Here is a 110,865-nt window from a genome sequence, read left to right on the forward strand (position 1 = left end):
CGAGTTCCTCGTTGCGCACGGTCTCCGCCCACACCTGCATGATCAGCCGCGGGAAGAGCGGCTCACCCTCGACGTTCAGGGACGACCACACCCGCAGCGTCCGGCCCATGACCAGGCCGACCGCCAGGTCCGGCGGGGGCGGCGGGCTCTGCCGGGTGACGTCGGCGAAGCCGGCGCGGATCTCGCCGAGCACCTCTTTGACGATCGCGGCGATCAGCTCGTCCTTGCCGCCGAAGTAGCGGTAGACCGCTCCGGCCGAGAGGTCGACCTCCTTGAGGACGTCCTGCATGGACGTGGCGTGGAAACCGTTGCGGGCGAAGAGCCGGGCGGCGCCGTCAAGGATCTGGCGGCGGCGGGCGTCGAGGTGCTCCTGGGATACGCGTGCCATGGTCAAAACGTAAAACGAACATTCCTTCTTGACAAGCGGCGACGACGGGGAGCACGGTGGAGCACGAATGAACGAACGATCCTTCTTTTTAATACCCTCTCTCAGATCGGACCCGGGAGACCTCATGTCCACCCCCTCCGCTACGCCGCTCAGGCCCGCCGCCTCTCATCGGCACCTGGTCGCGGTCGTCGTCCTAGTCCCCGTCCTGGCCGCGCTCGCCCTGTGGGCCTTCGCCTGGCCCGCCGCCCGCACCGCTCCCCGCGACCTGCCCCTCGGAGTGGCCGGGCCGACCGCCGCCACGGCCCAGGTGGAGCGGCAACTCGCGCGACACGAGGGCGCGTTCGAGATCCACCGCTACGCCGACGAGGCCGCTGCCCGGGAGGCCGTCGAGGACCGGACCGTATACGGCGCGGTCGTCGTCACCCCGCAGGGCCCGAAGCTGCTGACGGCGTCGGCCGCGAGCCCGGCCGTCGCCCAGCTGCTCCAGCAGGCGGTGTCCCAGCAGGCCGCCGCCCAGGGCACGGAGGTCAGGACGCTGGACGTCGTGCCCGCGCCCGCGTCGGACCCGCGCGGCGCCGCCCTCAGCGCGGGCGTCCTGCCGCTGGCCCTGGCCGGCATGGCGGCCGGCGCGGCGGTGACCCTCCTCGGACTGCGGGGCATCCGTGCCGGGAGCGCACTGGTCGGGGCCGCCGTCCTGACCGGCGTCATCGCGGCCGCGCTGGCGCACAGCTGGCTGGGCGTGCTCGCCGGCGACTGGTGGGCGGAGGCCGGGGTGTTCGCCCTGTCGACGCTGGCCGTGAGCGCGGCCGTCGCCGGTCTCGCCGCCCTCGTCGGGCCTGCCGGTGTCGGGATCATGGCCGCGGTCGTGATGCTGGTCGGCAACCCCTTCTCCGGAGGCGCCTCGGCGCCGCAGATGCTGCCCGAGCCGGTCGGCGCGGTCGGCCAGTGGCTGCCGCCCGGCGCGGGCACGACCCTGCTGCGCTCGGTGTCCTTCTTCGACGGCGCCGCGGCGACCGGCCCGGCCCTGACGCTGATCTGGTGGGCCGCGCTCGGCCTGGGAGCCGTACTGCTGGGCGACGCCGTCAGGAAGGCGCGTACGACGCGCACCGAGCCCGCGCCCGAGAAGGAGCCGGCCGCCGTCGGCTGACCGACCGGCACACCGAAGCGACCGTGCACTCCCGCTGTAGCGGACGGGGGTGCACGGTTCTCTGCTTTCCAAAGGCCCGAACCAAGGGCGCTACGAAGGGGTCGCCCCCCGATGCTCGGCGGCGATACCGAAGCGCTGCCGTTCGCGGGGAGCGGAAGCGACCTCGCGGACGCTGGAGACCGCGCTGATCACCTGCTCCTCGGCGAGTTCCGCCGGCTCCCCGAGCTTCTCCAGTCGCTCCAGGTCAGCGGCGGAGACAAGGGCGACGAGGGGCTTTCCGTGCCGCGTCACGACGACGCGTTCACCGCCGTACACCACGCGATTGATCAGATCGGCGAGCTCAGCCCTGGCTTGCGTCACCGGAATCTCGTAGGACATGCTCCCCACATTACGTCATGTACGTCCTGTACATTTTTTACAGGCACCTCGCCAAGGGAGCGTGAGCCATGACCCGACCGACCGCCCGCCATGTACTGCCCGAGTTCACGGAGCGCACGAGTACCGGCACCAGGACGCAGGACCCCTACTCGAAGCTGCTGGAGGAGCGGATCGTCTTCCTCGGCACACCGATCGACGACATCTCGGCGAACGACGTGATGGCCCAGTTCATGTACCTGGAGCACCGGGACCCCGACCGGGGCATCTCGCTCTACGTCAATTCGCCGGGCGGATCCTTCAGTGCCATGACGGCGATCTACGACACCATGCAGTACGTCACCTGCGACGTGGAGACGATCTGCCTGGGCCAGGCCGGCTCGGCCGCCGCGGTGCTGTTGTCCTCGGGCACACCGGGCAAGCGATTCGCGCTGCCGGGGGCCCGGGTGGTGATCCATCAGCCTGGACTGCCCGAGCCGGTCGAGGGCCAGGCCAGCGATCTGGCCATCCAGGCCGACGAACTGACGCGCATTCGGACCCGTCTGGAGGAGATGCTCGCGCTGCACACCGGACGCAGCCGCGAGCAGGTGAGCGAGGACATCGAGCGGGACAAGATCCTCAACGCGCAGGAGGCGCTGGAGTACGGGCTGGTGGACGCGATCATCCCCAGCCGCAGGGCCACCCTCGCGCCGCCCACGGGGCGGTGATCGGCCGGTGCTTCCACCCGAGCTGCCACCGCTGCCCGCGCTGACCCGCGCGGAGGGCGAGTTGATCGACCGTTACCTCGATGTCGTGGACCTGCTCGGCCGGATCAACCCGGGCCGGCACGGCGACACCTACAGCGGACTGCGCGCCGCCCAGGCGCTGGTGAGCAGGGCGACCGAGCTCCGAGACGCGCTGGCGCTGATGCATCGGCGGGGCGAGACGGAGCTGCACGCTCCCACGCTGGCGCGTGCGTTGCGCGTGCTGGACGGAGAGCGCCGCACGGCTCGTGTCAGGGTGCCGCCGCGCTCCGACAGTTGACGACGTGTACAGACTCGTTCCGGACGTCTCGGCCCACTGACGAGGCGTCCGGAAGGGAGCTGAAACGCGCCAAACGACGTACCCCCTTTCGGCGTATCCACGTGTCCATTTGCGCGCCCGCCAAGGTTGCACAACGGGCATGACCGCGAGGCGGAGTCCGACGTTCCGTCCCTGGTCCGGGGCTCGTTGGGCACCTGGACACCTCCTCGAACACGGGGGTGTCCACCCGAACGGGTGAGTGGTGAGTAACGCCACAAATCCCCGGTTCCGTTGGGATTTTCATTCAACCGTGCGTCAAGATCCCTGTCTGACGACAAGCCCCCGCCGCAGCGGCGGGGCGGTCCGGGCGGACGCCGAGTCCTGCCGCCGCCCGGATGACCGGTCGACAGGAGTGGATCGGCAGGAGTGGAGGACCCGAGCAAGACGGGTCGCCGGAGCGGACGTTCGTTCGATCCGAGCAGCCCTTGGGGTGAAGCCGCGGCAACGCGGCCGGGCAACTTCGCCAGCCCGAATCCGACAGGTCATCCTTCACAGGCGGCTGACGAAGGGTTGCGCATGACTGCGCTCAATCGTGTCCCGTCGCTCATGGCCCGGGCCGGAACGGCCTCGGCTCTCACCATCGCCGCAGTGGGCGGCTCGATAGTGGCACCCGGCTTCGCCCCCGAGGCCGAAGCGGCCACGCCGGCGACGAAGGCACTCCAGGTCGCGGCCTCCAAGAAGGGCTCCCCGTACAAGTGGGGCGCCACCGGGCCGAACCGATTCGACTGCTCCGGGCTGACGCTGTACTCGTTCAAGAAGGCGGGCAAGAAACTGCCCCGTACGGCGGCCCAGCAGTACAACAAGACCCGCCACATCTCCGCCAAGAACCGCAAGGCCGGAGACCTGGTGTTCTTCCACTCGGGGTCGTACGTCTACCACGTCGGCATCTATGCCGGGAAGGGAAGGATCTGGCACTCCCCGAAGAGCGGGGACGTGGTGAAGCTGCAGAAGATCTGGACCAGGAGCGTCTGGTACGGCCGGGTCAAGTGACCTTCCCGGAGGCGGTGACGGCGACCTGATACGCCGTCACCGCCCTCGGGGCCACCTCAGAGGGCCAGCAGCGGCCCGGCGAGCAGTGCCCCGCCGAAGACCGTCAGCGCGGCGCCGGTGACGGTCGTGACGGCCCGGGCGGCCCGCGGGCGGCGCAGCCATCTGCCGAGCCGGTCCACGAGCAGCGCGACCACCTGGAACCAGACCAGGGCGATCGCGAGCACGATGAGCGCGAGCAGCAGGGTCCGGGGCAGTGCCGGAGCGCCCGCGGGCACGAACTGGGGCAGCACGCTGAGGAAGGTCAGGGAGGCCTTCGGATTCAGGGCGTTGGTCACGAAGCCCTGCCGCAGGGGTCGCGCGGTGGAGTCCTGGCGCTCCTCCATGACTTCGGCGCGCCGTTGCCTCAGCGTCTGGACGCCGAGATACAACACATAGACACCGCCGACCACCTGAAGCGCACGGAACAGCGCAGGCATGGCGGCCAGCACCGCGGCGACCCCCACCACCGCCAGCGTCACATGCACCAGCAGCCCGGCCCCGATCCCGAGCGCGCAGGCGATGCCGGCCCGGCGGGAGACGAGGGCGTTGCGAACGACGACGGTGAAGTCGGCCCCGGGCATGGCGACCAGGCCGGCGGAGACCCCGGTGAAGGCGATGAGCTGAGCATCCATGCGCCCAGCGTGCCTGGCAGGAGCCTTCAACAGGTATTTCGAATATCCTAGGGAACCCTAAAACACTACTTAACCCCAGGGGCTGTCATGTACGACCCGACCCGTCTCGCCGCGCTGGTGGCGGTCGCCGAGGCGGGTTCGATCACCCGGGCCGCCGAGCGGCTCGGCTACACCACGCCCGCGCTCTCGCAGCAGCTGGCCAAGCTGGAGCGCGAGGCGGGCACCGCTCTTCTGGTACGGCATCACCGCGGGGCACGGCTGACGGGTGCGGGCGAACTGCTGGTGACCCGTGCGCGGCGGGTGCTCGACGAGCTGGAGCGGGCGCGGCACGAACTGGCCCGGCTGACCGGCCTGACCGGTGGCACGCTCCGGCTGGGCACCTTCCAGACCGCGGGCATCCATCTGCTGCCACCGGCTCTCAGCGCGTTTCGCCGGGCCCATCCGGACGTGGAGCTGACGGTCGCCGACTACGAACCGTCGGCCGGTGTCGCGGCGGTGGCGGCGGGCGAGGTCGACCTGGCGCTGACGCACGCCTACGAGCCGGGTGAGCCGACCCCGCTGCCCGCCTCGGTCGGCGTCGAGCCGATCCTCGTGGAGGAACTGGTCCTGGTGTCAGCCCCGGGCCACGCCCTCACCACCGGCGCCACACGGCTACCGCTGACCGACCTCGCCGGCCAGCCCATGATCAGCATGGCCCCGGACGCTCCGGCCCGCCGGGGTGTCGAGGCTGCCCTGACCAGAGCGGGGGCCACGCCTTCGGTTCTCGTCCCGACGCCGGGATACCTACTGGTGTGCGCGCTGGCCAGCGCGGGGCTCGGGGTGGCGGTCGTACCGGAGATGGTGGCGCGGACGTCGGCCACTCCGGTGGGCGTGCGCGCGCTGGAAGGGGGGCAGTTGCGCCGTACGATCTCGGTCGCGTATCGCGGAGAGGAGACGGCACCCGCGGCCGACGCTTTCCGCGCGGTGTTGCGGGGCACTTTCAACCGAGCCCAGCAGTCCCCACCCTAGGCCGCGGGGCTGTATCGATATGCGGCTCCGCCGCGTGGGCGCGACCAGCCGCAGCGGACCCGCAGACAACACACAACCCATCACGGCTCAGGCGCCGCAGGCACCGGCACAGCCCACGGCAGTTCGATGGAAACCGTCTTCCCACCCTCCCGCGTCGGCCGCACTCTGAGCTTGCCGCCGCACTCAGCGGTCAGCCAGCGGATGATGACCATCCCGCGGCCGTTGTCCTGCTGGACAGCGGCCGGCAGCCGCTTGGGGAAGCGGGGGTGGCTGTCGGTGACGCCGATGCGCAGGTGTTCGTCACGGTCGAGCGCGAGGTCCACCGTGAAGGTGGGTGACTGGCCGAGGGTGTGCTGTACGGCGTTGGTGGTGAGTTCGGAGACGATCAGACGGATGGTGTCGGCCACCTCCGTGTCCGGTGGCAGTCCCCACTCGGCGAGAGTGGTGACCACATAGGTCCGGGCCGCGGAGACCGAGGCAGGATCGCTCGGCAGAGTGACGGATGCTTCCAGATGATCTGCCATGGCGACGTCGTCCCTTTCCCACGGGACCGCAGTCCGACACGGAGCGGAGGGTTCGAGTACGGTCCCGGACTGGTGCTTCGTCGCCAGAGTGCCATTACCGCGCCCGTCAGGAGTGGCGATCCACCAAGATGTGCATATATCTGTCGCTCGAAGCGGTGAACTCTGCGACGGCAGAGCGTATTTGGGCGGCTCGGTTGGAGTAAGGAGTTGCCCATGCAGCACGGTCCCGCGGTGCGCCGCCGAAAACTGGGCGCGGAACTGCGTGCGTTGCGTACCGGGGCGGGGCTCACCAGTGGTGAGGCGGCCCGGCTGGTGGGCTGGCACCAGTCCAAGGTGAGCCGGATCGAGACCGGCGCCAGCGGGGTGAAACCGGCCGATGTGCGGTTACTGCTCGACGCCTACGGCGTACAGGACGCCCGGCTACGGGAGTTGCTGCTGGTGCTGGCCGGCTCCGACGAGGGTGGCGGCCGTCATCACTGGTGGCACGCGTACCGCGGAGTGCTGCCGCCGACCTACCGCGACTTCATCAGCCTGGAGTCCCAGGCGAGCGCGATGCGCACGCTGGAGACCTCCGTGGTGCCCGGGCTGTTGCAGACGCCGGAGTACGCGCGGGCGGTGACCCGGGCCGCGGTGTGCGGACTCGCCGACCAGACCCCCGACGCCGACGAACGTCTGGAGGCGCTGGTCGCGGTCCGTCTGGCCAGGCAGGACGTGCTGCGCGCGGATCCGCCGCTGGAGCTGAGCGCGGTGCTCGACGAGGCGGTGTTGCGCCGGGAGATCGGCGGGCCGGAGGTCATGGCGCGGCAGTTGAGGCGGCTGATGGAGGCGGCGCGACTGCCCCAAGTCCGGTTGCAGGTACTGCCGTTCGCGGCCGGTGAGCATGTCGGCATCACCGGGCCTTTCGTTATCTTCTCATTTTCGCGCACTTCTGATCTGGATGTGGTTGTTCTCGACCACTTGACGAGTAGCCTCTATCTCGAACGGAAAGAAGACCTCCAGGCCTACACGGAGGCCTTCAACACCCTTCGGATCCACGCCCTTTCGCCCGAGGAATCGATGGATTACATCGCCGCGCTGGCTGGCGGCGCGTAAGGAGGCACCATGACCGCACTGCCTCGGAACGTGACTTCAAGTACCGATCTGCCCGGTGCGCGATGGCTGCGCAGCAGCTACAGCACGGGAGCGAACAACTGCGTCGAGACGGCACGGCAGCACTCCGGCCCGTGGACCGGGCTGCTCGCCGTGCGCGACTCCAAGGACCCGGCCGGACCCGCGCTGCTCTTCTCCCCCGAGAGCTGGACGGGCTTCACGACCGCGTTCCAGTCCTGACCGCACCGATCAACATCGACCGATTCTGATCGATCTCCTTCTGATCGATCCCACTCCGATCAGTTCCGACTGATGCGACGGCAGGGCCGTGTCACGCCGACTCATGGTCGTGTCTCGCTGATCACCCGTACAGCGCGTTCGATCTGCCCCTCGGAGAGGTCCGCGCGGGCGGTCAGCCTCAGCCGTGAGATGCCGTCGGGAACGGAGGGAGGACGGAAGCAGCCCACGGCGAGGCCCGCCGCACGGCACTCGGCCGCCCAGAGCACGGCCTCCTCGGGGGACGGCGCGCGCACGGAGACGACCGCGGCGTCGGGACGTACGGCTTCCAGACCCGCGGCCGTCAGGCGGGTGTGCAGTTCGCTCGCCACCGTGCGGGCCCGCGCCGCGCGCTGCGGCTCGCGGCGCAGCAACCTCAGTGCCGCCAGGGCCGCCCCCGCCGCGGCGGGGGCGAGGCCCGTGTCGAAGATGAACGTCCGGGCCGCGTTGACCAGGTGGTCGATGACCCGGGCGGGGCCGAGCACGGCGCCGCCCTGGCTGCCGAACGACTTGGACAGCGTGACCGTGACGACCACGTCGTCGGCGCCCGCGAGTCCCGTGGCGTGCGGGGCGCCGCGGCCGCCGTCGCCCAGCACGCCGAGCCCGTGGGCGTCGTCGACGACCAGCCCGGCGCCGTGTTCCCGGCACGCCTCGGCGAACCGGGCCAGCGGGGCGGCGTCGCCGTCGACCGAGAAGACGGTGTCGGACACGACGACGGCGGGTCCGTCGTGCGTCAGGAGCGCCTTGCGCACGGCGTCCGGGTCGCCGTGCGCCACGACCTGTGTCGTGCCGCGCGCCAGCCGGCAGCCGTCGATCAGCGAGGCGTGATTGCCCGCGTCCGAGACGATCAGCGAGCCGTGTGGGGCCAGCGCGGTGACCGCGGCGAGGTTGGCCGCGTAGCCGGACGAGAAGACCAGGGCCGCCTCGAAGCCGCAGAAGTCGGCCAGCTCGCGCTCCAGCTCGGCGTGCAGCTCCGTCGTGCCCGTGACGAGCCGGGACCCGGTCGCGCCGCCGCCCCACGTCCGCGCGGCCCGCGCCGCGCCCTCGGTGACCTCGGGATGGCGGGCCAGACCCAGGTAGTCGTTGCTCGCGAGATCGAGGAGCGGCGACTCGGCGGGGCGCGGGCGCAGGGTCCGTACGAGTCCGGCGCGGCGGCGCAGCCGCGCCTGCTCGTCCATCCAGCCGAACGCCATGGCTCCTCCGGGCTTTTGTAGGCAGTGCACAGACACTAGTCGCAGGGTCGACGGCCCACGGTGTGGCAATACCCACACATCGAAGTGACAGGGTTGTCCGAAGTCTCCTTGGCTCGGAGGCCCTCCGTGCGTAAGGATCAGCTCCCATGGACCTGCTGAACACGCTGGTGGACAAGGGGCTTCGGCGCGAGCTGCCGACCCGCGAGGAAGCCTTGGCCGTCCTCGCCACTTCCGACGACGACCTGCTCGATGTGGTGGCCGCGGCCGGGAAGGTGCGCCGGCACTGGTTCGGCCGACGGGTGAAACTCAACTATCTCGTCAACCTGAAGTCCGGGCTGTGCCCCGAGGACTGCTCCTACTGTTCCCAGCGCCTCGGCTCGACCACCGGCATCCTGAAGTACACCTGGCTCAAGCCCGAGGAGGCATCCCAGGCCGCGGCCGCCGGTTTGGCGGGAGGCGCCAAGCGGGTCTGTCTGGTGGCGTCCGGGCGCGGCCCGACCGACCGTGACGTGGACCGGGTCGCGGGCACCATCAAGGCGATCAAGGACCAGAACGAGGGCGTCGAGGTGTGCGCCTGCCTCGGCCTGCTCTCCGACGGCCAGGCGGAGCGGCTGCGCGAGGCCGGCGCCGACGCCTACAACCACAACCTCAACACCTCCGAGGCCACCTACGGCGAGATCACCAGCACGCACACCTACGCCGACCGTGTCGACACCGTGAACAAGGCGCACGCGGCCGGCCTGTCCGCCTGCTCCGGCCTGATCGCGGGCATGGGCGAGAGTGACGAGGACCTGGTCGACGTCGTCTACTCGCTGCGCGAGCTGGACCCAGACTCGGTGCCGGTCAACTTCCTGATCCCGGTCGAGGGCACCCCGCTGGCCAAGGAGTGGAACCTCACCCCGCAGCGCTGCCTGCGCATCCTGGCGATGGTCCGTTTCGTCTGCCCCGACGTCGAGGTCCGCATCGCGGGCGGCCGCGAGGTCCATCTGCGCACCATGCAGCCCCTCGCCCTGCACCTGGCCAACTCGATCTTCCTCGGCGACTACCTGACCACCGAGGGCCAGGCCGGCAAGGCCGACCTGGAGATGATCGCGGACGCCGGGTTCGAGGTGGAGGGCGCCGACCAGGTGACGCTGCCCGAGCACCGGGCGACGGCCGGGGGCGGCTGCGGCTCGCACGCGAGCGCGGGCTGCGGGTCCGAGGAGGACGCCGGGTGCGGTGGTCACGAGGGCGGCGGCAGCTGCGGTACGGCAGCTGCGACGCCGGCCGTCACCGAGCCGCGTACCGACCTGGTCGCCGTACGCCGCCGGGGCGCCGGCACGGACCTCGCGCCCAATGCCTGATCCGCGCACCGTGCCCGAGCTGACCGTGCCCGAGCTGCTGGAGCTCGACCGGCGGCACGTCTGGCATCCGTACGGCCCCATGCCCGGCCGCGCCGAGCCGCTCGTCGTGGAGTCGGCGAGCGGGGCGCGGCTGAAGCTGGCGGACGGCTCGGGTGAGCTGGTCGACGGCATGTCGTCCTGGTGGTCGGCGATCCATGGCTACAACCACCCGGTGCTCAACGAGGCCGCGCACCAACAGTTGGCTCGGATGAGCCACGTCATGTTCGGCGGGCTCACGCACGAGCCCGCCGTACGGCTGGCGAAGCTCCTTGTCGACATGTCGCCCGACGGTCTGGAGCATGTCTTCCTCGCGGACTCCGGGTCCGTGTCGGTCGAGGTCGCCATCAAGATGTGCCTGCAGTACTGGCGTTCGCTGGGCCGCCCCGGCAAGCAGCGGCTGCTGACCTGGCGCGGCGGCTACCACGGCGACACCTGGCAGCCGATGTCGGTGTGCGATCCCGAGGGCGGGATGCACGAGCTGTGGAGCGGGGTGCTCCAGCGCCAGGTGTTCGCGGACCCGCCGCCGGTGGAGTACGACGAGTCGTACGCCGAGCGGCTGCGGTCGCTGATCGAGCGGCACGCCGAGGACCTGGCCGCGGTGATCGTCGAGCCGGTCGTGCAGGGCGCGGGCGGCATGCGGTTCCACTCCCCCGCGTATCTGCGGGTGCTGCGCGAGGCGTGCGACGCCAACGACGTCCTGCTCGTCCTCGACGAGATCGCGACCGGGTTCGGGCGTACGGGCGCGCTGTTCGCGGCGGAGCACGCGGCGGTGACGCCGGATGTGATGTGCGTGGGCAAGGCCCTGACCGGCGGATACATGACGATGGCGGCCACGCTGTGCACATCGCGTGTGGCCGACGGGATCTCGCGGGGTGAGGTGCCGGTGCTGGCGCACGGCCCGACCTTCATGGGCAATCCGCTGGCGGCCGCGGTGGCCTGCGCCTCGATCGAGCTGCTGCTCGGGCAGGACTGGGTGGCCGAGGTGAAGCGGATCGAGGCGGGGCTGCGGGAAGGGCTGATCCCCGCGGCGGACATTCCGGGTGTGAAGGATGTCCGTGTCCTCGGCGCCATCGGGGTCGTCCAACTCGACCACCCGGTGGACATGCGGGCGGCGACGGCGGCCGCCGTGCGTGAGGGCGTGTGGCTGCGGCCGTTCCGCGACCTCGTCTACACGATGCCGCCGTTCGTCACGGGCGACGCGGACGTCGCACGGATCGCCCGCGCGGTGTGCGCGGCCGCGCGGGAGGGCTGACATGCCGGTACTGGTGATCACGGGCACGGGAACGGAGGTCGGCAAGACGGTCACGACCGCCGCGGTCGCTGCGGCCGCCTTGGCCGCGGGCCGTTCGGTGGCGGTGCTGAAGGCGGCGCAGACGGGCGTCGCCCCGGACGAACGCGGGGACGCGGCGGAGGTCGCGCGGCTGGCCGGCGCCGTGACGACCGCCGAAGTCGCCCGCTACCCCGATCCGTTGGCCCCGGCGACGGCCGCGCGACGGGCCGGTCTCGCGCCGGTGCGTCCGCACGAGATCGCCGAGGCCGCGGGCAAACTCGCCGGCGAGCACGATCTGGTGCTGGTGGAAGGGGCGGGCGGGCTGCTGGTCCGCTTCGACGACGCGGGCGGCACCCTGGCCGACGCCGCCGAGCTGATGGCGGCGCCGCTCCTGGTGGTGGCCTCGGCCGGCCTGGGCACGCTGAACACGACGGAGCTCACGGCACGGGAACTGCGCCGCCGTCGGCTGGACCTGCTCGGCGTCGTGATCGGCAGCTGGCCCGAGGCACCGGATCTGGCCTCGCGTTGCAACCTCGCGGACCTGCCGGACGTGGCGGCGGCGCCGCTGCTGGGCGCGGTGCCGGCGGGCGCGGGGGCGCTGGCGCCCGCCGACTTCCGTGCCGGGGCGCCCGGCTGGCTGGCGCCGCGGCTGTTCGGGACGTGGGACGCGGACGGGTTCCGGGTGCGGGCAGCGCCCTGAGGCAGGTCCACGGGTGACGCCGGCGGCGATGTCAGACCCTCGTGCCATCCTCGGATCATGGTCAATGCAGACGCGGTCGCCGAGTGGGACGTCCTGATCGGCGAGTGGGACGAGATCCGGCACGGTTACTACCTGGGCGATGCGCCTGCGAAAGTGCGGGAGTGCGCGAGGAACCTCGAGGCGAGCGTGGCGGCGGACCGGCCGGACACGGCGCTGTGGACCCTCGGGCTGGTGCTCATAGGCCCCTACGTGATCTACGCCAGCCCGGACGCGGATGCCGAAGCTCATGTGCTGACGGCGATGGCTGCCGTCGAGCAGGCTCTCGGGCAGACGCCCTGCGCCCATGAGGAGCATCCGTGCGACGAAGTCCAGGACGACGACGAGCTGGACGGCTTTCGGTACGTCCTGGACATGCTGGCGCACCCGGAGCGGGAGGCCGCCGGTGACGCGGCCCTGCCGGACGGCGAGTCCTGGTCCGACGACGAGTCGGACACCTGGTTCGAAGGCCGGGTGACCCGGGAGATCTGGGCCTGCCCACAGAACCTCGCGGGGTTCGCCCGCGCCTTCGCCGAATGACCTAGAGCGGCGGCCCTCCTTCCCCTCCGTCGGTGACGATCCGCACCAGTTCGATGCGGGAGCGGATCCCGAGGCGGGTGAAGACGCCTCGCAGGTGGTGGTCGATGGTGCGGGGGCTGAGGGCGAGACGGGCGGCGATCTCGCGGTTGGTGGCGCCCTCGGCGGCCATCCGGGCGACCAGGAGTTGCTGGGCGGTGAGGCGGGTCGAGGGGTGATCGGCGGCGTCGGGGGCCGGTGCGGCGGGTGCGCCGAGAGCGCGCAGTTCGGTGCGGGCCTGGGCGGCGCAGTGCGGGGCGCCGAAGGAGTCGAACGCCTCCAGGGCGCTGTGCAGCCGGTCGCGTGCCTCCGTACGGCGGCGCAGTCGACGCAGGGCGCCGCCGAACAGCAGTTCCGTGCGGGCGCGTTCGAAGTCGCGGGTGCCGCGGGAGTGCAGGCCGAGGGCCGTGCGGTAGTGGTCCACGGCTTCCGCACCGGGGGCGAGCAGGGCGCGGCAGCGGGCGCTGAGGGCGAGGTCGTCGGGGCTGCGCACGGTGCTCGCCCAGCGGTCGTAGTCGGCGTGCGCGACCCGGGCGACCCGGGTGTCACCGGTGCGGACGGCGGCCTCGACGTAGTGCGGGGTGGCGAGATGGCGGACGGCCCGGTGGCCGTGTCCGGGGCCGAATCCGGCCAGGGCGCGCAGGCGGGCCGCCGCGGCGGCGAAGCGGCCACAGCTCAGGTCGAGGAAGGCGAGCGCCCACTGGGCCAGCGCGGCGGGCAGACCGAGGCCGTGGACGAGGGCGTACGACCGTGCCGTCGCGGCGCGTTCGAGGCAGAGGTCCGCGTCTCCGGTGAGCGCCGCGAACATCGCGAGGGCTGCCTGAAGATGACAGGCTCCGTTGTCCTGGCCGGTGGCGTGGGCCTGCCAGAGCCCGTCCACGGCGGCGGCCTCACCGGCTCGCGGGCGTCCCGTCCAGAAGTCGGCGTACGCACGGAACTCCATCGCCTGTGCCACGGCCACCGGGGTGCCCCGTGCCCGCGCGGAGGCGGCGGCGCGGACGGTCGCGGTGGCGGCGCGGGTGTGGTCGCCGAGGAGCAGGGCGGCGATCCCGGCGTGGATCAGGACGGTCGGATCACCGCCCGGCCCGCACTGTCCGGCCGCAGCCCGCAGCAGATCACGCGCGTCCTCGTACCGTCCGTCGAACGCGGCCACGAGCCCGCCGAGCGTGCCGGGCGGCACGACGCCGAGGCGGTCGGCGACCCGCGCGGCCTCACGCAGGCGGCGCACGTCTCCGGTGTAGACGGCGGCTTCGGTGGCGCGGGCGAGGAGGTGCTCGGCGCGGGCGGAGGCAGATGTGGTGAGCGCAACGGTGGCCGAAGTGGGGGGAATTGAAGCTGCGGGAGCGATGGGCGCGGCTTTGGCCGCCATGGGCCGGGAGCCGCTGTGAGCGGCGGCTTGTGCCGACGGGGAGCTGCCCACGTCGGCACCGGTGTCCACCGGCCGCGAGCCCCCGCCCCGCGCACCCGCCGCCGCCCGCACCACCCCCGTGAGCAACGCGTCGAAGGCCTCCGACGCGTTCCCCGCCCGGAGGGCGAGCACCCCTGTCAAGGCGTCGTCGGTGCCGGCGGCGGCCAGCCGGCGGGCTCGGTCGCCGTCGCCCGACTGCCAGGCGTACGCGGCGGCGAGGGCGACCAGGCGGGCCTGCCGGGGCGGGTCGGGGCACAGCACGGCGGCGCGCTCGGCCAGGGCGCGGGCCAAGGGGAGCCGCCCCGCGCCGGCCGCCTTGTGCGCGGCCGCGCCGAGTTCCGCCGCCAGCCGGGTGCTGGGCCCGACCGCCCCCGCGCCCCGGTGCCAGGAACGCCACGGTGTCGCGCCCGCGCCGCCCAGCACGCGGGCGAGCAGTTGGTGGACGTCACGGCGGTCGGCCGGGGAGCCGGTCTCGTAGGCCGCGATCCGCGTCCACGCGTCGCGGAACACGACCCCGGCCGCGCCCACGTGCGCGATCCCGGCCGCCTCGGCGGCGTCCAGGGAGCGGGTGTCGAGGCGGGCGGCCATCACGGCGCGCAGGAAGGCGTTCGTGGCGACCGGGTACTGATCGGCCGCGGCGAGCAGCAGCGACAGACGTGTGTCGTCCGGCAACGCCCGGATCTCCGCCCGGCGTTCGCGCAGCAGCACCGGGGCCAGCTCGGCGGGTTCCGTCGGGAGCGGGTCGAGGCCCGCGGTCTGGCGGTCGGTCAGGAGCGGGACCGACTCGACGGCGGCGCGCGGATCGCCGTACACGGCACGCAGCAGCCGGACCCGGACGCCTGCGGGGAGCGTCGCGGCCAGGTGTCGCCACGTTTGCGTGAGCTGCGGTGGCGAAGTGCGGTCCAGAGGCGGGGGGTTCACCGGAGTCACCACACAAATGACGTTACTGGCGAGTTAATTGAACCGTAAAGACCGGCGATTTCACCGATGCGGCGCGCGTAGACCCGGCTCGACACTCCTGACAACCCCACACGTTTCAGGAGGCATCATGCAGCGCCGCACGCGTCGCATGGCCACGGCCCTCACGGCCCTGGCCTCATCGCTCCTTCTGTCACTCACCCTCTCCCCCACACCCGCGCACGCCGCCACCCACGACCCCGTCGTCTTCGTGCACGGTCTGAGCAGCTCGGCGAGCAGCTGGGACGACTGGGCCGGATACTTCAAGGCCGACGGATACACCTCCGCCGAGCTGGACGCCTGGTCGTACGACTGGGCCCAGTCGAACGCCACCACCGCCCAGCAGCTCGCTACCGAGATCAGAAACGTGCTCGCCCGGACCGGCGCGTCGAAGGTCGACCTGGTCGTCCACTCCATGGGCGCGCTCAGCGCCCGCTATTACCTCAAGAACCTGGGCGGGACCTCGCAGGTCGACGACTTCGTCTCCACGGCCGGCGTGAACCATGGCACGTCCACCGCATCGTGGTGCGCGTGGCTGTACAGGTCCTGCGCGGAGATGAACACCGGCAGCTCGTTCCTGTCCGCCCTGAACTCCGGCGACGAGACCCCGGGCGGCGTGTCGTACGCCAGCTACTGGTCGAACTGCGACGACGCGCTCACCCCGGACACCACCGCGATCCTGAGCGGCGCCACGAACGTCGAGGTCGGCTGCGTCTCGCACACCGACATGAACAACGACCAGGGCGTGTACGAGCAGGTCCGGGACTTCATCGGCTGATCTCCGGCCCGGCCGGAAACGACGGCCACCGCGGCGGCGGGGGGTGCGTCGGCCCCGAACGGGGGACAATCAGGGTGAGCCCCGTCCCACCCGGGAGGTCCCCATGGCCGTACGGTCCGCCGGCTCCGGCAAGGTGTCACGGGGTTCCGTGCACCACCCGCTGTTCGCCCGTTTCTACGCCCGGATGAGCGTCAGCGCCGAGACGCGGATGGGCATGGGCGACATCCGCGACCGGCTGCTGGCCGGCCTGTCGGGCCGGGTGATCGAGATCGGTGCCGGCAACGGCCTGAACTTCGCCCACTACCCGAGCGCCGTGTCGGAGGTCGTCGCCATCGAACCGGAGCCTCTGCTACGGCAGTTGGCGGTGGAGTCCGCGCTGCGCGCCGAGGTTCCGGTGGATGTGGTTCCGGGCGCGGCGGAGGCGCTGCCGGTCAAGAGCGAGGCCTTCGACGCGGTGGTGCTCTCGCTGGTGCTGTGCAGCGTGCGGGACGTGCCGCGTGCGCTCGGTGAGGTACGGCGGGTGCTGCGGCCGGGCGGTGTGGTGCGGTTCTTCGAGCACGGCCGGGGCGGCGGGCGTGCGATGCTCCTCACCCAGCGGGCGCTGGACCGGACGGTGTGGCCGCTGGTGAGCGGCGGCTGTCATGTCTCCCGTGATCCGGTCGCGGCGCTGCGCGGGGCGGGGTTCGAACTCGGTCCGTGCCGGCAGGTGATGATGCCGGAGAACGGGCCGGTGCTCCCCTCGTCGTACTGCGTGCTGGGCACGGCGTGGCGGCCGACGGAGGAGGGGGCCGGCTGATCACGGGCTTCGTCTCACGGGCTCCGCCTCACCGACTCCGCTTCACAGACTCCACTGGCGCAGTTCGCGTGCGATGTCCTCGACCGAGGCCTCACCGCTCTTGACCAGGCGTGCCAGATCGCGTACCTGCTCGGGTGAGGTGACGACCTTGAGGCCGCTGGCGACCAGGTAGGCGTAGGCCACGGCGGAGGCGAACAGCGCGTTGGAGCGCTCCAGGGCCGGGACGTGGATGAGGAGTTGGAGCAGGGCCGCGGCGCGGGCCTGCGGGCTGTCGTAGACCGGGGTGTCGAATATCTCCGCCCGGTGGCGGGCGATGGCGGCGACGAGAGCTCCCCAGTCGGTGACCTGGGGGTCGCCCGGGGTCCTCTTCTCGGCGAGCATGAGCAGCCAGGCGAGGTCGATGTTCAGATTGCTCAACGGATCAGCGACGACCTTCGTGCTCCGCGCCGAACTCCTCGGCGAAGACGGACTCGTACTGCTTCATGAAGTCGGCGGCGGCGTCCACGAAAGTGTGCCCGACCTCTCCGGTGTCCTTTCTGACCAGCTCCTCGATGTAGCGGTTGACGCTCATCCCGCGGGCCAGGGCACGTTCGCGTGCCGCGCGGGCGGTGCCCTCGTCCACTCTCACGTTCAGCTGGGTCTTCGCCATACCTCAAAGCTAGCGCTCGGACGCTAGCAGCGGCAAGAAGTCACCCCGGAGGCGGAGCATGCCCCTTACATCGATATCAGGGGCCCGACCTGCGGCGGAGACCGACCGGGACCTCGGGTGGATACCGGGTGTGCGGTGGATCACATTACGCTCGGCGGTGACGGTGAGTCGTTCCGTCCCTGAGGAGGCGGTCTTGTCCATAGCAGCTGCCCAGTACGCCCCGGGCCCCGCGTCGGCCGACGGGATCGCGGCCCGCGCGCGCGGCCTCACCAAGGCATACGGCTCCGGCGAGACGACGGTGCTCGCCCTCGACTCGGTGGACGTGGACATCGCGCGCGGCCGCTTCACCGCCGTCATGGGGCCGTCGGGGTCCGGAAAGTCCACGTTGATGCACTGTCTGGCGGGGCTCGACAACGTCTCGGCGGGACAGGTGTGGCTCGGCGGGACCGAGATCACCGGCCTGAAGGAGCGCGAGCTGACCCGGCTGCGGCGGGACCGGATCGGGTTCATGTTCCAGTCGTTCAACCTCATCCCGACCCTGAACGCGGCCGAGAACATCACCCTGCCCATGGACATCGCGGGAAAGAAGCCCGACGAGAAGTGGCTGGACCAGGTCATCGACACACTGGGGCTGCGGGACCGCCTCAAGCACCGGCCGTCCCAGCTGTCCGGCGGCCAGCAGCAGCGCGTCGCCTGCGCCCGCGCGCTCGCCTCCCGCCCGGAGCTGATCTTCGCGGACGAGCCCACCGGCAACCTGGACTCCCGGGCCGGCCTGGAGGTGCTGGGGTTCCTGCGCGAGGCCGTCGACCAGCTGGGGCAGACCGTCGTCATGGTCACCCACGACCCGGGCGCCGCCGCCCACTCCGACCTGGTGCTCTTCCTGGGCGACGGGCGGATCGTGGACGAGATGGAGCGGCCGACCGCGGAGGCCGTGCTGGAGCGTATGAAGCGGTTCGACGTGATCCGCGGCCAGGACGGGATCCGCGGCCGTTCCGACGACGGCGGGCCCCGGGCATCCGAGGGGCGCTGACCCCGTGCTCAAGGCGACGCTCAGGAGCTTCCTCGCCCACAAGGGACGGCTGCTGCTCTCCGCCCTGGCGGTGATCCTGTCCGTGGCGTTCGTCGCGGGCAGCCTGATCTTCTCGGACACCGTCAGCCGCACCTTCGACCGGCTCTTCGCCTCGACCGCGGCCGATGTCACCGTCACGCCGAAGCAGACCCTCGACGAGACCCTGCCCTCGGGGCGGACGCTGACCCTGCCGGCGTCGCTCGCCGAGCGTCTGGCCCAGGTCAACGGGGTCGCGGCGGCACGTGCCGAAGTCGACGTGGACGGCCTCACCGTCGCCGACGAGGACCGCGAGTCGGTGGGCCCGACCACGGGCGCGCCGACGATCGGCACCGCCTGGAACCCGACCGAGCGCAGCCCCGTGGAGCTCACTTCCGGGCACGCCCCGAAGGGCGGCGCGCAGGTGCTGATCGACGCGGACACCGCCGACGGCAGGGACGTACGGATCGGCGACCGGCTCACGGTCATCGGGCAGGAGGGCTCCTTCCCCGTCGAGGTCGTCGGCATCGTCACGTTCACCACCACCAACCCCGGTGCCGCGCTGGTCTTCTTCGACACCGAGGCGGCGCGGACGAAGCTGCTGGGCGACCCGAAGGCGGCCACGTCGGTCTCGCTCGACGCGGCCGACGGCGTCAGCGACGCGGAGCTCAAGCGGCGCGTGGCCGACGCGCTCGGCTCCGACGCCGGTGCCGACACCGGCGGGTACGAGCTGCGCACGGCCGACGAGCAGGCCGAGTCGGACGTCGAACAGCTCGGCGGATTCCTCGACATCATCAAGTACGTCATGCTCGGCTTCGCCGGGATCGCCGTCCTCGTCGGCGTCTTCCTGATCGTCAACACCTTCTCGATGCTGATCGCCCAGCGCACCCGCGAGCTGGGCCTGTTGCGGGCACTCGGCGCTGACCGGCGTCAGGTACGGCGCTCGGTCCTGACCGAGGCGCTGCTCCTCGGTCTGGTCGGCTCGACGCTGGGCCTCGCGGCCGGGATCGGGCTGGCCGTCGGACTCATCGAGCTGATGGGTCTGATGGGCATGAACATCAGGGCGACCGAGATGGTCATCGGCTGGGGGACGCCGGTGACCGCCTACGTCGTCGGCCTGGGCGTCACCTTCGTGGCGGCGTACCTCCCGGCCCGGCGCGCTGCGGGGGTCTCGCCGATGGCGGCCCTGTCGGACGCGGAGATCGCCGACATCGGACGGCCGCTGCGGCTGCGCGCGGTCGTCGGCTCGGTGGTCGGGGCGGCGGGTGCGGCGGCGCTCGCGGGCTGCGCCGTGGCGTCGAAGACGTCGACCGCGGCGTCCCTGCTGGGCCTCGGCGTCATCCTGACCCTGATCGCGACCGTGATCGCCGGCCCCCTGCTCGTACGGCCCGTGATCCGCGTCCTGGGCGGCGCCTTCCCCGCGCTGTTCGGATCGGTCGGCCGGATGAGCCAGCGCAACGCCCTGCGCAATCCACGCCGTACCGGGGCCACGGCCGCCGCCCTGATGGTCGGGCTGGCGCTGGTGGGCGGGATGTCGGTGGCCAGCGCCTCGATGACCAAGTCGTTCGACGAGCAGATCGACAAAACGCTGGGCGCCGACTTCGTCGTACAGAACAGCAACTTCGTGCCCTTCCCCCGGGAGATCACCGACCGGATCCGCGACACCGAGGGCGTCGGCCTGGTCGTACGCTCGCAGTTCACGACGATCGCCGTGCGCCTCCCGGACGGCGACCGCGTGAAGACGACCGCCGCGGCCTACGAGCCCGAGCTCGACGAGGTCGCCAACATCACGTACGCGCAGGGCGACAGCGCGGCAGCGCTCGCGGACGGGCACCTCGCCATGGACAAGGACTTCGCCGAGGACCACGGCGTACGGGTCGGCAGCACCGTCCCCGTCGAGTTCCAGGGCGACCGGCGGGCCGAGCTGACGGTGGGTGCCCTCACCGACCAGGAGTCCGCCGACGGCTTCGGCAGCCAGGGCGGGATCTACTTCGGTCTGGACACGCTGGACAAGTACGCGCCGGGCGGTCAGGACGCGGCCGTGTACGTCAACGCCGCCTCCGGCACTAGCGCCGACGACCTGCGGGCCGGCCTGGAGAAGACGCTCGACCCGTATCCGCAGGTGCAGGTCCGGGACATCGCCGACTACAAGGAACTGGTCCACGACCAGATCGCCGTGCTGCTCTACCTCGTCTACGCCCTGCTCGGCCTCGCGATCATCATCGCGGTGCTCGGCGTGGTGAACACCCTCGCCCTGTCGGTCGTCGAGCGCACCCGGGAGATCGGGCTGCTCAGGGCCATCGGGCTGGCCAGGCGGCAGTTGCGCCGGATGATCCGGCTGGAGTCGGTGGTGATCGCCGTGTTCGGCGCGGTGCTGGGCCTCGCGCTGGGTCTGGTGTGGGGCGTGTGCACCCAGCAGGTACTGGCGTTGCAGGGCATGACGGCGCTGGCGATCCCCTGGGGCACGATCGTGGCCGTGGTGATCGGCTCGGCGGTCGTGGGCGTGGTGGCTGCACTGCTGCCCGCGTTGCGTGCCTCCCGCATGAACGTACTGGCGGCCATCGCGCACGAATGATGGAATCGTGGCAGGTACTCAAGTCCCTTGCAGGTGAGGAGAGTTCGTGTCACAGCCGCAGAGCCCGCGTCCGTTCCGCTTCGGCGTCAACCTGATAACCTCCGCCCCGGCCGACGAGTGGCGGGCCAAGTGCCGCCGGGCCGAGGAACTCGGCTACGACGTGATCCTGGTCCCCGACCATCTCGGCATGCCCGCGCCGTTCCCGGCCCTGGTCGCGGCGGCCGAGGCGACACAGCGGCCGCGGCTGGGCACGTTCGTGCTCAACGCCGGTTTCTGGAACCCGGCGTTGCTCGCCCGCGAGGTCGCGACGACCGACGCCCTCACGGGCGGACGACTGGAACTCGGCCTGGGCACCGGCTATGTGCAGGAAGAGCACGACATGGCGGGTCTTCCGTGGCTGTCCCCGGGTGCGCGCGTGGACCATCTGCGGCGCACGATCGAGGAGCTGTACCGGCTGCTCGCCTCCGAGGATCACCAGCCGCAGCCGGTGCAGCAGCCCCGGGTGCCGCTGCTCGTCGGCGGCAACGGCGACCGGGTGCTACGCCTCGCCGCCGAGCACGCCGACATCGCGGCCTTCACCGGCGGGCGTACGGCGCGGGGAAGCTCGACGGGAAAGCTCGAGGCCATACCCGCCGGGGAACTCGAAGAGCGTGTCGCGCTGTACCGCGAGCTGGCGGCGGCAGCGGGCCGCAAGGAGCCGGAGCAGGCGGAGCTGAACCTGCTCATTCAGTTCGTGGTCGACACCGACGACCGTGAGGCCGCCGTGCGGCCTCTGATGGAAAGGGTCCCGTACCTCACGCCGGACCAGGTCCTGGAACTGCCCATCGGTCTGATCGGCACCCTGGAGGAGATGACCGCGCAGGTGCTGGCACAGCGCGAGCGGTACGGGTTCACCTATCTGACCGTCCTCGAACCGAACATGGAGGCGTTCGCGCCGGTGATGGCGCGGCTGCGCGGCAAGTAGCCGTCCGGATGCTGGAATTCCGGGTCCCGTCCGGTCCCCCGTGATGTGATCACGGCATGACTGATCTGCGGATACGGCCCGCCACGGCCGACGACCTCGACACCGTGCTGGCCTTCTGGAAGACGGCCGCCGAGGGCACGAGCATCAGCGACGACCGGGACGGCGTGGAACGGCTGGTCGCCCGCGACCCCGAGGCGCTGATCCTGGCGGAGCTGGACGGGGAACTGGTCGGCACGGTGATCGCTGGCTTCGACGGCTGGCGCTGCCATCTGTACCGGCTCGCAGTGCACCCCGAGCGCCGGCGGCGGGGTATCGGCTCGGCGCTGCTCGCCGCCGCCGAGGACAGGTTCGTACGGCTCGGCGGGCGCCGTGGTGACGCGATGGTGCTCCAGCGCAACGAGACCGCGCACCATGCCTGGCGCGCGGCCGGGTACGCGCCCGAGGACAAGTGGCGCCGGTGGGTGAAGCATCTGACCGACTGAGCCGAGCACGACGGCCCGAACGAAGCACTTTGCCCACCCTTTACTATTGGGGGACCACTTCGGTCCTCCCGTGAAAGGTGTGAGCGTCCGCCCATGGACGAGCCTCCCAGTACCCGACATCGCGCGATCCTCCCCACCCTGTCCGACCATGGGACGGAGGTGACCCGATGACCGAAGTGATCCTCCTGCTGGTGGCGATCCTGCTGTCGCTCGCCTGCGGTGCCTTCGTCGCGGCCGAGTTCTCGCTGACCACGGTCGAGCGCAGCGAGCTGGAACGGGCCGTCGAGCGCGGCGAGCGGGGCGCTTCCGGCGCCCTGAAGGCCGTACGGAACCTGACCTTCCAGCTCTCCGGCGCCCAGCTCGGCATCACTGTGACCAACCTGGTCGTCGGCATGCTCTCCGAACCGTCCATCGCCAAACTGATCGCGGGCCCGCTGGAGTCACTCGGCGTCTCCAGCTCGGCGTCCGGCTCGATCGCGCTCGTGATCGGTACGGCACTGTCGACGGTCGTCCTCATGGTCGTCGGTGAGCTCGTGCCGAAGAACTGGGCGATCTCCTCGCCCCTGGCCGTGGCGAAGACGGTCGGCAACGCCCAGCGCTGGTTCAGCGCGATCTTCCGCCCCTTCATCACCCACCTCAACAACACGGCGAACCGCATAGTGCGCCGCTTCGGGGTGGAGCCCACCGAGGAACTGGCCGCCGCGCGCGGCCCCCAGGAGCTGGCCGCCCTCGCCCGGCACTCGGCCCGCGAAGGGGCCCTGGAGGCGGACACCGCCGAGCTCTTCGTCCGCACCCTGAACCTGGCCGACCTGACCGCTGAGAACGTCATGACCCCGCGCGTCCAGGTCATCGCCCTGGAGGCGCAGGCGACCTGCGAGGACGTGGCGAACGTGACGCGGGCGACCGGGCTGTCCCGGTTCCCCGTGTACCGCGGCAGCCTCGACTCGGTCGTGGGCACCGCGCACATCAAGGACATCCTGGCGGTGCCCGCCGAACGCCGGCCCCGGGTCTGTGTCGCCGAGCTGATGCGCGAGCCGCTGCTCGTCCCCGAGACGCTCACCGTCGACCGGCTCCTCGACCGGCTGTCCGGCAAGCGCACCATGGCCGTGGTCATCGACGAGTACGGCGGAACGGCGGGCGTGGCGACCCTTGAGGACATCGTCGAGGAGGTCGTCGGCGAGGTGCGGGACGAGCACGACCCGCACGAGACGCCCGACCTCGCCCACGCGGGCAGTGACGCGGAGGGCCGCGAGCTGTACTCGGCGGACGGATCGGCTCGGGTGGACCAGCTCGCGCGGGTGGGCCTGAGGGCGCCCGAGGGGCCGTACGAGACATTGGCCGGCCTCGTCGCCACGGAGCTGGGCCGTATACCCGCCGTCGGTGACCGAGTCGAGGTGGCCGGCTGGCGGCTCGACGTGGTGGACGCCACCGGCCGCCGGGCGGCCCGAGTGCTGCTGCACGCGCCGTTCGACGACGCGCAGGAGAGCGAGAAGCACGAGAAGTACGAGAAGCAGCACGAGAGCGACGAGAAGGAGGGCGGGCGATGACCGCCGTACAGCTGTTCATCGGCTTCCTGACGCTGGTCGTCAACGCCTTCTTCGTCGGCGCCGAGTTCGCGCTGATCTCGGTGCGGCGCTCGCAGATCGAGCCGTACGCCGACCGGGGCGACCGGCGCGCCAAGAGCGTGCTGTGGGGTCTCCAGCACGTGTCCGCGCTGATGGCGGCCGCGCAGCTCGGCATCACGCTGTGCACGCTGGTCCTCGGTGTGGTCGCGGAGCCCGCGATCGAGCATCTGCTGGAGCCGGTGTTCCACGCGGTGGGCGTGCCGGAGGGCGCCGGGCACGTGGTGTCCTTCGTGATCGCGCTGGCCCTGGCCACCTATCTGCACATGCTGCTCGGCGAGATGGTGCCGAAGAACATCGCGCTGGCCGAGCCGGTGCGCAGCGCGCTCATGCTCGGTCCGCCGCTGGTCACGCTCTCCCGGGCACTGCGGCCGGTCATCTTCACGATCAACGCCTTCGCCAACACACTGCTGAAGCTCATGCGCGTCGAGACCAAGGACGAGGTCACGGCCACCTTCTCGGACGCCGAGCTGGCCCGGCTGGTGCGTGACTCCGGCGAGGCCGGCCTCATCGACGAGCGCGCACGCGAGCGGCTGCACGACGCCCTGGAACTGGGCCGCCGACCCGTGCGCGACGTCGTCCTCCCGCTGGAACGCGTCGTCTACGCGCGCGTGGGCGTCACACCGGAGGAGCTGGAGGCGCTGTCGGCCGAGTCGGGCTTCTCCCGCTTCCCGGTCGTGGACGAGGGCCGCCGCATCGTCGGCTACCTCCATGTGAAGGACGCCCTCGACGCCCCCGCGCGCGACGTGCCCTTCCCGGTGCGGGACATGCGCCCCATCGCGCGCGTCCGGGAGAGCACCCCTCTCGACGACGTCCTCACGGCCATGCGCGGCAGCCGCACACACCTGGCGGCCGCGCTGGGCGGCGACGGCCGACTGGCAGGGCTGGTGACCATGGAGGACGTGCTGCGGGAGCTGTTCGGGCAGCGGACCTGAGGGCCGACCGACCGACGGGTATGGTCCTCGGGCTACCATTTCTGTCGCCATGCAGACGAACCCCACACACAGCAGCCTGGTCGCGGTCGGCGACTCCTTCACCGAGGGCATGTCGGACCTGCTCCCGGACGGTTCCTACCGGGGCTGGGCCGACCTCCTCGCCGGGCGGATGGCCGCCCGGACACCCGGCTTCCGGTACGCCAACCTCGCGGTGCGCGGGAAGCTGATCGGGCAGATCGTCGAGGAGCAGGTCGACGTGGCGGCCGCGATGGGCGCCGACGTGATCACTCTGGTCGGCGGGCTCAACGACACACTGCGGCCCAAGTGCGACATGGGACGGGTGCGCGGACTCCTGGAGGAGGCCGTGGAGAAGCTCGCCCCGTCGTGCCGACAGCTGGTGCTGATGCGCAGCCCGGGACGGCAGGGTCCGGTCCTCGAGCGGTTCCGGCCGCGTATGGAGGAGCTGTTCGCCTGCGTCGACGAGCTGGCCGAGCGGCACGGCGCGATCGTCGTCGACCTGTACGGGGCGCCGTCGCTCGGCGACCCCCGCCTGTGGGACGTGGACCGGCTGCATCTGACCGCCGAGGGGCACCGCCGGGTCGCGGAGGCGGTGTGGCAGACGCTCGGCTACGACCCCGAGGACACCGAGTGGCATACACCGATGCCGGCCACGCTGCCGCCCGGGTGGGCCGCCCGGCGGGTCGCGGACGCCCGGTTCGCCAGGCAGTACCTGCTGCCGTGGATCGGGCGGCGGCTGACCGGCCGGTCCTCGGGCGACGGGCTGCCGGCCAAGCGGCCGGAACTGCTGCCGTACGAGGGTCCGGCGGCGTAGTCCCGGCGGCCAGGGGTGGGGACAGCACGAGGGTGCCGGGCTGTCCGCCCGGCACCCTGAACCTTCTTACCGACGGGACGCGGCCCGGCTTCGCCGGTACAGGACGGTTCCCGCGATCAGCAGCGCCCCGCTTGCGGCGATGCCTCCCACTACGCTCGCGGTCTCGACGCCGGTCTCGGGCATGTGGGGGTGCTCCTTCCCCGGGGGCGTCTCGGCCGGAGGCGGCGTCGGCTTGTGCTCGTGGGGCGGCGGGGTGGGCTCGCCCGGCGAGTCCTCGCCATAGCCGTACCCGTAGCCGTAGCCGTCCTCCTGCGACTCCTCGGCGCCGTAGCCGGTCTCCTCCTCGCCGTAGCCGTACCCGCTCGACTTGTCGTCGCCGTAGCCGTGGTGCTTCGGCTCGTCGTCGCCGTAGCCGTACCCGTAGCCGCTCGACTTCTCGTCGTCCCGGCCGTAGCCACTCGACTTCTCGTCGTCCCGGCCGTAGCCACTCGACTTCTCGTCGTCCCGGCCGTAGCCACTGGACTCTTCCGCGCCGTAACCGTGGTCTTTCGGCTTCTCGGTGCCGTAGCTCTGCTCGCTCGGCTTGTCGGTGCCGTACCCCTGCTCGCTCGGCTTCTCGGTGCCATAGCCCTGGCTGCTCGGCTCTTCGGCTCCGTAGCCGGAATTTCCGTATCCGGAGGTGCTGTTTTCAGAAGCCGGCTGGGACACCTCCATGTGGCTGAACTTTTCGTTCAGCGCACCGAATTTGTCCTGCATCTCGCCGATTCTCTCGTGCATCCTGCCGAATTTATCGTGCATGTTGGCGAGTTTGTCGTCCAGCTCGTCCAGCCCGTCCGAGCCCCATGGATCCGTACGGCCCGACAGCGCGGAGGCGGAGTTCACCACGGTCCCCTGCACGCGTGGGGCCGAGGACGCGCATGTGCCGTACAGAGAAAGGGCGCTCGTCGTGGCGGCGGCCACAATCAATCCCCTGGTCAGGGCCTGTCGCATTCTCGTTTTCTCTCTCTCGGGCGGAATGGGGAAATCCGACGGTCGGTCATGGGACGCGAGATCGTCGATTACCGGGATTCACGAGGTCGTCGCAGGAGCCGTGATGCCGCACGTTCACAATCGCCACGACGTGCAGACTATGAACGAGAGAGGGAGGTCCCAGGAAGCGAGGACGCGACGACGGCCGGGGAATTCACCCGATCGCCCGCCGACATCGGCGTCCACGGGGCCAAATCCCGTCGCGACCGGCGTCCGTCCCACGGCGGTCGCGCGGTCCGGCGGACGCACGGCGCATGGAGCGCCTCTGACCTGGGGCGCTCAGCGCTGGACAGCCGACGGGTGCCCGCCGGGCGGCGGGTAAACTCCGTACACGTGACTTCTGCGCCCGCCAAGCCCCGCATCCCGAACGTCCTCGCCGGACGCTACGCCTCCACCGAGCTCGCCACGCTCTGGTCCCCCGAGCAGAAGGTGAAGCTGGAGCGGCAGCTCTGGCTCGCCGTGCTGCGGGCCCAGAAGGACCTCGGCATCGAGGTGCCGGACGAGGCGCTCGCCGACTACGAGCGTGTCCTGGACACCGTCGACCTGGCCTCGATCGCCGAGCGCGAGAAGGTCACGCGGCACGACGTGAAGGCGCGGATCGAGGAGTTCAACGACCTCGCCGGGCATGAGCACGTGCACAAGGGCATGACGTCCCGCGACCTCACGGAGAACGTCGAGCAGCTCCAGATCCGGCTCTCGCTGGAGCTGATGCGCGACCGTACGGTGGCCGTGCTCGCGCGCCTCGGCAAGCTGGCCGGTGAGTACGGCGAGCTGGTCATGGCCGGCCGCTCCCACAACGTAGCCGCGCAGGCCACGACGCTGGGCAAGCGCTTCGCCACCGGCGCCGACGAGCTGCTCGTCGCCTACGGCCGCGTCGAGGAGCTCCTCGGCCGCTACCCGCTGCGCGGCATCAAGGGCCCGGTCGGCACCGCGCAGGACATGCTCGACCTGCTCGGCGGGGACGCCTCGAAGCTGGCGGACCTGGAGGACCGGATCGCGGGCCACCTGGGCTTCTCGCAGGCGTTCACGTCCGTCGGCCAGGTCTACCCGCGCTCCCTCGACTACGAGGTCGTCACCGCGCTGGTGCAGCTGGCGGCCGCGCCGTCCTCGCTGGCCAAGACGATCCGGCTGATGGCCGGGCACGAGCTCGTGACGGAGGGCTTCAAGCCGGGCCAGGTCGGGTCCTCCGCGATGCCGCACAAGATGAACACCCGCTCCTGCGAGCGCGTCAACGGCCTGATGGTGATCCTGCGCGGCTACGCCTCGATGACCGGTGAGCTGGCGGGCGACCAGTGGAACGAGGGCGACGTGTCCTGCTCGGTGGTGCGCCGGGTCGCGCTGCCGGACGCGTTCTTCGCGCTGGACGGCCTGCTGGAGACGTTCCTGACGGTGCTCGACGAGTTCGGCGCGTTCCCGGCGGTCGTGGCCCGTGAGCTGGACCGCTACCTGCCGTTCCTCGCCACCACCAAGGTGCTGATGGGCGCGGTGCGCGCGGGCGTCGGCCGTGAGGTCGCGCACGAGGCGATCAAGGAGAACGCCGTCGCCTCCGCGCTGGCGATGCGTGAGCAGGGCGCCGAGCGCAATGAGCTGCTGGACAAGCTGGCCGCCGACGAGCGCATCCCGCTCGACCGCGCCCAGCTGGACGCGCTCATGGCCGACAAGCTCTCCTTCACCGGTGCCGCTGCCGACCAGGTCGGCGTCGTGGTCGGCCGGGTCGAGGAGATCGTGAAGCAGCGCCCGGAGGCCGCCGGTTACACGCCCGGGGCCATCCTCTAGCGCGTCGCAGAGCATGACGCACTTCACCGCCGAGCAGTTGGAGGCCGCTCGCGACCGTCTGGTGCCGGACGTCGTCGCGGATGTGCTGTTCTGCGGCATCAATCCCGGTCTGATGACGGCCGCGACCGGCCATCACTTCGCCCGCCCCGGCAACCGTTTCTGGCCGGTCCTGCATCTGTCGGGGTTCACGCCGAGGCTCTTGAAGCCGGCGGAGCAGGGAGAGTTGCTGTCCTACGGCCTCGGCATCACGAACGTCGTCGCGCGGGCGACCGCACGGGCCGACGAGCTGAGCGCCGAGGAGTACCGCGAGGGCGGGCGGCTGCTGGCGGCCAAGGTGGCGCGGCTGCGGCCGCGTTGGCTGGCCGTCGTGGGGGTCACCGCCTATCGGGCGGCTTTCGACGACCGTAAGGCGCAGGTGGGTGCGCAGGTGCGGACGATCGGGGACACGCGCGTGTGGGTGCTGCCGAATCCGAGTGGGCTCAACGCGCACTGGACGGCGGCGACGATGGCGGAGGAGTTCGGGAGATTGCGGGCTGCGGCCGTGGCGTGACGGATCACGGCGAGGACAGAGGGGTCGCGGCGCGGTCTGACGGATCACGGCGGGCGTTGACGGATCACTCCGACGCCTGACCGGGTCACGGTGGGTCGATCTCCGTGACCACGCCGAGCAGCTTCACGTCGTCGTCCTCGTCCAGGTCGGCGACGCAGACCGCGACCCAACGGCCCGTCCCCTCCGCTTCCCAGACGCAGGCCACGCGGGCGCGTGCGCTGAGCGAGACCCAGGGATCGGGTATCTCCTCCTGCGCGGTACGCAGCGAGACGGTCTGGAGGTTGTAGGGGGCCGTTTCTCTCCAGCGGGCCGCGAACCGCTCGTCCAGGGCGTCGCGGTACTTCTCGTACTGCTCCACCGTCTCCGCACGGGTCCCAATGTCGCCGTGACTGCTCTCTAACACCACGACGTGGTAGCCGGGGCCGCTCTCGTCGCCGTGCGACGAGGTGCGCTCCGCCATGACCTGGCGGAAGCACAACTCGTCGATGAGGGCGATGTGCCGTGCGATGTTCATGCGTTCCAGTAAACCCGGCACCACTGACAACTGGCGTGCCGTCAGGCGTCCCGCCGCCGCACGCTCCACGCCCCCGCGAGCAGCGCCGCCGCCGTCCAGAGCGCGGTCACCGCCAGGCCGGACCAGGGCCCGAGGGTGCCGTCGTACGTCTGGTGCAGGACGATCTGTCCGGCCTTGTCGGGCAGGAAGTCGGCCACGGTGCCCGCGGCGTCCCCGATCACGAAGGACACCACGAGGATGAACGGGATCATCAGGGAGAGCGTGGCCACCCCGCTGCGGAGCACCGCGGTCAGGCCCGCCGCGAACAGGGCCATGAGCATGAGGTAGACACCACAGCCCAGGACGCCGCGCACCTGCTCGCCCGTCGTGACCCCGTCCGCCGCCGGTCCCAGTCCCGCGCGTGCCACGACGTACGCCGTGCAGGCGGTGAGGAGACCTACGAGCAGCGCCGGCACGGCGATGGCCGTCACCTTGGCGGCGAACCACAGTCCGCGCTGCGGCGCAGCGGCGAGCGTCAGTCGGAGCGCACCCCCGTGGTACTCCGACGACACGGCCATCGCGCCGAACGAGATGGCCGCGATCTGGCCGGGCAGCACACCCGACAGCGCGGTGAACAGCGGGTCGAACTCGGCATCTGAACTGCCGTCGGAGCCTGCCAGCGCGGAGAACGCCGTGGTGGCGGCGAAGAGCGCGAGCAGCGCTCCTGGCAGCGAGCGAAGCGTGCGGATCTTGAGCCACTCCGAGTGGAGCACGGGTGCGAATCCCATGGTTCAGGCCTCCTGGGGCTGTGCGGTGAACTCGGCCTCGGTCGCGGTCAGGTCCAGGTAGGCCTGCTCCAACGTGGCTTCCTCAGGCGCGAGTTCGAGAAGGGGGACTCCGGCCTGCGAGGCGATGCGGCCGATGTCGTCCACGCGTGCGTGGCGCACGCTCCAGTGCCCGTCCTCGTGCTCGACGGCGTCGTGACCGTGGCGGTCGAGGGCCGCCTTGAGCGCGGTGGCGTCCGTGGTGCGGACACGGACGCGGGGCTCCACGCGTGCGTGGATGAACTCTCGCATCGGCGTGTCGGCCAGCAGGCGCCCCCGGCCGAGAACCACCAGGTGGTCGGCGAAGGACGCGGTCTCGTTCATGAGGTGGCTGGAGACCAGGACCGTGCGCCCCTGCCCCGCGAGCCGGCGCAGCAGGGCGCGGATCCAGATGATGCCCTCGGGGTCGAGGCCGTTGGAGGGCTCGTCGAGCATGACCACCTCGGGGTCGCCGATGAGGGCCGCCGCGATGCCGAGCCGCTGGCGCATGCCCAGGGAGTACGTCTTCACCCTGCGGCGCGCGACCGAGGCGAGCCCGGTCTCCTCCAGCACCTCGTCGACCCGGCGGACGGCGACGCGGTTGCTCACCGCGAGGACGCGCAGGTGGTCGCGGGCGGTGCGGGAGCCGTGCGCGGCCTGGGCGTCCAGCAACGCACCGACGTGACGCAGGGGTTCGCGCAGGGTCGGGTAGGCACGGCCGCCGATCGTGGCGGTTCCGGACGTCGGCCGGTCGAGGCCGAGCACCAGTCGCATGGTGGTGGACTTCCCGGCGCCGTTGGGGCCGAGGAAGCCGGTGACACGGCCGGGGAGGACGGTGAAGGTGAGGTCGTCCACAGCCCGCCGGGTGCCGTACTCCTTGGTGAGGGCTTGGACTTCGATGCTGGTCATGGCATCAGCCTGGCGGTCGGGGGCGGGTGCGGCCCTCCCCCGCCGGTGGAGATCGTCTCCCCCGTGCGGGGGAGGCTCGTCGTCAGCGGTGGCTGGCACCATGACGAAATGGTCCGTCTGCTGCGCCCGTTCGGCCGGGCGGTGACGTACACACGATTGCTGCATTTGTGCATCGCCATCGTGTGGCCGTCGATGCTGCTGTTCATCGAGGAAGCGTGGTGGACCTGGGTGTCGGCGGCCGTGCTGCTCGCGCCCGTCGGGCTCGTGCCGGCGATGCGCACCGTGGAGGGGCTGCAGGCGAGGTTGCTGCTGACCGGTCACCGGCATGACGGGGGAAGCACCGACATCGTCGTCAGCCCGTCCGTCTCCTGGGGCGACCGGGGACGGCTCGTCGTGTGGCTGGAGGCGCGGCTGTTGCTCGGCTGCGCGACATCAATGGCAACCGTCCAACTGCTGCTCACCTCGGTGGACTTGGTGTCGTCCGCGTTCGGCCGTGACGTCGAGGAGGGCGTGCTGCTGCTCCTTGACGGCCACCACTGGTGGCACGTCCTGCTCGCGCCCTTGTCGCTGGGGGCCCTGGCGCTGACCGTGATCGGCTCGGGTCATCTCATCACCGCCCTGGCCCACCGTCTCCTGGGCCCCTCCCCCGCCGAGCGCCTCGCCGCCCTGGAGGAGCGCACCGAGCAGCTTCTGGAGCGCACCCGTATCGCCCGTGAGCTCCACGACTCCATCGGGCATGCCCTGACCGTGGCCGTCGTCCAGGCGGGAGCCGCCCGAGCAGCCGGCGATCCCGTCTTCACCGACCGTGCCCTGGACGCCATCGAGGAGACCGGGCGGGCCGCCCTGGAGGATCTGGAGCGGGTGCTCGGAGTCCTGCGCGAGTCCGAGCGGCCGGTCAGCAGCCGGCCGACGCTCACGGACGCCGACCGTCTGCTGGAGTCCGCGCGCGCCTCCGGCACCAAGGTCGACATCGACATGACCGGGCCGTTGGACACCGTGCCCGGGTCAATCTCCCGGGAGGGATATCGCATCCTGCAGGAGTCGCTGACCAACGTGCTGCGGCACGCGGACTCCGCCCCGGCCCGCGTCCGGGTCGCCGTCGCGGACGGCAGGCTCACCCTGGAGGTCCGCAATCCGCTCACCGACGGCATACCCGGGCCCGGCAGGGGCAGCGGCCTGCGCGGGATCCGTGAGCGCGCCGCACTGCTGGGCGGACAGGCGCGGACCGGCCCCGACCGCGGTGACTGGCAGGTACATGTTGAGCTGCCCTTGAGTTGATCTAGGCTGGCCGGATGCCGGTCACCGTTCTCCTCGTCGACGACGAACCCCTCGTACGCGCGGGTCTGCGGGCCGTGTTGGAGGCGCAGCCCGACATCGAGGTGGTCGGGGAGGCGGCCGACGGGGCGGCGGTGATTCCGCTGGTGCGGCGGTTGCGGCCCGACGTTGTCGCCATGGACGTGCGGATGCCGCTGCTGGACGGGATCGAGGCCACGCGCGCGGTGCTGCGGACGGTCGACGCGCCGCCGAAGATCGTCGTCATCACGACCTTCGAGAACGACGAGTACGTCTACGAGGCCCTGCGGGCCGGCGCCGACGGCTTCCTGCTGAAGCGGGCCCGGCCGGCCGAGATCGTGCACGCCGTGCGGCTGGTCGCCGAGGGCGAGTCGCTGTTGTTCCCGGCGTCGGTGCGGCAGCTCGCCGCGCGGTACGGCGACGACGGGGGGAACCGGGCGGCGCGGGCGGTCCTGGAGCGGGCCCGGCTGACCGACCGGGAGGCCGAGGTGCTGCGGCTGATGGCGCGCGGCCTGTCGAACGCGGAGATCGCCGACCGTCTGGTGGTCGGGACCGAGACGGTGAAGTCCCATGTGAGTGCCGTTCTGGCGAAGCTGGGGGCGCGGGACCGCACGCAGGCGGTGATCACGGCATACGAGTCGGGGTTCGTGGCGCCGGGGTGACGGCCGGCGGGGACAGGGCCGCTCGGACCGACCAGCGGGGCGTCGGGGTACCGCCTCTCGCCGGGGTGGGCCGCGGCGAGTACCATCCGCCCAACATGCGCACGAGCTGGGAGGACGGACGTTGGGGCAGCTGACCGGCGGGGATCCCTCGCTGCTGCGAAGGATCAACTCCGCGGTGGTGCTGCACGCGCTGCGTGCCACGGACGCCGCCACACTGACGGAGATCACCCGGGTGACCGGGCTGTCCCGGCCGACCGTCGAGGGTGTCGTCGAAGGGCTCATCGAGGCGGGGTACGTCGTCGAGAAGGCGGCCGACGAGAGTGTCGTGCGGCGGCAGGGCCGGCCCGCGCGGCGGTTCCGGTTCCGGGCCGAGGCGGGTCATCTGCTGGGCGTGGACATCGGCGCGCATCGGGTCGCCGCGCTCCTGGCCGATCTGGACGGCCGGGTGCTGGGCGCCGTCGACAAGAAGGTCGACGAGACGGCTCCGGCCGACGAGCGGCTGGAGCGGGTGCGTACGGCGGTCGCGGAACTGCTGCGCCGGGCCGGTGTGGCACGGGGTTCGCTGCGGGCCGTCGGCGTCGCGACTCCGGGCATCGTCGAGGCCGACGGGACCGTGCGGCTGGGCGCCGCGCTGCCCGAGTGGACGGGTCTCAGGCTGGGCGAGCGACTGAGCCGTTCCTTCAAGTGCCCGGTGCTGGTGGAGAACGACGCCAACGCGGCGGCGGTCGCCGAGCACTGGAAGGGCTCCGCCACCGAGTCCGACGACGTGGTGTTCGTGCTGGCCGGGTTGAGCCCGGGCGCCGGTTCACTGATCGGCGGTCAGCTGCACCGGGGGTTCGGCGGCGCCGCCGGCGAGATCGGCGCGCTGCATCTGCTGGGCCGCGAGGCCACGCCGGAGACCCTGCTGTCCACCACGGACGAGCCGCTGCGCCCCCTCGACGAGCGTGCCGTCGCCGAGGTCTTCGCCCAGGCCCGCGAGGGCGACCAGCGGGCCCTCGCGGCCGTCGAGCGCTTCATCCAGCGCCTCGTCCACGACGTGGCCGCCCTGGTCCTCGCCCTCGACCCCGAGCTGGTCGTCGTCGGCGGCTGGGCCGCCGGTCTGGACGGCGTGCTGGAGCCGCTGCGCCGCGAACTGGCCCGCTACTGCCTGCGCCCCCCGAAGGTCGCCCTGTCCCTCCTCGGCGAGGCCGCCGTGGCGACGGGCGCGCTGCGGCTCGCCCTCGACCATGTGGAGGAGCAGCTGTTCGCGGTGGAGGGCACGGTGACCGGGCGGCGCTGACGACGCACCGTCCGTGCCGGTGAACACGACGCGCCCCGGAGTGGCTCCGGGGCGCGCGGCCTGTGCGGGTGCGGCGGTCAGGACGCCTGGCGCTCCGGGTCCTGGTGGATCTCCACGCGGCCGGAGTCACCGAAGGTCAGCCGGCAGGTGTCCGCGCGGTACGTGGCGACCGAGAGCGCGGCGGTGCGGCCCTCGGCGATGTAGCGGGTGGTGACGACGAGGACGGGCGCCCCGGGGAGGCGGTCCAGCTCCTTGGCGTCGTCCGCGCGGGCCGAGCCCAGCTCGACGGCGCTCTCCTGGCCCTCCAGCTCCAGGCGCTGGAGCTCGCGCAGCACGGCACGCGCGCGTGCCGCTCCGGAAGGGGCGTCGATGGCGGAGAGGTCGGGCACCGACGACTGCGGGATGTAGAGCAACTCGGCGGCGACGGGCTGGCCGTGGGTCACGCGGGAGCGGCGCACGGTGTGCACGGGCTCGTCCCGGCCGCTGTCCAGGGCGTCGGCCACGGACGCGGGCGGCACCGCGGGCGTGCAGTCCACGGGCTGCCAGACGTCGTCGGGCGCTCCCGGCCAGGCGTGCTGCTCGCTGCCGACGGACACGCCCACGCGCGGCGGCGCGACGGTCGTACCGACGCCGCGGCGGCGCTGGAGCCTGCCTTCCAGTTCGAGCTGTTCCAGTGCCTGGCGGAGCGTGGCCCTGGCGACGCCGAAGCGGGCGGCCAGGTCGCGTTCGTTGGGCAGAATCTCGCCCACGGTGAATTCGGAGTCCAGTGCCTCACTGAGCACGGTCCTGAGGTGCCAGTACTTCGGCTCCGGCACCGATTCGAGCTGCGTGGTCCCCACCCTGTCCTCCGCAATCGCCGTGGCCCAGCGGCGTTTTAGCGCCCTTGTTTATTAAAGGTTGTTGCACTTATCAGCGACCATAGGGCGGCCCTCACCCTTGGTCAATACCAATGGCCGGGAACGTTCACGGGGCGGGCCCGGGCCGCCGCGCCCAGGACGCGGCGGCGGGGCTACGCCGTCGCCAGCGACGTCAGCTTGTCGGGGTTGCGGATGATGTAGACCGCCTGGATCCGGCCGTCCAGGACGTCCAGCTGGAAGACGCTGTCGGGCTTGTCGCCGGAGCGCACCAGCACCGCGGGGCCACCGTTGACCTCCAGGAACCGGAAGGACACGTCGGCGACGCCCTTCCGCGCGGCGCCGACCAGGAAGCGACCCACCTTGTCGGCGGTCTCCAGGACCCGCACCGGCGCCTTGGCCTTGCCGCCGCTGTCGCCGACGAGGCGGACGTCCGGGGCGAGGAGGGACATGAGCCCTTCCAGGTCGCCCTCCGCCGCCGCGGCCAGGAAGCGTTCGGTGAGATCGCGTCGCTGTACCGGGTCGACCTCGTACCGCGGCCGCCGTTCGTCGACGTGCTTGCGGGCACGTCCGGCGAGCTGGCGCACGGCCGCCTCGCCGCGGTCGAGCATGGCGGCGATCTCGGCGTACGGGTAGCCGAAGGCCTCCCTGAGGACGAACACCGCCCGCTCCAGCGGTGACAGCGACTCCAGGACGACGAGGACGGCGAGGGAGACGGAGTCGGCGAGGACGGCCCGCTCGGCGGTGTCCGGGACAGCGTCCCCGAAGTCGGTGACGTACGGCTCCGGCAGCCAGGGACCGACATAGGTCTCGCCCCGCGCCTTGACCTGGCGCAGCCGGTCGATGGCGAGCCGGGTGGTGACGCGCACGAGGTAGGCGCGCGGTTCGCGCACCTCGGACCGGTCGGCGTTGGACCAGCGAAGCCAGGCCTCCTGCACCACGTCCTCCGCGTCGGCCACGCGGCCGAGCATGCGGTAGGCGACCCCGAGGAGGACGGGGCGGTGCTCTTCGAAGACGTCGGTCTCGGTGTAGGTCGTCACTGTTCCATCCCATCCGACGCGTCCGGTCGTGTCCAGGCGAAATCGGCGCCGCGGGGGCGGGGCGTTCAACCGCGAGGCGGGCAAGGCACGTTGCGGGTGGCGCCGCCCGAGGATCACCGGCCGCCGAGGTCTACCCGTCGGTAGCAATTGCTGACAAGCTGTCTACGGCCGTCCGCCGTTGTCCCAGACTCAGCCAGTGTGTCCCAGACGAGGAGCACCCCATGTCCGCCACCGCCTCCACCGTCTCCCTCCAGGTCGCCTCTCCGCACGGCCCGCGGAGCGTGAGCGTCGACTACGCGCGCGTGGGGAGCGGCGAACCGCTGCTCCTGCTGCACGGGATCGGCCACCACCGGCAGGTCTGGGACCCGGTGGTGGACATCCTCGCGGCCGAGCGCGACGTGATCTCCGTGGACCTGCCCGGCTTCGGGACGTCCCCGGGCCTGCCCGACGGTCTCAGCTACGACCTGGCCACGACGACTGCCGTGTTCGGCGCCTTCTGCGAGGCCATGGACCTCGAACGGCCGCACGTGGTGGGCAACTCGCTGGGCGGTCTGATCGCGCTGGAACTCGGCCGCGAGAAGCTGGCGCGGTCCGTGACCGCTCTCTCCCCGGCCGGCTTCTGGTCCGAGGCCGAGCGGCGCTACGCCTTCGGTGTGCTGCTCGCGATGCGGCACATCTCGCGGCGGCTGCCGCTGCCGCTGGTGGAGCAGCTGTCCCGGTCGGCGGCCGGCCGTACCGTCCTGACCAGCACGATCTACGCGCGCCCGGGCCGGCGGTCACCCGACGCCGTGGTCGCCGAGACGCTGGCTCTGGCGCGGGCCACGGGCTTCGACCAGACCCTCGGCGCCGGCCGTACCGTCCGGTTCACCGACGACATCCCCGGGATCCCGGTCACTGTGGCCTGGGGCAGCAGGGACCGGTTGCTCGTGCGCCGCCAAGGTGTGCGCGCCAAACAGATCATCCCCCGGGCCCGCCTCGTCCGGCTTCCCGGTTGCGGCCACTGCCCCATGAACGACGACCCGGCCCTGGTCGCGCGCGTCATCCTCGACGGCAGCCGCTGACTCGCGCGGGGTACGCACGCGTGGGGCACGCCCGCCTTGGCTGCGCACGCGCGCGGCGCGCGTCAACGCGCCGGAGCCCAGGGCGACCCCGGCGCCGACGAGGGCACTGCCGAGGGCCTGGACGGCGCCGTAGGAGCCGGTTCCGACGAGCGGGGCGGTGCAGGCGGCGGCCACCGGGATGAGCCCCGAGAAGAGGGTGGCGCGCTCGGCGCCGATCCGCTGCATGCCGATGTACCAGCACACGAAGCCGACGACGGTCACGATCACGGCCTGCCAAAGGAGAGCCAGCGTCTCGACGGTGTCGGGCCGGCGCAGCCATGCGGTGCCGTCGAGGAGCAGCCCCGCGACCGCCGACTCCACGGCGGCGACCGCGCACACCGTGGCGGACAGCAGCCGCGGTCCCAGAGGGCGCAGTACGGGCACGGCCAGGACCGCGAAGCCGACCTCGCCGATCAGCGCGCACACGGAGAAGGCGATGCCGGCGCCGTCCGTGCGACCCCAGCCCTGGACCGTGAACGCGCCCACGGCGACGAGCGACGCCCCGTACAGGACCGTCCGTTGCGGCCGCCGCCCGTCCAGCAGGGGCACGACCACGGCCACCACCACCGGCGCGCAGCCGACGAAGACACCGGGGACCGCCGGTTCGGCCGTCCTCTCGGCGGCGATGACGGCCAGGTTGAAGCCGACCATGCCGACGGCGGCGAGGACGACGAGGCGGGCCCACTGACGCCCGGTGAGCGTGCGCAGCCGGGTCGCGGCGCCCCGTCCGGCGAGCGGGACGAGCAGGAGACAGGCGAGGCCGTAGCGCAGGAACTGGCCGCCGGCGTACGGGTAGTCGCCGAGCAGGCTGTTGGCGGTGAAGGATCCTCCGACGAGGACGCAGGCGAGCGCGGCGAGGAGGGCACCGCGCATGGTGGTGGCGTTCATGGGAGTGACGCTAGGAACCGGCGCGGTCCGGATTAAGGTCCACTTTCATGACGTCATCGGAGACCAATCCGGCCGACGGCCCCGAACGGCAGGTGGGCTCCGCCGCCTGGGAGTTGCTTCTGCCGGCCGCTTCGGCGCCCGCACGCACGCGTGGACGTTCGCTGCAGGCGGCGTTGCGTGAGGCGGTGCGGTCGGGGCGGCTGGCGCCGGACACGCGGCTGCCGTCGAGCCGGGACCTCGCGGCCGACCTCGGCGTGTCCCGCGGGTTGATCACCGAGGCGTACGAGCAGCTGACGGCGGAGGGCTATCTGCGCAGCGGCCGGGGTGCCGGGACCTGGGTGGGCGGTGCCGTACGGTCCGCCCGGCCACGCGCGCGTGACCTCGCGCCCCGGGCCACCGGTGCCCGGCCCGACTTCGTTCCCGGCACGCCGGACCTGTCGATGTTCCCGCGCGCCGCGTGGGCGGCCGCGCAGCGCGGGGTGCTGGCCGAGCTGCCGCACCACGAGCTCGGCTATCCCGACCCGCGCGGGCTGCCCCGGCTGCGTACCGCGCTCGCCGAACTGCTGGCACGCCGCCGCGGCGTGGTCGCGGATCCCGAGCGCCTGGTGGTCGTGTCCGGCGTGGCGCAGGCGACGACGCTGCTCGGTTTCGTCCTGCACGCGCGCGGGCTGCGCGAAGTCGGCGTGGAGAACCCCGGAAGCCCGCAGCACGACGCCCTCTACGCGGCCGCGGGCGTCACCACGGTGCCGCTGCCGCTGGACGACGAGGGGTTCGTCATGGGCGCGCTGCGGGAATCGGGCGTACGGTCCGTCGTCACGACACCGGCCCACCAGTTCCCCACCGGAATCGCCTACACCGCCCAGCGCCGCACCGAGCTGCTCGACTGGGCGCGGTCCGTCGACGGATTCGTCCTGGAGGACGACTACGACGGCGACTTCCGGTACGACCGAGCCCCCGTCGGCGCACTTCAGGGCCTCGACCCGGAGCGCGTCGCCTACGCGGGGTCGGTCAGCAAGTCCCTCGCTCCGGGACTGCGGCTCGGCTGGCTGCTCGTACCGGAGGCGCTGGCCGAGGACGTCGTCGAACGCAAGCGGACCATGGACCTCGGGCACCCCACCCTCGACCAGGCGCTGTTCGCCCGGTTCGTGGAGCGCGGTGACTACGACCGCCAGCTGCGCCGGTGCCAGCGCGCGTACCGGGAGCGTCGCGACGCCCTCGTCTCCGCGCTGGAGGAGCACTTTCCGGGCGCGGAGGTGACCGGCATCGCCGCGGGTCTGCACGTCATCGCCGCGCTGCCGGAACGGTACGGGCCGCAGGAGCGGTTCCTCGCGCGCGTGGCCGCGGCCGGCGTGGCGGTGCGCCCGCTGACGGACTACGCGCACGCGGACGGCGCACGCGCGCGTGCCGAGGAGGACGGACAGCGGGGTGTGCGGCTTGTGCTGGGGTACGCGCACCTGCCGCCGACGCGGATCCGGGCGGGCGTACGGCTCATGGCCGAGGCGACCGCCACGGATCGGCGCTGAGCACGACTCGCGCCTCACGCGCCGGTTCCCTTGCGGATGCGGTCAGTTGTTCACTTGTGGTTTCCGTGCGCGCTGCGGCGCACCAGTAGTTGTGGCACTGCACACTGGCCGGATCCCGCCCCTGGAGGCCTCCATGTCACACCGTTCGTTCCCGGGCCGTCGCAGCGTTCTGCGCGGCTCGCTCGCCGCTTCGGCGGCGCTCACCCTGCCCACGGCGCTCGGCTCGGCACCGGCGTTCGCCCTGTCGGGGCGGCCCAGGGCGGGATGCGGCGTCCAGACGGGAGACGTGACCTGTGACGCGGGGCTGGTGTGGGTGCGGTCCGACCGTCCGGCCCGGATGATCGTGGAGACGTCCGCGACCGAGTCGTTCCGCGCACCGCGCAGATGGCACGGCCCGCTGCTCGGCGCGGACACGGACTTCACCGGCACGACCCGGCTGCGCGGCCTGCCGTCCGGCGAGCAGATCCACTACCGCGTGCTGCTCGCCGACCCGGACGACCCGCGCCGCACCGGCGAGCCGGTCACCGGCACCTTCCGTACCGCCTCGGCACGGCGGCGCGACGGGGTGCGGTTCGTGTGGTCGGGCGACCTCGCCGGTCAGGGCTGGGGCATCAACCCGGACTTCGGCGGCTACCGGATCTACGACGCGATGGCCGCGCTGGACCCGGACTTCTTCCTGTGCAGCGGCGACAACATCTACGCCGACGGCCCGATCTCGGCCTCGGTCGCGCTGCCCGACGGCAGCACCTGGCGGAACATCACCACCGAGGAGAAGTCGAAGGTCGCCGAGACCCTGGCCGAGTTCCGCGGCAACTTCCGCTACAACCTGCTCGACGACAACCTCAAGCGGTTCAACGCCCAGGTCCCGTCCATCATCCAGTGGGACGACCACGAGGTGACCAACAACTGGTACCCCGGCGAGATCCTGGCCGACGCCCGCTACACCGAGAAGAACGTCGACGTCCTGGCCTCGCGCGCCCGGCAGGCGTTCTCGGAGTACTTCCCCCTCTCGACGCTGCGCCGCCCCGACGGCCGGGTCTACCGCGTGGTCAACCACGGCCCGCTGCTGGACGTGTTCGTGCTGGACATGCGCACCTACCGCAACGCCAACTCGACGGACGACCAGGCCACGGACGCGCAGGGCATCCTCGGCGCCGAGCAGCTGCGGTGGCTCAAGCGTGAGCTGGCCCGCTCCCGGGCGGTGTGGAAGGTGATCGCCTCGGACATGCCGCTCGGCCTGGTGGTGCCGGACACCGGCGACGGCAAGCCGAACGTCGAGGCCGTCGCGCAGGGCGACCCGGGGGCACCGTTGGGGCGGGAGCTGCAGATCGCGGAGCTGCTGCGGTTCATCAAGCACCGCGGGATCACCGGCACGGTGTGGCTGACCGCCGACGTGCACTACACGTCGGCCCAGCACTACCAGCCCGCACGGGCGGCCTTCACCGACTTCGAGCCGTTCTGGGAGTTCGTCTCCGGCCCGCTCAACGCGGGTGCGTTCCCGGCGAACACGCTGGACAACACCTTCGGCCCGGACCGGGTGTTCCTCAAGGCGCCGACCACAGCGAACGTCTCGCCGGCGGGCGGCTACCAGTTCTTCGGCGAGGTCGACATCGACGGCGACAGCGGCGAGCTGACGGTGCGGCTGCGCGAGTCCGACGGCACCGTGCTGTTCACCCAGGTCCTGCAGCCGGGCCGGGTCGGTCAGTGACTCCCGTAGCCTGGACCTCGTGCCGCGCACCGGTGTCATCCCCCGGTGCGCGGCGCAGTCGTGTCCGCGTGCCTCGGCGGCGGGCACGCCCGGCCAGGGCGAACTCAGCCTGAAGGTAGGCGTTTTCACAGGTCAGAGCCGATTGTCAGTGGTCGCCTCTACGGTTTTTCCATGACGCGATCTTTGCAGGCCGTGGCCTATCGCCGACCCTCCGTGCTGGAGTCCGCAGCGGACGGACAACGCCTGGGGCTCGAGACGTCCCGGGGTGCGACGCCCTCGGGCGTCGAGGACCATCCGCGGTTCTTCGCTGGCTTCCTGACATCTCCTCAGGTGGCCTCCGCCGGGCTGCTCGCGGTGGCCGACGTGGCGGCCGCCCGGTACTACCAGCGGCAGCTGCGCGCGTCCCTCGACCCGGTCGTGACCGGCAACGGCGACCGGCTGCGCTTCGAGTCGTTCTCCGGCTGCTGCGGGGTGTACGCCCGCCTGGACGTGCTGGAGCCGGGCCTGGACGGCGGCGAGGTGGGACACGGCACGACGAACGTCGACGTCAACAACCCCTTGCGCGAGGCTCTGTCCAGGATGGGCGCGGACGATCCGCTGCATCTGCGCGTGGGTCCGGAGGAACTGGCGGTGACCACGCTGGACGGTCCGGTCGTGGAGAAGAAGGTGCCACTTCCGGACCGCTGGCTGCGGGGTTTCGCGGAGGCGCAGGTCATAGCGGCGGGCTTCGACCTGCGGGCCGAGCTGTCGGCCGCCGAGGCCGTGCGGTTCCTGCGGGCGCTGCCGCGCGGTGGGGCGCGCGGCGCCTCGGTGGGCGCGCGGTGGGTGGTGCCGTCGGGGAGCGGCGGGCTGCGGCCGACCACGCGTGCGGTGCCCGGCGCGGTGTGTCTGCCCGGCCCGGAGCGGCTGGCCGCGCTCCAGCGGGTGCTGCGGCACGCCACGGCGCTGCGCGTGTACGGCCCCGCGGTCACGGGCGGCGCGGCGGCTACGGCCAGTGCGTGGGAGGTGGTGCTGCCGGGCATGCGGCTGACGCTGACGCTGTCGCCCGACGCCTCGCGTGGCTTCTCCGGCGAGGGCGGCGTCCTGGACGCGCTGGCCACCGACGAGGCCGCCGAGGACGCGGAGCTGATCGCGGTGCTCCTCGCATGGGAGCCCCGTGTCGACGTGGCCGATCTGTCAGCCGCCTCGGGCCTCACACCCGAGCGCGTCCGGGCGGCCCTGGTCCGCCTGGGTACGTCGGGGCGGGTCGGGTACGACACGGCGGAGGCGGCGTACTTCCACCGTGAGCTGCCGTACGACGCCGGGCGCGTGGAGCGGCACAACCCGCGGCTGCGTTCGGCCCGGGCGCTGGTGGCCGCGGACGCGGTGACGCTGGACGGCGCCGTCGGGACGGTGACGGCGGAGGACGGGCATGTGCACCGGGTGCGCGACCGCGCAGGCGTGCTCAGTTGCAGCTGTCTGTGGTGGGCGAAGTACCGGGGCGGGCGCGGCCCGTGCAAGCACGCGCTGGCAGTACGGATGGTGCGGCGCGGCATGGCCGCGGCGGAGCGGGACATGGCACGAGTCGACGGGGGTGCGCGATGAGTTCACTGATGGACGCGGTACGGGCCGGGCGGACGGCCGAGGCGGTGAGCCTGCTGGACGGGATGACGGACGCCGAACGGCGGGCGTGTTTCCCCGAGTTGAAGGCACTGCGCAAGGAGCTCAGGGCGGATCAGTGGACGGCGCAGGCCCGTCGCGCCTATCCCGCCCTGCATGCGGCGGGGACCGCGTGCCAGACCGGTGCGGCCGGCGTGGCGAGCTGGCTCGCGGCCTCCGACATGCGTTGGTGGCCCGCGTCTCCGGGCGTCCTGATCGACCTCCTGGGCGATCGGGCTCCCGGCTGGCTCGGCGACGTGGTGCACCGACTGGCCGAGCGTCCGGTCGGCTCGCGGGTGCCGTACGAGCTGATGGCGGGCCTGGTGAGGCTCTCCGGCTGCCCGGTACCGACGACGGAGGCCTACGTCCACGGGTGGGTGGAGCACATCGGCCACGTCTGGCAGCGCGGCGACACGGTCCTGGACCGGTTGCGCAAGGATCCGCACCTCGGACGGCTCGCGACGGCGCTCTTCGAGACGAACGACATCGGCGGCCGGCTGGCCTGGACGGCCACCGAAGGTCCGGACAGCTGGACGGAGGCGCTCGCGCGGCTCACCGTCGAAGGCGCCCTGGACCGGAAGACGACGGTCGACGCGTGCCTGGCAAGGCTGCTGCGGGGCGGCCCGGCCGCCGACCACCGGGTGTTCCTGCGCATGCTGAAGGCCTTCGCCCTCACCCGCGAGGAGGAGCGGGAACACCTGGCCGACTGGCTGGCCCTGGCCTCGGACGCCGCGTCCGTCGTGGCGGCACACGCCCAGTCCGTGCTGGCGTCGCTGGCGCTGGACGGTGAACTGACCGCACGTCAGCTGGCCGAGCTGTCGGGTGCCGTGCTCTTCCGCACCGAGAAGAAGCTCGTACGGGCCCAGCTGATCCTGCTGGGCAAGGTGATCGCCCGGGACGGTTCCACAGCCGAGGAATTGCTGCCCGCGGTGGCCCAGGCCTTCGGGCACGAGGACTCCGATGTGCAGGAGCGGGCGCTGAAGCTGGTGGAACGCCATGTCCGAAAGGTCGGCACCGCCGAGGTCCGGGAGGAACTCGCCGCGGCGTCGGGGCAGTTGATCCCCACCCTGCGGGCGCGGGCGATCCAGAGCCTCGGCGCGTCCCCCGTGGCGGCGGAGCCGGTGACGTACGAGGAGGTCCTGCCACCCGCACCGGAGCCGGTGCGTCTCGCACCCGCGCCCGACTCGGTCACGGAACTGGCCGAAGAGGTCGGGGCGTTGCTAGCCACGGACGGGGACGTGGCGGCCTTCGAGCGGGCCCTGGACGGACTCGTACGGCATGCGTACCACGACCGGGACATGCTGCTGGAGGCCCTGGAACCGGTCGTCGCGGGGCGCTGGTGGAACCAGCGGGATCCGCGGCACGGGTTCCGTGTGGACGACCACTTCACCGGGAACCACGGTCTGTTCAACGCGGCGCGCGGCCTTGAGCTCCTGCTCGCGACACTACGGGGGAACCTGCTGACCACCACACTCCACAAGGCTCTTGGGCGCTGGACCGTCACCACCGACTGCGGCCACAGCCCGCTCGCCCGGGCCTTCGAGGCCCGTGTCTGGGAGGTCGCGTACCGGATCCGCACCGAGCCGCTGCCGTTCCTGCTCTCCACGCCCACCTGGGGCACGGGTCTGCTGGAGCCGGACGAACTGGTGGCACGGCTGGACGGGTACCGACGCCTCGGCGCACGGGTGTCGGAAGCCGACTTCGCGCAGGCTCTGCTACGGGTGCGGCGCGGTGACCGTGCGATGGCCGAGGCGGCCGCGGAGCGGGCGGCGGGGCTCGGCACCCCGGAGGGTACGCGGCTCTCCCAGTGGCTGGCGTCCGGGGCTCCCGCCGTGCCGGCGTTCCGGCGGCGGACGTCAGGGGACCGGATACTCCTCGAAGCGGCGGAAGCAGCCGAGCTGCAGGGGGACTTCCCGCCCGGGTTCCGGCCGTTGGGGCGGCCCGTGAGCGTCGACCCGGATCGCAGGTACTGCTACCACTGGAGCGACGGTGTACGGCGGCACTGGCTGGCCCTGCTCCCCGAGCAGCGTGAACTCGTGGCGGTCAGGATGCTGCGCGACTTCACCGCGGTCGCCGTCCACGACACCCGAGGCGAGGCGGCCGTCCTGCCCCTGCTGGCCGAGTCGGGCGGCGAGGCCGGTGAGGCGGTCCACCTGTCCGTGGCGTACGGGCTCGGTGCACGGCATCCGGAGGACCGGCTCGCCGCCGTGGACGCCCTGCTGGTGCTCGCCGCACGCGGCCAGCTCGACTCGGCGCGGATGGGCGCGGACCTGGGGCAGTTGGTGCGGCTCGGGGCCGTGAAGCCGTCGCGGCTCGTGGAGTCGATGCGCACAGCGGTGGCCACGGGGGCGAACGCCACCATATGGGGGATGCTCCGGCACACCGTGCCCGTCCTGCTCGCGGACCTCTCGGCCGCCGGTGCGGCCGCTCCCGCCCGGGGACTCGCGGATCTCCTGGCCGTCGCCGCGGAGTGCGCCGAACGCACGGGGGCACGCGAGGAGATACCGCACCTGGCGCGGACGGCGGACCGCCGTGGCTCGTCCCGGCTGGTGGCCCAGGCCCGGCGACTGCACAGCGCGCTGGCGGAGGGGGCGGCCGCCTGAGGAGACCCGCCGGCGCCCGGGCGACCACCTGCCTCGGCCGACCCACCCCGCTCCACCCCGCCGCACCTCACCGCGCAACGTAATTGAAGAGACGACAAAACCGGCATAAGCCTTCTTTACCGCCCGGTCACAATGCGTTCGTGATCACGCAACACCCTTCCTTCACAGTGGCTGCATGAGTCGAGACATGTCTGATGTGACACGGGCGAAGCACGGGCGCCCCGTGCACCACTGGCGACGCAACGTCATCCACCTGGCCGCCCTCCTCACGGCGGTGGCCGTGGTCGACGGCGTGCCGCACCTGATCGGGAAGGCGCCCGACGGACCGGCGCTGCTGCTGGTCGCGGCGACGGCGCTGGCCGCGGCGGCGGGGTTCCACTCATGGTGGTCACGCCGCCACGGTCACGCGCCGCCGACGAGCGATACCGGCGCCCGGCCGCCCTCCGCGGAGCAGGCCGGGCCGTCGGAGCAGTCCCGGGAGACGTCCGCGACCGTGTCCGAGGAGAGTGCGCTGTGGCGGATGCGGACGACGGTGAAGGACGCGCCCGGGTCGCTCGCGGCACTGTGCACCGCGCTCGCCGGGCTGCGGGTGGACATCCTGAGCCTCCAGACCCACCCGCTGGCCGAGGGCACGGTGGACGAGTTCCTGCTCCGTGCGCCCGGTGGGCTCGCGGCGGCCGAGATCGCCGAGGCGGCCTCGATGGCCGGCGGTAACGGGACCTGGATCGAGCGGGCCGACGCCCATGACCTGGTGGACGCGCCGACCCGGGTGCTGGGCCTCGCCACCCGCACCGCCCTGGACGCGGCGGAACTCCCGCTGGCGTTGCGGCAGTTGCTGGGGCGCTGCACCATCCGTTCGCTGCCCGCGGTGCCGGCCGGGGGCAGCCGGGCTTCGAAGGCGGTGCCGGTGGAAGGGGCTCTCGAGGAGACCGTGATGCGACTGCGGGCGCCGGAAGGTGGAGTGATCACCGTGGAGCGGCCGTATCTGCCGTTCACGCCGACCGAGTTCGCGCGGGCGCGGGCGCTGGTGGAGCTGGATGCCCGGCTCGGGCCGCGCGTGCCGCGCAGCGAGGACGTACTGACTCTGCCCGAGGGCAACGACATCACCGTGCGCCGGGCGGACACCGGAGACCTTCGGGCCGCGAAGGAGATGCACGGGCGGTGCTCCTCGCGGACGCTCGGGATGCGGTACCACGGGCCGGTCGGTGACGCCGACCGCTATCTGGGCCACCTGCTCAGTCCGAGGTTCGGGCGGACGCTCGCCGTACAGACCGCGTCGGGGCGCATCGTCGGGCTCGGTCATCTGCTGTGGGACGGGGACGAGACGGAGGTCGCGCTGCTGGTCGAGGACGCTTGGCAACGGCGTGGCATCGGCGCCGAGTTGCTGCGCAGGCTGGTGGGGATGGCGGTGGAGGCTGGGTGCGCGAGTGTGTACGCGGTGACGCAGTCGTCCAACACCGGGATGGTCGCGGCGATGCGGGGGTTGGGGCTCCCCCTCGACTATCAGGTCGAGGAGGGGACCCTGGTCATCACCGCGCGGTTGGCTCCGCCGGTTGAGCCGGAGGGGGCCATGGGGGTTGTGGGACGAGTGTCCGGTGCGGGTGAGTTGGGCGCGGCCTCATCGCCTGAGCGCCACAAGGGTTAGGACCGGGCGGCGGCTGCGGGTTCGTTGTGGCTGGTCGCGCGGTTCCCCGCGCCCCTGCGGGGGTGCGCCGCCGCGCCCAGCGCTGCGTCCAGATCCGCCCACAGGTCCTCCACGTCCTCCAGGCCCACCGACAGCCGCAGCAAGCGGTCGCTGACGCCGGCGCCGCGGCGGTCGTCCGCGTCGACGATGCGGTGGCTGATGGACGCCGGGTGCTGAATGAGGGTGTCGACGCTGCCGAGGCTCACGGCCGGGGTGATCAGGCGGACGCCGGCGATGACCCCGTGCGGGTCGCCGTCGACCTCGAAGGCGATCATGGCACCGCCGATGCGCGGGTAGTGGACGCGGGCGACGCGCGGGTCGGCGGTGAGGCGGCGGGCGAGTTCGGCGGCGGTCTCCGAGGCGGCCCGGACGCGCACGGGGAGGGTGGACAGGCCGCGCAGCAGGAGGTAGCCGGCCAGCGGGTGCAGGACGCCGCCCGTGGCGAACCGTATCTGCCGGAGCCGTCCGGCGAACTCCTCGTCGCAGGCCACCACGCCCGCCATCACGTCCCCGTGCCCGCCGAGGTACTTGGTGGCGCTGTGCAGCACCAGCCGCGCACCGTGTTCGGCGGGACGCTGCAGCACGGGCGTGGCGAACGTGTTGTCCGCGAGCAGCGGCACGGAGCCGCAGGCGTGGGCCACCGCGCGCAGGTCCACCTCGGCGAGCGTCGGGTTGGCCGGGGACTCGACCATCACCAGGCCGGTGTCCGGACGCAGCGCCTCCGCGATGCCGGCCGGGTCGGTCCAGGTCACTTCCGAGCCCAGCAGCCCGGCGGTGAGCAGATGGTCGCTGCAGCCGTACAGCGGACGGACGGCGACGACATGGCGCAGGCCCATCGAGGCCCGTACGAGCAGGACCGCGGTCAGTGCGGCCATCCCGCTCGCGAAGGCGACCGCCGCCTCCGTGCCCTCCAGGCGGGCGAGGGCGGTCTCGAAGCGGGCGACGGTCGGGTTGCCGAGGCGGCCGTAGACGGGCGGGCCGTCCGGCTCGGCGCCGGTGGTCGCGAAGGCGTCGATGCGGGCGGCCTCGCCGCGGCTGTCGTAGGAGGGGTAGGTGGTGGACAGATCGATCGGCGGGGCGTGCAGTCCCTGCCGGGCGAGGTCGTCGCGGCCGGCGTGGACGGCCTCGGTGGCGAGTGCTCTAGATGCGGTGCGTACGTCGTCGTACCCGTGCATACCGGCGTATGCCTCCCTGCTCGCTGGGTCCATGCAGCGGAAGACTGAACAGCGGGCGGGTCTCACAGGCACGACCCCGTGTTACGTTCGGGACATGGCCGAATCTGTCGTACTGGATCCGGTCGATCTGCATCTGCTGCGGCTCCTGCAGAACGACGCCCGGACCACGTATCGCGACCTCGCCGCGCAGGTCGGGGTGGCGCCGTCGACGTGTCTGGACCGGGTGACCCGGCTGCGCCGCTCGGGCGTGATTCTCGGCCATCAGCTCAGACTGGACCCGGCCAAACTGGGCCGCGGGCTTCAGGCACTGCTGTCCGTGCAGGTCAGGCCGCATCGGCGGGAGTTGGTGGGGCCGTTCGTGGAGCGGATCCGGGCGCTGCCGGAGTCGCTGACCGTGTTCCATCTGACCGGGCCGGACGACTATCTCGTGCATGTCGCCGTCGCGGACATGGCGGACCTCCAGCGACTGGTGCTCGACGAGTTCACCTCCCAGCGCGAAGTGGCGCGGGTGGAGACGCGGTTGATCTTCCAGCAGTGGCACTGCGGGCCGCTGCTGCCACCCGGTGCGCCGGAGCACAAGCCCTCAGCGAAATCCGGCTGACGCGGGCGGGCACCGGCGGAACCGGGCTGACGCGGCGGCGGTCGCCGTACGAGGATGGCCCGTATGTCTGATACCCACAGCCCGCTGCCCCGTGAGGTCGCCGACGCGTATGTCGACGAGCTCATCGCCCTCGATCCGATCACCGGTACGTATCTCGGTGTGAAGGAGAGTTCGAGCCGGCTCCCCGACCTCTCGCCCGCGGGCCAGGAGGCACTCGCGGAGCTTCAGCGGGCCACCCTCGCCCGTCTCGACGAGGCAGAGCGCGTGCCCGGCGCGGACAGTGACAGCGAGCGCCGGTGCGGGCGCCTGCTGCGCGAGCGGCTCACCGCGGAACTCGCCGTGCACGAGGCGAACGAGGGCCTGCGCTCGGTCGGCAACATGGCCACGCCCGCCCATTCGGTCCGTGAGGTCTTCACCGTCACGCCGAGCGGGACCGACGAGGACTGGGCGGCCATCGCCGAACGGCTGCGCGCGGTGCCGACCGCGTACGCGGGGTACCGCGAGTCCCTCGCACAGGGGCTGGAGCGCAAGCTGTACGCGGCTCCGCGGCCGACCGCCACGTTCGTCGAGCAGCTCACCGAGTGGTCCGACACGGGCGAGGGCCGCGGCTGGTTCGAGGACTTCGTGGCGGCCGGTCCCGAGGCGCTGCGCGCGGAGCTGGACGAGGCCGCCCGTGGTGCGACGGCCGCCGTGGTGGAGCTGCGGGACTGGATGCGCGACGTGTACGCGCCGGCGATCGAGGGCGCGCCGAACACGGTGGGCCGCGAGCGGTACGCCCGGTGGGCGCGCTACTTCAACGGCACGGACCTCGACCTGGACGAGGCGTACGCGTACGGCTGGACCGAGTACCACCGGCTGCTCGGCGAGATGAGGAAGGAGGCGGAGCGGATCCTTCCGGGCGCCGCGACGCCGTGGGTGGCGCTGGCGCACCTCGATGAGCACGGCAAGCACATCGAGGGCGTCGACGAGGTCCGTGACTGGCTTCAGGGCCTGATGGACGAGGCGATCGAGAAGCTGGACGGCACGCACTTCGAACTCGCCGAGCGGGTACGGAAGGTGGAGTCGTGCATCGCCCCGCCCGGCGGCGCGGCGGCCCCGTACTACACGCCGCCGACCGAGGACTTCTCGCGACCGGGCCGCACCTGGCTGCCGACGATGGGCCTGACCCGGTTCCCGGTCTACGACCTCGTCTCGACCTGGTACCACGAGGGCGTGCCGGGCCATCACCTCCAGCTCGCGCAGTGGACGCATATCGCCGGGAACCTCTCCCGCTACCAGGCCACGGTCGGCATGGTCAGCGCCAATGCCGAGGGCTGGGCGCTGTACGCGGAGCGGCTGATGGACGAGCTCGGCTTCCTCACGGATCCGGAGCACCGCCTCGGCTATCTCGACGCGCAGATGATGCGGGCGGCCCGCGTCATCGTCGACATCGGCATGCACCTGGAGCTGGAGATTCCGGCCGACTCGCCGTTCCACCCGGGTGAGCGCTGGACTCCGGAGCTGGCGCAGGAGTTCTTCGGCTCGCACAGCAGCCGTCCGGCGGACTTCGTGGAGAGCGAGCTGACCCGGTATCTGACGATCCCGGGCCAGGCCATCGGCTACAAGCTCGGCGAGCGGGCGTGGCTGCTGGGCCGCGAGCAGGCGCGCGAGCGGCACGGTGACGCCTTCGACCTCAAGGCGTGGCACATGGCTGCCCTTTCTCAGGGCTCGCTGGGCCTGGACGACCTGGTCGACGAGCTGTCCGCGCTCTGATCAGCGCCGGAAGCCGCCCTCGGAGTTGATGACCTCACCGGTGATCCAGCCCGCCTCGTCCGTCGCCAGCCAGGCGATGAGGCGGGCCGGGTCGTCCGGCATGCCCCACCGGCCGGCGGGGAAGGCGGCCGCGACGGCCTCGTACACCTCGCCGGTCAAGTAATCCGTGTCGACGGGGCCGGGGTTGACGGTGTTCACGGTGATCCCCTGTCCGGCGAGCGTGGTCGACAGGGAGCGGGTGATGGAGGCGAGGGCGCCCTTCTGAAGGGCGTAGGCGATCTCGCCCGGCATGCCGCCCGCGATGTCCTGCCCGGAGGTCATCATCACGACGCGTCCGCCGGGGCCGGCCGGCCTGAGCCGGGCGTGCGCCTGGACGAGGAGCAGTACGGCGCGCGTGTCGACCGTCCAGTGCGTGTCGAGCATCGTGGCGTCGATCTCGTCGAGGGTGCCGTCGGAGCCGCTGACGGCGTGGTTGGCGATCAGGATGTCGAGCCGTCCACCGAGCGCCTCGGCGGCGGCCGCGATCAGTTCGGCGGGCGCGGCCGGGTCGGAGAGGTCGCCCGGTCCCGAGAGGCCCCGGGCATCGGGGTCACCGAGCGCCTCACGGACGGAGGCGACGACCTCCTCGGGCCGGTCGGCTCCCCAGGGCATGGCGGCGTCGTGCGGCACATGGTGGTGCAGATAGACGCTCGCGCCGTACGCGGCGAGCCGCCGGGCCACGGCATGTCCGATGCCGGCGCGTCTGCTGGCCCCCGTGACCAGAGCGGTCCGGCCGCGCAGGGGCAGGGGGTCGCGGCGCAGGTCTTCTGGGGCGGGGTGGGGGAATCGGGGCATGACAGATCATCATGGGGAACGCCCGGGTCCGGCGCACCTGGTTATTCGGAGTGCGGCAGCCGCTCCAACTGGACCAGCCCCAGCCACGTCTCCGGTCCCGGCCGCACCTGCGCGGCGCGCACGGCGTACGCCCCCGGCTCCAGGGACACCCGCAGATGCCCGGTCCGTTCGGTCTCGGGTCCAGGCCAGGCGGAGTCGAAGAGGACCACCGCGCCCGGCACCTTCCAGCGCACCTCGTGTTCCCAGACGGCGGTGGCGAGGGCGGCCGGAACCCGGGCGAGCAGTTCCGCCTCCGAGTCGGCCGCACACCAGCGTACGAAGACGCCGTGGTCGGGCAGATAGGCGGTCGAGGCGGGCTCGTCGCCCAGCACCAGGGCCGCGCTGTCGCCCACGGGCAGCAGGCCGACGGACCCGTCGACCTCGCAGGCCCGGTCGTAGTCCGAGGCGGTCTCGTCGCCGTCGGCGCCCGCCCAGAACGGCAGCACCGTCTCCGGTATCGCTATCAGGGGGCCGCCGCCCGACTCCACCCACCGCACCGCGCCCGGTTCCGCGTATCGCACCATGGCAGCAGAACCTACACGCACAGCGCGCTCACCGGTCACCGTGCCCAACGCGCGGATCAGCAGCCGCAGTTCTCCGCGTCCACCGGAGCAGTCAGCGGGTCGGCGGCGCGCCGCTCACCGCCCTCCCAGGTCTCGTAGGCGAACCCCTCGCGCGCCCAGTACTCGAAGCCACCGAGCATCTCCTTGACCTGGTAGCCGAGTTCGGCGAGGGCGAGGGCGGCGCGGGTCGCGCCGTTGCAGCCGGGGCCCCAGCAGTACGTCACGACGGGCACCGACCTGTCGAGGAGTTGCTCGGCCTGCTCGGGGACCAGGGCGGTGGGGAGGTGGATCGCGCCCGGAATGTGGCCCTGGTCCCAGGACTCGGTGGAACGGGAGTCGAGCACGACGAAGCCGGGGTCGCCGTCGGCCACGAGCGCGGCGGCGACATCGGAGACGTCGGCGTGGAAGACGAGGCTCGCCCGGAAGTAGGCGGCGGCCTCGGCCGGGGCGGCGGGAGCCACGCGCAGGACGGGGTTGGCGGTGACCTTGGTGTGGGCGGTTTCGGAGGCTGTGGCGGCGTTCGTCATGCCCAGCAACCTATGGCCCGGTGATCCACTTCCAGAAGGCACAATCCCCGGCACCCCCCTTGATCCACCGGGGATTCTCCTGCTACTCCTCCCCCATGACCATGTTTTCCCCGGACGCCACCGACTGGCGCATCCTCGACGTCCTCCAACGGGAGGGCCGGGCCAGTTTCGCCGAGCTCGCCCGTGCCGTGTCCATGTCCGCGAGCGCGGTCACGGAACGGGTGCGCCGCCTGGAGGAGGCGGGCGTCATCCAGGGGTACGCCGCCGTGGTCGACCCCGAGCGGCTGGGGCTGCCGATCCTCGCCTTCGTACGCCTTCGCTATCCGAACGGCAACTACAAGCCCTTCCACGACCTGGTCGCCGCGACGCCCGAGATCCTGGAGGCCCACCACGTCACGGGCGACGACTGCTTCGTCATCAAGGTCGCGGCCCGCTCGATGCGGCATCTGGAGGAGGTCTCCGGGAAGATCGGCACGCTGGGCTCGGTGACGACCAGCGTGGTCTACTCGTCACCCTTGCCGAGGCGCCCGCTCGGTCAGTGACCCCGGGGGCTCACCGAGCGCTTGGGCGAGTGCCGCCGAGTTCACGATCGAGACGAAGTTCAGCCATGACCATGCCGCTTCGAGCACCTTCGGCGAACGACGGGAAGTCGATCCCCTCGGGGGCGAAGGCCCTGCGGAAGTCGGGAGTGGTGCGGTCGGGAATGGCCCGTGCGGCCGTCAGCAGAGCTCGGGCGGCGGCGGTGCGATGGGCTTCGTGAGCCGAGGCTGCCCGGGTGACGAGAAGGAGTCGGCGGATGACCGGTGGCAGGTCTTCCGGGATTTCCGCGAGCAGGGCGGCGGCGGTTTCGTGTTGTCCGCGGCCGGACAGCCGGTCGGCGGCGAAGATACGCAAGACGGCGGCGTGGGACTGCGCGTCTATCGCCCCATAGTGATCGGCGGCCTGGTTCGCCGCGGCGACGGTCCCTTCGAAGTCGTCCAGGTACTGAGCCACGTTGCTGCGGTGGGAGGCGACGTCGGCACGAGCGACCTGCTGCGCTCGGTACAGCCTGGTCCCCCGCCCGTACTGTGCGGGTGGGAAGGCGACGTCGACGTGGTCCAGGATTTCTTCCGCCAGGTCCAGCAGTTCGGCAACGGCTTCGTGGTCGAGTCTCACCCGGCCGCCCCAGGGCAGGTACACGTACACGCCCGCGGTGGCGACCGACGACTGTGCGCTGAGTTCGGCCAGTGTCGCTGCCATCCGCGGTAACGAGTAGTCCCAGGGGCGCCCCGCCAGCCATCGCCTGCGTCGGTAGAAGGTGTCCGACACCCATCCGTTGAGCAGTCGTTCCCGATGCGTGGTGCTCGCCTCGAGCAGGATGAGCACGTCCGCGACATGCCGTGTGCTGTAGGCCGCGTACAGGGCGGAGTTCGCGCCGTAGGCGAACCCGGCGACCAGAGCCAGGGCCGATGCCCGCGTCAGCTCCTGCGTCGGGTGGAACACGCCCCCGACAAGGAACGGAAAGGTCGCGGAGACCAGAATGATCTGGGGGATGCCGAAGAAGAACCGCAGCGAGCGGTTGAGCAGCCAGGCGAGCCGCCGCCCGTCGAAGCGCGGAGTGACCAGCGGCGCGATGACCGTTGCGAGGATGGCGGGCAGTGCCACACGCCACTCGTCGACCGCCGGGTGGGCGGCCCACCACCGTGCCAACAACTCGCCCAGCGGCCCGTACGCCACGACCAGAAGAACCAGGAGCACACCGAGGTCCGTCATGCGGGCGAGTCGGCGATGCGGCATCAGCAGCGGCCGTCGGGCCCGGTCATAGGCGAGCAGCATTCCCCCCATGAGCAGCGCACAGACGACTCGTGCCCTCAGGTCTGCGTTTTCCGGGGCCGGAGTCAGGAGCACAAGGAGGAGAGGGATGACGCACGTCAGCCTGGCCACCACCCCCCAGAGGACGTCGGAGGGACCCGGGAACGTGGGATACATCCCCCCGGGCAGCTTCTGGACGCGCCCGCGCACCGCTCGCAGTTCAGCCCGCCACACCGCGTCCGGCGAATCCGGTGTCTCCGGGTCGGGGCGAATCCCGCGCAGGGCGGCACCGATCAGCAGGGGTGAGACGAACCACGCGAGCACGCTCGTCCCGCCGCTGCCCAGGGCGAACGACGCGGCGGCCGCCAGGCCGGTGGTGGCCAGGCCCGCCAGTCCCGCGACCAGGCCGATCGCGAGCGGGATCAGCGCCGACTGACGCGCCAGTTCGGTCACCAGATCGCCGAAGGGTCCGGAGACCGGCAGCAGGGCGAGCGCCAGCACCAGGTCGACGGCATAGCGGCGCGGCCCTCGGCGCACGGGCGCGCGTGCCTCCCGAAGACGCAGCAAGGCGTACACGACGCAGGTGCCCACCAACAACGCCCGTACGAGCTCGGACGGTTCCGAGCCGGTCGTTTCGACGGTCACGCACGCCTCCCCCGCGGGACTCTCACGCATCCGATCGTCAGCAACGTACTGGTCTTGTTGTGGACCCGACAGTGGGTCGGGGATGATGAGCCCCGTGGGACGCGGCGTGCGACACCTCCTGACCCTGTCGGCAGGCGTGCTGCTCGGCTTCACCGGGATGGCCGAGGACCTCGACGGCAACGCGCTGGGACTCGTCCTGCTCGTCAACTTCGCGGTGGTGACGGGGTTCGGGGCGCCTGAGCTGGCTCTGGGGTACGCCGTGACCGCCGCGATCCGGCACCCGGACCCGGGGTTGCTCGAGTGGTGGGTGCTCCCGGCTGCCGGTGGGTTCGCCGTGCGGCTGCTGGCGACCAGCGACACCGGCCGGAGGATGCGGCTCCGCTTCAGGTACAGCGGTCGTCTCAAGGGCGAGCTGTCCGGCGTGACCGGCCGGCCGGTGGAACCAGTGGGCCGACTGGTCTCGGCGGTGTCGTGGCTGCTGGTGTGGCTGCCGCTGTCGACGGCCGTGACCGTGGTCGTCCTCGGCAGTCCGCTTCCACCGGTCCTCGTCCTGGCCGCGGGTGTGCTGGCGACAGCGGTGTGCTGGGCCGGTCGGGCCGGTACGCGCGCGATGAGCCGGTATGACCGGCGGTGGTACCTGTCGCTGGACGTCGTGACCCACCTGGGCATGCTGCTCGTGGTGACAGGTGATCCCGACGCGCTGCCCGGCGACGCGTCCGACTTCGGTGTCACCACCCTTGCCATGGTGGTGATGCAGGTGCTGGTCACCACGGTGCTGAGCTGGCCGGTCCGGTGGGCCTGGCCGGTGGCCCGCGGCGTCGGCAGCCTCGTCGGGGGGACCTGGCTGGCCTATGCCTGCGTGGTCCAGCCCTCGACACCGGCGGCATGGGCGTCCATTCTGACCTCGCTGGGGGCACTGGGTGAACTGACGCTACGTCAAATACCGGCGGACTCCTCACCACTGTGGTGGACCAGGGTGCTGTCCGCCCAGAACTTCCGGCGGGACAACACGTCCTACGACGCCCATGTCGCGCAAGCCTGGCTGAACGACGAGAAGCGCCGTCCGACCGGTCTCGCCCTGCCCCACACCATGGCCGCACTGGCCGTGGTCTGCCTGACCGGCCAGTACGGCAAGTACCGATGGCCGGAATACACGCAGCGCCGCTGGCCGCCCACGGACGCGGCGATCATCGAGGGGAAGGCCTGGCTGGAGGCGGCGGAGGACCTGATCGACGCCTCCGAGCCGCATGCGGCGGCGGACGCGGTCGCCCGGGCACGGGCCGACTGTGCGCTCAGCAGGGGCCAGGTGCTGGAGGCGGAGGCGAACTGGACGGGTGCCGAGGCCGCCTATCGCACGGCCGCGGCCGGATTCACCGAGTCGGGACTGCCCGACTTCGCCGCCCTTGCCAGGCTGTTCCGCGCCCGCGTCCTGGCCGAGCGGCTGGACCGGGCCGCCGAGGCGGATACCGAACGCAGGACCATTGCCGCCGACCCCGCGCTACTCGCGCCGACGCGCCGGTGGGCGGGCGCCGAACTGCCCGAGTTCGATGACTACCGGGCGTACCGGAAGCTGGAACGGGCCGCTGACCGGCCCCCGATCATCGACCTCGGTCGGCACAACCCTCCCTGGCCACCGCTGGTGTCCGCCGCGCCGCCGGTCTCCGCACCAGGCGGGGGCAGCGGCATCACCCCCTCCCGCATGCCTGGCGACGGCCCGGCCCGGCGGCTGGTCGACCGGGGCCGGGAACGTTGGCGCCGGGGGCGTCACGCCGAGGCCACCGACGACCTGCGCGAAGCCGCTGATCTGCTGGAACGCAACTCACAGCAGTTGATCGCCATGGACGTCCTGATGGAGCTGGCCAGGGTGCAGACGGACATCGACCCGTTGGCCGCCTTCGACACACTGGAGGCCGCGCTGCGGTTGCAGGAACGCTTCCGCGACGAGGTCGTGGACGAGCGTCTGCGGTTACGGATCAACGGTTGGTTCGAAGTGCTGCACACCCGGCAGATCACCCTGCTGTCCACCGCGTCCGGGCCGGGGTGGCCCGAGCGGCCCGCGGTGGCCGCGTTCGACCTGGCCGAACGGGCCCGGTCCCGCTTGCTCCTGGAGCAGCTCGGGGACACCGCGGACCTGCGTGCGGACGCCGTCCCGGCGGCGTTGGTCCGCCGAGAACGCGATCAGCTGGCCGAGGTTCGTCGGCGACGCGCGGCCATGGGCGCACCGGGCGAGCGGGTCCGGGCGCTGGCCGCGGTACGCGCCGCCCGCAGCCGACTGGCCGAAACCTGGCAGGAGGTGGCCACCACCGGCGCTCCCGGCGCGGAGTACGCCCAGATGCGGCGAGGCGACCCGTTGAGGTTCGCGGAGGTCGAGCCGCTGCTCGGGCAGGCGCTGCTGGCCGAGTATCACGTGGCGGAGGACGCGGTCGTCCTTCTGCTGGCCCGGGCGGGCGCGGTTCAGCCGACGATGGTGCGGGTGCCACTGGGCCGCGCCGAGCTGACCCGCGTCGTGGGTGACTCGTTCAGCGCGGTCCACTCCGCCCAGCCCTCCGACTGGCAGGTGCTGAGCCCGCTGGTCGAGCCGCTGGTGCGACACAGCTCACCGGGGCAGGTCGTCTGGATCGTGCCGCACGACGTACTGCACGGTGTGCCGTTGCACGCCTTCGAGGTCGACGGCACACCGCTCGTCGAGCGCAACCCCGTCTGCTACACCTCCGCCGCGGCGGTGATGCGCTACTGCCAGGCGAAACGGCGGACCGCGGCGCGCAGGTCGGTCGTGCTGGCCGATTCACGTGCCGAGCGGCCGTTGTCACACTCGCGCGCCCAGAGCAACCTCGTGTGCTCCCTGCTGGACCGCCCCACACGGCTCGTGGGCCCGGACGCGACCGTCGCCGGGATGAGCGCGGCAGCGCGCGGCGGCGTGTCGGTGCTCCACATAGCCTGCCACGGCGAGTTCGACGTCGAGCAGCCCGCAAGATCCCGTGTGCTGCTCGCCGCGGACGGTGGCGACGACGGGCTGCTGACCGCCGAACGCATCCTGGGCATGGAGCTGCCGGCGGACCTGGTCACTCTGAGCGCCTGCCAGAGCGGGGTCGCACATCGCAGGCAGGGCGACGAACTGTTCGGCCTGACAAGGGCCTTGATCTATGCGGGCGCCTCAGCGGTGATGGTCAGCCTGTGGGCGGTGGACGAGGTGGCCACCGGACTGCTGATGTACTCGTTCTATCGGGCCAGACGGGCCGGCGAGGGCAAGGCCGCGGCGCTGCGCACGGCCCAGCTCGCCGTCCGGGAGGCCACCCTCGATGACGTCGTCGGCTACTGCACCCGCGTCGGGGGCGAACACCGGGTGCTCGCACGGGAGTTGGCGGACGCCCGGTTCCGCGCGAGGGACTTCGCCGCCGCGGCGGACGCCTACGAGAAGTTGCTGGACACGTCCGACGGCGACAGTGCGGACGATCAGATGCTACGGGCGGCACTCGCCAGGGCGACGCTCGCGCGACAAGGGCATACCGAAGGCCCCGACCACACCAGGAGGATCTATGCCCACCCCTATCACTGGGCCGGATTCGTGCTGATCGGAGACTGGCATTGAGACCCGCGGATCCGGTCGCCAAGTACGCCGACCACGACATCGCCGTCCTGCCCGCCGAACTGACCCCGGCCGAGGCGAGGGCACTCCTGACGGGCGTCGGAGTGGTCGTCGCCGACGGCGGCGGCGTGCTGGGCACCGTGACGGCCGCGGAGCTGCTCGGCGCCGTCGCGGACACCCTGGCCGACTGGTGCGAGTTGCCCCCGGCGATCGAAGTGGACGCCGACCTCGCTCTCGTGGAACTCGCCAACTCGCCTGCGATCACCCTGCTGTTGCTGGACATCCCGCGTCTGGTGCTCATGCGCGACGGCAAGCCGGTCGCCGTACTCGCGGTGTCGCTCATGGCGAACTACCTCGCCTCGGGCGAGCACCTGCTGCCCGGCAACGAGATGGGCCCGATGGGCGCCTCCGCCGACGGCACGCTGCCCGGCCGGGTCCGGCTCGCCTCGGCCCACGTGGCCTGCGCGGAATGCGGACACCGCAACGCGCTCGAGTACTGGAACCCGCGCAGACCGCCGCGATGCGCGAATCCCGATCGTCCTCCGCACGACCTCACGCTGGGGAGCTGATCGTGCTCGGAACCGTCGTGGGTGAGACCAGTGCCCTGTTCGACCGGCGCTTCCTGCTCAATGCCCTTCTGCCGGTCCTCATCACTCTGAGCCTCCTCGCCACGGTGATCATCGGCACGCTCACCGATCCGGGCCGGATGCTGCGCGAGTGGAACGGCCTCGACGCCACCGTTCGGGTACTGGCGGGCACCGGCATGGTGATCGTCGCCGTCGTGATCGCGGCCGTCGTCTCCGGACGCTCGCAGTCGCTCATCCGCTGTTACGAGGGTCTGTGGCCGGGGCGGCTCGGCCGGGCCCTGATGCTGCCCGGCCGCCGCTGGCACCGGCGGCGCGCCCGGCGTCTGGGCTTCGACCGAGCCGCCGCCGACTATCCGCCCGACGCGCGGGACATCATGCCCACCCGTCTGGGCAACGTCCTGCGCGCCTGCGAGAGCTACCCACACGAACGCTATGGCCTGGACACCGTGCTCACCTGGCCCCGGTTGTTCCCGCTGCTCCCGGACGCCCTCACCGCGGCGCTCTCGGCGGCCCGCGCGGAGATCGAGTTCCATCTGACCATCTCTGCCCTGGCGGCGTTCTTCGCGGTCGGCGCGGGCGGGTGGCTGGCCGCGGTCCAAGCTCCGACATGGCTGTTCCTCACCTGCTACTGGGCCGGCGCCGCCACCGCCTGGCTCACCTATCGCGGCGCGCTGGCACCCGCCCGCCTGTACGGAGAACAGGTGCGGGTCGCCTTCGACCTGTATCGGCAGGAACTGCTGACCCACTTGGGCGCCGAGGGCGCCGAACGCGAGCAGTGGACGCGACTGAACCAGTTCTGGTACCGCAACATCCCGATGGACACGCCGCTCCTGCCGGAACCCGAGGACGAAGTGCCGGCGGAACCGTCGGGGCCGGCCGTTCCGCTGCAGCTGCTCGCCTGGATGTTGATCATCTTGAGCGGGCTCATGGTGGTGTGGCTGCGATGAGCCGCCTGCTCGGGAGACCGAGGACCGGGCCGCACATCACCCGGCAGGTTCGATACGCAGGACAGCGGCGGTGGCGCGGACATCTACGACCTCCAGACTCATGGCGTCGTTGACGGTCGCGGCTGTCCCCTCGTCGCACCTCAGCCCGACCCCGTCAGCGGCGCGGCCATCTCGACCGCGCGGACGGTGATCGCCGTCACCTCGATCGGCCCGAGGCCGTACGTCTCCGGCACGGTCACGACATCCCCCACCGCGACCTCGACCTCGCACGTCCCGTCGGCGCACGGCCCTGTCGCGGAGGGCGACGGCGTGGGGCCTGGCGCCGGTGCCCCGGAGCGGGACACCGGGACGGCTCTGGGCGGGAGAACCGTTCGAGGAATCCGGGGAATCCGAGGAGTCCGGGGAACACCCGGGAGCGCGGCGACCGCGACAACGGCGACGGCGGCGGCGACGGGTGACGGTCTGCGCATCATGGCCGCCATGGACCGGCCCCGCCCGGGCCCCGTCCCGGCGGGCCTTGCGCCCGACGTTCGCGAAGCGGCCGGGGAGCCTCACGCGCCCCGCTGCCGCAGCACCGACCCCGACCTCCCCTTCACGACCTCCAGCTGTGCGTGGATCCGCCGCCGCAGATCGGCGACATGGCTGACGATGCCGACACTGCGGTCGCGCTCGCGCAGGGAGTCGAGGACGTCGAGGACCTCGTCGAGGGTCTGGTCGTCGAGGCTGCCGAAGCCCTCGTCGATGAAGAGGGTGTCCAGGCGGACCCCGCCGGCCTCGTCGGTGACGACGTCGGCCAGGCCGAGAGCGAGGGCGAGGGAGGCGAAGAAGGTCTCGCCTCCGGAGAGGGTCGCCGTGTCGCGCTCGCGGCCGGTCCAGGCGTCGACGACGTGCAGTCCGAGGCCACTGCGGCCCCGGCCGGCCCGGTCGTCGGAGTGCACGAGGGTGTAGCGGCCGGACGACATGCGCTGCAGACGTGCGGTCGCGGCGGCGGCGACCTGTTCGAGGCGCGCCGCCAGCACATACGACTCCAGTCGCATCTTGCGTTCGTTGTCCGCCGAGGTGCCCGCCGTGAGGGCGGCCAGGCGGGCGACACGGTCGTACTCCTCACGCAGCGGGGCGAGTTGGCGAACGGCGGCGGCCGCACGGGCGGACAGCCGGTCGAGTTCGGTGCAGCGCCGGGCGGCGGCGTCGCGCGCGGAGGCGGCGTCGCGGGCTCGCTGGGCCGCCGCGGAAGCGGCCCGCTCGGCGGTCAGGACGTCGGCGGGCGCCTGCTGGGCGGCGGCCGCGGTGTCGGTCTCGGCGAGGACGGCTCGTACGGCGGCCTCCTCCGACTGCCAGGCATCCAACCGCCGTTGGAGTTCGCGGTGCGCGGCGTCGTCGAGAAGTGCGGCGGCCGCCGCCTGCGGGGTGTCGAACCCGGCACGGAAGGCGGCGTCCGCGAGGCGGGCGTCGGCGTCCTTGAGCCGCTGGGCGGCGTCCTCCGCGGCGCGCGCGGTGTCGGCGGCGTCGGTGAGCAGCTGGGCCTGCCGCTCCAGTTGGGCGGCTCGCGCGGCCACGCTGTCGGCGGCGCCCCGGACCTGGATCAACTCCGCCTCCAGAGCGGCCCTCTCCCGGTCCAGCCGTTCGCGGTGCCCCACCCGGGAGGCCACCCTGACCGCCGCCTGCTGCCGGTCGGCGGTCCGCCGCTCGTACTCCGCCTCGGCCCGGCGCAGCTCCTCGTGAGCCGGGTGCAGAGCGGACGCGTCCCGGCGGGCCTGCGCAAAGAGGCGCTCCAACTCCTCGCAGTGGGCGGCGAGTTGCTCGGTCGGCGCGTCTTTGGCCTCTGCGGTGGCGGCGGCGAGCGCCTCGCGTACGACGCCCAGCTGCCGTTCCTTCGCGGTGTGCCGCTCCTGCGCCTGCTGGTAGGCGGTCAACGCGCGCTCCTCCGCCTCCCGGTCCACGTGTCCGGCGTCCTTGCGGGCAGGGGCGGGGTGGTCGACGGCGCCGCAGACCGCGCACGGTACGCCGTCCTGCAGCTGGGCGGCCAGTTCGGCGGCGATGCCGTTCAGCCGCCGCTCCTTGACGTCGAGCCAGTGCGCCTTGGCCTCAAGGACCCGCTCCCGGGCGAGGCGGGCCAGGTCGGCAGCCGTGTCCGTGTCTCCGGCCAGCTGGTCGCGCAGCCGTGCGGCGCCGAGCCGCTGCTGGGCGGGGTCGCGCTGTACCGCGAGCTGCTCGGCGCGGGTCGCGGCCTGCTGGGCGGTGTCGATACGGGTCTGGAGGGCGGCGCGGCTCTCCTCCCACCCGGCGAGCCAGTCCTCGGCGTCCTGCAGCAGGCCCTCGTCGGCCCGTTCCTGTCGGTCCAGTTCGTCGCGCTCGCCGACGAGGTCGGCCAGCCGCTGCTCGGCGCGACGGGCGGATTCCAGTCCGCCCACTTCTTCGGCGGCCCGGCGCGCGGCGGCGGCGAGTCCGGCGGCGCCGGCTGCGGCGAAGGTCTCCGGCAGCAGTACACGCGCGCGTGCCTCGGCGCCGGCCGCACGCCGGTGCTCCGCCTCGGCTGCCTCGCGCAGCTCCAGCGCGGGTGCCACGGCCTCCGCCTTGCGGGCCCGCTCCATCCTGACCTGTGCCTGCCGATAGCCGTCGGCCCGCTCCGCGAGCACCCGGGCCCGTTCCTTCGCGTCGGCGAACCGCCGCTGGAGCCGGGCCACTTCCCGTAGGTCGCCGAGGTCGCGGTCAGCGGCGACCTGGGCGGCTTCAGCGGTGAGGAGGCGGCAGTCGGCGACGGTGAGCTGCTCGCGGGCGGTGCTGCGGGCGACCGCTGCGGCAGCGAGGACCGCGTCCGCCAGGCCCGGCTCGCCCGGTGCGAGGTCCGGCAGCGTCATGGCGTCGCCCGCCGCCTGCTGCATCCGGTGCGCGTCGGCGAGCAGCGCGGCGTCGCCGTCCCGTACCTGGGCCTCTGCGGCGCGCCGGCGTTCGGCGAGGCGTTTTTCGACCTCGGCGAAGCGGTGGGTGTCGAAGAGGCGGCCCAGCAGCCGGCCACGGGCCTCCGCGTCGGCGCGCAGAAAGCGGGCGAAGTCGCCCTGGGGCAGCAGCACGACCTGGCAGAACTGCTCGCGGCTCATGCCGAGGAGCTGGGTGATCTCCTCGCCGATCTCCTGGTGCGAGCGGCTGAGGTCCTTCCACGCTCCGGCCCGCGGGTCGTACTCACGCAGTCGGCTCTGGGCCTTGTCGAGCGTCGTGCCGGTGCCACGCTTCTTCGGGCGTTCCCAGGGCGGCTGCCGGGTGACCTCCAACCGGCGTCCGGCGACGGTGAGTTCGAGGCGGACCTCGGTGCGGGTGCCGGCCGCGGCGTGGTCGCTGCGCAAGGTCATCCCCTGGCCGCTCTGGCGGGCGCCGGGCACCGAGCCGTAGAGCGCGTAGCAGACGGCGTCCAGGATCGAGGTCTTGCCGGCGCCGGTCGGTCCGTGCAGCAGGAACAGACCGGCCATGGACAGCGCGTCGAAGTCGACGCGCTGAGAGCCGCCGAAGGGCCCGAAGGCCGTCACGTCGAGACAGTGCAGCCTCACCGCGCCACCTCCCGAACGGCGTCGTCGGCCCGCGCCGCGTCGAACGCGTCCCGCAGGACGCCCTGTTCGTCCTCGTCGGGCCCGGCGCCGCGCACATGCGCCACGAAGTCCTCCGCGATCTCCTGGTCGTTTCGGCCGGCGAGCCGCCGCGCATAGGAGACGTCGGGGTCGTCGGGCGCGCGCTCGGGGTCGAAGACGAGGCTCAGCGTGTGCGGGAACCGCTCGGCGAGACGGGCCATCGGGTCGGCCGGGCGCACCGGGTCCGTGAGCGTGGCCTCGACCCACGCCTCCTCGTGGCGGGCGAGCCCCGGGTCGGCGAGCAGTTCCTCCAGCGTCCCCCGGATCCGGGCGAGCGCGCGCGGCACCGGGCAGTCGACGCGCTCGGCGGTGACCGCGCCGTCGGCGTCCAGGTCGACGAGCCACATGGTCTTGCGGTGGTCGGCCTCCGAGAAGGAGTACGGCAGGGGCGAGCCCGAGTAGCGGACACGCTCGGTGATGGTCTGGCAGCCGTGCAGATGGCCCAGCGCCACGTAGTCGACGCCGTCGAAGACCCCGGAGGGCACCGCGGCCACCCCGCCGACGGTGATGTCCCGCTCGCTGTCGCTGGCCTCGCCTCCGGTGACGAAGGCGTGCGCGAGAACGACCGACCGCGTGCCACGCGCGCGTGCGGCGAGGTCGGCGCGTACCCGCTCCATGGCCGCGGCGAGCACGGCCTCGTGCCCGGCCTTCTCGACCCCGAACTCGTCCTTCACCAGGGCGGGTTCCAGATAGGGCAGCCCGTAGAAGGCCACGTCACCGAAGTCGTCCCGCAGCACGACCGGGGTACCGCACGCCGCGGCCTCGGTCCGCAGATGGATGCCCGCACGGCCGATCAGCCCGGCTCCGACGCCGAGTCGGCGCGCCGAGTCGTGGTTCCCGGAGATCATCACCGTGGGCACACCGACGTCGGCGAGCCGGTGCAGGGCGTCGTCGAACAGCTCGACCGCGGCGAGCGGCGGCACCGCCCGGTCGTACACGTCCCCCGACACGACGACGGCGTCCACGCCGCGCTCCCGCACGGTCGTGACCAGGTGGCCGATGAACCCGGTCTGGGCGCCGAGCATGTTCACCCGGTGGAACGCCCGGCCCAGATGCCAGTCGGAGGTGTGCAGAATTCTCAAGACGCCGCTCCGACCCGCACGCTTCCCCCTACTTCACCCCTGGACCCGGTACCGAACCGGTACCGAACCGCCACGGTCCTCGCTTTCGCACCGACCACGCTAGCGCCTGCCGGCACCTGGACCATCACGGGCTTCGGTCCACCATCGTTTTCCCGGCTTCCCTTCGCCCGCGTGCGGGCCGACCGGACCGCCTCAGTCACGCGTCCCCGTACGCCTCTCCCCCGAGCTCGAACCCCGCCGACCCCGCCGTCGCGTCCGCGAGCCAGGCCCGGAACGCCTCCACCTCGGCGTCCGGCAGGCCGATCTCGATGGTGACCGCCTCGCCGTACCGCACGTCGCGCACCTCGCGCCCGGTCGACCGCAGGTCGTTCTCCACCTTGCCGGCGCGCTGGTGGTCGACGGTCACCGTGGCCAGTCGGAAGCGTCGGCGGGTGAGGGTGCCGAGGGCGTCCAGTGCCTCGCCGACCGCCCCGCCGTAGGCCCGGATGAGCCCGCCCGCGCCCAGCTTGACGCCGCCGTAATAGCGGGTGACGACGGCGACGACGTAGCGCATGTCGCGGCGCAGCAGCATCTGGAGCATGGGGACGCCTGCCGTGCCGCCCGGTTCGCCGTCGTCGCTGGCCTTCTGGATCGCCGCGTCGGCGCCGATGACGTAGGCCCAGCAGTTGTGGGTGGCGTCCGCGTGCTCCTTGCGGATGGCCGCGACGAAGTCCTGGGCCTCCTGTTCGCCGGCCGCCGGGGCGAGCGCACAGATGAAGCGTGAGCGGTTGACCTCGGTCTCGTGCACGCCCGCGTGGGCGACTGTGCGGTACTCGTACTGCATCGGGCCAGCCTATGCCGAGGTGCCGGGGACGCCGGTCCGCTCACTTCTTCCGGCCCCGCGCCACCATCACGCCCGTCAGCAGCGCCGTGCCGGGTGCGAGGTCCCGCCAGGACGTGCCGTGCCAGGCCAGTACGGCGATCGCCGAGGTCGGGAACTTGGTGCGGACCTCGTCCAGCGCGTCGTCGAGGCTGTCCCCGGCGAGTTCGAGCACGAGTTCCTCCAGGCCGGGGTTGTGCCCGACGAGGAGCAGCGTCCGGACGGCGGCGGGCACCTCGTGCACGACCGCCAGCAGCTCGGACACGTCGGCCGCGTAGAGCCGGGGCTCATGACGCACGGGCGGCGGGGTGCCCCACTGGGCGGCGGCCAGTTCCCAGGTCTCACGCGCGCGTACGGCCGTCGAGCACAGGGCGAGATCCGGCAGGCAGTCGTTCTCGGCGAGCATCCGGCCCACGACCGGGGCGTCCCGGTGGCCGCGCGAGGCGAGCGGACGTCGGTGGTCGGCGACGCCGTCCGGCCAGGCGGACTTGGCGTGCCGCAGGACGACGAGGCGGCGCAGCGGGCCCGCACTCGCGCGCGCGTTCACGCCGGGGTTCCCAGGTCGCGGGCGAGGTCGAGGCCGAGCAGCCGGTCGGCGTAGGCGTACGTCTCGAAACGGGCGCCGTCCGGCAGGTCCGGCGCGCTCTCCACCCAGCGCAGGACGCCGAGGACCCCGGGTACGTCGAGGTCGTCCTCCCAGGCGGTGCGGAGTTCCGCCCGCACCTCGTCGGGGATGGGCCGTGACGGCCGCTGCGCCCAGCCGGCGACGGCACGACGCCAGCGGACGAGGGTGTCGTGGGCCTCGGCGAGCGCGGCCCCGTCGAGCCGTACGGGCACGCTTCTGCGCCCGGAGAGCAGCGCGAGGCGCAGGGCGGCGGGGTCGGCCTCCTGCGGCGGCGCCTGCGAGTGCACGGGCGCGACGGCGACCCGTACCCCGTCGGGTTCGGCGCCGCCCTCGCGCACGACGTGGAGGACCTGTGCCTCGCCCAGCCCCGACGCGGCGTCCCGGCCCTCCTCGAAGGGCCGGATGCCCAGCGCCGCGGCGCCGGCCCGGAGCTCCGCCTGCTGCCGCTGCTCGTTCAGGAGCGCCCAGACCGGCGTACCGCCGAGCTCCAGCGCGCGGACCAGGAGATCGGCGACGAGCAGCACCCTCAGGGCGGTGACGTCGAAGCCTTCGGGATGCGCCTCGATGCGGGTCAGGCCCCGGCGGGCGGGCGCGGCGTCGACGGGGTCGCCGGTTCGGGCGTCGATGATGCGCAGCACGGAGCGAGCGTAGGCGTACGCGCGGCCTTCCGCAGCCATCCGGCCCGCATTCCGGTCAGCGTGGCGGGTGCCGGGGCTGCCGCCGAGGGTCCGCCGATCGTCCATGCCCGCGCCGGAACCCGTGCGGGAATCCTCGGAGGTCGTCGGCCGTTGTGGGTCATGGGGGCGGCTGGACGGCAGCTGCCCGAGGCGAGCACTGGGAGGCCGAGGGTGTACGGCGACGAGGCAGCGGTCCGCAGGATCCTCACCGAACTGGGCGACACCTGGGCCGTCGTGGGCCTGTCGTCGAACCAGCGGCGGGCGGCGTACGGAGTCGCCGAGGTGCTCCAGCGCTACGGCAAGCGCGTCGTGCCGGTCCACCCGAAGGCGGAGACGGTCCACGGCGAGCAGGGCTACGCCTCCCTGGCGGACATCCCCTTCGACGTGGACGTGGTCGACGTCTTCGTGAACAGCGACCTCGCCGGCCCGGTCGTCGACGAGGCGGTCGCCAAGGGCGCCAAGGCGGTCTGGTTCCAGCTGGGCGTCATCGACGAGGCGGCGTACGACCGCGCCCGCGCGGCCGGTCTGGAGATGGTGATGGACCGCTGCCCGGCGATCGAGATACCGCGCCTCGGCTAGGCCGGCCCCCGAGCCGGAGCCCTCCCCTCCCCGCATCGGCCGCCCCATAATGCTCGGGTGACCTCCACCTCCACCTCCCCCCACCCCAACTCCGGCTCCTCGCAGCGCTTTCCGGTCGTAGTCGTGGGCGCCGGCCCGGCCGGCCTCACCGTCGGCAACATCCTGCGGGCGGCCTCCGTCGACTGCCTGGTCCTGGAGACCGAGACCCGGCACTTCATCGAGCAGCGGCCGCGGGCCGGGGTGCTGGAGGAGTGGGCCGTACGCGGACTTCAGCGGCGGGGCCTCGCGGACACCTTGCTGGAGCGGGCGCAGCGGCACACGGAGTGCGAGTTCCGGTTCGCCGGTGAGCGGTACCGGTTCGAGTACGCGCAGCTCACGGGCGTTCATCACTGGGTCTATCCGCAGCAGTTGCTGGTGACGGACCTGGTGCGGGAGTACGCGGACGTGCGCGGCGGGGCCATACGTTTCGGCGTGCGTGACGTGGAGCTGCACGACCTCGACACCGGCCGTCCCTCGGTCTCGTACACCTGCCCGGAGACGGGTCGACGGGAGGTCGTGCACTGCGACTTCGTCGCCGGCTGCGACGGGGCGCGCGGGGTGACACGCACCGCGCTGCCCGCCGACCGCGCCCACATCTCCCGCAGTGACTACGGCATCGGCTGGCTGGCGCTGCTGGCGGAGGCGCCGCCGTCCTCCGACTGCGTCCTGTTCGGCATGCATCCGAACGGGTTCGCCGGGCACATGCCGCGCAGCGCCGACGTGACCCGCTACTACCTGGAGTGCCCGCCCGGCGACGACCCGGAGAACTGGTCGCGGGACAGGGTCTGGACGGAGCTGCAGCAGCGGCTCGGGGCCAACGGCGTGCCACCGTTGACGGAGGGCCGGCTGATCGAGAAGCGCGTCCTCGACATGCACAACTACGTCGTCGAGCCCATGGTGTTCGGCCGTCTCTTCCTGGCCGGTGACGCCGCCCATCTCACCGCCCCCATCGCCGCCAAGGGCATGAACCTCGCCCTGCACGACGCCTTCCAGCTCGGCGACGGACTCGTCGCCCACCTCACGAAGGGGGACGACACCGGTCTGGACGGCTACTCGGCGGCCTGTCTGGGCCGGGTGTGGGACTACCAGGAGTTCTCCCACTGGCTGTCCGAGGTCTACCACGGCACGTCCTCGGGTGACCCGTACCGCGCGGGCACCACCCTCGCCCGGCTCCGCCGTATCTTCGGCTCACCGACGGCCGCGCTGGCCTTCGCGGAGCAGTACCTGGGCAAGAATGCCGAGTACTGAGCCAGGTCAGTCGTGCAGGGGCCGGTCGCTGAGCCGGTGGTCCGCCACGTTCAGCGCCTCGTCGACCAGCCGGCGCAGATGGCCGTCGCGCAGGGCGTAGACCACCCGGCGGCCCTCTTTCCGGGTGGTCACCAGACCCGCGAGACGCAGTCGGGCCAGATGCTGGCTGACGGCGGGACGGGCCGCGCCGCATGCCTCCGTGAGCGTCGTGACGTCGGCCTCCCCCGCCGTGAGGGCATGCAGCAGCGTGAGCCGGGTGCGGTCGCCGAGCAGGGCGAGGACCTCGGCGGCGAGCGCGAACTGTTCCTCGCCCGGGGTGCGCGGGTGCGCATCGTTGGCAGCTGATAGGTGCATGCGTGCGCTCATACGCACATAATGGCGTCGTGGGCGGCACGCGTCCACTCCCGCGCACCGGAAGGGGACCACCGTGAGCGACCGGCACGAGCACGCGCACCACCACGGGCACGGGCACCGTCACGCCCACGACCACCCCCACCCCCACCCCGATCCCCATCCGCACCGGCATCCGCACCCTCACTCCCACGCCCCCACCGGCCTCCGCCACCGCCTCTCCCACCTCCTCAAACCCCACTCCCACGAAACCGCCGACAAGCTCGACTCCGCCCTGGAGTCCTCGGCCCGTGGCATGCGCGCCCTGTGGGTCTCCCTGGCCGTGCTCGGCCTGACGGCGCTCGCGCAGGCGGTCGTGGTGGTCGCCTCCGGGTCGGTGGCGTTGCTCGGCGACACGGTGCACAACACCGCCGACGCGCTGACCGCAGTACCGCTGGGGATCGCTTTCGTGCTGGGCAGGCGCGCCGCGACACGGCGCTTCACCTATGGCTACGGACGAGCCGAGGACCTCGCGGGCATCGTCATCGTGCTGACGATCGCCGCGTCCGCGGCCTTCGCGGCGTGGACGGCCCTCGACCGGCTCCTGGACCCGCGCCCCGTGCAGCAGATCCCGGCCGTGGCCGTGGCCGCGCTGGTCGGGTTCGCGGGCAACGAGTGGGTGGCCCGGTACCGGATCCGGGTCGGCCGTGCGATCGGCTCGGCCGCACTCGTCGCGGACGGCCTGCACGCCCGTACGGACGGATTCACCTCACTGGCCGTGCTGTTGAGCGCCGGCGGGGCGGCGCTCGGGTGGCAACTGGCGGACCCGATCGTGGGGTTGGCGATCACGGCGGCCATCGCGCTGGTGCTGCGGGACGCGGCGCGCGAGGTGTTCCGACGCGTGCTGGACGCCGTGGATCCGGCCCTCGTGGACCGGGCCGAGCGGGCGCTCCGGGAGGTCGCGGGGGTGCGTGAGGTGGGCGAGCTGCGGATGCGTTGGATCGGTCACCGGCTGCGCGCCGAGGTGGCGGTCGTGGTGGACGGGGAGGCGACGGTACGGCAGGCGCACGCCATCGCCGTCGACGCCGAACACGCCCTGCTGCACGCGGTCCCCCGGCTCACCGCGGCGCTGGTGCACGCCGATCCGGCACCGGTACCCGGCGAGGCGGATCCGCATCTCGCCCTGGCCCACCACGCCACGGCCTGAACAGGCTCAGGCGACGCCCAGCCCCTCCAGCACGACGGCCCCCGGCAGTTCCGCGAACGCCTTCCCCGGCACCAGCAGCTTGCCGCGCCTGCGTCCGCTGCCGACCAGCACGTACGGCAGGTCGACGACGGCCGAGTCCACCAGCACCGGCCAGCCGTCGGGCAGTCCGATCGGGGTGATGCCGCCGTACTCCATGCCGGTCTCGCCGGTCGCCGTGTCCATCGAGGCGAAGGACGCCTTGCGGGCGCCGAGTTGGCGGCGCACGACGCCGTTCACGTCGACCCGGGTGGTGGAGAGCACGATGCACGCGGCGAGCGTGGTCTCGCCGCCGCGCCTGCCGGCGACGACCACGCAGTTCGCGGACTGTTCGAGCAGTTCCTGTCCGTAGTTCTCGACGAAGACCGCGGTGTCGGCCCACCGCGGATCGGTCTCGACGTAGACGATCTGCTCGGCGGGGACGCTGCCGCGCCAGCCGCGTACGGCGTCGGCGACCGGGCGGGTGAGTTCGTCGAGGCAGTCCGGGGCGGGGGTGGCGTGGTCGAAGCGCCCGATGGGTGCGTCCATGAGCGCACGCTAACAGGACGGCCGGGACCGCGACCCGGGCATCTCAGTGCGCGAGCGGCACCGAAACCGTCAGGGTCATCTCCATCGGGACGTCGCCCTCATTGGCGTAGGTGTGCGGGGCGTTGGCCTCGAAGGTGACGCTGGAGCCGGACGGAACGCGGTACTCCACGCCCTCGACGGTCAGGGTCAGTTCGCCGGCCGTGACGTGGGCGATCTCGACGGTGCCGACGGGGTGCGGGTCGGATCCGCTGCTCTCGCCCGGCATCAGCTTCCAGCCCCACATCTCCAGCGGGCCGGGTGCCTCCGTGCCCGCGAGGAGCTTGCTGTAGCTGCCCGCGTCCGTGTGCCACAGCCGGACCACCTGCTCGGGCGGGACGACGCGCACCTTGGGACCCTGCTCGTAGTCGAGGAGGGTCGTGATGCTGACGCCGAGCGCGTCGCCGATCTTGACGACGGTGCCGAGGCTCGGGTTCGTGCGGGCCTGCTCGATCTGGATGAGCATGCCGCGGCTGACCCCGGCACGCGCGGCGAGCGTGTCCAGGGTGAAGCCGCGCTCGGTGCGCCAGCGCTTGACGTTGCGCGCCAGGGACTGGGTCAACAGGTCGAGGTCCGACACATTCCGTCCTTGCGGAGTCCAATATTCTGGATGACAGGGTTCACTTAGCTGCACTACCGTGAGGTGCACCCCATCGTGCACCGAACTGTACTGCGAGGCACCCCGTGACAGCACTCTTCGCCCTGGCCACCAGCCTGCTGTGGGGGCTGGCCGACTTCGGCGGCGGACTGCTGACCCGACGCACGCCGGCGCTCACGGTGGTCGTCGTCTCGCAGGCCATCGCGGCGGCCGTACTCGGCGCGATCGTGGTGGCCACGGGCGGCTGGAGCGAGGCCGGACCGCAACTGTGGTTCGCGGTCGCCGCCGGCGTGGTCGGCCCGGTCGCCCTGCTCTGCTTCTACAAGGCGCTCGCGCTGGGCCCCATGGGCGTGGTCTCCCCGCTCGGCACCGTGGGCGTCGCCGTCCCCGTCGGCGTGGGGCTCTTCCTGGGCGAGCGGCCCGGCCTTGTGCAGGTCGCGGGTATCGCCGTCGCCGTGCTGGGCGTCGTCCTCGCGGGCGGACCGCAGCTGCGGGGCGCACCCGTGCAGCGGCAGGCCATCACTGACCCTGGTGGCGGCCTTCGGGTTCGGCACGGTGTTCGCGCTGATCGCGGAGGCGTCGTCCACCCTCACCGGCCTGTTCCTGGCGCTCTTCGTACAGCGTGTGGTCAACGTGCTGGCCGGCGGTCTCGCGCTGTACGCCTCGGTGCGGCGCGGCGGCACCGCCCTGCCGGACGGCACCTTCCCCTGGCGCTCGCTGCCGGCGCTCGCCTTCGTCGGGCTGGCCGACGTCGCGGCGAACGGCACCTATGTGGTCGCCGCCCAGCACGGCCCGGTCACGGTGGCCGCCGTACTCGCGTCGCTCTACCCGGTGGTGACCGCTCTGGCCGCGCGGGGCTTCCTGCGGGAACGGCTGCAGGCGGTGCAGGCGGCGGGCGCGGGGCTCGCGCTGCTGGGCACGCTGCTGCTGGCGACCGGCTGACTCAGGACTCCACTTCCAGTTCGGCGAGGTCGGCGGCCGCCTTCTCGTCCAGCTCCGCCAGCTTCGCCACCGTCTCCTCGTCCAGCTCGGCCAGCGCCTGGAGCTGGTCCGGGGTGATCCCGTCGGGTATGGGCACCGGCGCGGGCGTCCTGAGCGGCGGTTGCCAGCCCTCGTCGGCCGTCCAGCGCCGTACGACCCGGGCGGGTGCCCCCGCCACGACCGCGTGGTCGGGCACCGTGCCCCGGACCACCGCTCCTGCCGCCACCACGACGTTCCGCCCGATCCGCGCGCCCGGCAGGATCACGGCCCCGGTGCCGATCCAGCACCCGGGGCCGATCTCGACCGGCTCCATCCGTGGCCATTGCTTGCCGATGGGCTCGTGCGGGTCGTCGTACGAGTGGTTCGTGGACGTCACATAGACGTACGGCCCGAAGTAGCAGTCGCTGCCGATGGTGACCGTCGTGTCGGCGATGACATGGCTGCCGCGGCCCAGCACGACCCCGTCTCCTATGCGCAGGATCGGCTCCGGGCCGAGGTCGAGGTCGGGCATGAGTCCGGCCGTCAGCGTCACCTGCTCGCCGACGATGCAGTGCGAGCCGAGGTGGATCCAGGGTTCGCCGAAGACGGTGCCGAGCGGGAAGGCCAGCCGGGTGGCTTCGCCGATCGAGCCGAAACGGAAGCGGCCCGGGCTGTCGGCCGTCACCGAACCCGTGCGCTGCACCCAGGCCCAGCCCGCGTGGACGGCGCGCTGCGCCAGCCGGCGTCGCCAGGATGAGAACGTGTTCTTGCGCTTGGGCACGGGGTCACCGTACTGAGCGTGCGGCGCCCTTATGAGGTCGAGGGGCTGTGATCTTCGCCCTACCGGGTGCCGGTAGCGTTCCGGTGTACCTCGGACGACAGGAGACGGTGATGACGCACAAGCCTCTGATCAAGGGCATCGGCGGGAGGGAGCCGAAGATCGACGGGGAGGCTTTCGTGGCGCCCACGTCCGTGGTGATCGGGGACGTGACGCTGGGGGCGGGTGCGAGCGTCTGGTACGGGGCGGTGGTGCGGGGGGACGTGGAGCGGATCTCCGTCGGTGCGCGGTCCAACGTCCAGGACAACTGCACGCTGCATGCCGATCCCGGGTTTCCGGTGAGCATCGGGGAGCGGGTGTCGGTGGGGCACAACGCCGTCGTGCACGGGGCGACCGTCGGGGACGACTGTCTGATCGGGATGGGGGCGACCGTGCTGAACGGTGCGGTGATCGGGGCCGGGTCCTTGGTCGCCGCGCAGGCGCTGGTGCCGCAGGGGATGCAGGTGCCGCCTGGGTCGCTGGTGGCGGGGGTGCCGGCGAAGGTGAAGCGGGAGCTCAGTGCCGAAGAGCGTGAGGGCGTCACGCTCAATGGAACTCTCTATGCCGAGTTGGCCAAGGCGCACCGGGGAGAGCACGGGGCGTAGCGGTGGTATGCGGGGTGCGGGTTGCGTGTGGCTGGTCGCGCGGTTCCCCGCGCCCCTGAAGGCAGAGGGGCGTTTCAGTCGCCCGCGGGTACGGGTTCTGGCTCCTGGTGTGCCGTCTGAACCTTCTTCGCCTTGCGCTTGATGATCAGCATCGACGTCAGGCCGATCAGGACCGCTGCGACGAGGCCCAGCCAGGAGAAGCGCTTCAGCCAGGACTCGGCGACCACGCCCACGTAGTAGATGACCGCGGTCGTGCCGCCCGCCCAGAGGATGCCGCCGAAGACGTTGGCGATCAGGAACTTCCAGTACGGCATCCGCAGGACGCCCGCGAGGGGGCCGGCGAAGATGCGCAGGAGGGCGACGAAGCGGCCGAAGAAGACGGCCCACATGCCCCACTTCTGGAAGGACCGCTCGGCGGTGGCGATGTGGCCCTCGCTGAAGTGCTTGGGGAATTTCTTGCCCAGCCAGGCCAGCAGGGGGCGGCCGCCCTTGCGGCCGATGGCGTAGCCGATCGAGTCGCCGATGATCGCGCCCGCGCTGGCGCAGGCACCCAGCACGAAGGGGTCGATGTCACCGTGCTGTGAGGCGAGCAGCGCCGAGGAGACCAGGATGATCTCGCCGGGCAGCGGAATCCCCAGGCTCTCCAGCCCGATGACCACGCCGACCAGCAGATAGATGGCGAGCGGGGGCACCGTTTCGAGCCATTCCTGGACGTGCAACGCCGCTTCCTCTCACTGTCCTGCACCCTGTGTTCCCGGCGCACGCTCGGCTGCGAGCGTGCGCCGGGGAAGCCTACCCGTTCTGATTGACGGTCTCGGTGTCCCACAGGTTGCACTGATGCTCACGGTGCGCAGTGGTGCTCAGCACATTTCCGTGGGCGGACGCGGTGCGCAGGGTCAGTACCGTCCCGGGCCGGGCGGGCATCGCGGGCTGTCCGGCGGCATGGGGCACCCCGTCCCGGACGAAGGAGCCCCAGTACTGGACCATCTGCCGGGACAGCGTCCGCTGCTCGGCGTTCAGGGGGGACTTCAGGCCGAAGTGCTTGAAGAGGTACTGGAGCTCGTTGACGTGGGTCGCACCGAAGTCGAAGTCCGTCCCCAGGTCGCGCAGGGAGGCGAAGGGCGGCGAGGTGCGGTCGGCGAACTCGTACGCGTAGACCTTGCCGCGTCCGGCGAGCGTGCCGTCGAGGCGGAGGGCCGGGCAGGCGAAGAGCTGGTCGCCCTGGGCGGTGGCGTACGCCATGGTCGGCGACGGGTAGGACGGGAGGGGGTAGCGCGCGAGCACCTCGTCGCCGAAGTCCCTCCGCATGACCGTCGGGTACTGGTCGGCTGTGAGCGGGGTGCCGTTCCCGTCGAACCGGCCGAAGGCGAACAGCCGGCCCTCGTCCTGGTTGGCCCCGTTCATGACCGGCACCCCGGCCGCGGCCCCGCGTTCGAACGCGTCCTTCGGCTGCCGGGGAAGGAAGGCTCCACCGGCCACCGGCGCCCAGTCGAAGCCGTTCTGCGCGGCCAGGATCTCGGCGGCCGGCTTGGCGCGCAGACAGGCCAGGTCGGCGCAGCCGAGCTGCTTGGCGAAGGCGGCGCCCTGGGACACCGCTGTCTCGTGCGCACGGGCACCGCAGTCGCCGTACGCCCCGCTCTGGATGATCCCGGCCCGGAACAGCCCCTTCGCTGTCGGCGAGGCCAGCTGGGTGCAGACCGAGCGGCCGCCCGCGGATTCGCCCGCGACGGTCACGCGGCCCGGGTCGCCGCCGAAGCGGCCGATGTTGGCCCGCACCCAGCGCAGGGCGGCCTGCTGGTCGAGCATGCCGAAGTTGCCGGAGACCCCGTCGCGCGCCTCGCCGTCGAGCGCGGCCGTGGCGAGGAAGCCCATCGCGCCGAGTCGGTAGTTGACGGTCACGACGACGGTGCCGGTCCGCCTCGCGAAGGTGTCGGGAACGATGTCCTGCCCGGCCCCGGCGGTGAGCCCCCCGCCGTGCAGCCAGACCAGGACCGCGCGTCGGGCGGCGCCCTCGGGGGCGTACACATTGAGGTCGAGGCAGTCCTCGGTGTGGCTCGGCTGCTCATAGCCGGGGTCCCAACTAGCTCCCTGCACACACTTGTTGCCGAAGTCCCTCGCCTCACGGACTCCTTGCCAGGGCCGGGCGGGGCGCGGCTCCTTGAAACGGAGCTCTCCGACGGGTGGCTCGGCGTAGGGGATGCCGAGGAACTGGTGTCCCTCGGCGGTGGTTTCACCTCGTACCCAGCCCGCGGTGGTGCGGACGACCGGGTCGTCGGCGGCCTGCGCGGGGACGGGGGCGAGGAGCGCGGCCGCCAGGGCCAGCAGTGCGACGGACATACGACGTTTCACGGGTCCACCTCCGCGTTCGTGAGCATGGGACACCAGTGGCGCGGCGGGAAAACTATGAACGTCAGTGACTCGTGTCAATGAGGTGAACGAGAAACGGCTGAATGCCGTCAGAGGTCGAACGGGGTGAGGGCGCCCCGGCGGATGGCTCTGTCGGGGCGCCCCTCACCAGTCGGGCAACGCCCTGGCTAGGGGTGGGCGGCGCCGAGCATCGCCTTGGCGGTGCCTACGACGACCCTGGAGGCGGTGGCCGGCAGCTCGGCCGGGAGGGCCACCGCGGCATCGACGGGGGCGTTGGGTTCGGCTTCGGCACCCGAGTGGGAGCCGGAGTCGGAATCGGATTCGTGCTGGACGTACCGCGTCTCGTACTGCGGCTGCGGGTCCTCCTGCGGCACGGCCGGCTCGGTCTGCGGAGGTTCGGAGACGTCGTCGTCCGGTGTCCCTCGCTCCGGTACCGCGGGCACGGCACCCTTGCCCTCGGGCGGCTGCTCCCCGTGCGGTGCCTTCTCCTGGAGCTCCTTCTGTGGTCTCGTCTCCGGCACGTCCGCCGGCCCGCCGTCGAGCATCCAGCGCTGCGCCTGTGATCCGTCCCGCTCATCGACCACCACGCTCGTGTCCTTGCCGGACGCGACCGCGAGGCTTTCGGACCCGCGCGGCAGGAGTTCGCCATGGACGGTGAGGTCGTAGCGCACCTCGCCGGCGTGCGCGAGGCAGTTCGCCACGACGACGGTGCGCTCGTCGGCGTCGGAGTCGAGGCAGAGCGTGGGGTCGGCTGCGCTGCGCAGCAGGCCGTTGTCCCGGTACGACCACTGCTGGGACACGGCGGACGAGCACTGCGCCAGTTCGGCCCGGACGCCGGCGCGGATCTCACCGTCGCGCAGGTCCAGGCACAGGCCGCGGTCGAGGTTGCGGAGCCTGCCCTGGGCGAGCTCGACAGGCTCCTCGGCCGAGGCGGCCGACGGTGATCCGCCGGAGGGGGGCGGGGGCACCGTGCCCGGGTGTACGGTCCTGCCGCTGGGCACGCCCCAGGTGGCGTGCGCGTCGGGGACGCCGTTCTCCTCGGTCCAGCCCTTGGCGGTGAGGACGGTGACGAGCAGGGCGAGGGCGCTCACTCCGACCCCCACGGCGACGGCCTTGGCACGTCCGCGTGGCAGGTCGAGCCGCTCGGGGCGGTGCCGTCCGCCGCGTCGCCGACGGTCGCACGCCGTCGAGCCCGAGCCGCCCCGGCCGGGCCGGGAGTCGAGATAGCGCCGGGCGCCCCAGCCGAGCACGGTTTCGGCGAGCAGCACTTCCAGGCCACTCTCGAAATGGCTGAGCTGCTCGGCGGCGTGACGGCAGTAGCGGCATGACGACAGATGCTGCTGGACATCGGGGAGCAGGGCGCCGCCCCGGCGAATGGGGACGTCGAGGAGGCGGTTGTAGTAGCGGCATTCGCGGGTGGGCGCGAGTTCGCGGTGGGCGCGGACACAGCCCGTGCGGAATTGCTCGCGAGCGCCTTCCAGCGCCGCCGAAGCGGTGGTCGCATCCACCCCCAGCAGACCAGCGGGTATGGTTATCGGTTCGGCCTCGACCTCGGCATGCCAGAGGAGACATTGCGAGGCTCCCGGCAGCGCCCGGAATGCGCGCTCGGCGATTTGCCGTCTTTCGGGCGTCACGGACCGCGCGGCCCTCAGTCCACGCCCTCCGGTCGGTTTGCCGAGTTCCGGCAGCAGGGCGGAAATACCGTCGTCGGCCGCCCACTCCTTCACCAGATCCCGTACTGCGGCGAGGAGTTGGGGGCGCAGCGCACCGCCGGCGGGCCGGCCGAGCACGCGATGGAATGCGGCGGCGGCCACCATGGCGGCCGAACTCTCCGTGGAGACCAGGCAGATGGCGGCGTAGTCGTAGGTGGCACGCCAGTGGCGGGCCATCAGCAGGGCGAGGGCACGGGCGTTCGCGTCGGCTTTGCCCAGGCTCGCGACGAGATCGCGGTCGGACTCTCCGGGGCTCACCCCGGGCCGTGGCGGGTACGGCGGTCGTGGGGGGTAAGGGGATTGCACTGAACCATTTCCTTCCCAGCCGCAGGACGGCAAGCGGAATGCGCGTCCTTCGGAAAGCAGGGTGCTTGATTGGTGCATACCTAGGCCGCGTCGGATGTGGACCGGCTATCGGGTCGCTCACTTTCGCACAAGCGACGCACAGGAAACAAGAAGTTCGAGTGACCGACGTTCAAAAAGCGAGGAATTCAGAAAAGTTACCGGCGGTATCCGTACCGGCATTCGAAAGTGTCGTCGAGGCAAGCGCCAAGTTGTGTGCAGGCAAAGACGGTTGGTCCACGGAATCTTCAACTCCGCATGTCGCACAGCAGGCTCCGAGGTTTCTCTCGGCGTCCTCTCATCCCCGTGCTCCACCATGAGCCGCATGATCGTCCCCCACACGACACACCCATCGGATTCCACCCCCGAAGGCGCCCGCACGGTCCGCACCGTCCGCAAGGCGGTCGTCCCGGCCGCGGGCCTCGGCACCCGCTTCCTGCCCGCGACGAAAGCGACACCCAAGGAGATGCTGCCGGTCGTCGACAAGCCGGCCATCCAGTACGTCGTGGAGGAGGCCGCCGCGGCCGGTCTCGACGACGTACTGATGATCACCGGCCGGCACAAGCGGGCCATCGAGGACCACTTCGACCATGCCTTCGAGCTGGAGCAGGCACTGGCGGCCAAGGGCGACTCCGTGCGGCTGGACGCGGTGCGGGACCCGGCCCGGCTCGCCGACATCCACCACATCCGCCAGGGCGACCCGCTCGGCCTCGGCCACGCGGTGCTGTGCGCCCGCCATCACGTCGGCGACCAGCCGTTCGCCGTCCTCCTGGGTGACGACCTCATCGACCCGCGCGAGACCCTGCTCAGCCGGATGCTGGAGGTCCGCGACCGCCACGAGGGCACCGTGATCGCCCTGATGGAGGTCCCGCCGGAGCAGATCCACCTCTATGGCTGCGCGGCCGTCGAGGCGTCGAACGAAGACGGCGTCGTCCGGGTCACCGGCCTCGTGGAGAAGCCGTCGCGCGAGGACGCGCCGAGCCACTACGCGGTCATCGGCCGCTACGTCCTCGACCCGGCCGTCTTCGGCATCCTGGACCGCACCCCACCCGGGCGCGGCGGCGAGATCCAGCTGACCGACACCCTTCACGAACTCGCGGCGGGCGGAACGGTCCACGGAGTCGTGTTCGACGGGCTGCGTTACGACACCGGGGACAAGGCGGACTACCTGCGCACGGTGGTGCGGCTGGCGTGCGACCGGGCGGACCTGGGGCCGGAGTTCGTGGCCTGGCTGCGGGAGTTCGTGGCGGGGCTAGAGGACAACGGGAACGGGCGGAAGCGGCTCGCCGCCTGAGCGCTCACGGCACGAAACGGGCACAGGGGCCCCGCATGGGCCCCTGCTCACCTCGGTTTGGTCGGCTCGGTACGGTCGGCTCAGCCGTTCGGACGCAGGGTCCAGACGACGGTCATCTCACCGGTGACGGCCCCGTCCGCGCGCTGGATCTCGATGGCCACCGGAAACTCGGGCCGCTCCCCAGCGTCCAGCTGGGCGACCACCTCGGCGGCCGGGCGGCCCAGCGTGGCGGTGGCCGTGACGGCGCCCATGGCGAGCTTCTTGTAGGAGATCTCGGCGCTGACGGCGAGCGGCACGGCGCGCGAGAGCTGGTCGCCGAACGCGGCCAGCACGATCGCGCCACTGGCGGACTCGCCGAGCGTGAACATCGCGCCGGCGTGCGGCCCGCCCACGTGGTTGTGGTACTCGCTCTGGTCCGGCAGGGCCACCACGGCCTTGTCCGGCGCGGTCTCCAGGAACTGGAGGTTGAGGGTCCGGGCCATCGGCACGGTGGCGGCGAGCATCTCGCCTATGGACATCTGGTCTGCGCTCATGGCGGTCATGTTACCCACGAGTAGGGACGAGGAGCAGGGCCCTGTGACGAGCGTCGTATCGCTCGGTCCGGAATGCGGCATCGACGGGGTGACCTGCAATTCACTTGGCAAATCGAGAGCCGGGCGGCGATAGTCGGCCGGTGACTCCCGCCGCCGACCTCCTGCGTCCTTCCCGCCGTCCCTCCTGGGCGGGCCGCAACTACAGCCTGCTGACCGCCTCCGCGTTCGTCACCAACCTCGGCAGTCACGGTGCGCTGATCGCCGCGGCGTTCGCGGTGCTGGAGACGGGCGGTGACGGCGGTGACGTGGGGCTCGTGGCCGCGTCCCGCACCCTGCCGCTGGTGCTCTTCCTACTGATCGGCGGCGCCGTCGCGGACCGCCTCCCACGGCACCGCGTGATGGTCGCGGCCAACGCCCTCAACTGCCTCTCGCAGGCCGCCTTCGCCGTGCTCGTCCTGACCGGGGAGGCCCGGCTGTGGCAGATGATGCTGCTGACGGCCCTCGGCGGAACAGGCCAGGCGTTCTTCAGCCCGGCCGCCGAGGGGATGCTGCTGTCGTCGGTCCAGGGGGAGCAGGCCAGCCGGGCGTTCGCCGTGTTCCGGATGGCGATGCAGGGGGCGGCGGTCGGCGGCGCCGCGCTCGGCGGTGCCATGGTGGCCGCGATCGGGCCCGGCTGGGTGCTGGCGGCGGACGCGGCGGCGTTCGCGGTCGCCGGCTCGCTGCGGGCCTTCCTCGACGTGAGTCATATTCCGGCGCGCGCGCCGGGCGGCGGCATGCTCGCCGATCTACGGGAGGGCTGGCGGGAGTTCGCGGGGCGGCCGTGGCTGTGGGGCGTCGTCGTCCAGTTCTCGATCGCCAACGCGGTCGTCGCGGCGGCCGACGCGGTCTACGGCCCCCTCGTCGCCCGGGACCACCTGGGCGGGGCGGGTCCCTGGGGCCTGGCCCTGGGTTTCTTCGGGGCGGGCACGGTCGCCGGCGCCCTGCTCATGACCCGCTGGAAGCCACGCCGCCTGCTCCTCGCCGGCACCCTGTGCGTCTTCCCCCTGGCCCTCCCGTCAGCGGCCCTCGCCGTACCGGTACCGGTCACCGCCCTGTGCGCGGTCATGTTCCTGACCGGCGTGACCCTGGAGGTCTTCGGTGTCTCCTGGATGACCGCACTCCATCAGGAGATACCGGAGGACAAGCTCTCCCGGGTCGCCGCGTACGACTGGTTCGGCTCGGTCGCCCTGGTCCCCCTGGCAACCGCCCTGGCCGGCCCCGCTGAGTCGGCCTTCGGCCGCACACCCGCCCTCTGGGGCTGCGCCGTGGTCGTCGTCCTCGTCACTGCGGCGGTCCTGTGCGTACCGGACGTACGGAACCTACGGCGCCGTACGAAGCCGGTGACGGCCGGAAGCCGACACGACTCAACCGAAGCCGAAAGCCCCGTCGGCGGGCCCGGCTGACAGCACCCCGCACACGAAACCCACACCGCCGCGCCGAACCGACGACCACCGAACCCGACGCGACTCAGCCGATGCTGAAAGCCCCGTCGGGAGGCTCCGGTGACGGTACGGCGTCGTCGTCCTGGACCGGCGGCGCGTCCGCGATGAACTGCCGTAGGGCGAGCCCCTGTTCCACGCGGGCCGGGAAGGCGTCGGAGGCGGTGAGCCGGGAGAGGGAGGCGGTGTCGAGGGGGCGGTGCGCGGCGACGAGTACGGCGTTGCCGAAGCGGCGGCCGCGCAGTACGCCCGGTTCGGCGATCAGTACCAGTTCCTCGAACAGCGTGGCGTAGGTGGCGAGCTGGGAGCGCAGGAAGGCGAAGGGCGCGGCGTCGGCGAGGTTCGCCAGATAGACGCCGCTTCGCCGCAGCACCCGCTCGGCCTGCTGGGCGTATCCCACCGACGTCAGGTGCGCGGGCACCCGGGAACCGCCGAAGACATCGGCGACGAGCACGTCGGCCGAGTCGTCCGGGGCCGACTCCAGCCAGGCTCGCGCGTCCCCGGCGTGCAGTTGGATGCCGGCCCCGTCCGGAACCGGCAGATGCTCCACGACCAGCTCCAGCAGCCCCCGGTCGGCCTCGACGACGTCCTGCCGCGAACCGGGCCGGGTGGCCGCCAGATAGCGGGGCAGGGTGAGCGCCCCACCCCCGAGATGCAGCACGTCCAGCGCCCGCCCGGGCTCGGCGACGGTGTCCAGGACATGCCCGAGGCGGCGCGCGTACTCGAACTCCAGGTACTCCGGTTCGTCGAGGTCGACGTACGACTGAGGCGCCCCGTCGACGGTGAGCAGCCATGCCCGCCTGCGATCGACATCCGGCATCAGCTTGGCGGTGCCGTAGTCGACGGACCGGGTCACAGGTATGGGCTCACTCACCGTCCCATTGTGCCGGTGGAATTTCTGACCGGCGCCCGCGGAGACGCGCCCCACAGGGGCGCGGGGAACTGCGCGACCAGCCACAACCGGACCCGCAGTCCCCCACGAACCGCAACACCCTCACACCACGGCAGTCACGGTCCCCGCTCCGACGGTCCTGCCACCCTCACGAATGGCGAACCCGAGCCCCGGCTCCAAGGGCACCTCACGTCCCAGCTCAACGGTCATCGTGACCGTCTCCCCGGGCCGCGCGACCCCCACCTCACCGAGGTCGATGTCCCCGACCACATCCGCCGTACGAATGTAGAACTGCGGCCGATACCCCGTGGCGACCGGCGTCGTACGCCCGCCCTCACGAGCCGAGAGCACATACACCTGCGCCGAGAACCGACGGCGAGGCACCACACTGCCCGGCACGACCACGACATGCCCCCGCCGGACGGCGTCCCGCGGAACCCCGCGCAGCAACAGCGCCACGTTGTCCCCGGCCTGCGCCTCGTCCATCGGCTTGCCGAACGTCTCCAGGCCGGTGACAACGGTCTCCAGCCCGGCCCCGAGCACTTCGACCCGGTCGCCCACCTTCACGGTGCCCCGCTCCACGGCCCCGGTGACGACCGTCCCCCGGCCGGTGATGGTGAGCACGTTCTCGACGGGCAGCAGGAACGGCGCGTCCACATACCGCTCCGGCATCGGAACGTACGTGTCCACGGCGTCCAGCAGCGCCTCGACCGACGCGGTCCACTTCGGGTCGCCCTCCAGCGCCCTCAGTCCCGACACCCGTACGACGGGCGCGGCGTCGCCGCCGTAGCCGTGCTCGGTGAGCAGGTCGCGGACCTCCAGCTCGACGAGGTCGATGAGCTCCTCGTCGCCCGCGTCGGCCTTGTTGAGGGCGACGACGATGTGGTCGACGCCCACCTGCCGCGCGAGCAGCACGTGTTCGGCGGTCTGCGGCATGATCCCGTCGAGCGCGGAGACGACGAGGATCGCCCCGTCGAGCTGCGCGGCCCCGGTGACCATGTTCTTGACGTAGTCGGCGTGACCGGGCATGTCGACGTGCGCGTAGTGGCGGGTGTCGGTCTCGTACTCGACGTGCGCGATGTTGATGGTGATGCCGCGCGCGGCCTCCTCCGGCGCCCGGTCGATCCGGTCGAACGGCACGAAGGTGCCGGCGCCGCGCTCGGCGAGGACCTTGGTGATGGCGGCGGTCAACGTGGTCTTGCCGTGGTCGACATGACCCATCGTGCCGATGTTCAGATGCGGTTTGGTGCGCACGTATGCCGTCTTGGACATGGCTGTACCTCGAAGTCTCTGCGTAAAGGATCTCCGCGCGGGAGATGGGGACCCCAAGGACCTGCCGACCCTCCCCCTCGGGGGTCCGCCGGACTGTCCGGGGAGGGTCAGCTTCGGGCGCCGTCGACAGCGGCCAGGAAGACGGGAACGGCAGCCTTCGGCGCATCCGCGACTGCGGATGCTGCGAGGAGGAAGGCGTGCCGGAACATGACGTCGATCATCGTCGACGCTTTGCCCGGCGTCGAATGGTTTTCGCGGTACGGGACTTCAGGCGCCGACGTTCTTCAGCGCCTCCCGCACCGACAGCGGCGCGAACCTCCCCCGCTCCCGCGCCAGGAAGTCCCGTACGCCGTCCGGGTCGGTCTTGGCGTACTCGCGCAGGGCCCAGCCGATGGCCTTGCGGATGAAGAAGTCGGTGTGCCCGGACTGGCGCAGACAGTAGGCGAAGAGGCGCCGGGAGTCGGTGTGTTCCTTGTAACGCAGCTGGTGGAGCAGGGCGGTGCGGGCGACCCACAGGTCGTCGTCGACGATCCAGGCGTCCATGTCCGCGCTGAGGGTCGGGTCGGCGGCGACGAGTCCGCCGACGACGTGGGCGGCGAGCAGGTCGACGGTGTCCCACCAGGAGACGGTGGTGATCAGCTGCCGGGTCACCGGGAGGAAGCCGGACGAGCAGCGCCCCACGTGCCGGCGCAGATAGTCGACGGCGAAGTAGTGGTACTCGCGCTCGGGCAGCTGCCAGCAGCGCAGGGCGACGGCGGTGCAGTCGGTCTCGTCGGGGCGGGGGGTGCCCTGGAGGACGGTGCGGGAGAGGGCGCGGCGCTCGGGTGTGGGGATGCCGAGGAACGGGGCGATGTCCTTCATGTACGCCTGCGCGGCGACGGCCCGTTCCGGGTCCGCGGCGGCCGAGTAGGTGGCGGTGAGCCGCTCCAGGACCGTGTCGGCCAGAACACTGCGCGGAACTTCTGCTGTTCCCGCACCTGTGACGGTCATGAGACGAACCATACGGCGATCACACATCTTTCTCGGTTACTGTCGCCGAATGCTCGACGATGCCACCACCCGCTCTGGGGGCACCGCCACGGCTCCTCCCCGGGCCGCCGCCACGGAGCTCACGGTCCCCGTCCCCGTACCCGTGCCCGCGGGATTCGCCGCGCGCTGCACGAGAACGCTGCTCTCGCCGTGGTCGCGGCTGTCCCTGCTCGCGGTCCTGCTCGCGGCGGCCGCGTCGTCCGTGCTGCTCTTCGAGCCGCAGAAGCTCCTGACGAACGGCTGGCCGCCCCAGGTCGAGGGCTCGGCCGCGGTGGTGCTGTTCGCGGTGGCGTACGGCCTGGTCACGGTGGCCTTCGTGCCGCGACCGCTGCTCAACCTTGCGGCGGGCGCGCTCTTCGGCACCGAGTGGGGCATCGGCGCGGCTCTGGCGGGCACGGTGCTGGGCGCCGGGATCGCCTTCGGGCTGGGCCGGCTGCTGGGCCAGGAGGCGCTGCGTCCGCTGCTGCGCGGCCGGTGGCTGAAGGCTGCGGACGGCCAGCTCAGCAGGCACGGTTTCCGTTCGATGCTGGCGGTGCGGCTGTTTCCCGGTGTGCCGTTCTGGGCGTCGAACTACTGCGCCGCCGTCTCCCGGATGGGCTACGTCCCGTTCCTGCTCGCGACGGCGCTCGGATCGATCCCGAACACCGCCGCCTACGTCGTCGCCGGTGCCCGTGCTTCCGCGCCGACGTCGCCCGCCTTCCTGATCGCGCTGGCCTGCATCGCCGTACCGGCGCTGGCGGGCGTGGTGGTGGCGTGGCGGAAGCGGCACCATCTGCGCGACCGCTGAACCGTTTCGCCACCCTCTGCCTCCCTCCGGCTACACCGTCTCCAGGATCATCGCGTTGGCGAGGCCGCCCGCTTCGCACATCGTCTGCAGCGCATAGCGTGCGCCGCGCTCGCGCATCGCGTGCACGAGGGTCGTCGTCAGACGGGTGCCGCTGGCGCCGAGCGGGTGGCCGATCGCTATCGCGCCGCCGTGCACGTTGACCTTGTCGAGGTCGGCCCCGGTCTCCTGCCGCCAGGCCAGGACGACGCTGGAGAAGGCCTCGTTGACCTCGAAGAGGTCGATGTCGCCGAGGGACAGGCCCGCCCGGCGCAGCACCTTCTCCGTCGCCGGGATCACACCGGTGAGCATGAGGACCGGGTCGGAGCCGGTGACGGCGAAGCTGTGCAGCCGGGCGAGGGGGCGCAGGCCGAGGCGGGCGGCGGTCTCGCCGGACGTGATGAGGACGGCGGAGGCGCCGTCGTTGATCGGGCTGGCGTTGCCCGCGGTCACGTTCCACTCGATCTGCGGGAAGCGCTCGGCGAAGGCCGGGTCGTGGTAGGCGGGCTTGAGCCCGGCGAGGATTTCGGTGGTGCTGCCCGGCCGTACGCACTCGTCGCGGGAGAGGCCCTCCAGCGGGGCGATCTCGGCGTCGAACAGGCCCTTCTCCCAGGCGGCCGCCGCCTTGCGGTGCGAGGAGACGGCGAACTCGTCCATCTGCTCGCGGGTGATCGACCACTTGGCGGCGATGAGCTCGGCACTGATCCCCTGCGGGACGAGCCCCTCCGGATAGCGCTCGGCGACCCCGGGACCGAAGGGGTCCTTGCCGGGCGGCACGTTCGACCACATCGGCACCCGGCTCATCGACTCGACGCCACAGGCGACGACCAGGTCGTACGCGCCCGAGATGACGCCCTGGGCGGCGAAGTGCACGGCCTGCTGGGAGGAGCCGCACTGGCGGTCCACGGTGGTCGCCGGGACGGTCTCCGGGAAGCCCGCGGACAGGGCGGCGTAGCGGGTGGTGTTCATGGCCTGCTCGCCGACCTGGTCGACGGTGCCGCCGATGACGTCGTCGATCAGCGCCGGGTCGACGCCTGAGCGTTCGACGAGGGTGCGCAGGGTGTGGGCGAGGAGCTCGACGGGGTGGACGTGCGCCAGGGAGCCGTTCGGCTTGCCCTTCCCGATGGGGGTGCGTACGGCTTCGACGATGACTGCGTCACGCATGGTGCGGGCCTCCCGATTACCAGTGAGTAGGAAATCCGAACTCACCATAACCCCGTGGGTTGGGAAATCAAACCCATCCGGTTTGAAAGTCGAACCCACCCCTTAAACTGAGCGGCATGGCCGCCACCAAAGACCCGCGCCCCTGTTCCATCGCCGACGCCCTCGCGCTCGTCGGCGAGAAGTACTCCCTGCTCGTCCTGCGCGAGGTGTGCCTGGGCAACGGCCGCTTCGACCAGCTCGTGCGCAACATCGGCGCCCCGCGCGACATCCTGGCCACCCGGCTGCGCCGCCTCGTCGACGCCGGCATCCTCACCAAGCGCGCCTACAGCGAGCGCCCGCAGCGGTTCGAGTACCGGCCGACGCAGGCGGGGCTGGAGTTGGAGCCGGTCCTGATGACCCTCATGGCGTGGGGCGACCGCCATCTCCGCACGGACGACGACCGCCCCATGGTGATCGAGCACATCTGCGGCAACGAACTGGTCCCGGTCGTCACCTGCCGGGCCTGCGGCGACCCGGTGCGCCACGAGGACCTGTCGGCCCACCCCCAGGCGCCCGGATGGACGGTGACGGGACCGTCGGCAGCGTGAGGTCCGCCGTCCCGTCGGAGGGCCGCGATCAGTGCCAGGGATGTGAGTCCAGGTACTTCACGATCTCCTCCCGCTCCCACGCCCCGTCGGCCACGACGACCCGGTAGCGGCGGGTGAGGGTGTCCCCGGGCGCCAGTTCCAGCTCGTCGTGGAACGCCCAGGACGGGGCGACGCCCGCGAAGGGCTCGTTGCGTACGAACCAGTGGGCGGGGTGGGCGCCGTCGTCGCCGGCGTGGTCGTTCTCGGGGGCGTGCGCGAAGACGAGGGTCGCGTGGCCGTCGGTGCCGTCGTGCTCACCGGAGTAGGCCAGCCAGGGCGCCTGTTCGCCCATCAGGCCGGTGCCCTCGGCGTCCGGGGTGATGATCCGGCCGCCCTGGAAGGCCCGCGGGCCGCGCCAGAACAGGCCCGTGTATCCGGCCATGCCGCGCCCGGCGGTGGTGGGGCTGCCGAACCGCAGCGGCTCGGCGCGCCGGTTCGTCACGGCGCTCGTCCAGGTCAGCGCCCATGAGCCGGACTCCGGCTCGACGTCGTGCACCTCGACCGTGCGCCGCTCGTCGGCCCACAGCTCTCCGTCGTGCGGATGCCAGGTCAGCCGCTCGGCGATGACGACCCGGTCACCGTCCGAGGAGACCTCGTCGAACGCGACGTGCCGCATCGAGCCGACGCGCTCGGGGAGCTCCAGGTACCCCTGCCCGTGGACGTAGCTGTTGCCGCCCCACAGATTGGCCCCGGACAGGTGCGAGGCCGTCAGCGACAGTCCCTTGTGCCAGCGGTGGTCGTTGGGCCGGTAGTCGGTGACGACGTCACCGGCGAGGGTCCGCAGCGGATGGACGTACGGCTTCGGCGCCTCCCAGGCGGCCTCCGGCCGGTAGACGTAGGCGAGGAGCTCCACGCCGGTGGCCGACTCGGTCACCGTGACGCGGTCGCCGTGCGCGTGGACGATACGCAGCCCGGTCATACGACGGCTTCCTCGCCCGGCGCCGCCCGCTCGGCCGTGACCGGCGCCCAGCCGGGCGCGCCCCCGTGCATCGCGACGTAGAAGGGATCGCCGGGGCCTATCTCCCCGGCGCGAACCGTCGCGTCCGTGAACGCCGACTTGTACAGCGCGGCGATCAGCTCCAGGCTCGTGCGCCCGTCCGCGCCGCTGCTGCGCGGCCGCTCTCCCGCACGCATGCTCGCCACCAGCTCCCGCAGCTGCTCCAGATGCGAACTGGGCAGGTCCGCGCCGAAGTCCTGCCAGGCCTTGGCCTCGGTGTCCGGCACGTCCCGGGCCGGCGTGATGCGCCAGTCGTCGTTGCGGTGCCCGTACAGATGGGTCAGTTCCACGGTCGCGCGCTCGCAGTCGATGCGGATGCGGCTGACCTCGTCGGGGCTCAGCACGCTGTTCACGATGGTCGCCATCGCACCGTTCGCGAAGCGGACGAGGGCCGTCGACACGTCCTCGGTCTCGACGTCGTGCACCAGCCGGCCGGCCATGGCACGCACCTCGCTCCACGGTCCGAGCAGGTCGAGCAGCAGATCCATCTGGTGGATCCCGTGCCCCATCGCGGGACCGCCGCCCTCGGTCGCCCAGCGGCCGCGCCAGGGCACGGCGTAGTAGGCGGTGTCCCGGTACCAGGTGGTCTGGCAGTGCGCGACGAGCGGGCGGCCCATGGCCCGCTCGGCGAGCAGACGTCGCACGTGCCGGGTGCCCGAGCCGAAGCGGTGCTGGAAGACGATCGAGGCGTACGGGCCGCCGTCCTCACCCTCCTCCGCCTCCACGGCGTCGAAGTCCGCGAGGCTCGGCACCGGCGGCTTCTCGCACCAGACCCAGGCACCGGCCCGCAGGGCGGCGACCGTCTGGTCACGGTGCAGGGTCGGCGGGGTGCAGATGACGACCAGGTCGGGCCGCTGCTCCTGAAGCATCCGGTCCAGGTCGGTGTGGGGGTGGGGTGCCTGTGCTCCGGCCGTGGCCGGACCCGCCTCCGCGCAGAAGGACCGCGCCGACGCCGCGTCGATGTCGACGGCGGCGACGAGTTCCGTCTCGCCCTCCTCGGCGAGCCTGGCGAGCGCGGGCAGGTGGGAGTCGCGTGCGATGGCGCCGGTACCGATCACGGCGACCCTGATGCGGCGGCCGGTGAGCGGGGCGATCTCGGATGCGGCCATGGACGTGAGACTCCTCCGGAGCGCCAACGACGAGTTGATGAGCGACGCGATAGCAAGCGCTTTCGGTCCGAAGCAACGTAAGCGGCGGCCCCACCGCAGGTCAACACCGGTCCGGCCGAGGTCGGCGATCGGCTGCCGAGCCCCTGTGCGGGAGCCGTCATCGGAGGGCGCTACGCTGCCCCTCGACACTCGCGGTCACCGATCACTGCGCCGCCGACGCGGTGTCCTCCATCCCCCCTTGCCACGATCAGCACTTGGACTCCGTAACTTCATGTCTTGGTTTGAATCCCTCATCCTCGGACTCGTCCAGGGGCTGACCGAGTTCCTCCCCGTGTCCTCCAGCGCGCATCTGCGGCTGACCGCGGCGTTCTCGGGCTGGGAGGACCCGGGCGCGGCCTTCACGGCGATCACGCAGATCGGCACGGAGACCGCCGTGCTGATCTACTTCCGCAAGGACATCGGACGGATCATCGCGGCGTGGCTGAAGTCGCTGACGAACAAGGAGATGCGGCGCGACCACGACGCGCAGATGGGCTGGCTGGTGATCGTCGGCTCGATCCCGATCGGTGTGCTCGGCCTGACGCTCAAGGACCAGATCGAGGGCCCGTTCCGGGATCTGCGCATCACCGCGACCATGCTGATCGTCGTCGGCATCATCATCGGCATCGCCGACCGGATGGCGGCCCGCGACGAGTCGGGCGGCCGCCACCGCGCGCCCAAGCAGCGCAAGGGGCTCGAGGACCTGAACGTGAAGGACGGCCTGATCTTCGGCCTGTGCCAGTCCGCGGCGCTCGTGCCCGGTGTCTCCCGCTCCGGCGCGACCATCAGCGGCGGCCTCTTCATGGGCTACAACCGCGAGGCCGCGGCCCGCTACTCCTTCCTCCTCGCGATCCCGGCTGTCCTCGCCTCCGGCCTCTTCGAGCTCAAGGACGCGATGGAGAGCGGCCATGTCTCCTGGGGTCCGACGATCTTCGCCACGGTGATCGCCTTCGCGACCGGTTACGCGGTCATCGCATGGTTCATGAAGTTCATCTCGACGAAGAGCTTCATGCCGTTCGTCTGGTACCGCATCGCGCTCGGCATCGTCATCATCGCGCTCGTGGCCACGGGCGTCCTGAGCCCCCACGCGGCGGAGTCGGCGGGCTGACGCGCCTCCAGCGCACTTCGGCCGAGCGCCCCGCCTCCTGACCGGCAGGTCAGTACAAGCGGGTCCGCCCCAAGTCCGTGACCAATCACATACGTTGCGCGTAGCCGTCCGGTAGCGGACGGTCAGTCCTTGCCCCTAGGCTTGTCCGCATGTCCCCCCATTCCTTAGGCCCTGGTTCCGTGCGGTCTGCTGCCGAGGTGAACGAGGAGATTCGCGCCCTGTGGCTGCGCGCGGGCGGCTCGCTGTCCGCCCAGGAGCGCGCGGAGTACGAACTGTTGGTGGTCGAGTGGGCCGCCGCCATCCGCGGTGAGGTCATCGAGGCGGCCTGAGACAGGCCCGGCCCGCGGCCCAACTGCCTAAGATCCACTGCATGGAGCATCTGGATCACGTACCCGCTCGCCGTGGCCTCGTCATCTTCCTGAACGGCACGTCCAGTTCGGGCAAGTCGAGCATCGCCACCGAGCTGCTGCGGATCCTCGACGAGCCGTACTTCCATCTGCCCGTCGACGCCTTCCACGCGATGCGCTCCCGCACCCCGGTCCCGCCGGACCAACTGCCGACCGTCCTCCATCGCACCTGGCAGGGCTTCCACCGCGCGGTCGCCGGAATGGCCGCCGCCGGCAACAACGTCGTCGTCGACCATGTACTGAGCGCCGAGTGGCGGCTCAGGGACTGCCTCTCGCTCCTCGTTCCGCAGGACGTGGTTCTGGTCAAGGTGCACTGCGCCCCGCAGGAACTGGAACGCCGGGAGCGCGGGCGGGGCGACCGGCCGGCCGGTCTCGCCGCCGCCCAGTCGGCGCAGGTGCACTCACACGGCGTCTACGACGTGGACTGCGACACCACCCACACCACACCCCAGGAATGCGCCCGCCGAATCAAGGACTTCCTGAACGACCGCCCCACACCCACCGCCTTTGAACGACTGCGTGCCGGGCGCGACCGGCAGTCGCTCTAGCCCGGCTCTGATCAAGGCCGACGCGCCGATCCCGGCCTGATCAGAGCGACGCGAGTGCCTTGTCCACGCGTCGCGACGTGCCCGGGTGCGTGACCCATCGGCTCAGGGTCTCCAGCTCCGTCCGTGCCGCCCGGTCCCCGATCCGAGCCAGCGCGGCGATGCCCGCCTCGGCCACATGGGGTGAGCGGAGAGAGTCCCCGGACCGCTGGTCCAAGGCGGTCTCCACAAGGGCGACGAGGGCCTCGGTGGTGTCCGGTCGAGGCGGCAGCAGCGAGAGCATCCAGGCGAGTCCGCGCAGGACATGGGAGTTGAAGGGGTCGAGACACGCGTTCACGTCGAAGTGGACGTGCGGATGGCCGACCAGCGGCAAGGTCCGGTCCAGGGGGACCAGCTCGAACCACCTGAGCACCGCTCGTCGCGCCTCTTCCGGACCGACGGCGTCCAGCAGTGCCGACCCGGTCCGTCTCCACTTCGCCGACGGTGTGTCGGCCGTCGCCGGGGCCGGATGCTCCAGCAGCCGCAGCCACTGTTCTCCTCCCGCCGTGGCTTCCTCGACGGCCGCGTCGGCCCAGGGTTCACCGGGGTTGAGCACCGGCCCGGGGAACCTGGCCAGCAGGTCCCGCATGCCGGGTTCCGCGGCGTTCGCCGCCGCCTGTGTGCGGCGGTGGCCCGGCAGGTTCGCGGCAGCTCCGGTGCGCCGGAAGGCGGCCAGGACGGCCGGGTCGGGGGTGCGACCGGCGGCGAGTTCCGCGTCGGCCAGTTCCCAGATCCGGTGGGTCGACCACACGAGGTACTGGTCCCGCAACCCGGCGAGCTGCTCCTGCCGTTCACCGGCCAACAGGTCCCCGTCCAGGCCACGGGCGACTCCGGAGGCCACCATGAGCAGTTCGGTGCGGAAGTATCCCTGGTCCCGCCTGAACTCCTCGGCCGACCAGACGTCTTCCACATGGGCGTACCAACCCGCCCATATGCCGGCGAGCTCCAGCCGGTCCCGGTCGGGCAGCGCCCGCAGCAGCTCCATGTTCTGTGAACCCACGCCCGTCATGGACCCGTTGTGGCAGGCGGCCCGCAGCACGGCGCGGGCCAGCTCCGGCAGGTCGCCGCGTTCGGCGAGCCCCCGGTACCGAGCGGCCTGTTCTGCCAGGAGCTGCCTGTTCCGCATCCATGTGCTCATGGTCGACAGCGTAGGAGGGGCCACTGACAACGAACGCCTCGAATATCGCCGCACGCCCTCTTGGCTCCGTGCACCACATGCCCAACACTGAGCCGATGACGCAGCGTGTGGAGCTCGCCACCCTGAGGGACCGGCTGGCGGTCGACGGACTGATCACCGACTACGCGGTGGCCGTGGACGACGGCGACTGGGAGTCCTACCGGAGCCTGTTCGCCCCCGACGGACGCGCGGACTACCGCTCGGCCGGCGGCATCGAGGGGGACGCCGGGAGCGTCGCCGACTGGCTGGCCGAGAGCATGCGGCTGTTCTCGATGCGGCAGCACCTCATCGTCAACCGCAGGGTGCGCTTCGGGATCCTGGAGCAGGACATCGGCGACACGGCCCGGGTCCAGGCCGACTACATCAACCCGATGCGGTTCGCCCAGGACGGCGACGGCTCCTCCGGCAGCTGCGCCGCCCCCGACTTCGTGTGCGGCGGGCGCTACGCCTTCGCACTGCTGCGCACCGACACCGGCTGGCGGCTGCGCGAGGTGGTCGTCCAGGAGAAATGGCGCCGCCTGCCCGAACGGACCACGCCCGCGATGATCGACTGAGCGACGCCCGGTCCCGGCCCCACTGTCCCGTTGTCAGTGCCTGTGAGCACACTGGAAGCACCACGGGGTAGGAGGTGATGCATGAAGACGATCAGCGACTGGCTCACCTCCCCGTGGCGCCGCTCGGCCGCCGCCGCCCTGGCCGGGGCGCTGCCCGTGCTCGCCTTCCCGGAGCCGTCGTGGTGGTGGTTCGCGTACGTCGCCCTGGTTCCCTGGATGGCGCTGCTGCGCTCCGCGCCGACCGGGAGGCGGGCGCTGTACGAAGGCTGGTGGGGCGGGTTCGGATTCATGCTGGCGATGCACCACTGGCTGCTGCCGAACCTCCATGTGTTCACGTTCGTCATCGCCGCGCTGCTCGGTGCCCTGTGGGCGCCCTGGGGCTGGTTGGTGCGCCGCTTCCTGCCCGCGCGGCCGTCCCCGGGGCGGGTCGCGGCGGCCCTCGTGGTCCTGCCGTCCGGTTGGCTGCTGATCGAGCTCGTCCGCTCCTGGCAGGGGCTGGGCGGGCCGTGGGGTGTGCTGGGCTCCAGCCAGTGGGAGGTGGAGCCCGCGCTGCGGCTCGCCTCGGTGGGCGGGGTGTGGCTGATCAGCTTCCTTGTGGTGGCCGTCAACGTCGCGGCCGCCGTGCTGATGGCGGTGCGCCGGTGCCGGGTCGCCGCGGTGGCCGGCCTCGTGGCCACCGCCGTCGCCGCCTCGGCCGCCTGGGTGTGGTCCCCGCGCCCCGACGTCACCGACCGGGTCCGGATCGCCGTCGTGCAGCCGGGCGTCATACAGGGCGCGGGCGCGCCCGACCGGCGGTTCGACCGGGAGGAGCAGCTCACCCGCCAGCTGGCCCGCCAGGGCGCCGACCTGATCGTCTGGGGCGAGAGCAGCGTCGGCTACGACCTGGACGACCGGCCCGACTTCGCACGGCGCCTCGCGGCACTGTCCCGGGAGACGGGGGCGAACATCCTGGTCAACGTGGACGCGCGCCGCTCCGACAAGCCCGGCATCTACAAGAGCTCGATCCTCGTCGGCCCGGACGGCCCGACCGGCGCCCGCTACGACAAGATGCGGCTGGTCCCCTTCGGGGAGTACATACCGGCCCGCTCGCTGCTGGGCTGGGCCACCTCCGTGGGCGAGGCGGCGGCCGAGGACCGCAGGCGCGGCACGGAACAGGTCGTGATGAACGCCGGACACGGACTGCGGATCGGTCCGATGGTCTGCTTCGAGTCCGCCTTCTCGGACATGAGCCGCAACCTCGTCGACGACGGCGCCCAGATTCTGATCGCCCAGTCGGCGACATCGACGTTCCAGCAGAGCTGGGCCCCCGAGCAGCACGCCTCGCTCGCCGCGCTGCGCGCCGCCGAGACCGGCCGGCCGATGGTGCACGCGACCCTGACCGGCGTCTCCGCCGTGTACGGCCCGAGCGGACAGCGCGTCGGTTCCTGGCTCGGCACGGACGCGAGCACGAGCGCGGTCTACGAGGTGCCGTTGGCCGACGGTGTCACGCCGTACGTCCGCTTCGGCGAGTGGCCGGTGTACGCGGCACTGCTGATCATCGTCGTCTGGGGCGCGACCGAGGGCGTACGGATACGGCGCCCACGGCTGAGGCGGAGGCCCACTGCGGAACCGCGCGAACACCCCGCTCACACCGCACACGGCTCGCCGGCCCGCCCCGGACACTGAACCCGGACCGGCGTCGGCGGTTCAGGCGGCCCGGTCCTCGACCGCCCTGACGACCCGCTCGCACAACTCGTGCGTCGCCAGCGCGTCCCGGGCGCTGAGCACCTTGCCCGCGCGCACGGCGTCGAGGAAGGCCAGCACGGCCTGCTCGATACCGCGCTGCCTGGCCACCGGCACCCAGTCGCCGCGCCGCCGAACCGTCGGCTGACCCTTGTGGTCGATGACCTCGGCGAGGTTGAGGACCTGGCGCTTGGTGTCCTGTCCGGACACCTCCAGGATCTCCTCGGCCGAGCCGCTGAGCCGGTTCATCACACCGAGCGCGGTGAAACCGTCCCCGGCGAGCTGGAGCACGACATGGTGGAGCAGCCCGCTCTCGACGCGGGCGCGCACGGTCACGTCGACGACCGGGCCGGGCACGAGGAAGCGCAGCGTGTCGACGACGTGGATGAAGTCGTCCAGGATCATCGAGCGCGGCTCCTCCGGCAGCCCGATCCGGTTCTTCTGCATGAGGATCAGCTCGCGCGGATGGTCCGCGCACTGCGCGTATCCGGGCGCGTAGCGCCGGTTGAAGCCGACGGCGAGGCTCACGTTCCGCCGCTCGGCGAGTGCCACCAGCCGCTCGGACTCGGCGAGTTGGTAGGCGAGCGGCTTGTCGACATACGTCGGCACACCCGCCTCCAGCAACCGGGTCACGATCTCGGGGTGCGCGACGGTGGCCGCGTGCACGAACGCGGCGTCGAGGCCCTGCTCGAGAAGCGAGTCGAGGTCGGCGTGCCGCTGTTCGGCCGGGAGGTGCAGGGTGTCGGCGACCCGGGCGAGGGTGGCGGGCGTACGGGTCTGCAGATGCAGTTCGACCCCGGGCTGGAAGCCGAGCACCGGAAGGTAGGCCTTCTGCGCGATGTCACCGAGTCCGATGCAGCCGACCTTCACGGGGTGCTCTCCTCTCATGCTTGCCTGCCGGGGTCTGCCTGGAAGCATACGGCCGCTGCGGTGGCCGCCAGTCGGCGATGTCCTCGAAGCCGCGCAGGAACAGCGCGGGCGCGACCTTGGACAGGGCGGCGAGCGTGGTGTTCCGAACGGCGATCCCGGCGCGGTTGGTCATCAGGTTGAGGCGGGCGACCTTGACGGCCTGGCGGGCGACGGCGGTCGTACGCGGGAGGCGGGCCGCCGTGTAGGCGGCGAGGTCGTCGCAGTGGTGCGCGAGGACCACCGCGTCCTCGATGGCCTGGTTGCCGCCCTGGCCGAGCGTGGGTGGCATGGCGTGTGCGGCGTCTCCGACCAGGGCGACCCGGCCGCGGTGGTGGGCGGGCAGCGGCTCGGCGATGTGGTGGACGTCGTGACGCAGCACGTCCTCGGGGCGGGCGGCGGCGAGGATCGCGGGGATCGGGTCGTGCCAGTCGCCGTAGCGGCGCAGCAGCTCGGCCTTCTCGTCGTCGGGTGCGTGCTCCGCCGCGGGCGTGATCGCCGCGGCGTAGGCGTAGACCCGGCCGTCCTTGAGCGGGTGGGAGCCCCAGATGCGCCCCGGGCCCCAGGTCTCGTGCGAGGCGAACCGCGCGCCGGGCACCGGGATCACGACCCGCCAAGTGGTGAACCCGGAGTAGACGGCGCCGGGGTGGTCCGGGAAGAGCATCCGGCGTACGGCGGACCGGATGCCGTCGGCGGCCACCACGAGGTCGGCCTCCAGGTCGCCGTCCGGTGTGCTGACCCGCGCGGGGCGGTCGGCGGATCCCGGATCGGTGACGGTCGCGGCGCCCCCGGTGCGGACGGCTTCGGCCGGGAGCAGTGCGGCGAGGCTGTTGAGGAGGGTGGCCCGGTGGAGGAGGACGAGCGGGCCGCCGAAGCGCGCGGCCACGGCGGCGGCGTCCGTGCGGGAGAGCCAGCGCCCGGACGGTGTGCGCAGTCCTCCGTCGCCCTGCCAGGCGGCCAGGTCGCGGATCTCGTCGCCCAGCCCGATGACGTCCAGCGCGCGCAGGGAGTTGGGGGCGAGGGAGATAGCCGCGCCGACCGGCTCCAGGGATGGGGCCCGCTCCAGGACGGTGACGTCCCAGCCGCTCCGGTGGAGTGCGGCGGCCGCGGTCAGACCTCCGATGCCGCCACCGATCACGACGGCCCGCCTCGACTGTGCCATGGCTCCTCCTGAACGACTCTGGTCCTGCCGACTCACGAAACTACATCTGTAGTAACCTGCTGCCTCGACCGTACTACAGACGTAGTGCGACGAGTAGGTTGCTCTCCATGGCCGTACACACCCCGGGCGCCGCCCCGCGCGCCGATCTCGTCGCCGACACCGCCCTCGCACTACTCGCCGAACGCGGGATGCGCGGGCTCACGCACCGGGCGGTCGACGAGGCGGCCGAGCTGCCGCAGGGATCGACGTCCAATGTGGCGCGCACCCGGCAGGCGCTGCTGGAGCTGGCGGTGCGGCGGCTCGCTGAGCGTGAGGCGCGGGTGCTGGCGCTGGAGGAGATGCCCGATCCGCGGGGCGGCCTCGACTCCCTGGCCGACGGCCTGGCCCTGGCGACGCACCGCGCCCTGACCCGCAACCGCGAGCTGACGCTCGCCCGCTACGAACTGGCCCTGGAGGCCACGCGCCGCCCCGAGCTGCGCGCCTACTTCGACGCGACGGGCGCCCGCTTCCGCGACCAGCTCACCGCCCTGCTGACCGCGGCGGGCTCCACGGACCCGCCCCGGCATGTGCTGTCCCTGGTCGCCTGGGCGGACGGGCTGATGTTCAGCTGCGTCGCCGGGTCGTTCAGCTCGGAGGCGCCGACCCTGGCCGAGGTGCGGGCGGGGCTGCGCGAACTGCTCGACGGAATGTCCGGCCAGGGCGTGCGCGGAACGGGCCGACCGTAAAACCCCTCGTGAACCGGCCCGAGTTGAGCGACGATGCGGTGCATGACCCTCGAACGCCATGAGCCCTCCACCACCGCCGACGAGCGCACGATGCTGGAGGGCTGGCTGGACTACCACCGGCAGACCCTCGCCTGGAAGTGCGAGGGCCTGACCGACGCCCAGCTCAGGACCGCCTCCGTGGAGCCGTCGGAGCTGACCCTGATGGGACTGGTGCGGCACATGGCGGAGGTGGAACGGGGCTGGTTCTGCCAGGTGCTCATGGACGAGGATCCGGGCCCGATCTATTTCTCCGAGGAGGATCCCGACGGCGAGTTCCATCTCACCGAGGCGGACACCTGGGAGGAGGCGTACGCCACCTGGCAGGCCGAGATCGACATCGCCCGACGCCACGCGGCCGGCTTCGGTCTGGACGACCTCTCCAAGGGCCGGAGTCGGCGGAGCGGTGAGCAGTTCAACCTGCGCTGGATCCTCACCCACATGATCGAGGAGTACGCCCGTCACAACGGCCACGCCGACCTGATCCGTGAGCGCGTCGACGGCACCACCGGCGACTGACGTCAGCGGCGGCCGAGGCACACCGCCCGTACGGGGTCAGAGATCACCCGTACGGAGCAACGCCCCCTGCTCCGCACCCTCAACGGCAGCCGGAACCAGCAGAGTTGCGCCCGTGCATCGAACGACGACCACCGCAACGCTCCTGGTCACCATGGCTGTCTCGGCCCTCGCGGGCTGTACGACGGTCGCGTACCCGCCGCCGTCCGGTGGGTCGGCGGTACCGTCCCAGCCTCCGGCGCCGCGACCGAGCGGGTCCACGGAACCCGAGGTCGTGCAGGCGCCGGCCCGCGAGGCCCTGACGCTCATCGAAACGTCCCCCCGCCCGACCCCGACGAGGCCCGCCGCACGGTCCACGTCCCCCACCGCGCCGCCACGCACACCCCCGGCCCCGCGCTCACACGCGCACCCCCGACCCGAGCACCGGGAACCCCGCCACACGGGTCCCGACCGCCCCGAACGGCCGCACGTCGAGATCCCAGACGTGTCGGAGTCCGTCCGCAAGGGCGCCCAGGGGAACCCGGGGAGCACAGGGGACCCGGGGCAGGCGGACGTCTGCGCGCTGGGGAAGAAGTACGGCGGCTGGAGGCCGGACAGCCCGGAGTCGAAGATCTGCGAGCAGACTTACCGCCGTTGAAACGCGAGCGGGCTGCGCCCCCAGCCCGCTCCCCACATCCCCCGCCCTGCCCCGCCGCCCCCGCAGTACCTAGGGCCCCTCCCCCAAGCGCACCTCCAGCCGCCGGATCTCCGCCCGCACCCCGTCCCCGTAGCTGTCGTTCCCCAGCGCCCCCGCCGCTCCGCGCGCCCGGCGCAGATGGACGCGAGCGGCCTCGGCGCAGTCGAGCTTCACATAGTCGGCGGCCAGATTCAGATGCAGCGAGGGATACAGCGCCCGTACGGCGAGCGCACCGCCCGCGCCCTCCGCCTCCGTCAACGCCCGCAGGTCCCAGGCCAGTTCGTCCGCGGGGTCGTCCTGGGTGTCGGCCAGATAGTGGGCCAGGGTGCAGCGGTGCACGGGGTCGCCGTCCTCGCCGAGCTCCGTCCACAGGTCCAGCAGTCGACGCCGGGCCTCCTCGCGGTCCCCCGCATGGTGCAGCATGACGACCTGCCCGATCCGCGTCGGCACGGCCTCCGATGCCATCCGCTCCTGTCGCTCCGCCACCGCGTCCTCCGGGCCCTCGTCGGCTGGTCCCCCTCCCGACGCTAACCGCCGCCACCTGCGATCCCGGTCAGGCGGCTCCGTACGGCACCGGGCCGGTCCGGCGCGAGGACCGGCCCGGCGAGGGGTCAGCCCAGGTCCGGGATCCGCCAGTCGATCGGCTCGTGGCCCTGCGCGGCCACCGCCTCGTTGATCTGCGTGAACGGGCGGGACCCGAAGAACTTCTTCGCGGACAGCGGGGAGGGGTGCGCGCCCTTGACCACCACATGCCGTGTCTCGTCGATGAGCGGGAGCTTCTTCTGAGCGTAGTTGCCCCACAGCACGAACACCGCGGGGTCGGGCCGGTCGGCCACGGCCCGGATCACCGCGTCGGTGAACTTCTCCCAGCCCTTGCCCTTGTGCGAGTTGGCCTCGCCGGAGCGGACCGTCAGCACCGCGTTGAGCAGCAGGACGCCCTGCTGGGCCCAGGGCATCAGATAGCCGTTGTCGGGAACGGGGAGGCCGAGCTCCTCCTTCATCTCCTTGTAGATGTTGCGCAGCGAGGGCGGCGTCTTCACCCCGGGGCGGACCGAGAAGCACAGGCCGTGGCCCTGGCCCTCGCCGTGGTAGGGGTCCTGGCCGAGGACCAGGACCTTCACCTTGTCGTAGGGCGTCGCGTCCAGTGCGGCGAAGACCTCGTCGCGCGGCGGATAGACGGGACCCTTCGCCCGCTCCTCCTCGACGAACTCCGTCAGCTCCTTGAAGTAGGGCTGCTGCAGTTCGTCGGCCAGAACCCCGCGCCAGGACTCGGGCAGCATGGCGATGTCGGTCACGTCGACTTCCTTACGGTGTGCGGTGAACGGTGGGAAGTGACCGCGCGACGGTCACTTCCAGGCTTCAGAACCTACAGGCGACCACTGACAATCGCCCGGCCCACCGCTCATCCCGCCCGCTACCAGCTGGTCTTGCGGTACAGCTCCCCCATCATCATGATCGTCGAGGGGTCCAGCGCCCGCTCCGCACCCGAGACCTCCGCGCTCGCGGCCACGTACTGCCGGCCCTGCCACAGCGGCAGCAGCCGCGCGTCGTCGACGAGGATGCGCTGGGCGTCCTCGAAGTCCTTGACGACGTTGGCCCGGTCGCTCTGGGCGCGGGAGTTGGGCAGCAGACGGTCGGTGATGGTGGGCGTGACGTAGGGGGTGCCGAGGGCGTTCTGCTTGCCGACGAACGGCGCGATGAAGTTGTCGGCGTCCGGGAAGTCGGGGAACCAGCCGCGCCCGAACACCGGGTACTCGCCGTTCTGGTAGCCGGTGACGTACGTCTTCCAGGGGCGGCTCTTGAGGGTGATCTCGAAGAGGCCGGAGTCCTCGAGCTGGCTCTTCAGCTCCTCGAACTCCGCCTTGGTGGCGGAGCCGTAGCGGTCGCTGGTGTACCAGAGGGTGAGCGGCACGGGGGTCGTGACGCCCGCCTCCGTGAGGAACTTGCGGGCCTTGCTCACGCTGGGGTCGCCGTAGTCGTCGAAGAAGCCCGTGGTGTGTCCGGTCAGACCCTTGGGGACCATGGAGTAGAGCGGCTCGACGGTGTCCTTGTAGACCTTGTGGGCGATGGCCGGGCGGTCGATGACCTGGGCGACGGCCTTGCGGACGGCGGTCTTGCCGGCCATGGGGTCCTTGGGGTTGAAGACCAGGTAGTTGATCTCCGTGCCCGAGCCCTCGATCAGCTGGAGGTCGTCCTTGTCGTCGGCCTGGATGTCGACGATGTCGTCGGCGGCGAGGCCACGGAAGGCGACGTCGAGCTCCTGGTCGCGCAGTGCGGCGACCATGGTGGGCGAGTCCTGGAAGTAGCGGATGGTCACCGCGTCGTTCTTGCGCTCCGCGTACCCGTCGTACCTGTCGTTCTTGACGAGCTCGGCCTGCTTGCCCTCGTCGTACGACTCCAGGGTGTAGGGCCCGGATCCGACGATCGTGCCGTCCTCGCGGAGCTTGTCCGCCGGGTAGTCCTCGGGGTCGACGATCGACATCGCGGGCGTGGCCAGTACGAACGGGAAGGTGGCGTCGGCCTTGTTCAGGTGGAAGACGATCTCGCGGTCGTTCAGCACCTGGACACGTTCGAGGCTGCCGAGCAGGCCGGCCGGGCCGCCGTTGACGTTGATCTTCCGGATGCGGTCGATCGAGTACTTGACGGCCTTCGCGTCGAGGGTGTGCCCGTCGGAGAACTGCAGGCCCTCGCGCAGCTCGCAGCGGTACTTCATGTTGGTGTTGTCGGTGAACTGGCAGTTCTCCGCGGCGTCGGGCTCGGGCACGGTCGAGCCGGGCGGGTAGCTGAGCAGCGTCTGGTAGATGTTCCGGAACAGCTCCCAGGAGCTGTCCCAGGACGCGGCGGGATCAAGGGTGCTGGGGGCGGCCGTGGTCCCCACGACGATCGGCCCTTCCTCGTCCGAGGAATCGGACGAGAGGACACCGCACCCTGCCACCAGGGACGATATGGACGCGATGGCCGCCACCTGCCGCAGGCGTCGGATCCGGTTGAACACGCGCACGCTCCTCGATCTGCCATGCCAAGGGTCGGCAAAACATACCGCAGTGTTCCGGCCGGTGGACCTCCCGTCTCAGGAGCACTTGTTCACCTCTTCGGTGACTACGTTGTCAACAGCCGTTGATCTCCCGATACGTCGACAGGGGCGCCGCTGGTGTCCAGCGGCGCCCCTGTCGTAGGTGCCTTGCCTCAGCCGACGCCGGCGTTGAGGAAGATGCCGCCGTCGACGACAAGCGTCTGACCGGTGACCCAGTCGGACTGGTCCGACGTGAGGAACGCGGCGGCGCCGCCGATGTCGGAGGGCACGCCGAGCCGGCCCAGCGGGTAGGCCGCGGCGGCCTCGGCCTCGCGACCCTCGTACAGGGCCTGCGCGAACTTGGTCTTCACCACGGCCGGCGCGATGGCGTTGACCCGCACCTTGGGCGCGAACTCGTGCGCGAGTTGCTGGGTCAGGTTGATCAGCGCGGCCTTGCTGACGCCGTAGGCTGCGATGAACGGCGAGGGCGCGATGCCGGCGACGGAGGCGATGTTGACGATCGCGCCGCCGTTGTCCTTCTGCCAGGCATGCCAGGTCTTCTGCGCGAAGCCGAGCGCCGAGATCACGTTGGTCTCGAAGACCTTGCGCGCGACCCCCAGGTCGAGGTCGGCGATCGGCCCGAAGACCGGGTTCGTGCCGGCGTTGTTGACCAGGTGGTCGACGCGGCCGAAGGCCTCCATGGTGCGTTCGACGGCGACGGCCTGGTGGGCCTCGTCGTGCGCCTTGCCGGCCACGTAGATCGCGCGCTCGGCACCGAGCTGTTCGACGGCCTCCTTGAGGGCGTCCTCGTTGCGGCCGGTGATGCACACGCGGTCACCGCGTGCGACGAGCGCCTCGGCGACGCCGTATCCGATGCCGCGGCTGGCGCCCGTGACGAGGGCGACCTTGCCGGAGAGTGCAGGCAGTTCAGTCATGTTCGTTTCTCCCCCGGCCCTAGTCGAGCGGTCCGCCGGCGACGTACAGCACCTGGCCGGAGACGAATCCGGCCGCCTCGCCGGTGAAGAAGGCGATGGCGTTGGCGATGTCGTCGGGCTCACCGACCCGGGCCACCGGGATCTGGGTGGCGGCGGCCGCCTTGAAGTCCTCGAAGCCCATACCGACGCGGTCGGCGGTGGCCTTGGTCATCTCGGTGGCGATGAAGCCGGGGGCGACCGCGTTGGCGGTGACGCCGAACTTGCCGAGTTCCTTGGCGAGGGTCTTGGTGAAGCCCTGGAGGCCGGCCTTGGCGGCGGAGTAGTTGACCTGGCCGCGGTTGCCGAGCGCGGAGGACGAGGAGAGGTTGACGATCCGGCCGAAGCCCGCGTCCACCATGTGCTTCTGGCAGGCCTTGGACATCAGGAAGGCGCCGCGCAGGTGGACGTTCATGACGGTGTCCCAGTCGGAGACGCTCATCTTGAACAGCAGGTTGTCACGGAGCACACCCGCGTTGTTGACCAGGATCGTCGGGGCGCCGAGCTCGTCGGCGATCCGCGCGACGGCGGCCTCGACCTGCGCCTCGTCGGAGACGTCGCAGCCGACCGCGATGGCCTTGCCGCCGGCCGCGGTGATCTTCTCCACGGTGTCCTTGCAGGCGGCCTCGTCGAGGTCGATCACGGCGACCGCGCGGCCCTCGGCGGCCAGTCGTACGGCGGTGGCGGCGCCGATGCCGCGCGCTCCGCCGGTGACCACGGCGACCCGCTGCTCAGTGGTGGACATGGAATGACTCTCCTCGGGTGAGCGACCGCTTAGTACCTTCGATGGACGTGACGCTAGAAGCCCTGGCACGCGGTGTCAACGGCCACCGCGCGCATGTGATCCATTACCCGTTCCATCAGCCGATCCGTTCACTTCACCAACAGATCGAGCAGCCGCTCCGCCTCGGCCGCCGGATCGGAGGTCAGGCCGGTGTGCACAGGCCCGGGCTGGACGACGGTCGAGCGGGGCGCGATCAGCCAGCGGAAGCGCCGGCCGGGATCGTCGCCCTCGGCCTGCCCGGCCGCCTCGCCGCCCGCGCAGACGCCCTCGACGGCACTGAGCGCGGCGCGCACCCCGGCGACGTCTGCGTCGGGGTCCAGGGCCCGGAGCCTGGTCTCGTCCAGGTGGGTCCGGGCGGCGACGAACGAGCGGGCGCGGCAGTACACGAGCACGCCCGCGTTCAGGCACTCCCCGCGCTCGATACGCGGGACGACCCGCAGCAGCGCGTACTCGAAGACGTCCTGGGTGCGGGAACGGGTCCCCATCGTGCGCTCGCTCACTTGATCCCCTCGATGCGTTCGTGGATGACGGCGGCCCGCGCGACAAGGGGCCGGGCGTACGCCCCGCGCAGCGCGTCCGCCGACGCGAACCCCGGCTCGTCCGCCAGCCAGACCTCCGGGATCTCGGAGGTCACCTCGGCGAGCAGCTCCTCGGTGACGAGCGGCGCCAACTCGGCGGCGGCCGCCCGCACGTCCGGAGCGAAGGAGGCGAGGGCGTGGTCGGAGGCGTCGTACGGACGCGCCGCCGAGGCTTCGGCACCGGGCCAGTTGTGCTGCCAGATCATGGTGGCGCCGTGGTCGATGAGCCACGGTTCTCCCTGCCACATCAGCAGGTTGGGGTTGCGCCAGGACCGGTCGACGTTGTTGACCAGGGCGTCGAACCAGACGATCCGGCCGGCGTCCGCGGCACTCACGTCGAACGCGAGGGGGTCGAAGCCGAGCGCGCCGGAGAGGAAGTCCATGCCGAGGTTGGTTCCGCCGCTGGACTTGAGGAGCTCCTGCACCTCCTGGTCGGGTTCGCCGAGCCCGAGCACGGGGTCGAGCTCCATCGTCACCAGCCGGGGCACCCGGAAGCCCAGCCTGCGCGCGAGTTCGCCGCAGACGACCTCGGCGACCAGTGTCTTGCGGCCCTGTCCGGCGCCGGTGAACTTCATGACGTACGTACCGAAGTCGTCGGCCTCGACGAGCCCCGGCAGCGAACCGCCCTCACGCAGCGGCGTGATGTAGCGGGTCGCGATGACTTCCTTGAGCATCGCCCCAGGTTACTGGCGCACAGGCGGGAGTGAAGGACGGGCGGGGCGGGCGGCGACGGGTTTGCGCCGACAGCGGATCGACAGCTCTGGACAGTGAACCGACAGCTCCGCTTTACCCACCTCTTCACCGGACCGGGTCAGGATTTCGACTGCGTCTGAACAGCCGGTCCCGAAGGACCGTACCTCTCGGCAGATCAAGAATCCGCGGAAGGAACGTCAGCATGACCAGCGAATCAGTTCAGCCGGTGTCGAGTCCGAGCCGCCGCACCGTCGTGGCGGCGGTCGGCGCGGCGGGGCTCGCCGTGGCGCTGACCGCGTGCGGGTCGGACGACGACGCGTCCGGCTCGTCCACCGAACAGGGTGCCCCCGCCGGCGGCGGGGCGAGCACCGAGGCGGGCGGCGGCGGTGGTGGTGCCGCGCTCGCCAAGACCGCCGACATCCCGGAGGGCGGCGGCAAGGTCTTCAGTGACGAGAAGGTGGTGGTCTCCCAGCCGACGGCGGGCGACTACAAGGCCTTCTCGACGATCTGCACCCATCAGCAGTGTCCGATGACGGACCTGCAGGGGGACACCATCACCTGCGCCTGCCACAAGAGCCAGTTCTCCGTGCTGGACGGCAGCGTGAAGAAGGGGCCGGCCACCCAGCCGCTGGCCGCAAAGCAGATCAGCGTGGCGGGCGACTCGATCACGCTCGCCTGACGCGCGGACGCTTGAGGCCGTCCAGTACCTCGTCCGTGGTCGCGACCGTGGCGACCAATGCGAGGGTGTGGCGGATCATCGCCGGGGTGTAGTCGGAGGGCACCCCGGCGACGGCGTCGCGCGGCACGACCACGACGTAACCCCGGTTCACGGCGTCGAAGACCGTGTTGGGGATCGCCACGTTGGCCGAGACGCCGGTGACGATCAGGGTGCGGCAGCCGACGTTGCGCAGCAGGGCGTCGACGTCGGTGCCCTGGATCGGGGACAGGCCGTGCAGACGGCGTACGACGAAGTCCTCCTCGGCGACCTCGATCGGCGCCGCCACGCGGACCGCCTCGCTGCCGGACAGCTGTTGGACGGCAAGCCGTTCGGCGGCGCGGAAGAGGCGGGCGTTGCGGCTCGCCCCGCGTCCGTCGGGGCGGCGTTCGGCGAGGGCGTGGATCACCTGGACGCCGCTCGCGTGGGCGGCGGCGACCAGCCGGGCGATGTTGGCGAGGGCGCCCGAGGAGCGGGCCTCAGCGGCGAGTTCGGGCAGGGCGCTGTTCGCTCCCACGACTCCCTCCTGGCATTCGACGGTGAGCAGGGCGGTGGTCGCGGGGTCGAGGAGTTCGCTGAGTTCGGCGTACGGCGGCATGGTTCCCCCTGTGCCCGACGGCGGCGGCGTGGCGGGCGAGCGTAGCCATGTTCGAGTGAGGACGGAACCACCATTGCCTCTGCGGGGAAGACGACTCATCCTTTTCTGACGTGATGTCAGAGGATCTCTCCTCTGGCACGACGTGAGAGAAGAGGGGGCCGCATGACCGTCACTCAGCGCCGGGGCCGGAAGATCATGATGACGCCCGGGGAGCTGGACGAGTTCCTCACCACCCAGCGCACCTGCCGGGTCGCCACGGTGTCCACCGATGGCTTCCCGCATGTCAGCGCCCTGTGGTTCGCCTGGGACGGCAACTCGCTGTGGTTGTACTCGGTCGTCCGCAGCAAGCGGTGGGCCGATCTGTGCCGCGATCCGCGGGTCGCGATCGTGATCGACACGGGCGAGGAGTACGAGCAGCTGCGCGGCGTGGAGCTGTCCGGCACCGTCGACTTCGTGGGCGAGAGTCCTCGCGTCGGCGAGCTGCGCGCCGAACTCGACGTCCCCGAGACGCTGTTCGCGCGCAAGAACTTCGGCCTCGACGAGATGCCGCACGACGGCCGGCACGCGTGGGTGCGGCTGACGCCGGAGAAGATCGTGTCCTGGGACTTCCGGAAACTGGGAGCGCTGTAGGGGCCGCGCGGCGGGTCGGGGGCGCCCTCAGGAGACGCTCTCCCCCGCTTCCCGCAGCGCCCGCACCGCCGCCCGGATCGACGGGCGGCGGTCCGCGTCGGCACGCCAGACGACGTACACATGCCGCCGCACCCGCTGCTTCAACGGCACGGTCACCACACCCGAGGGCATCGGACGGCGTCCCAGCAGCGGCGCGATGCACACGCCGAGTCCGGCCGCGACCAGCGCCAGTTGGGTGTGCGTCTCGGGGGCGCGATGGCCGAGAAGGGGCTCGATGCCCTTGGAGCGCAGGGTGAACATCAGCCACTCGTGGCAGAACTCGCCCTCGCCCCAGGTGATCCACTCGTCCTCCGCGAACTCGGCGAGATCCACCTCCTCCCGGTCCGCGAGCCGGTGCCCGACCGGCATCGCCACGTCGGCCGGGTCGTCGAGGATGTGCGCCTTGACCAGGCCCTCGGGCAGCGCCATCGGCTTGTTGTACCAGTCGAGGACGACGGCCAGGTCGAAGTCGCCGCGGATCACCCCGGCGATGCCGTTCTCCGGCTCCAGTTCGCAGGAGCGCACGCGCAGGGCGGGGTGCTCGGCACGCAGGGCGGAGAGCGCGGTCGGGAACAGGCCGCGCGCGGCGGTCGGGAACGCCGCGAGCCTCAGTTCGCCGACGACCTTGCCGCGCTGCGCCTCCAGGTCGGACTGGGCCAGTTCGACCTGCGACAGGATGCGTGAGGCGTGCTCGGCGAGCAGCCGCCCCGCGTCCGTGAGCCGTACGCCCCGCCCGTTCTTGGCGAGGAGCTGCTGGCCGACCTCGCGCTCCAGCTTGGACATCTGCTGCGAGACGGCGGACGTCGTGATGTGCAGGCCCTCCGCCGCGCCACTGACCGAGCCGTGCCGGGCGAGGGCGTCGAGGGTGCGCAGGCGTTCCAGGTTCAACATGTAAGCAATGCTACGAGATATCGCGTGCGAAATCTCGATTGTGCTACGAAGTCGTGTGCCGCATCGTTGCTGCCATGACCACCGCCACCGGCTCTCGTGTCCCCGCTCCAGCCACTCCCCGCCCCGACTCCCGCCCTGGCTCTCGCGCACGCCTCGACTGGCGTCTGCGTTTCGCCGCCCTCTCGCTGATCTGGGGTTTCAGCTTCCTGCTGATCAAGGTGGGCACCCATGGTTACGCCCCTTTCCAGGTCACCCTCGGGCGGCTGGTGTTCGGTACGGCGGTACTGGCGGCCGCGATGGCGGTGAAGCGGGAGCGGTTGCCGCGCGGGGCGCGCACGTGGGGGCATCTGACGGTCGCCGCGTTCCTGCTGAACGCGCTGCCGTTCTCGTTGTTCGCGTACGCCGAGCTGACGATTCCCTCCACGCTGGCCGGCATCTGCAACGCGACCTCGCCACTGTGGGGCATGGCCCTGTCCCTGGTCGCGCTCTCGGAGGACCGGCCGACCCGGGTCAGGGTGGCCGGGCTCGGGGTCGGGTTCCTGGGTGTGCTCACGGTGCTCGGGGCGTGGCAGGGCTTTCATGGGCTGGATGCCACGGGGACGGTGATGGCGCTGCTGGCGTCGTTGAGCTATCCGATCGGGTGGATATACGTCCGCCGGACGTTGGCCGGGTCCAGTGAGTCGCATCTGTCGCTCACGGGGGCGCAGTTGTTGTTGGCGACGGGTCAACTGGCCGTTGTCACACCGGTGTTCACGTCCGCGCCCAGCAGCTTTCACGTGGTGCCTCTGCTCGCGGTCGTGGGGTTGGGAGCGCTCGGAACGGGGCTGGCGGTGCTGCTGCAGTACGGGCTGGTCGCCGAGGTGGGGCCGACCACGGCCCAGATGGTCACGTACTTCATTCCGGTCATCGCCACGGCCGCGGGGGTTGTGGTGCTCGGGGAGTCGCTGAGCTGGTCGACGCCGGTTGGTGCGGTGGTCGTTCTTGTGGGGGCGGCGCTTACTCAGGTCAGACGGGGCGCCTGAGGGGACGGGTGCGAGGAGTGTTGGCGTGTGCCGGGCCGCATGTGGCTGGTCGCGCCCACGCGGCGGAGCCGCATATCGACACAGCCCCGCGCCCCCGAACGAAAAGGGGTCGGCTGCACCCATCCCTGTCTAGACGTAACCCCTTTCCGGTGCCAGAGCCACCGCCTTCGCCACCGCATCTGCCAGTGGGGCCACCTCCTCGGCAGCAAGCGTCGCGACGGTGATCCGGATGCCGGGCGGTGCGCTCATGCGGAAGCGGGCCCCCGGAGCCACGGCCCACCCCGCGTGCAGGAGACGGGAGACGGCGCCCGTCTCGTCGGGGACCGGGACCCATACGTTGAGGCCACTGCGGCCGTGGGCGGTGATGCCCCGGTCCGACAGCGCCGCGATCAGAGTGTCCCGGCGGGCGGCGTACGCCGCTGACACGGCCTTCGGGTCAACGGCTCCCTCGGCCCACAGCCGGACCAGGGCCCGCTGGCCGAGGCGGCTGACCCAGCCGGGGCCGAGACGTTGGCGGCCGCGGACCCGGTCGACGGTGACGGGGTCCCCGGTGAACACGGCGAGGCGCAGGTCGGGGCCGTAGGCCTTGGCGGCCGAGCGGACGAACGCCCAGGCACGGGTGGCGCCGGCCAGGGTGTGCAGGGGCAGGTCGACGATGCCGTGGCCGTGGTCGTCCTCGATGAGCAGGACGTCCGGGTGGGCCTTCAGCACGGAACGCAGGGCACGCGCGCGTGCGGCACTCACGACCGCTCCCGTCGGGTTCTGCGCCCGGCCGGTGACGATCAGGGCACGCGCCCCCGCCTCCAGGGCCCGGCACACGTCCTCCGGAAGAGGGCCCTCGTCGTCCACGCCGACCGGGTCCGTCCGCAGCCCGACGGCCGGGACGAGGTCGAGCAGGCTGCCCCAGCCGGGGTCCTCGACGGCGACGGTGTCGCCGGGCTTGAGGTGGGCCGCGAGGACGCGCTCGATCATGTCGAGCGAGCCCGAGGTGACGGCGATCGGCCCGTCCGGAACGCCGTCGGCGTCGAACGCCGCCCGCGCGGCGCGCGCCAGGTCCGGTTCCACGGCCGGGTCCCCGTACATGACCGGATCGCGGTCGTTCTGCTCGGCGGCCGCCGCGAACGCCTGGGCCAGCCGTGGGAGCAGCAGTGGATCCGGGTTGCCGGTCGCCACGTCCCGGACGCCCTCCGGTACGTCCACCCGGATGGACTCGCGCGCGGTCGTGG

Annotated in this window: 107 protein-coding genes, 2 pseudogenes and 1 riboswitch (2 of these 110 running past the window's edge); of the genes and pseudogenes, 57 read left to right on the forward strand and 52 right to left on the reverse strand. The window is 71.9% G+C overall.

Going from position 1 to position 110,865, the window contains the following annotated elements; all coding sequences use genetic code 11:
- On the reverse strand, positions 1-388 hold the 5' portion of the coding sequence (locus tag ACZ4UU_RS34950) for a TetR/AcrR family transcriptional regulator (protein ID WP_471907408.1). The gene continues 233 nt to the left of window position 1, outside the view; 388 of the gene's 621 nt are visible here — the first part of the coding sequence; it begins with the start codon at positions 386-388; its stop codon lies off the left edge, out of view.
- A gap of 124 nt (positions 389-512) precedes the next feature.
- Here ACZ4UU_RS34950 and ACZ4UU_RS34955 point away from each other — a divergent pair, with 124 nt between their 5' ends.
- Complete coding sequence (locus ACZ4UU_RS34955; RefSeq protein ID WP_471907409.1) at positions 513-1,535, forward strand: ABC transporter permease; 1,023 nt, start codon at positions 513-515, stop codon at positions 1,533-1,535.
- A 90-nt stretch (positions 1,536-1,625) separates the two neighbouring features.
- Here the strand turns inward: ACZ4UU_RS34955 and ACZ4UU_RS34960 are convergent, their stop codons facing one another.
- Positions 1,626-1,913, reverse strand: coding sequence for a type II toxin-antitoxin system Phd/YefM family antitoxin (locus tag ACZ4UU_RS34960; RefSeq protein ID WP_471907410.1), 288 nt, complete (start codon positions 1,911-1,913; stop codon positions 1,626-1,628).
- Between the two features lie 68 nt (positions 1,914-1,981).
- Here ACZ4UU_RS34960 and ACZ4UU_RS34965 point away from each other — a divergent pair, with 68 nt between their 5' ends.
- The 3 genes from ACZ4UU_RS34965 (at position 1,982) to ACZ4UU_RS34975 (ending at position 3,962) form a co-directional block, all read left to right on the forward strand.
- Positions 1,982-2,617 (forward strand): ATP-dependent Clp protease proteolytic subunit, encoded by a 636-nt coding sequence (locus ACZ4UU_RS34965; protein WP_471907411.1) that lies wholly within the window; start codon positions 1,982-1,984, stop codon positions 2,615-2,617.
- Between the two features lie 7 nt (positions 2,618-2,624).
- Entirely contained in the window at positions 2,625-2,933 is a 309-nt protein-coding gene (locus ACZ4UU_RS34970; protein ID WP_471907412.1) for a hypothetical protein, read from the forward strand.
- A gap of 419 nt (positions 2,934-3,352) precedes the next feature.
- A riboswitch (cyclic di-AMP (ydaO/yuaA leader) is annotated at positions 3,353-3,485 on the forward strand.
- Positions 3,486-3,488: 3 nt separating this feature from the next.
- Positions 3,489-3,962, forward strand: coding sequence for a C40 family peptidase (locus ACZ4UU_RS34975; protein ID WP_471907413.1), 474 nt, complete (start codon positions 3,489-3,491; stop codon positions 3,960-3,962).
- Positions 3,963-4,018: 56 nt separating this feature from the next.
- On the opposite strand, the gene ACZ4UU_RS34980 is transcribed toward ACZ4UU_RS34975, so the two are convergent.
- Positions 4,019-4,633 (reverse strand): LysE family translocator, encoded by a 615-nt coding sequence (locus tag ACZ4UU_RS34980; protein WP_471907414.1) that lies wholly within the window; start codon positions 4,631-4,633, stop codon positions 4,019-4,021.
- Between the two features lie 87 nt (positions 4,634-4,720).
- On the opposite strand from ACZ4UU_RS34980, the gene ACZ4UU_RS34985 reads away from it, so the two are divergent.
- Positions 4,721-5,641, forward strand: a complete 921-nt coding sequence (locus tag ACZ4UU_RS34985) for a LysR family transcriptional regulator (protein WP_471907415.1) — start codon at positions 4,721-4,723, stop codon at positions 5,639-5,641.
- A gap of 80 nt (positions 5,642-5,721) precedes the next feature.
- On the opposite strand, the gene ACZ4UU_RS34990 is transcribed toward ACZ4UU_RS34985, so the two are convergent.
- Positions 5,722-6,165, reverse strand: a complete 444-nt coding sequence (locus ACZ4UU_RS34990; protein ID WP_471907416.1) for an ATP-binding protein — start codon at positions 6,163-6,165, stop codon at positions 5,722-5,724.
- Between the two features lie 213 nt (positions 6,166-6,378).
- Between ACZ4UU_RS34990 and ACZ4UU_RS34995 the strand changes: the two genes are divergently transcribed.
- Positions 6,379-7,257 carry a helix-turn-helix domain-containing protein gene (locus ACZ4UU_RS34995; protein ID WP_471907417.1) on the forward strand — a complete coding sequence of 293 codons (879 nt, stop codon included), beginning with the start codon at positions 6,379-6,381 and terminating at the stop codon, positions 7,255-7,257.
- 9 nt (positions 7,258-7,266) lie between these two features.
- Entirely contained in the window at positions 7,267-7,494 is a 228-nt protein-coding gene (locus ACZ4UU_RS35000; RefSeq protein WP_391414324.1) for a DUF397 domain-containing protein, read from the forward strand.
- 101 nt (positions 7,495-7,595) lie between these two features.
- Here the strand turns inward: ACZ4UU_RS35000 and ACZ4UU_RS35005 are convergent, their stop codons facing one another.
- Complete coding sequence (locus ACZ4UU_RS35005) at positions 7,596-8,723, reverse strand: 8-amino-7-oxononanoate synthase (protein ID WP_471907418.1); 1,128 nt, start codon at positions 8,721-8,723, stop codon at positions 7,596-7,598.
- A gap of 146 nt (positions 8,724-8,869) precedes the next feature.
- Here ACZ4UU_RS35005 and bioB point away from each other — a divergent pair, with 146 nt between their 5' ends.
- From bioB to ACZ4UU_RS35025, 4 genes are read left to right on the forward strand one after another with little or no spacing between them, the layout of a single operon-like run.
- A complete protein-coding gene (gene bioB / locus ACZ4UU_RS35010) occupies positions 8,870-10,066 on the forward strand; it encodes a biotin synthase BioB (RefSeq protein ID WP_471907419.1) in 1,197 nt (398 codons plus the stop codon).
- 10 nt (positions 10,067-10,076) lie between these two features.
- The gene (locus ACZ4UU_RS35015) at positions 10,077-11,357 is read left to right on the forward strand and encodes an adenosylmethionine--8-amino-7-oxononanoate transaminase (RefSeq protein WP_471907541.1); all 1,281 of its coding nucleotides are present in this window, start codon (positions 10,077-10,079) and stop codon (positions 11,355-11,357) included.
- 1 nt (position 11,358) lies between these two features.
- Positions 11,359-12,075 carry a dethiobiotin synthase gene (gene bioD / locus ACZ4UU_RS35020; protein WP_471907420.1) on the forward strand — a complete coding sequence of 239 codons (717 nt, stop codon included), beginning with the start codon at positions 11,359-11,361 and terminating at the stop codon, positions 12,073-12,075.
- 57 nt (positions 12,076-12,132) lie between these two features.
- Positions 12,133-12,651, forward strand: coding sequence for a hypothetical protein (locus ACZ4UU_RS35025; protein ID WP_471907421.1), 519 nt, complete (start codon positions 12,133-12,135; stop codon positions 12,649-12,651).
- A gap of 1 nt (position 12,652) precedes the next feature.
- Here the strand turns inward: ACZ4UU_RS35025 and ACZ4UU_RS35030 are convergent, their stop codons facing one another.
- Positions 12,653-15,025 carry a helix-turn-helix transcriptional regulator gene (locus ACZ4UU_RS35030; RefSeq protein WP_471907542.1) on the reverse strand — a complete coding sequence of 791 codons (2,373 nt, stop codon included), beginning with the start codon at positions 15,023-15,025 and terminating at the stop codon, positions 12,653-12,655.
- Between the two features lie 118 nt (positions 15,026-15,143).
- On the opposite strand from ACZ4UU_RS35030, the gene ACZ4UU_RS35035 reads away from it, so the two are divergent.
- On the forward strand, positions 15,144-15,830 hold the full coding sequence (locus ACZ4UU_RS35035) for an esterase/lipase family protein (protein WP_471907422.1): 687 nt from the start codon (positions 15,144-15,146) through the stop codon (positions 15,828-15,830).
- 103 nt (positions 15,831-15,933) lie between these two features.
- A complete protein-coding gene (locus tag ACZ4UU_RS35040) occupies positions 15,934-16,626 on the forward strand; it encodes a class I SAM-dependent methyltransferase (protein ID WP_471907423.1) in 693 nt (230 codons plus the stop codon).
- A 42-nt stretch (positions 16,627-16,668) separates the two neighbouring features.
- Here ACZ4UU_RS35040 and ACZ4UU_RS35045 read toward each other — a convergent pair whose 3' ends face one another.
- Together ACZ4UU_RS35045 and ACZ4UU_RS35050 are read right to left on the reverse strand one after the other, a co-directional pair.
- Positions 16,669-17,043: a fic family toxin-antitoxin system, toxin component gene (locus ACZ4UU_RS35045; RefSeq protein WP_471907424.1), complete on the reverse strand. Its 375-nt coding sequence runs from the start codon at positions 17,041-17,043 to the stop codon at positions 16,669-16,671.
- 4 nt (positions 17,044-17,047) lie between these two features.
- Entirely contained in the window at positions 17,048-17,275 is a 228-nt protein-coding gene (locus ACZ4UU_RS35050) for a hypothetical protein (protein WP_030053911.1), read from the reverse strand.
- Between the two features lie 193 nt (positions 17,276-17,468).
- Between ACZ4UU_RS35050 and ACZ4UU_RS35055 the strand changes: the two genes are divergently transcribed.
- The 7 genes from ACZ4UU_RS35055 (at position 17,469) to ACZ4UU_RS35085 (ending at position 25,730) form a co-directional block, all read left to right on the forward strand.
- Positions 17,469-18,305, forward strand: coding sequence for an ABC transporter ATP-binding protein (locus tag ACZ4UU_RS35055; protein ID WP_471907425.1), 837 nt, complete (start codon positions 17,469-17,471; stop codon positions 18,303-18,305).
- Positions 18,306-18,309: 4 nt separating this feature from the next.
- Positions 18,310-20,895, forward strand: a complete 2,586-nt coding sequence (locus ACZ4UU_RS35060) for an ABC transporter permease (protein WP_471907426.1) — start codon at positions 18,310-18,312, stop codon at positions 20,893-20,895.
- A gap of 46 nt (positions 20,896-20,941) precedes the next feature.
- Positions 20,942-21,859: an LLM class F420-dependent oxidoreductase gene (locus ACZ4UU_RS35065; protein WP_471907427.1), complete on the forward strand. Its 918-nt coding sequence runs from the start codon at positions 20,942-20,944 to the stop codon at positions 21,857-21,859.
- 56 nt (positions 21,860-21,915) lie between these two features.
- Complete coding sequence (locus ACZ4UU_RS35070; protein ID WP_471907428.1) at positions 21,916-22,341, forward strand: GNAT family N-acetyltransferase; 426 nt, start codon at positions 21,916-21,918, stop codon at positions 22,339-22,341.
- A 167-nt stretch (positions 22,342-22,508) separates the two neighbouring features.
- The gene (locus ACZ4UU_RS35075; protein WP_471907429.1) at positions 22,509-23,888 is read left to right on the forward strand and encodes a hemolysin family protein; all 1,380 of its coding nucleotides are present in this window, start codon (positions 22,509-22,511) and stop codon (positions 23,886-23,888) included.
- Entirely contained in the window at positions 23,885-24,898 is a 1,014-nt protein-coding gene (locus ACZ4UU_RS35080) for a hemolysin family protein (protein ID WP_471907430.1), read from the forward strand. The genes ACZ4UU_RS35075 and ACZ4UU_RS35080 overlap by 4 nt, the downstream gene beginning before the upstream one ends.
- A gap of 49 nt (positions 24,899-24,947) precedes the next feature.
- Positions 24,948-25,730: an SGNH/GDSL hydrolase family protein gene (locus ACZ4UU_RS35085; protein ID WP_471907431.1), complete on the forward strand. Its 783-nt coding sequence runs from the start codon at positions 24,948-24,950 to the stop codon at positions 25,728-25,730.
- A gap of 66 nt (positions 25,731-25,796) precedes the next feature.
- On the opposite strand, the gene ACZ4UU_RS35090 is transcribed toward ACZ4UU_RS35085, so the two are convergent.
- The gene (locus tag ACZ4UU_RS35090; protein WP_471907432.1) at positions 25,797-26,612 is read right to left on the reverse strand and encodes a hypothetical protein; all 816 of its coding nucleotides are present in this window, start codon (positions 26,610-26,612) and stop codon (positions 25,797-25,799) included.
- A 480-nt stretch (positions 26,613-27,092) separates the two neighbouring features.
- Between ACZ4UU_RS35090 and purB the strand changes: the two genes are divergently transcribed.
- Both purB and mug read left to right on the forward strand, forming a co-directional pair.
- The gene (purB, locus tag ACZ4UU_RS35095) at positions 27,093-28,535 is read left to right on the forward strand and encodes an adenylosuccinate lyase (RefSeq protein WP_471907433.1); all 1,443 of its coding nucleotides are present in this window, start codon (positions 27,093-27,095) and stop codon (positions 28,533-28,535) included.
- 13 nt (positions 28,536-28,548) lie between these two features.
- Positions 28,549-29,085, forward strand: coding sequence for a G/U mismatch-specific DNA glycosylase (gene mug / locus ACZ4UU_RS35100; protein ID WP_471907434.1), 537 nt, complete (start codon positions 28,549-28,551; stop codon positions 29,083-29,085).
- 85 nt (positions 29,086-29,170) lie between these two features.
- Here the strand turns inward: mug and ACZ4UU_RS35105 are convergent, their stop codons facing one another.
- From ACZ4UU_RS35105 to ACZ4UU_RS35115, 3 genes are read right to left on the reverse strand one after another with little or no spacing between them, the layout of a single operon-like run.
- On the reverse strand, positions 29,171-29,599 hold the full coding sequence (locus ACZ4UU_RS35105; RefSeq protein ID WP_471907435.1) for a hypothetical protein: 429 nt from the start codon (positions 29,597-29,599) through the stop codon (positions 29,171-29,173).
- Positions 29,600-29,640: 41 nt separating this feature from the next.
- Positions 29,641-30,366: an ABC transporter permease gene (locus ACZ4UU_RS35110; RefSeq protein ID WP_471907436.1), complete on the reverse strand. Its 726-nt coding sequence runs from the start codon at positions 30,364-30,366 to the stop codon at positions 29,641-29,643.
- A 3-nt stretch (positions 30,367-30,369) separates the two neighbouring features.
- Complete coding sequence (locus ACZ4UU_RS35115) at positions 30,370-31,290, reverse strand: ABC transporter ATP-binding protein (RefSeq protein WP_471907437.1); 921 nt, start codon at positions 31,288-31,290, stop codon at positions 30,370-30,372.
- A 108-nt stretch (positions 31,291-31,398) separates the two neighbouring features.
- On the opposite strand from ACZ4UU_RS35115, the gene ACZ4UU_RS35120 reads away from it, so the two are divergent.
- From ACZ4UU_RS35120 to ACZ4UU_RS35130, 3 genes are all read left to right on the forward strand, one after another.
- A complete protein-coding gene (locus tag ACZ4UU_RS35120) occupies positions 31,399-32,568 on the forward strand; it encodes a sensor histidine kinase (RefSeq protein ID WP_471907438.1) in 1,170 nt (389 codons plus the stop codon).
- 14 nt (positions 32,569-32,582) lie between these two features.
- Positions 32,583-33,245 carry a response regulator transcription factor gene (locus tag ACZ4UU_RS35125; protein ID WP_471907439.1) on the forward strand — a complete coding sequence of 221 codons (663 nt, stop codon included), beginning with the start codon at positions 32,583-32,585 and terminating at the stop codon, positions 33,243-33,245.
- 121 nt (positions 33,246-33,366) lie between these two features.
- Positions 33,367-34,524, forward strand: coding sequence for an ROK family transcriptional regulator (locus tag ACZ4UU_RS35130; RefSeq protein ID WP_471907440.1), 1,158 nt, complete (start codon positions 33,367-33,369; stop codon positions 34,522-34,524).
- Positions 34,525-34,601: 77 nt separating this feature from the next.
- On the opposite strand, the gene ACZ4UU_RS35135 is transcribed toward ACZ4UU_RS35130, so the two are convergent.
- Positions 34,602-35,363, reverse strand: coding sequence for a GntR family transcriptional regulator (locus tag ACZ4UU_RS35135; RefSeq protein ID WP_471907441.1), 762 nt, complete (start codon positions 35,361-35,363; stop codon positions 34,602-34,604).
- 170 nt (positions 35,364-35,533) lie between these two features.
- Entirely contained in the window at positions 35,534-36,418 is an 885-nt protein-coding gene (locus tag ACZ4UU_RS35140) for an RNA polymerase sigma-70 factor (protein ID WP_471907442.1), read from the reverse strand.
- A gap of 221 nt (positions 36,419-36,639) precedes the next feature.
- Between ACZ4UU_RS35140 and ACZ4UU_RS35145 the strand changes: the two genes are divergently transcribed.
- A complete protein-coding gene (locus ACZ4UU_RS35145; protein ID WP_471907443.1) occupies positions 36,640-37,479 on the forward strand; it encodes an alpha/beta fold hydrolase in 840 nt (279 codons plus the stop codon).
- 90 nt (positions 37,480-37,569) lie between these two features.
- Here the strand turns inward: ACZ4UU_RS35145 and ACZ4UU_RS35150 are convergent.
- Positions 37,570-38,406, reverse strand: a pseudogene (locus ACZ4UU_RS35150) (DMT family transporter); the annotation flags it as partial.
- Between the two features lie 47 nt (positions 38,407-38,453).
- Between ACZ4UU_RS35150 and pdxR the strand changes: the two are divergent.
- From pdxR to ACZ4UU_RS35175, 5 genes are all read left to right on the forward strand, one after another.
- A complete protein-coding gene (pdxR, locus tag ACZ4UU_RS35155) occupies positions 38,454-39,929 on the forward strand; it encodes a MocR-like pyridoxine biosynthesis transcription factor PdxR (protein ID WP_471907444.1) in 1,476 nt (491 codons plus the stop codon).
- Between the two features lie 133 nt (positions 39,930-40,062).
- Positions 40,063-41,637, forward strand: coding sequence for an alkaline phosphatase D family protein (locus ACZ4UU_RS35160; protein ID WP_471907445.1), 1,575 nt, complete (start codon positions 40,063-40,065; stop codon positions 41,635-41,637).
- Between the two features lie 171 nt (positions 41,638-41,808).
- Positions 41,809-43,221 (forward strand): SWIM zinc finger family protein, encoded by a 1,413-nt coding sequence (locus tag ACZ4UU_RS35165; protein WP_471907446.1) that lies wholly within the window; start codon positions 41,809-41,811, stop codon positions 43,219-43,221.
- On the forward strand, positions 43,218-45,878 hold the full coding sequence (locus tag ACZ4UU_RS35170) for a DUF7824 domain-containing protein (protein WP_471907447.1): 2,661 nt from the start codon (positions 43,218-43,220) through the stop codon (positions 45,876-45,878). Before ACZ4UU_RS35165 ends, ACZ4UU_RS35170 begins: the two co-directional genes overlap by 4 nt.
- Positions 45,879-46,101: 223 nt before the next feature.
- Positions 46,102-47,523, forward strand: coding sequence for a GNAT family N-acetyltransferase (locus tag ACZ4UU_RS35175; protein ID WP_471907543.1), 1,422 nt, complete (start codon positions 46,102-46,104; stop codon positions 47,521-47,523).
- Here ACZ4UU_RS35175 and ACZ4UU_RS35180 read toward each other — a convergent pair.
- Complete coding sequence (locus tag ACZ4UU_RS35180) at positions 47,520-48,770, reverse strand: trans-sulfuration enzyme family protein (RefSeq protein ID WP_471907448.1); 1,251 nt, start codon at positions 48,768-48,770, stop codon at positions 47,520-47,522. The genes ACZ4UU_RS35175 and ACZ4UU_RS35180 overlap by 4 nt on opposite strands.
- A gap of 61 nt (positions 48,771-48,831) precedes the next feature.
- Between ACZ4UU_RS35180 and ACZ4UU_RS35185 the strand changes: the two genes are divergently transcribed.
- Positions 48,832-49,338, forward strand: a complete 507-nt coding sequence (locus ACZ4UU_RS35185; RefSeq protein WP_471907449.1) for an Lrp/AsnC family transcriptional regulator — start codon at positions 48,832-48,834, stop codon at positions 49,336-49,338.
- Between the two features lie 63 nt (positions 49,339-49,401).
- Entirely contained in the window at positions 49,402-51,090 is a 1,689-nt protein-coding gene (locus ACZ4UU_RS35190) for a DUF885 domain-containing protein (RefSeq protein ID WP_471907450.1), read from the forward strand.
- On the opposite strand, the gene ACZ4UU_RS35195 is transcribed toward ACZ4UU_RS35190, so the two are convergent.
- Genes ACZ4UU_RS35195 through ACZ4UU_RS35205 form a run of 3 tightly spaced genes read right to left on the reverse strand, consistent with a single transcriptional unit; the run spans position 51,091 to position 53,053 of the window.
- Positions 51,091-51,924, reverse strand: coding sequence for an SDR family oxidoreductase (locus ACZ4UU_RS35195; protein WP_471907451.1), 834 nt, complete (start codon positions 51,922-51,924; stop codon positions 51,091-51,093).
- 41 nt (positions 51,925-51,965) lie between these two features.
- Positions 51,966-52,487, reverse strand: coding sequence for an immunity 21 family protein (locus ACZ4UU_RS35200; RefSeq protein ID WP_471907452.1), 522 nt, complete (start codon positions 52,485-52,487; stop codon positions 51,966-51,968).
- Positions 52,488-52,543: 56 nt separating this feature from the next.
- Complete coding sequence (locus ACZ4UU_RS35205; protein ID WP_471907453.1) at positions 52,544-53,053, reverse strand: rhodanese-like domain-containing protein; 510 nt, start codon at positions 53,051-53,053, stop codon at positions 52,544-52,546.
- A gap of 95 nt (positions 53,054-53,148) precedes the next feature.
- Here ACZ4UU_RS35205 and ACZ4UU_RS35210 point away from each other — a divergent pair, with 95 nt between their 5' ends.
- Positions 53,149-53,595, forward strand: a complete 447-nt coding sequence (locus ACZ4UU_RS35210; RefSeq protein ID WP_471907454.1) for an Lrp/AsnC family transcriptional regulator — start codon at positions 53,149-53,151, stop codon at positions 53,593-53,595.
- Between the two features lie 10 nt (positions 53,596-53,605).
- Here ACZ4UU_RS35210 and ACZ4UU_RS35215 read toward each other — a convergent pair whose 3' ends face one another.
- A complete protein-coding gene (locus ACZ4UU_RS35215) occupies positions 53,606-55,489 on the reverse strand; it encodes a hypothetical protein (RefSeq protein ID WP_471907455.1) in 1,884 nt (627 codons plus the stop codon).
- A gap of 94 nt (positions 55,490-55,583) precedes the next feature.
- On the opposite strand from ACZ4UU_RS35215, the gene ACZ4UU_RS35220 reads away from it, so the two are divergent.
- Genes ACZ4UU_RS35220 through ACZ4UU_RS35230 form a run of 3 tightly spaced genes read left to right on the forward strand, consistent with a single transcriptional unit; the run spans position 55,584 to position 60,609 of the window.
- On the forward strand, positions 55,584-59,078 hold the full coding sequence (locus ACZ4UU_RS35220) for a CHAT domain-containing protein (RefSeq protein ID WP_471907456.1): 3,495 nt from the start codon (positions 55,584-55,586) through the stop codon (positions 59,076-59,078).
- Positions 59,075-59,644: a hypothetical protein gene (locus tag ACZ4UU_RS35225; RefSeq protein ID WP_471907457.1), complete on the forward strand. Its 570-nt coding sequence runs from the start codon at positions 59,075-59,077 to the stop codon at positions 59,642-59,644. Before ACZ4UU_RS35220 ends, ACZ4UU_RS35225 begins: the two co-directional genes overlap by 4 nt.
- Positions 59,645-59,646: 2 nt before the next feature.
- Complete coding sequence (locus ACZ4UU_RS35230; protein ID WP_471907458.1) at positions 59,647-60,609, forward strand: hypothetical protein; 963 nt, start codon at positions 59,647-59,649, stop codon at positions 60,607-60,609.
- Positions 60,610-61,160: 551 nt separating this feature from the next.
- Here ACZ4UU_RS35230 and ACZ4UU_RS35235 read toward each other — a convergent pair.
- The 5 genes from ACZ4UU_RS35235 to ACZ4UU_RS35255 all read right to left on the reverse strand — a co-directional run bounded on the left by ACZ4UU_RS35235 (position 61,161) and on the right by ACZ4UU_RS35255 (position 67,472).
- Positions 61,161-64,151: an AAA family ATPase gene (locus tag ACZ4UU_RS35235; RefSeq protein ID WP_471907459.1), complete on the reverse strand. Its 2,991-nt coding sequence runs from the start codon at positions 64,149-64,151 to the stop codon at positions 61,161-61,163.
- Positions 64,148-65,311 (reverse strand): exonuclease SbcCD subunit D, encoded by a 1,164-nt coding sequence (locus ACZ4UU_RS35240; protein WP_471907460.1) that lies wholly within the window; start codon positions 65,309-65,311, stop codon positions 64,148-64,150. Before ACZ4UU_RS35240 ends, ACZ4UU_RS35235 begins: the two co-directional genes overlap by 4 nt.
- A 196-nt stretch (positions 65,312-65,507) precedes the next feature.
- Positions 65,508-66,134, reverse strand: a complete 627-nt coding sequence (locus ACZ4UU_RS35245; RefSeq protein WP_471907461.1) for a YigZ family protein — start codon at positions 66,132-66,134, stop codon at positions 65,508-65,510.
- A gap of 40 nt (positions 66,135-66,174) precedes the next feature.
- Positions 66,175-66,717 (reverse strand): SixA phosphatase family protein, encoded by a 543-nt coding sequence (locus ACZ4UU_RS35250; RefSeq protein ID WP_471907462.1) that lies wholly within the window; start codon positions 66,715-66,717, stop codon positions 66,175-66,177.
- Entirely contained in the window at positions 66,714-67,472 is a 759-nt protein-coding gene (locus ACZ4UU_RS35255) for a hypothetical protein (RefSeq protein WP_471907463.1), read from the reverse strand. Before ACZ4UU_RS35255 ends, ACZ4UU_RS35250 begins: the two co-directional genes overlap by 4 nt.
- Before the next feature lie 171 nt (positions 67,473-67,643).
- Here ACZ4UU_RS35255 and ACZ4UU_RS35260 point away from each other — a divergent pair, with 171 nt between their 5' ends.
- Together ACZ4UU_RS35260 and ACZ4UU_RS35265 are read left to right on the forward strand one after the other, a co-directional pair.
- On the forward strand, positions 67,644-68,051 hold the full coding sequence (locus ACZ4UU_RS35260; RefSeq protein ID WP_471907464.1) for a CoA-binding protein: 408 nt from the start codon (positions 67,644-67,646) through the stop codon (positions 68,049-68,051).
- Between the two features lie 57 nt (positions 68,052-68,108).
- Positions 68,109-69,338 carry a 4-hydroxybenzoate 3-monooxygenase gene (locus tag ACZ4UU_RS35265; RefSeq protein WP_471907465.1) on the forward strand — a complete coding sequence of 410 codons (1,230 nt, stop codon included), beginning with the start codon at positions 68,109-68,111 and terminating at the stop codon, positions 69,336-69,338.
- Between the two features lie 6 nt (positions 69,339-69,344).
- Here ACZ4UU_RS35265 and ACZ4UU_RS35270 read toward each other — a convergent pair whose 3' ends face one another.
- Positions 69,345-69,704: an ArsR/SmtB family transcription factor gene (locus ACZ4UU_RS35270; protein WP_471907466.1), complete on the reverse strand. Its 360-nt coding sequence runs from the start codon at positions 69,702-69,704 to the stop codon at positions 69,345-69,347.
- Between the two features lie 61 nt (positions 69,705-69,765).
- Between ACZ4UU_RS35270 and ACZ4UU_RS35275 the strand changes: the two genes are divergently transcribed.
- Positions 69,766-70,875, forward strand: a complete 1,110-nt coding sequence (locus ACZ4UU_RS35275) for a cation diffusion facilitator family transporter (protein WP_471907467.1) — start codon at positions 69,766-69,768, stop codon at positions 70,873-70,875.
- Positions 70,876-70,881: 6 nt separating this feature from the next.
- Here ACZ4UU_RS35275 and ACZ4UU_RS35280 read toward each other — a convergent pair whose 3' ends face one another.
- Positions 70,882-71,439 carry a YbaK/EbsC family protein gene (locus ACZ4UU_RS35280; protein ID WP_471907468.1) on the reverse strand — a complete coding sequence of 186 codons (558 nt, stop codon included), beginning with the start codon at positions 71,437-71,439 and terminating at the stop codon, positions 70,882-70,884.
- A 43-nt stretch (positions 71,440-71,482) separates the two neighbouring features.
- Complete coding sequence (locus tag ACZ4UU_RS35285) at positions 71,483-72,055, reverse strand: XRE family transcriptional regulator (protein WP_471907469.1); 573 nt, start codon at positions 72,053-72,055, stop codon at positions 71,483-71,485.
- A gap of 104 nt (positions 72,056-72,159) precedes the next feature.
- Here ACZ4UU_RS35285 and ACZ4UU_RS35290 point away from each other — a divergent pair.
- Positions 72,160-73,015, forward strand: a pseudogene (locus ACZ4UU_RS35290) (EamA family transporter).
- 1 nt (position 73,016) lies between these two features.
- Here ACZ4UU_RS35290 and ACZ4UU_RS35295 read toward each other — a convergent pair.
- Complete coding sequence (locus ACZ4UU_RS35295; protein ID WP_471907470.1) at positions 73,017-73,814, reverse strand: acyltransferase; 798 nt, start codon at positions 73,812-73,814, stop codon at positions 73,017-73,019.
- Positions 73,815-73,924: 110 nt separating this feature from the next.
- On the opposite strand from ACZ4UU_RS35295, the gene ACZ4UU_RS35300 reads away from it, so the two are divergent.
- The gene (locus tag ACZ4UU_RS35300) at positions 73,925-74,455 is read left to right on the forward strand and encodes a gamma carbonic anhydrase family protein (RefSeq protein WP_471907471.1); all 531 of its coding nucleotides are present in this window, start codon (positions 73,925-73,927) and stop codon (positions 74,453-74,455) included.
- A 74-nt stretch (positions 74,456-74,529) separates the two neighbouring features.
- Here ACZ4UU_RS35300 and ACZ4UU_RS35305 read toward each other — a convergent pair whose 3' ends face one another.
- The 3 genes from ACZ4UU_RS35305 to ACZ4UU_RS35315 form a co-directional block, all read right to left on the reverse strand.
- The gene (locus ACZ4UU_RS35305; protein ID WP_471907472.1) at positions 74,530-75,174 is read right to left on the reverse strand and encodes a DedA family protein; all 645 of its coding nucleotides are present in this window, start codon (positions 75,172-75,174) and stop codon (positions 74,530-74,532) included.
- A 73-nt stretch (positions 75,175-75,247) separates the two neighbouring features.
- Positions 75,248-76,804 carry a carboxylesterase/lipase family protein gene (locus ACZ4UU_RS35310; RefSeq protein WP_471907473.1) on the reverse strand — a complete coding sequence of 519 codons (1,557 nt, stop codon included), beginning with the start codon at positions 76,802-76,804 and terminating at the stop codon, positions 75,248-75,250.
- A gap of 185 nt (positions 76,805-76,989) precedes the next feature.
- Complete coding sequence (locus tag ACZ4UU_RS35315) at positions 76,990-78,639, reverse strand: ricin-type beta-trefoil lectin domain protein (RefSeq protein ID WP_471907544.1); 1,650 nt, start codon at positions 78,637-78,639, stop codon at positions 76,990-76,992.
- A gap of 562 nt (positions 78,640-79,201) precedes the next feature.
- Here ACZ4UU_RS35315 and galU point away from each other — a divergent pair.
- Positions 79,202-80,170, forward strand: coding sequence for a UTP--glucose-1-phosphate uridylyltransferase GalU (gene galU / locus ACZ4UU_RS35320; protein WP_471907474.1), 969 nt, complete (start codon positions 79,202-79,204; stop codon positions 80,168-80,170).
- A gap of 80 nt (positions 80,171-80,250) precedes the next feature.
- Here the strand turns inward: galU and ACZ4UU_RS35325 are convergent, their stop codons facing one another.
- Positions 80,251-80,688 (reverse strand): DUF4442 domain-containing protein, encoded by a 438-nt coding sequence (locus tag ACZ4UU_RS35325; RefSeq protein WP_471907545.1) that lies wholly within the window; start codon positions 80,686-80,688, stop codon positions 80,251-80,253.
- A gap of 155 nt (positions 80,689-80,843) precedes the next feature.
- Here ACZ4UU_RS35325 and ACZ4UU_RS35330 point away from each other — a divergent pair, with 155 nt between their 5' ends.
- A complete protein-coding gene (locus tag ACZ4UU_RS35330; protein WP_471907475.1) occupies positions 80,844-82,145 on the forward strand; it encodes an MFS transporter in 1,302 nt (433 codons plus the stop codon).
- A gap of 64 nt (positions 82,146-82,209) precedes the next feature.
- Here the strand turns inward: ACZ4UU_RS35330 and ACZ4UU_RS35335 are convergent, their stop codons facing one another.
- From ACZ4UU_RS35335 to ACZ4UU_RS35345, 3 genes are all read right to left on the reverse strand, one after another.
- A complete protein-coding gene (locus tag ACZ4UU_RS35335; protein ID WP_471907476.1) occupies positions 82,210-83,055 on the reverse strand; it encodes a spermidine synthase in 846 nt (281 codons plus the stop codon).
- 120 nt (positions 83,056-83,175) lie between these two features.
- Entirely contained in the window at positions 83,176-84,345 is a 1,170-nt protein-coding gene (tuf, locus tag ACZ4UU_RS35340) for an elongation factor Tu (RefSeq protein WP_471907477.1), read from the reverse strand.
- Positions 84,346-84,612: 267 nt separating this feature from the next.
- Positions 84,613-85,335: a DNA alkylation repair protein gene (locus ACZ4UU_RS35345; RefSeq protein WP_471907478.1), complete on the reverse strand. Its 723-nt coding sequence runs from the start codon at positions 85,333-85,335 to the stop codon at positions 84,613-84,615.
- A 49-nt stretch (positions 85,336-85,384) separates the two neighbouring features.
- Between ACZ4UU_RS35345 and ACZ4UU_RS35350 the strand changes: the two genes are divergently transcribed.
- Positions 85,385-86,161, forward strand: coding sequence for a TVP38/TMEM64 family protein (locus ACZ4UU_RS35350; protein ID WP_471907479.1), 777 nt, complete (start codon positions 85,385-85,387; stop codon positions 86,159-86,161).
- 30 nt (positions 86,162-86,191) lie between these two features.
- Here the strand turns inward: ACZ4UU_RS35350 and ACZ4UU_RS35355 are convergent, their stop codons facing one another.
- Positions 86,192-87,361, reverse strand: coding sequence for a thiolase family protein (locus ACZ4UU_RS35355; protein ID WP_471907480.1), 1,170 nt, complete (start codon positions 87,359-87,361; stop codon positions 86,192-86,194).
- Positions 87,362-87,477: 116 nt separating this feature from the next.
- Here ACZ4UU_RS35355 and ACZ4UU_RS35360 point away from each other — a divergent pair, with 116 nt between their 5' ends.
- Positions 87,478-87,948 carry a winged helix-turn-helix transcriptional regulator gene (locus ACZ4UU_RS35360; protein WP_471907481.1) on the forward strand — a complete coding sequence of 157 codons (471 nt, stop codon included), beginning with the start codon at positions 87,478-87,480 and terminating at the stop codon, positions 87,946-87,948.
- A gap of 28 nt (positions 87,949-87,976) precedes the next feature.
- Here the strand turns inward: ACZ4UU_RS35360 and ACZ4UU_RS35365 are convergent, their stop codons facing one another.
- Entirely contained in the window at positions 87,977-88,906 is a 930-nt protein-coding gene (locus ACZ4UU_RS35365) for a DUF6807 domain-containing protein (protein ID WP_471907482.1), read from the reverse strand.
- Positions 88,903-90,093: a Gfo/Idh/MocA family protein gene (locus tag ACZ4UU_RS35370; RefSeq protein ID WP_471907483.1), complete on the reverse strand. Its 1,191-nt coding sequence runs from the start codon at positions 90,091-90,093 to the stop codon at positions 88,903-88,905. Before ACZ4UU_RS35370 ends, ACZ4UU_RS35365 begins: the two co-directional genes overlap by 4 nt.
- Positions 90,094-90,364: 271 nt before the next feature.
- Here ACZ4UU_RS35370 and ACZ4UU_RS35375 point away from each other — a divergent pair, with 271 nt between their 5' ends.
- The 3 genes from ACZ4UU_RS35375 (at position 90,365) to ACZ4UU_RS35385 (ending at position 92,195) form a co-directional block, all read left to right on the forward strand.
- Positions 90,365-91,240 (forward strand): undecaprenyl-diphosphate phosphatase, encoded by an 876-nt coding sequence (locus tag ACZ4UU_RS35375; protein WP_471907484.1) that lies wholly within the window; start codon positions 90,365-90,367, stop codon positions 91,238-91,240.
- Between the two features lie 149 nt (positions 91,241-91,389).
- Positions 91,390-91,569: a hypothetical protein gene (locus ACZ4UU_RS35380; protein ID WP_078504336.1), complete on the forward strand. Its 180-nt coding sequence runs from the start codon at positions 91,390-91,392 to the stop codon at positions 91,567-91,569.
- A gap of 41 nt (positions 91,570-91,610) precedes the next feature.
- Positions 91,611-92,195: a chloramphenicol phosphotransferase CPT family protein gene (locus ACZ4UU_RS35385; RefSeq protein WP_471907485.1), complete on the forward strand. Its 585-nt coding sequence runs from the start codon at positions 91,611-91,613 to the stop codon at positions 92,193-92,195.
- 40 nt (positions 92,196-92,235) lie between these two features.
- On the opposite strand, the gene ACZ4UU_RS35390 is transcribed toward ACZ4UU_RS35385, so the two are convergent.
- On the reverse strand, positions 92,236-93,369 hold the full coding sequence (locus tag ACZ4UU_RS35390; protein ID WP_471907486.1) for a hypothetical protein: 1,134 nt from the start codon (positions 93,367-93,369) through the stop codon (positions 92,236-92,238).
- A gap of 95 nt (positions 93,370-93,464) precedes the next feature.
- Here ACZ4UU_RS35390 and ACZ4UU_RS35395 point away from each other — a divergent pair, with 95 nt between their 5' ends.
- Positions 93,465-93,962: a nuclear transport factor 2 family protein gene (locus ACZ4UU_RS35395; RefSeq protein ID WP_471907487.1), complete on the forward strand. Its 498-nt coding sequence runs from the start codon at positions 93,465-93,467 to the stop codon at positions 93,960-93,962.
- Positions 93,963-94,043: 81 nt separating this feature from the next.
- Positions 94,044-95,627: an apolipoprotein N-acyltransferase gene (lnt, locus tag ACZ4UU_RS35400; protein WP_471907488.1), complete on the forward strand. Its 1,584-nt coding sequence runs from the start codon at positions 94,044-94,046 to the stop codon at positions 95,625-95,627.
- A gap of 21 nt (positions 95,628-95,648) precedes the next feature.
- On the opposite strand, the gene ACZ4UU_RS35405 is transcribed toward lnt, so the two are convergent.
- Positions 95,649-96,554 (reverse strand): Gfo/Idh/MocA family protein, encoded by a 906-nt coding sequence (locus tag ACZ4UU_RS35405; protein ID WP_471907489.1) that lies wholly within the window; start codon positions 96,552-96,554, stop codon positions 95,649-95,651.
- On the reverse strand, positions 96,526-97,752 hold the full coding sequence (locus ACZ4UU_RS35410) for an FAD-dependent monooxygenase (RefSeq protein ID WP_471907490.1): 1,227 nt from the start codon (positions 97,750-97,752) through the stop codon (positions 96,526-96,528). Before ACZ4UU_RS35410 ends, ACZ4UU_RS35405 begins: the two co-directional genes overlap by 29 nt.
- A gap of 107 nt (positions 97,753-97,859) precedes the next feature.
- Here ACZ4UU_RS35410 and ACZ4UU_RS35415 point away from each other — a divergent pair, with 107 nt between their 5' ends.
- From ACZ4UU_RS35415 to ACZ4UU_RS35425, 3 genes are all read left to right on the forward strand, one after another.
- Positions 97,860-98,477 (forward strand): TetR/AcrR family transcriptional regulator, encoded by a 618-nt coding sequence (locus ACZ4UU_RS35415; RefSeq protein WP_471907491.1) that lies wholly within the window; start codon positions 97,860-97,862, stop codon positions 98,475-98,477.
- 42 nt (positions 98,478-98,519) lie between these two features.
- Positions 98,520-99,032: a DinB family protein gene (locus ACZ4UU_RS35420; RefSeq protein ID WP_471907492.1), complete on the forward strand. Its 513-nt coding sequence runs from the start codon at positions 98,520-98,522 to the stop codon at positions 99,030-99,032.
- 481 nt (positions 99,033-99,513) lie between these two features.
- Complete coding sequence (locus tag ACZ4UU_RS35425; RefSeq protein ID WP_471907493.1) at positions 99,514-99,666, forward strand: hypothetical protein; 153 nt, start codon at positions 99,514-99,516, stop codon at positions 99,664-99,666.
- A gap of 69 nt (positions 99,667-99,735) precedes the next feature.
- On the opposite strand, the gene ACZ4UU_RS35430 is transcribed toward ACZ4UU_RS35425, so the two are convergent.
- From ACZ4UU_RS35430 to ACZ4UU_RS35460, 7 genes are all read right to left on the reverse strand, one after another.
- Positions 99,736-100,191 (reverse strand): hypothetical protein, encoded by a 456-nt coding sequence (locus ACZ4UU_RS35430; RefSeq protein ID WP_471907494.1) that lies wholly within the window; start codon positions 100,189-100,191, stop codon positions 99,736-99,738.
- A 125-nt stretch (positions 100,192-100,316) separates the two neighbouring features.
- Entirely contained in the window at positions 100,317-101,000 is a 684-nt protein-coding gene (locus ACZ4UU_RS35435; RefSeq protein ID WP_471907495.1) for a uracil-DNA glycosylase, read from the reverse strand.
- Between the two features lie 119 nt (positions 101,001-101,119).
- Positions 101,120-102,700 (reverse strand): ABC transporter substrate-binding protein, encoded by a 1,581-nt coding sequence (locus ACZ4UU_RS35440; protein WP_471907496.1) that lies wholly within the window; start codon positions 102,698-102,700, stop codon positions 101,120-101,122.
- Positions 102,701-102,891: 191 nt separating this feature from the next.
- Positions 102,892-103,653: an SDR family oxidoreductase gene (locus ACZ4UU_RS35445; protein ID WP_471907497.1), complete on the reverse strand. Its 762-nt coding sequence runs from the start codon at positions 103,651-103,653 to the stop codon at positions 102,892-102,894.
- 19 nt (positions 103,654-103,672) lie between these two features.
- The gene (gene fabG / locus ACZ4UU_RS35450; protein WP_471907498.1) at positions 103,673-104,434 is read right to left on the reverse strand and encodes a 3-oxoacyl-ACP reductase FabG; all 762 of its coding nucleotides are present in this window, start codon (positions 104,432-104,434) and stop codon (positions 103,673-103,675) included.
- Positions 104,435-104,562: 128 nt separating this feature from the next.
- Positions 104,563-104,958, reverse strand: a complete 396-nt coding sequence (locus tag ACZ4UU_RS35455; RefSeq protein ID WP_471907546.1) for a DUF3037 domain-containing protein — start codon at positions 104,956-104,958, stop codon at positions 104,563-104,565.
- 11 nt (positions 104,959-104,969) lie between these two features.
- Positions 104,970-105,725: a HipA family kinase gene (locus tag ACZ4UU_RS35460; RefSeq protein ID WP_471907499.1), complete on the reverse strand. Its 756-nt coding sequence runs from the start codon at positions 105,723-105,725 to the stop codon at positions 104,970-104,972.
- Positions 105,726-105,946: 221 nt separating this feature from the next.
- Here ACZ4UU_RS35460 and ACZ4UU_RS35465 point away from each other — a divergent pair, with 221 nt between their 5' ends.
- Positions 105,947-106,423 carry a Rieske (2Fe-2S) protein gene (locus ACZ4UU_RS35465; RefSeq protein WP_471907500.1) on the forward strand — a complete coding sequence of 159 codons (477 nt, stop codon included), beginning with the start codon at positions 105,947-105,949 and terminating at the stop codon, positions 106,421-106,423.
- Here the strand turns inward: ACZ4UU_RS35465 and ACZ4UU_RS35470 are convergent.
- Entirely contained in the window at positions 106,410-107,057 is a 648-nt protein-coding gene (locus ACZ4UU_RS35470) for a cysteine hydrolase family protein (RefSeq protein WP_471907501.1), read from the reverse strand. The two genes, ACZ4UU_RS35465 and ACZ4UU_RS35470, sit on opposite strands and share 14 nt — an antisense overlap.
- Before the next feature lie 162 nt (positions 107,058-107,219).
- Between ACZ4UU_RS35470 and ACZ4UU_RS35475 the strand changes: the two genes are divergently transcribed.
- A complete protein-coding gene (locus ACZ4UU_RS35475) occupies positions 107,220-107,687 on the forward strand; it encodes a pyridoxamine 5'-phosphate oxidase family protein (RefSeq protein WP_471907502.1) in 468 nt (155 codons plus the stop codon).
- Positions 107,688-107,714: 27 nt separating this feature from the next.
- Here the strand turns inward: ACZ4UU_RS35475 and ACZ4UU_RS35480 are convergent, their stop codons facing one another.
- Entirely contained in the window at positions 107,715-108,617 is a 903-nt protein-coding gene (locus tag ACZ4UU_RS35480; RefSeq protein ID WP_471907503.1) for a LysR family transcriptional regulator, read from the reverse strand.
- Positions 108,618-108,691: 74 nt separating this feature from the next.
- Here ACZ4UU_RS35480 and ACZ4UU_RS35485 point away from each other — a divergent pair, with 74 nt between their 5' ends.
- Positions 108,692-109,639, forward strand: a complete 948-nt coding sequence (locus ACZ4UU_RS35485; protein WP_471907504.1) for a DMT family transporter — start codon at positions 108,692-108,694, stop codon at positions 109,637-109,639.
- Positions 109,640-109,768: 129 nt separating this feature from the next.
- Here ACZ4UU_RS35485 and ACZ4UU_RS35490 read toward each other — a convergent pair whose 3' ends face one another.
- Positions 109,769-110,865, reverse strand: the 3' portion of a protein-coding gene (locus ACZ4UU_RS35490) for an aminotransferase class I/II-fold pyridoxal phosphate-dependent enzyme (protein ID WP_471907505.1). Its footprint extends 235 nt past the window's final position; 1,097 of the gene's 1,332 nt are visible here — the last part of the coding sequence; its start codon lies beyond the right edge, outside the window; it ends in the stop codon at positions 109,769-109,771.

The organism is Streptomyces sp. NPDC028907, from assembly GCF_055564995.1.

What these genes read in the sequence shown, in the direction of transcription:
- ACZ4UU_RS34955 (WP_471907409.1), top strand. Translation starts at nt 513, where the DNA reads ATGTCCACCCCCTCCGCTACGCCGCTCAGGCCCGCCGCCTCTCATCGG.
- ACZ4UU_RS34960 (WP_471907410.1), bottom strand. Translation starts at nt 1,913, where the DNA reads ATGTCCTACGAGATTCCGGTGACGCAAGCCAGGGCTGAGCTCGCCGAT.
- ACZ4UU_RS34965 (WP_471907411.1), top strand. Translation starts at nt 1,982, where the DNA reads ATGACCCGACCGACCGCCCGCCATGTACTGCCCGAGTTCACGGAGCGC.
- ACZ4UU_RS34975 (WP_471907413.1), top strand. Translation starts at nt 3,489, where the DNA reads ATGACTGCGCTCAATCGTGTCCCGTCGCTCATGGCCCGGGCCGGAACG.
- ACZ4UU_RS34980 (WP_471907414.1), bottom strand. Translation starts at nt 4,633, where the DNA reads ATGGATGCTCAGCTCATCGCCTTCACCGGGGTCTCCGCCGGCCTGGTC.
- ACZ4UU_RS34985 (WP_471907415.1), top strand. Translation starts at nt 4,721, where the DNA reads ATGTACGACCCGACCCGTCTCGCCGCGCTGGTGGCGGTCGCCGAGGCG.
- ACZ4UU_RS34990 (WP_471907416.1), bottom strand. Translation starts at nt 6,165, where the DNA reads ATGGCAGATCATCTGGAAGCATCCGTCACTCTGCCGAGCGATCCTGCC.
- ACZ4UU_RS34995 (WP_471907417.1), top strand. Translation starts at nt 6,379, where the DNA reads ATGCAGCACGGTCCCGCGGTGCGCCGCCGAAAACTGGGCGCGGAACTG.
- ACZ4UU_RS35000 (WP_391414324.1), top strand. Translation starts at nt 7,267, where the DNA reads ATGACCGCACTGCCTCGGAACGTGACTTCAAGTACCGATCTGCCCGGT.
- ACZ4UU_RS35005 (WP_471907418.1), bottom strand. Translation starts at nt 8,723, where the DNA reads ATGGCGTTCGGCTGGATGGACGAGCAGGCGCGGCTGCGCCGCCGCGCC.
- bioB (WP_471907419.1), top strand. Translation starts at nt 8,870, where the DNA reads ATGGACCTGCTGAACACGCTGGTGGACAAGGGGCTTCGGCGCGAGCTG.
- bioD (WP_471907420.1), top strand. Translation starts at nt 11,359, where the DNA reads ATGCCGGTACTGGTGATCACGGGCACGGGAACGGAGGTCGGCAAGACG.
- ACZ4UU_RS35025 (WP_471907421.1), top strand. Translation starts at nt 12,133, where the DNA reads ATGGTCAATGCAGACGCGGTCGCCGAGTGGGACGTCCTGATCGGCGAG.
- ACZ4UU_RS35035 (WP_471907422.1), top strand. Translation starts at nt 15,144, where the DNA reads ATGCAGCGCCGCACGCGTCGCATGGCCACGGCCCTCACGGCCCTGGCC.
- ACZ4UU_RS35040 (WP_471907423.1), top strand. Translation starts at nt 15,934, where the DNA reads ATGGCCGTACGGTCCGCCGGCTCCGGCAAGGTGTCACGGGGTTCCGTG.
- ACZ4UU_RS35050 (WP_030053911.1), bottom strand. Translation starts at nt 17,275, where the DNA reads ATGGCGAAGACCCAGCTGAACGTGAGAGTGGACGAGGGCACCGCCCGC.
- ACZ4UU_RS35070 (WP_471907428.1), top strand. Translation starts at nt 21,916, where the DNA reads ATGACTGATCTGCGGATACGGCCCGCCACGGCCGACGACCTCGACACC.
- ACZ4UU_RS35075 (WP_471907429.1), top strand. Translation starts at nt 22,509, where the DNA reads ATGACCGAAGTGATCCTCCTGCTGGTGGCGATCCTGCTGTCGCTCGCC.
- ACZ4UU_RS35080 (WP_471907430.1), top strand. Translation starts at nt 23,885, where the DNA reads ATGACCGCCGTACAGCTGTTCATCGGCTTCCTGACGCTGGTCGTCAAC.
- ACZ4UU_RS35085 (WP_471907431.1), top strand. Translation starts at nt 24,948, where the DNA reads ATGCAGACGAACCCCACACACAGCAGCCTGGTCGCGGTCGGCGACTCC.
- mug (WP_471907434.1), top strand. Translation starts at nt 28,549, where the DNA reads ATGACGCACTTCACCGCCGAGCAGTTGGAGGCCGCTCGCGACCGTCTG.
- ACZ4UU_RS35105 (WP_471907435.1), bottom strand. Translation starts at nt 29,599, where the DNA reads ATGAACATCGCACGGCACATCGCCCTCATCGACGAGTTGTGCTTCCGC.
- ACZ4UU_RS35110 (WP_471907436.1), bottom strand. Translation starts at nt 30,366, where the DNA reads ATGGGATTCGCACCCGTGCTCCACTCGGAGTGGCTCAAGATCCGCACG.
- ACZ4UU_RS35115 (WP_471907437.1), bottom strand. Translation starts at nt 31,290, where the DNA reads ATGACCAGCATCGAAGTCCAAGCCCTCACCAAGGAGTACGGCACCCGG.
- ACZ4UU_RS35120 (WP_471907438.1), top strand. Translation starts at nt 31,399, where the DNA reads ATGGTCCGTCTGCTGCGCCCGTTCGGCCGGGCGGTGACGTACACACGA.
- ACZ4UU_RS35125 (WP_471907439.1), top strand. Translation starts at nt 32,583, where the DNA reads ATGCCGGTCACCGTTCTCCTCGTCGACGACGAACCCCTCGTACGCGCG.
- ACZ4UU_RS35145 (WP_471907443.1), top strand. Translation starts at nt 36,640, where the DNA reads ATGTCCGCCACCGCCTCCACCGTCTCCCTCCAGGTCGCCTCTCCGCAC.
- pdxR (WP_471907444.1), top strand. Translation starts at nt 38,454, where the DNA reads ATGACGTCATCGGAGACCAATCCGGCCGACGGCCCCGAACGGCAGGTG.
- ACZ4UU_RS35160 (WP_471907445.1), top strand. Translation starts at nt 40,063, where the DNA reads ATGTCACACCGTTCGTTCCCGGGCCGTCGCAGCGTTCTGCGCGGCTCG.
- ACZ4UU_RS35165 (WP_471907446.1), top strand. Translation starts at nt 41,809, where the DNA reads ATGACGCGATCTTTGCAGGCCGTGGCCTATCGCCGACCCTCCGTGCTG.
- ACZ4UU_RS35170 (WP_471907447.1), top strand. Translation starts at nt 43,218, where the DNA reads ATGAGTTCACTGATGGACGCGGTACGGGCCGGGCGGACGGCCGAGGCG.
- ACZ4UU_RS35180 (WP_471907448.1), bottom strand. Translation starts at nt 48,770, where the DNA reads ATGGACCCAGCGAGCAGGGAGGCATACGCCGGTATGCACGGGTACGAC.
- ACZ4UU_RS35185 (WP_471907449.1), top strand. Translation starts at nt 48,832, where the DNA reads ATGGCCGAATCTGTCGTACTGGATCCGGTCGATCTGCATCTGCTGCGG.
- ACZ4UU_RS35190 (WP_471907450.1), top strand. Translation starts at nt 49,402, where the DNA reads ATGTCTGATACCCACAGCCCGCTGCCCCGTGAGGTCGCCGACGCGTAT.
- ACZ4UU_RS35195 (WP_471907451.1), bottom strand. Translation starts at nt 51,924, where the DNA reads ATGCCCCGATTCCCCCACCCCGCCCCAGAAGACCTGCGCCGCGACCCC.
- ACZ4UU_RS35200 (WP_471907452.1), bottom strand. Translation starts at nt 52,487, where the DNA reads ATGGTGCGATACGCGGAACCGGGCGCGGTGCGGTGGGTGGAGTCGGGC.
- ACZ4UU_RS35205 (WP_471907453.1), bottom strand. Translation starts at nt 53,053, where the DNA reads ATGACGAACGCCGCCACAGCCTCCGAAACCGCCCACACCAAGGTCACC.
- ACZ4UU_RS35210 (WP_471907454.1), top strand. Translation starts at nt 53,149, where the DNA reads ATGACCATGTTTTCCCCGGACGCCACCGACTGGCGCATCCTCGACGTC.
- ACZ4UU_RS35245 (WP_471907461.1), bottom strand. Translation starts at nt 66,134, where the DNA reads ATGCAGTACGAGTACCGCACAGTCGCCCACGCGGGCGTGCACGAGACC.
- ACZ4UU_RS35255 (WP_471907463.1), bottom strand. Translation starts at nt 67,472, where the DNA reads ATGGCTGCGGAAGGCCGCGCGTACGCCTACGCTCGCTCCGTGCTGCGC.
- ACZ4UU_RS35270 (WP_471907466.1), bottom strand. Translation starts at nt 69,704, where the DNA reads ATGAGCGCACGCATGCACCTATCAGCTGCCAACGATGCGCACCCGCGC.
- ACZ4UU_RS35280 (WP_471907468.1), bottom strand. Translation starts at nt 71,439, where the DNA reads ATGGACGCACCCATCGGGCGCTTCGACCACGCCACCCCCGCCCCGGAC.
- ACZ4UU_RS35300 (WP_471907471.1), top strand. Translation starts at nt 73,925, where the DNA reads ATGACGCACAAGCCTCTGATCAAGGGCATCGGCGGGAGGGAGCCGAAG.
- ACZ4UU_RS35315 (WP_471907544.1), bottom strand. Translation starts at nt 78,639, where the DNA reads ATGGTGGCCGCCGCCGCATTCCATCGCGTGCTCGGCCGGCCCGCCGGC.
- galU (WP_471907474.1), top strand. Translation starts at nt 79,202, where the DNA reads ATGATCGTCCCCCACACGACACACCCATCGGATTCCACCCCCGAAGGC.
- ACZ4UU_RS35325 (WP_471907545.1), bottom strand. Translation starts at nt 80,688, where the DNA reads ATGTCCATAGGCGAGATGCTCGCCGCCACCGTGCCGATGGCCCGGACC.
- tuf (WP_471907477.1), bottom strand. Translation starts at nt 84,345, where the DNA reads ATGTCCAAGACGGCATACGTGCGCACCAAACCGCATCTGAACATCGGC.
- ACZ4UU_RS35345 (WP_471907478.1), bottom strand. Translation starts at nt 85,335, where the DNA reads ATGACCGTCACAGGTGCGGGAACAGCAGAAGTTCCGCGCAGTGTTCTG.
- ACZ4UU_RS35350 (WP_471907479.1), top strand. Translation starts at nt 85,385, where the DNA reads ATGCTCGACGATGCCACCACCCGCTCTGGGGGCACCGCCACGGCTCCT.
- ACZ4UU_RS35355 (WP_471907480.1), bottom strand. Translation starts at nt 87,361, where the DNA reads ATGCGTGACGCAGTCATCGTCGAAGCCGTACGCACCCCCATCGGGAAG.
- ACZ4UU_RS35360 (WP_471907481.1), top strand. Translation starts at nt 87,478, where the DNA reads ATGGCCGCCACCAAAGACCCGCGCCCCTGTTCCATCGCCGACGCCCTC.
- ACZ4UU_RS35365 (WP_471907482.1), bottom strand. Translation starts at nt 88,906, where the DNA reads ATGACCGGGCTGCGTATCGTCCACGCGCACGGCGACCGCGTCACGGTG.
- ACZ4UU_RS35370 (WP_471907483.1), bottom strand. Translation starts at nt 90,093, where the DNA reads ATGGCCGCATCCGAGATCGCCCCGCTCACCGGCCGCCGCATCAGGGTC.
- ACZ4UU_RS35375 (WP_471907484.1), top strand. Translation starts at nt 90,365, where the DNA reads ATGTCTTGGTTTGAATCCCTCATCCTCGGACTCGTCCAGGGGCTGACC.
- ACZ4UU_RS35380 (WP_078504336.1), top strand. Translation starts at nt 91,390, where the DNA reads ATGTCCCCCCATTCCTTAGGCCCTGGTTCCGTGCGGTCTGCTGCCGAG.
- ACZ4UU_RS35385 (WP_471907485.1), top strand. Translation starts at nt 91,611, where the DNA reads ATGGAGCATCTGGATCACGTACCCGCTCGCCGTGGCCTCGTCATCTTC.
- ACZ4UU_RS35390 (WP_471907486.1), bottom strand. Translation starts at nt 93,369, where the DNA reads ATGAGCACATGGATGCGGAACAGGCAGCTCCTGGCAGAACAGGCCGCT.
- ACZ4UU_RS35395 (WP_471907487.1), top strand. Translation starts at nt 93,465, where the DNA reads ATGACGCAGCGTGTGGAGCTCGCCACCCTGAGGGACCGGCTGGCGGTC.
- lnt (WP_471907488.1), top strand. Translation starts at nt 94,044, where the DNA reads ATGAAGACGATCAGCGACTGGCTCACCTCCCCGTGGCGCCGCTCGGCC.
- ACZ4UU_RS35410 (WP_471907490.1), bottom strand. Translation starts at nt 97,752, where the DNA reads ATGGCACAGTCGAGGCGGGCCGTCGTGATCGGTGGCGGCATCGGAGGT.
- ACZ4UU_RS35415 (WP_471907491.1), top strand. Translation starts at nt 97,860, where the DNA reads ATGGCCGTACACACCCCGGGCGCCGCCCCGCGCGCCGATCTCGTCGCC.
- ACZ4UU_RS35420 (WP_471907492.1), top strand. Translation starts at nt 98,520, where the DNA reads ATGACCCTCGAACGCCATGAGCCCTCCACCACCGCCGACGAGCGCACG.
- ACZ4UU_RS35445 (WP_471907497.1), bottom strand. Translation starts at nt 103,653, where the DNA reads ATGACTGAACTGCCTGCACTCTCCGGCAAGGTCGCCCTCGTCACGGGC.
- fabG (WP_471907498.1), bottom strand. Translation starts at nt 104,434, where the DNA reads ATGTCCACCACTGAGCAGCGGGTCGCCGTGGTCACCGGCGGAGCGCGC.
- ACZ4UU_RS35455 (WP_471907546.1), bottom strand. Translation starts at nt 104,958, where the DNA reads ATGGGGACCCGTTCCCGCACCCAGGACGTCTTCGAGTACGCGCTGCTG.
- ACZ4UU_RS35460 (WP_471907499.1), bottom strand. Translation starts at nt 105,725, where the DNA reads ATGCTCAAGGAAGTCATCGCGACCCGCTACATCACGCCGCTGCGTGAG.
- ACZ4UU_RS35465 (WP_471907500.1), top strand. Translation starts at nt 105,947, where the DNA reads ATGACCAGCGAATCAGTTCAGCCGGTGTCGAGTCCGAGCCGCCGCACC.
- ACZ4UU_RS35470 (WP_471907501.1), bottom strand. Translation starts at nt 107,057, where the DNA reads ATGCCGCCGTACGCCGAACTCAGCGAACTCCTCGACCCCGCGACCACC.
- ACZ4UU_RS35475 (WP_471907502.1), top strand. Translation starts at nt 107,220, where the DNA reads ATGACCGTCACTCAGCGCCGGGGCCGGAAGATCATGATGACGCCCGGG.
- ACZ4UU_RS35480 (WP_471907503.1), bottom strand. Translation starts at nt 108,617, where the DNA reads ATGTTGAACCTGGAACGCCTGCGCACCCTCGACGCCCTCGCCCGGCAC.
- ACZ4UU_RS35485 (WP_471907504.1), top strand. Translation starts at nt 108,692, where the DNA reads ATGACCACCGCCACCGGCTCTCGTGTCCCCGCTCCAGCCACTCCCCGC.